Source organism: Acetobacter estunensis (genome assembly GCF_019083805.1).
GTDB lineage: Bacteria > Pseudomonadota > Alphaproteobacteria > Acetobacterales > Acetobacteraceae > Acetobacter > Acetobacter estunensis_A.
This window is the reverse complement of record NZ_JAHRDV010000003.1, coordinates 172,091-287,433: the sequence shown is the minus strand read 5'-3', so window position 1 is coordinate 287,433 and position 115,343 is coordinate 172,091. Positions and strand designations below refer to the sequence as shown.

At 60.5% G+C, this 115,343-nt stretch carries 89 protein-coding genes and 1 other RNA gene (2 of these 90 running past the window's edge); 41 read left to right on the top strand and 49 right to left on the bottom strand.

Annotation, left to right across the window (positions count from 1 at the left end; genetic code table 11):
* Positions 1-199 carry the 3' portion of a type II secretion system F family protein gene (locus KUA11_RS06000; protein ID WP_217409445.1) on the top strand. It extends 716 nt beyond the left edge of the window, so the window shows 199 of its 915 coding nt (coding positions 717-915); the start codon falls outside the window, past its left edge; its stop codon occupies positions 197-199.
* A gap of 32 nt (positions 200-231) precedes the next feature.
* Positions 232-954: a tetratricopeptide repeat protein gene (locus tag KUA11_RS05995; RefSeq protein ID WP_217409444.1), complete on the top strand. Its 723-nt coding sequence runs from the start codon at positions 232-234 to the stop codon at positions 952-954.
* Positions 955-1,081: 127 nt separating this feature from the next.
* Here KUA11_RS05995 and KUA11_RS05990 read toward each other — a convergent pair whose 3' ends face one another.
* On the bottom strand, positions 1,082-1,498 hold the full coding sequence (locus tag KUA11_RS05990; RefSeq protein WP_217409443.1) for a lytic transglycosylase domain-containing protein: 417 nt from the start codon (positions 1,496-1,498) through the stop codon (positions 1,082-1,084).
* A gap of 132 nt (positions 1,499-1,630) precedes the next feature.
* Between KUA11_RS05990 and gspG the strand changes: the two genes are divergently transcribed.
* Entirely contained in the window at positions 1,631-2,080 is a 450-nt protein-coding gene (gspG, locus tag KUA11_RS05985) for a type II secretion system major pseudopilin GspG (protein ID WP_254454706.1), read from the top strand.
* Here the strand turns inward: gspG and KUA11_RS05980 are convergent.
* The 5 genes from KUA11_RS05980 to KUA11_RS05960 all read right to left on the bottom strand — a co-directional run bounded on the left by KUA11_RS05980 (position 2,057) and on the right by KUA11_RS05960 (position 7,941).
* Positions 2,057-2,893 carry a type II secretion system protein GspK gene (locus KUA11_RS05980; RefSeq protein ID WP_217409442.1) on the bottom strand — a complete coding sequence of 279 codons (837 nt, stop codon included), beginning with the start codon at positions 2,891-2,893 and terminating at the stop codon, positions 2,057-2,059. The genes gspG and KUA11_RS05980 overlap by 24 nt on opposite strands.
* 1 nt (position 2,894) lies before the next feature.
* Complete coding sequence (gene gspD, locus KUA11_RS05975; protein WP_217409441.1) at positions 2,895-5,225, bottom strand: type II secretion system secretin GspD; 2,331 nt, start codon at positions 5,223-5,225, stop codon at positions 2,895-2,897.
* Positions 5,226-5,250: 25 nt separating this feature from the next.
* Positions 5,251-5,874 (bottom strand): type II secretion system protein GspM, encoded by a 624-nt coding sequence (gspM, locus tag KUA11_RS05970; RefSeq protein WP_217409440.1) that lies wholly within the window; start codon positions 5,872-5,874, stop codon positions 5,251-5,253.
* A gap of 6 nt (positions 5,875-5,880) precedes the next feature.
* Complete coding sequence (locus KUA11_RS05965; protein ID WP_217409439.1) at positions 5,881-6,849, bottom strand: PilN domain-containing protein; 969 nt, start codon at positions 6,847-6,849, stop codon at positions 5,881-5,883.
* Between the two features lie 243 nt (positions 6,850-7,092).
* Complete coding sequence (locus KUA11_RS05960; RefSeq protein WP_217409438.1) at positions 7,093-7,941, bottom strand: prepilin peptidase; 849 nt, start codon at positions 7,939-7,941, stop codon at positions 7,093-7,095.
* On the opposite strand from KUA11_RS05960, the gene KUA11_RS05955 reads away from it, so the two are divergent.
* From KUA11_RS05955 to KUA11_RS05890, 14 genes are all read left to right on the top strand, one after another.
* Positions 7,940-9,628 carry a GspE/PulE family protein gene (locus KUA11_RS05955; protein WP_217409437.1) on the top strand — a complete coding sequence of 563 codons (1,689 nt, stop codon included), beginning with the start codon at positions 7,940-7,942 and terminating at the stop codon, positions 9,626-9,628. The genes KUA11_RS05960 and KUA11_RS05955 overlap by 2 nt on opposite strands.
* Entirely contained in the window at positions 9,625-10,881 is a 1,257-nt protein-coding gene (locus KUA11_RS05950; RefSeq protein ID WP_217409436.1) for a type II secretion system F family protein, read from the top strand. Before KUA11_RS05955 ends, KUA11_RS05950 begins: the two co-directional genes overlap by 4 nt.
* Positions 10,865-11,326 carry a type II secretion system protein gene (locus KUA11_RS05945; protein WP_254454705.1) on the top strand — a complete coding sequence of 154 codons (462 nt, stop codon included), beginning with the start codon at positions 10,865-10,867 and terminating at the stop codon, positions 11,324-11,326. The genes KUA11_RS05950 and KUA11_RS05945 overlap by 17 nt, the downstream gene beginning before the upstream one ends.
* Positions 11,316-11,702 (top strand): type IV pilus modification PilV family protein, encoded by a 387-nt coding sequence (locus KUA11_RS05940; protein ID WP_217409435.1) that lies wholly within the window; start codon positions 11,316-11,318, stop codon positions 11,700-11,702. The genes KUA11_RS05945 and KUA11_RS05940 overlap by 11 nt, the downstream gene beginning before the upstream one ends.
* On the top strand, positions 11,699-12,286 hold the full coding sequence (locus KUA11_RS05935) for a prepilin-type N-terminal cleavage/methylation domain-containing protein (protein ID WP_217409434.1): 588 nt from the start codon (positions 11,699-11,701) through the stop codon (positions 12,284-12,286). Before KUA11_RS05940 ends, KUA11_RS05935 begins: the two co-directional genes overlap by 4 nt.
* 244 nt (positions 12,287-12,530) lie before the next feature.
* Positions 12,531-14,684, top strand: a complete 2,154-nt coding sequence (locus tag KUA11_RS05930; RefSeq protein ID WP_217409433.1) for an alkaline phosphatase family protein — start codon at positions 12,531-12,533, stop codon at positions 14,682-14,684.
* 127 nt (positions 14,685-14,811) lie between these two features.
* Entirely contained in the window at positions 14,812-15,498 is a 687-nt protein-coding gene (locus KUA11_RS05925; protein ID WP_217409432.1) for a Fe2+-dependent dioxygenase, read from the top strand.
* Between the two features lie 94 nt (positions 15,499-15,592).
* Positions 15,593-17,476 carry an SPFH domain-containing protein gene (locus tag KUA11_RS17835; RefSeq protein ID WP_217409431.1) on the top strand — a complete coding sequence of 628 codons (1,884 nt, stop codon included), beginning with the start codon at positions 15,593-15,595 and terminating at the stop codon, positions 17,474-17,476.
* Positions 17,477-17,484: 8 nt separating this feature from the next.
* A complete protein-coding gene (locus KUA11_RS05915) occupies positions 17,485-18,549 on the top strand; it encodes an SPFH domain-containing protein (RefSeq protein ID WP_217409430.1) in 1,065 nt (354 codons plus the stop codon).
* A complete protein-coding gene (locus KUA11_RS05910; protein WP_217409429.1) occupies positions 18,546-19,685 on the top strand; it encodes an SPFH domain-containing protein in 1,140 nt (379 codons plus the stop codon). Before KUA11_RS05915 ends, KUA11_RS05910 begins: the two co-directional genes overlap by 4 nt.
* A complete protein-coding gene (locus KUA11_RS05905; protein WP_217409428.1) occupies positions 19,682-21,658 on the top strand; it encodes a heavy metal translocating P-type ATPase in 1,977 nt (658 codons plus the stop codon). The genes KUA11_RS05910 and KUA11_RS05905 overlap by 4 nt, the downstream gene beginning before the upstream one ends.
* A complete protein-coding gene (locus KUA11_RS05900; RefSeq protein WP_217409427.1) occupies positions 21,655-22,146 on the top strand; it encodes a hypothetical protein in 492 nt (163 codons plus the stop codon). Before KUA11_RS05905 ends, KUA11_RS05900 begins: the two co-directional genes overlap by 4 nt.
* 193 nt (positions 22,147-22,339) lie before the next feature.
* Entirely contained in the window at positions 22,340-24,181 is a 1,842-nt protein-coding gene (locus KUA11_RS05895; RefSeq protein ID WP_217409426.1) for a phospholipase C, read from the top strand.
* Positions 24,174-25,508 carry a cytochrome-c peroxidase gene (locus KUA11_RS05890; protein ID WP_217409425.1) on the top strand — a complete coding sequence of 445 codons (1,335 nt, stop codon included), beginning with the start codon at positions 24,174-24,176 and terminating at the stop codon, positions 25,506-25,508. The genes KUA11_RS05895 and KUA11_RS05890 overlap by 8 nt, the downstream gene beginning before the upstream one ends.
* Positions 25,509-25,591: 83 nt before the next feature.
* On the opposite strand, the gene KUA11_RS05885 is transcribed toward KUA11_RS05890, so the two are convergent.
* Positions 25,592-29,221 (bottom strand): SGNH/GDSL hydrolase family protein, encoded by a 3,630-nt coding sequence (locus KUA11_RS05885; RefSeq protein ID WP_217409424.1) that lies wholly within the window; start codon positions 29,219-29,221, stop codon positions 25,592-25,594.
* A 507-nt stretch (positions 29,222-29,728) separates the two neighbouring features.
* A complete protein-coding gene (locus KUA11_RS05880) occupies positions 29,729-31,621 on the bottom strand; it encodes an ABC-F family ATP-binding cassette domain-containing protein (protein WP_217409423.1) in 1,893 nt (630 codons plus the stop codon).
* Between the two features lie 186 nt (positions 31,622-31,807).
* On the opposite strand from KUA11_RS05880, the gene ndk reads away from it, so the two are divergent.
* The 4 genes from ndk to KUA11_RS05860 all read left to right on the top strand — a co-directional run bounded on the left by ndk (position 31,808) and on the right by KUA11_RS05860 (position 36,125).
* A complete protein-coding gene (gene ndk / locus KUA11_RS05875) occupies positions 31,808-32,230 on the top strand; it encodes a nucleoside-diphosphate kinase (protein WP_166314003.1) in 423 nt (140 codons plus the stop codon).
* 641 nt (positions 32,231-32,871) lie between these two features.
* Entirely contained in the window at positions 32,872-34,290 is a 1,419-nt protein-coding gene (locus tag KUA11_RS05870; protein ID WP_217409422.1) for a class II 3-deoxy-7-phosphoheptulonate synthase, read from the top strand.
* A gap of 159 nt (positions 34,291-34,449) precedes the next feature.
* Positions 34,450-35,685, top strand: a complete 1,236-nt coding sequence (locus tag KUA11_RS05865) for a nicotinate phosphoribosyltransferase (protein WP_254454704.1) — start codon at positions 34,450-34,452, stop codon at positions 35,683-35,685.
* Positions 35,686-35,720: 35 nt separating this feature from the next.
* The gene (locus KUA11_RS05860) at positions 35,721-36,125 is read left to right on the top strand and encodes a hypothetical protein (RefSeq protein ID WP_217409421.1); all 405 of its coding nucleotides are present in this window, start codon (positions 35,721-35,723) and stop codon (positions 36,123-36,125) included.
* Here the strand turns inward: KUA11_RS05860 and KUA11_RS05855 are convergent.
* On the bottom strand, positions 36,106-36,996 hold the full coding sequence (locus KUA11_RS05855) for a Crp/Fnr family transcriptional regulator (RefSeq protein WP_217409420.1): 891 nt from the start codon (positions 36,994-36,996) through the stop codon (positions 36,106-36,108). The two genes, KUA11_RS05860 and KUA11_RS05855, sit on opposite strands and share 20 nt — an antisense overlap.
* Positions 36,997-37,090: 94 nt before the next feature.
* Between KUA11_RS05855 and KUA11_RS05850 the strand changes: the two genes are divergently transcribed.
* The 3 genes from KUA11_RS05850 to KUA11_RS05840 all read left to right on the top strand — a co-directional run bounded on the left by KUA11_RS05850 (position 37,091) and on the right by KUA11_RS05840 (position 40,979).
* The gene (locus KUA11_RS05850; RefSeq protein ID WP_217409419.1) at positions 37,091-38,839 is read left to right on the top strand and encodes a CDC27 family protein; all 1,749 of its coding nucleotides are present in this window, start codon (positions 37,091-37,093) and stop codon (positions 38,837-38,839) included.
* A 132-nt stretch (positions 38,840-38,971) separates the two neighbouring features.
* Positions 38,972-40,300: a glutamate--tRNA ligase gene (gene gltX, locus KUA11_RS05845; RefSeq protein WP_217409418.1), complete on the top strand. Its 1,329-nt coding sequence runs from the start codon at positions 38,972-38,974 to the stop codon at positions 40,298-40,300.
* A 229-nt stretch (positions 40,301-40,529) separates the two neighbouring features.
* The gene (locus KUA11_RS05840; protein WP_217409417.1) at positions 40,530-40,979 is read left to right on the top strand and encodes a hypothetical protein; all 450 of its coding nucleotides are present in this window, start codon (positions 40,530-40,532) and stop codon (positions 40,977-40,979) included.
* Here the strand turns inward: KUA11_RS05840 and KUA11_RS05835 are convergent.
* Complete coding sequence (locus KUA11_RS05835; RefSeq protein WP_217409416.1) at positions 40,969-41,886, bottom strand: LysR family transcriptional regulator; 918 nt, start codon at positions 41,884-41,886, stop codon at positions 40,969-40,971. The two genes, KUA11_RS05840 and KUA11_RS05835, sit on opposite strands and share 11 nt — an antisense overlap.
* A gap of 180 nt (positions 41,887-42,066) precedes the next feature.
* Between KUA11_RS05835 and KUA11_RS05830 the strand changes: the two genes are divergently transcribed.
* The 5 genes from KUA11_RS05830 to KUA11_RS05810 all read left to right on the top strand — a co-directional run bounded on the left by KUA11_RS05830 (position 42,067) and on the right by KUA11_RS05810 (position 48,879).
* Positions 42,067-43,224 carry an iron-containing alcohol dehydrogenase gene (locus KUA11_RS05830; RefSeq protein ID WP_217409415.1) on the top strand — a complete coding sequence of 386 codons (1,158 nt, stop codon included), beginning with the start codon at positions 42,067-42,069 and terminating at the stop codon, positions 43,222-43,224.
* Positions 43,225-43,254: 30 nt separating this feature from the next.
* The gene (locus KUA11_RS05825) at positions 43,255-44,625 is read left to right on the top strand and encodes an MFS transporter (RefSeq protein WP_217409414.1); all 1,371 of its coding nucleotides are present in this window, start codon (positions 43,255-43,257) and stop codon (positions 44,623-44,625) included.
* A 31-nt stretch (positions 44,626-44,656) separates the two neighbouring features.
* Entirely contained in the window at positions 44,657-46,150 is a 1,494-nt protein-coding gene (locus KUA11_RS05820) for a CoA-acylating methylmalonate-semialdehyde dehydrogenase (RefSeq protein WP_217409413.1), read from the top strand.
* A gap of 84 nt (positions 46,151-46,234) precedes the next feature.
* Positions 46,235-47,464: a putative DNA modification/repair radical SAM protein gene (locus tag KUA11_RS05815; RefSeq protein ID WP_217409412.1), complete on the top strand. Its 1,230-nt coding sequence runs from the start codon at positions 46,235-46,237 to the stop codon at positions 47,462-47,464.
* The gene (locus tag KUA11_RS05810; protein ID WP_217409411.1) at positions 47,464-48,879 is read left to right on the top strand and encodes a TIGR03915 family putative DNA repair protein; all 1,416 of its coding nucleotides are present in this window, start codon (positions 47,464-47,466) and stop codon (positions 48,877-48,879) included. The genes KUA11_RS05815 and KUA11_RS05810 overlap by 1 nt, the downstream gene beginning before the upstream one ends.
* Before the next feature lie 98 nt (positions 48,880-48,977).
* Here the strand turns inward: KUA11_RS05810 and KUA11_RS05805 are convergent, their stop codons facing one another.
* The 24 genes from KUA11_RS05805 to rnpB all read right to left on the bottom strand — a co-directional run bounded on the left by KUA11_RS05805 (position 48,978) and on the right by rnpB (position 80,815).
* Complete coding sequence (locus KUA11_RS05805) at positions 48,978-49,853, bottom strand: sulfurtransferase (protein ID WP_217409410.1); 876 nt, start codon at positions 49,851-49,853, stop codon at positions 48,978-48,980.
* Positions 49,854-50,197: 344 nt separating this feature from the next.
* Positions 50,198-51,046: a pyruvate, water dikinase regulatory protein gene (locus KUA11_RS05800; protein WP_217409409.1), complete on the bottom strand. Its 849-nt coding sequence runs from the start codon at positions 51,044-51,046 to the stop codon at positions 50,198-50,200.
* A 138-nt stretch (positions 51,047-51,184) separates the two neighbouring features.
* On the bottom strand, positions 51,185-53,860 hold the full coding sequence (gene ppdK, locus KUA11_RS05795) for a pyruvate, phosphate dikinase (RefSeq protein WP_217409408.1): 2,676 nt from the start codon (positions 53,858-53,860) through the stop codon (positions 51,185-51,187).
* Positions 53,861-54,072: 212 nt separating this feature from the next.
* Positions 54,073-56,151, bottom strand: coding sequence for an NAD-dependent DNA ligase LigA (ligA, locus tag KUA11_RS05790; RefSeq protein ID WP_217409407.1), 2,079 nt, complete (start codon positions 56,149-56,151; stop codon positions 54,073-54,075).
* Positions 56,151-57,872 (bottom strand): DNA repair protein RecN, encoded by a 1,722-nt coding sequence (gene recN / locus KUA11_RS05785; protein WP_217409406.1) that lies wholly within the window; start codon positions 57,870-57,872, stop codon positions 56,151-56,153. The genes ligA and recN overlap by 1 nt, the downstream gene beginning before the upstream one ends.
* Before the next feature lie 115 nt (positions 57,873-57,987).
* Positions 57,988-58,989 (bottom strand): outer membrane protein assembly factor BamD, encoded by a 1,002-nt coding sequence (locus KUA11_RS05780; RefSeq protein WP_217409504.1) that lies wholly within the window; start codon positions 58,987-58,989, stop codon positions 57,988-57,990.
* Between the two features lie 159 nt (positions 58,990-59,148).
* Complete coding sequence (lpxC, locus tag KUA11_RS05775; protein ID WP_217409405.1) at positions 59,149-60,165, bottom strand: UDP-3-O-acyl-N-acetylglucosamine deacetylase; 1,017 nt, start codon at positions 60,163-60,165, stop codon at positions 59,149-59,151.
* 233 nt (positions 60,166-60,398) lie between these two features.
* Positions 60,399-61,883: a cell division protein FtsZ gene (ftsZ, locus tag KUA11_RS05770; RefSeq protein WP_217409404.1), complete on the bottom strand. Its 1,485-nt coding sequence runs from the start codon at positions 61,881-61,883 to the stop codon at positions 60,399-60,401.
* Between the two features lie 110 nt (positions 61,884-61,993).
* Positions 61,994-63,367 carry a cell division protein FtsA gene (gene ftsA / locus KUA11_RS05765; protein WP_217409403.1) on the bottom strand — a complete coding sequence of 458 codons (1,374 nt, stop codon included), beginning with the start codon at positions 63,365-63,367 and terminating at the stop codon, positions 61,994-61,996.
* Positions 63,364-64,401, bottom strand: coding sequence for a cell division protein FtsQ/DivIB (locus KUA11_RS05760; protein WP_217409402.1), 1,038 nt, complete (start codon positions 64,399-64,401; stop codon positions 63,364-63,366). The genes ftsA and KUA11_RS05760 overlap by 4 nt, the downstream gene beginning before the upstream one ends.
* Positions 64,398-65,372, bottom strand: coding sequence for a D-alanine--D-alanine ligase (locus KUA11_RS05755; RefSeq protein ID WP_217409401.1), 975 nt, complete (start codon positions 65,370-65,372; stop codon positions 64,398-64,400). The genes KUA11_RS05760 and KUA11_RS05755 overlap by 4 nt, the downstream gene beginning before the upstream one ends.
* The gene (gene murB, locus KUA11_RS05750; protein ID WP_217409400.1) at positions 65,369-66,316 is read right to left on the bottom strand and encodes a UDP-N-acetylmuramate dehydrogenase; all 948 of its coding nucleotides are present in this window, start codon (positions 66,314-66,316) and stop codon (positions 65,369-65,371) included. Before murB ends, KUA11_RS05755 begins: the two co-directional genes overlap by 4 nt.
* Entirely contained in the window at positions 66,313-67,737 is a 1,425-nt protein-coding gene (gene murC / locus KUA11_RS05745) for a UDP-N-acetylmuramate--L-alanine ligase (protein ID WP_217409399.1), read from the bottom strand. The genes murB and murC overlap by 4 nt, the downstream gene beginning before the upstream one ends.
* Positions 67,734-68,936, bottom strand: a complete 1,203-nt coding sequence (gene murG / locus KUA11_RS05740; RefSeq protein ID WP_254454703.1) for an undecaprenyldiphospho-muramoylpentapeptide beta-N-acetylglucosaminyltransferase — start codon at positions 68,934-68,936, stop codon at positions 67,734-67,736. Before murG ends, murC begins: the two co-directional genes overlap by 4 nt.
* Positions 68,933-70,099: an FtsW/RodA/SpoVE family cell cycle protein gene (locus KUA11_RS05735; protein ID WP_217409398.1), complete on the bottom strand. Its 1,167-nt coding sequence runs from the start codon at positions 70,097-70,099 to the stop codon at positions 68,933-68,935. The genes murG and KUA11_RS05735 overlap by 4 nt, the downstream gene beginning before the upstream one ends.
* Positions 70,099-71,481: a UDP-N-acetylmuramoyl-L-alanine--D-glutamate ligase gene (murD, locus tag KUA11_RS05730; RefSeq protein WP_217409397.1), complete on the bottom strand. Its 1,383-nt coding sequence runs from the start codon at positions 71,479-71,481 to the stop codon at positions 70,099-70,101. The genes KUA11_RS05735 and murD overlap by 1 nt, the downstream gene beginning before the upstream one ends.
* Before the next feature lie 13 nt (positions 71,482-71,494).
* Positions 71,495-72,586 carry a phospho-N-acetylmuramoyl-pentapeptide-transferase gene (gene mraY, locus KUA11_RS05725; protein ID WP_217409396.1) on the bottom strand — a complete coding sequence of 364 codons (1,092 nt, stop codon included), beginning with the start codon at positions 72,584-72,586 and terminating at the stop codon, positions 71,495-71,497.
* The gene (locus KUA11_RS05720; RefSeq protein ID WP_217409395.1) at positions 72,586-73,989 is read right to left on the bottom strand and encodes a UDP-N-acetylmuramoyl-tripeptide--D-alanyl-D-alanine ligase; all 1,404 of its coding nucleotides are present in this window, start codon (positions 73,987-73,989) and stop codon (positions 72,586-72,588) included. The genes mraY and KUA11_RS05720 overlap by 1 nt, the downstream gene beginning before the upstream one ends.
* Positions 73,986-75,449, bottom strand: coding sequence for a UDP-N-acetylmuramoyl-L-alanyl-D-glutamate--2,6-diaminopimelate ligase (locus KUA11_RS05715; protein WP_217409394.1), 1,464 nt, complete (start codon positions 75,447-75,449; stop codon positions 73,986-73,988). The genes KUA11_RS05720 and KUA11_RS05715 overlap by 4 nt, the downstream gene beginning before the upstream one ends.
* Positions 75,450-75,452: 3 nt before the next feature.
* The gene (locus tag KUA11_RS05710) at positions 75,453-77,462 is read right to left on the bottom strand and encodes a peptidoglycan D,D-transpeptidase FtsI family protein (RefSeq protein WP_217409393.1); all 2,010 of its coding nucleotides are present in this window, start codon (positions 77,460-77,462) and stop codon (positions 75,453-75,455) included.
* Positions 77,463-77,587: 125 nt separating this feature from the next.
* On the bottom strand, positions 77,588-78,562 hold the full coding sequence (gene ftsL / locus KUA11_RS05705; protein WP_217409392.1) for a cell division protein FtsL: 975 nt from the start codon (positions 78,560-78,562) through the stop codon (positions 77,588-77,590).
* A complete protein-coding gene (rsmH, locus tag KUA11_RS05700) occupies positions 78,562-79,641 on the bottom strand; it encodes a 16S rRNA (cytosine(1402)-N(4))-methyltransferase RsmH (RefSeq protein WP_217409391.1) in 1,080 nt (359 codons plus the stop codon). Before rsmH ends, ftsL begins: the two co-directional genes overlap by 1 nt.
* Positions 79,638-80,114 (bottom strand): division/cell wall cluster transcriptional repressor MraZ, encoded by a 477-nt coding sequence (gene mraZ, locus KUA11_RS05695; RefSeq protein WP_217409390.1) that lies wholly within the window; start codon positions 80,112-80,114, stop codon positions 79,638-79,640. The genes rsmH and mraZ overlap by 4 nt, the downstream gene beginning before the upstream one ends.
* 312 nt (positions 80,115-80,426) lie before the next feature.
* Positions 80,427-80,815, bottom strand: an RNA gene (rnpB, locus tag KUA11_RS05690) — RNase P RNA component class A.
* A gap of 94 nt (positions 80,816-80,909) precedes the next feature.
* Between rnpB and KUA11_RS05685 the strand changes: the two genes are divergently transcribed.
* Entirely contained in the window at positions 80,910-81,962 is a 1,053-nt protein-coding gene (locus KUA11_RS05685; protein WP_217409389.1) for an alpha/beta hydrolase, read from the top strand.
* Between the two features lie 6 nt (positions 81,963-81,968).
* Here KUA11_RS05685 and KUA11_RS05680 read toward each other — a convergent pair whose 3' ends face one another.
* The 3 genes from KUA11_RS05680 to KUA11_RS05670 all read right to left on the bottom strand — a co-directional run bounded on the left by KUA11_RS05680 (position 81,969) and on the right by KUA11_RS05670 (position 85,646).
* Positions 81,969-82,481, bottom strand: coding sequence for a hypothetical protein (locus KUA11_RS05680; RefSeq protein WP_217409388.1), 513 nt, complete (start codon positions 82,479-82,481; stop codon positions 81,969-81,971).
* 83 nt (positions 82,482-82,564) lie between these two features.
* Positions 82,565-83,518 (bottom strand): ribokinase, encoded by a 954-nt coding sequence (gene rbsK / locus KUA11_RS05675; protein WP_217409387.1) that lies wholly within the window; start codon positions 83,516-83,518, stop codon positions 82,565-82,567.
* Positions 83,519-83,582: 64 nt separating this feature from the next.
* On the bottom strand, positions 83,583-85,646 hold the full coding sequence (locus KUA11_RS05670) for a TonB-dependent receptor plug domain-containing protein (protein ID WP_217409386.1): 2,064 nt from the start codon (positions 85,644-85,646) through the stop codon (positions 83,583-83,585).
* 132 nt (positions 85,647-85,778) lie between these two features.
* Between KUA11_RS05670 and KUA11_RS05665 the strand changes: the two genes are divergently transcribed.
* Positions 85,779-86,072, top strand: coding sequence for a hypothetical protein (locus KUA11_RS05665; RefSeq protein WP_217409513.1), 294 nt, complete (start codon positions 85,779-85,781; stop codon positions 86,070-86,072).
* 22 nt (positions 86,073-86,094) lie between these two features.
* Here KUA11_RS05665 and KUA11_RS05660 read toward each other — a convergent pair whose 3' ends face one another.
* From KUA11_RS05660 to KUA11_RS05640, 5 genes are all read right to left on the bottom strand, one after another.
* Complete coding sequence (locus KUA11_RS05660; RefSeq protein ID WP_217409385.1) at positions 86,095-86,841, bottom strand: 2OG-Fe dioxygenase family protein; 747 nt, start codon at positions 86,839-86,841, stop codon at positions 86,095-86,097.
* The gene (locus KUA11_RS05655) at positions 86,828-89,422 is read right to left on the bottom strand and encodes a mechanosensitive ion channel family protein (protein WP_217409384.1); all 2,595 of its coding nucleotides are present in this window, start codon (positions 89,420-89,422) and stop codon (positions 86,828-86,830) included. Before KUA11_RS05655 ends, KUA11_RS05660 begins: the two co-directional genes overlap by 14 nt.
* Before the next feature lie 144 nt (positions 89,423-89,566).
* Positions 89,567-90,160 (bottom strand): RDD family protein, encoded by a 594-nt coding sequence (locus KUA11_RS05650; protein ID WP_217409383.1) that lies wholly within the window; start codon positions 90,158-90,160, stop codon positions 89,567-89,569.
* Between the two features lie 8 nt (positions 90,161-90,168).
* Complete coding sequence (gene argJ, locus KUA11_RS05645) at positions 90,169-91,404, bottom strand: bifunctional glutamate N-acetyltransferase/amino-acid acetyltransferase ArgJ (protein WP_217409382.1); 1,236 nt, start codon at positions 91,402-91,404, stop codon at positions 90,169-90,171.
* 115 nt (positions 91,405-91,519) lie between these two features.
* Positions 91,520-92,485, bottom strand: coding sequence for a peptidylprolyl isomerase (locus tag KUA11_RS05640; RefSeq protein WP_217409381.1), 966 nt, complete (start codon positions 92,483-92,485; stop codon positions 91,520-91,522).
* Between the two features lie 262 nt (positions 92,486-92,747).
* On the opposite strand from KUA11_RS05640, the gene secA reads away from it, so the two are divergent.
* Both secA and KUA11_RS05630 read left to right on the top strand, forming a co-directional pair.
* Positions 92,748-95,468 carry a preprotein translocase subunit SecA gene (gene secA, locus KUA11_RS05635; protein WP_217409380.1) on the top strand — a complete coding sequence of 907 codons (2,721 nt, stop codon included), beginning with the start codon at positions 92,748-92,750 and terminating at the stop codon, positions 95,466-95,468.
* Positions 95,469-95,644: 176 nt separating this feature from the next.
* Positions 95,645-96,394, top strand: a complete 750-nt coding sequence (locus KUA11_RS05630) for a YebC/PmpR family DNA-binding transcriptional regulator (protein WP_217409379.1) — start codon at positions 95,645-95,647, stop codon at positions 96,392-96,394.
* 193 nt (positions 96,395-96,587) lie between these two features.
* On the opposite strand, the gene KUA11_RS05625 is transcribed toward KUA11_RS05630, so the two are convergent.
* The 7 genes from KUA11_RS05625 to KUA11_RS05595 form a co-directional block, all read right to left on the bottom strand.
* Complete coding sequence (locus KUA11_RS05625) at positions 96,588-98,480, bottom strand: DUF262 domain-containing protein (RefSeq protein WP_217409378.1); 1,893 nt, start codon at positions 98,478-98,480, stop codon at positions 96,588-96,590.
* A gap of 261 nt (positions 98,481-98,741) precedes the next feature.
* Positions 98,742-100,592: a gamma-glutamyltransferase gene (gene ggt / locus KUA11_RS05620; RefSeq protein WP_408744159.1), complete on the bottom strand. Its 1,851-nt coding sequence runs from the start codon at positions 100,590-100,592 to the stop codon at positions 98,742-98,744.
* A 10-nt stretch (positions 100,593-100,602) separates the two neighbouring features.
* Positions 100,603-101,406, bottom strand: a complete 804-nt coding sequence (gene map / locus KUA11_RS05615) for a type I methionyl aminopeptidase (protein ID WP_217409376.1) — start codon at positions 101,404-101,406, stop codon at positions 100,603-100,605.
* Between the two features lie 79 nt (positions 101,407-101,485).
* Positions 101,486-103,246, bottom strand: a complete 1,761-nt coding sequence (locus KUA11_RS05610) for an ABC transporter permease subunit (RefSeq protein WP_217409375.1) — start codon at positions 103,244-103,246, stop codon at positions 101,486-101,488.
* Between the two features lie 61 nt (positions 103,247-103,307).
* Positions 103,308-103,772: a dUTP diphosphatase gene (dut, locus tag KUA11_RS05605; RefSeq protein WP_217409374.1), complete on the bottom strand. Its 465-nt coding sequence runs from the start codon at positions 103,770-103,772 to the stop codon at positions 103,308-103,310.
* Positions 103,773-103,815: 43 nt separating this feature from the next.
* The gene (locus KUA11_RS05600) at positions 103,816-105,225 is read right to left on the bottom strand and encodes a bifunctional phosphopantothenoylcysteine decarboxylase/phosphopantothenate synthase (protein WP_217409373.1); all 1,410 of its coding nucleotides are present in this window, start codon (positions 105,223-105,225) and stop codon (positions 103,816-103,818) included.
* A gap of 3 nt (positions 105,226-105,228) precedes the next feature.
* On the bottom strand, positions 105,229-106,023 hold the full coding sequence (locus KUA11_RS05595) for a class I SAM-dependent methyltransferase (protein WP_217409372.1): 795 nt from the start codon (positions 106,021-106,023) through the stop codon (positions 105,229-105,231).
* Positions 106,024-106,051: 28 nt separating this feature from the next.
* Between KUA11_RS05595 and mutM the strand changes: the two genes are divergently transcribed.
* The 8 genes from mutM to KUA11_RS05555 form a co-directional block, all read left to right on the top strand.
* Positions 106,052-106,975: a bifunctional DNA-formamidopyrimidine glycosylase/DNA-(apurinic or apyrimidinic site) lyase gene (mutM, locus tag KUA11_RS05590; RefSeq protein WP_217409502.1), complete on the top strand. Its 924-nt coding sequence runs from the start codon at positions 106,052-106,054 to the stop codon at positions 106,973-106,975.
* A gap of 100 nt (positions 106,976-107,075) precedes the next feature.
* Entirely contained in the window at positions 107,076-107,345 is a 270-nt protein-coding gene (rpsT, locus tag KUA11_RS05585) for a 30S ribosomal protein S20 (protein WP_166313913.1), read from the top strand.
* Between the two features lie 396 nt (positions 107,346-107,741).
* A complete protein-coding gene (gene dnaA / locus KUA11_RS05580; protein WP_408744155.1) occupies positions 107,742-109,199 on the top strand; it encodes a chromosomal replication initiator protein DnaA in 1,458 nt (485 codons plus the stop codon).
* 133 nt (positions 109,200-109,332) lie between these two features.
* Complete coding sequence (gene dnaN, locus KUA11_RS05575) at positions 109,333-110,457, top strand: DNA polymerase III subunit beta (RefSeq protein WP_166313911.1); 1,125 nt, start codon at positions 109,333-109,335, stop codon at positions 110,455-110,457.
* Between the two features lie 37 nt (positions 110,458-110,494).
* On the top strand, positions 110,495-111,628 hold the full coding sequence (recF, locus tag KUA11_RS05570) for a DNA replication/repair protein RecF (protein ID WP_217409500.1): 1,134 nt from the start codon (positions 110,495-110,497) through the stop codon (positions 111,626-111,628).
* 132 nt (positions 111,629-111,760) lie between these two features.
* Complete coding sequence (gene gyrB, locus KUA11_RS05565; RefSeq protein ID WP_217409371.1) at positions 111,761-114,202, top strand: DNA topoisomerase (ATP-hydrolyzing) subunit B; 2,442 nt, start codon at positions 111,761-111,763, stop codon at positions 114,200-114,202.
* A 102-nt stretch (positions 114,203-114,304) separates the two neighbouring features.
* Positions 114,305-114,646 (top strand): hypothetical protein, encoded by a 342-nt coding sequence (locus KUA11_RS05560; RefSeq protein ID WP_217409499.1) that lies wholly within the window; start codon positions 114,305-114,307, stop codon positions 114,644-114,646.
* 514 nt (positions 114,647-115,160) lie between these two features.
* Positions 115,161-115,343, top strand: partial view of a hypothetical protein gene (locus KUA11_RS05555; protein WP_217409370.1) — the start only. Its footprint extends 321 nt past the window's final position; 183 of the gene's 504 nt are visible here — the first part of the coding sequence; its start codon is at positions 115,161-115,163; its stop codon lies off the right edge, out of view.

Below are 115,343 nucleotides of genomic sequence, written 5' to 3'. Positions count from 1 at the left end.
AACGGGAACACCTCTCGCATCGGTTCTGAGAATCTTGGTTTCCGAAATACGAGAAGAGAAACTGACAAATTTTGAGGCAAGAGCTGCCAAACTTTCTGTCGTCTTAACATTCCCCATGATAATATTTCTTTTACCATGTATGTTTATTATCGTTGCTGGCCCAGCTATTGTGAATGTAATGAGTATATTAAAGAAATAAGGTGGTGTAATTTGTTTTTTTATATAATTTTGATGGCGATTTCTCTGTTGATTTCTGGCTGTTCTGTGCAGCAGAGTTTCTCAGAAAAAGATTTAGATGTGATTGATGCTCAGTTGGCCAGTGGTGCGACGGAGAATGCGATGTATGAGTTGAATGATTTATATCATCGCTATCCAGGAAATTATGGAATCATCATGCGTGAGGCTGCTGCGAATTCAATATTACAACGGCAAGATGCAGCTATTTCCCTTTACAAAGAAGCGTTATCTATTCATCCTGAATCGAAAGAGGCATGGGTGGGATTGGCTCGTATTTACATAAACAAAAACCCGTATAAATCTCAGAAGATTTTAGAAAAAATAACAGCACTTTATCCTAACGATGTGCACGTTATGAATGATTATGGTATTTCGTTAGATTTAAACGGAAAATATTCCGAAGCGCAGGATGTTTATCGAAAAGCTATTTCGTTAGATCCGACGCAAATATCTCCAGAAATTAATTTGGGCTTATCTCTTGCGTTGTCCGGGGATGCAAAAACAGGACTTTCTATCATTAAACCGTATGCGATGGCACAAGATACCACGTCAAAAGTGCAGGAAGACTATGCTGCGGTATTGGTTGCTAATGGTCGATTTTCAGAAGCTGAAGCGATTTTGTATAAATATATTCCAAATAACAAAGTGAGTGACCATATGAAAAAATTGAAGGAAATATGGGGATACAAAAATGCGAAAGGTGTTTTTTTGCAGTGAATGTCATTGATTTATTTAAAAATAATTTTTTGACTTATATTTAATGTATTTATTACGATGATGATTTGCTTAATTGTGGTAAATTAAATACTTTTTTGTAACATATTCAATTTTCATTTCATGTATACTATTGGGTGGTGGGTGTCCTAGAAAATAAGCGCATCGCTTTTCGCATAACTTGCTGCTGGTAAGCGTTATTCAGATCAGGCGTATGAGAATGATAATTGCCGATTGCCTGCATCAGGTCACCATGCGTTTCATTCATATAAGTCCGTAGGATCATTGCCGAAGCGGCAATATTGAAACAGCCGTCTGACACGAGACGCGCTGCTGTCTGTACGGCGGGCATATGCGTGATCTGGGAAATTGTGGTGATCCATTGCGTGTTGATTTGCATGAGTCCGAGATCATCCGTGCCGTTGGCATTGCGGTGTACAAGGCCGATCGTTCCTCGTTCAACTTCCCATATCGCGGGCAGCACTCGTGGCGGTATGTCGTAACGGATGGCGGCGGCAAGCATGCAGGCAAGAAGGGGAGCGGGCATGTGGGCCTCTGTCGGGTCGCTGTGCAGATTCGTGAAAGTTTTATTAAGACGAAATCTGCCGCTGTTCTTTGTCTGTCCATGACATTTTCTGGCGTCTAGTAACTGCCCTTATACGGTTGAGAAAGGCGGTTCATGAAAATGTCATGCTCACAGGAGGCCAATACCGATCGGTCGCACGATGAGGCCGGGTTTACACTTCTGGAAATTCTGGTGGTGCTGGCCATCCTTGGCCTTCTTGTAGGGCTGGTGGCGCCAGCGGCTCTGCGCCAGTTGGGGGGAGCCCGCATCTCGGTTGCGAAGCAGTCTATTGCGCGGCTTGGGACCGTTTTGGACATGTACAAGCTCGATACGGGCGTTTATCCTACGTCCGAAGATGGATTGGATGCTCTCGTTCATAAGCCATCATCGGCCGAGAACTGGAATGGGCCTTATCTGAAAGACGCGACCGTTCCGCTGGATCCGTGGAATCATCCCTATGTCTATCGTTCCCCTGCCGATCGGGAAGGCCATGATTACGATCTGTGCTCACAAGGGCCTTCAGGAAAGGCTGGAACAGATTCAGGGATGATCTGCAATCTCTGAGGACATCATGTCCCGTGTCTCCGTCTCCCAGCGCACAACGCGCCAAGGGACGGGGCGAGCATCCGGAAGCAAAATGACTTCCGCATGTCGATGCATGTGATGATCCGCGTGGCTGGCTGTAGCATCCACCACGATCAGAGACTCTTCTTCGACATCTCCGGCATTGGACATCTGGTCGGAGCCGTTTGAAATGCTTGAGCGCGCTATGGCCTGTCGAACAACAGGATCGTGGCTCGTTCCATCAGGCAAGTGCAGTTGGGCAAATGACAGATGTGGCGCGATTCGGTGCAGAAGAGTCACGGTCATGCCCGGAACCGCAGCCAGATCTTCCAAAGTATGGACAGGCAGTCCCATCGAGGTGCAGCTTTTCGCACCTGTCATGTTTTCCTTCGATCGATAGCCGGGCATACGCCACGCAAGTATGCCCGCAGCCAGTGTTTGCGCCTGATCGGACGGAATCCCTGAAGCCGTCAGGAAAGCGGCCATAAGTGCTTGCCCCGCGACGTTAGGGTTGATGCGGTTGCGATCATCGACGCTACGAACAAGAACACTCATGTTCTCATCTACTGCTATGTCATGCCACGTTTCAGTGGGATGTGATTGGCCAGTGCTTATGACGAACAGTTCCGTCATGATCGCGGCGTCAGCGGCCGTTTCGAGTTTTGCACGTTGAAGCGTGGCGTTCTCAAGGCGGAGAGCCGCGCGGCCCGTGATCAGAGCCTGACTGCCGATCAGTGCCAGGAAGCCAAGCGTCCACAGCACGAGCAGAAGGGCAAAGCCGTCCTCACTCGTGGCGTTCGGCTTTGCCGCCATATCAGTCGTGCAATCCAACCGTATTGAGCAAGCGTTGTTGCGGATCGGCCTGACCGGTGGCCGGCATGGTGTTCATCTCATGCGAGAGCACTGCGGCATGCGGCAGTTGTTCGCGCAGATCTTCCGTCAGGGCATAGGCCTCGCTCTGACTGTGAATGACGTGCGGCGTGATGAGGATAAGCAGCTCAGTGCGGTCACGCGTATTAGTCTGCGTGCCGCCTAGCATTCCAAGCAGCGGTATATCTTTCAGCCACGGCATGCCCGCGTTGTTGCGGTTGGATTTGTCGGAGATCAGACCGGCCAGTCCGACCGTCTGTCCATCCCCAATAACCACGCGGGATGTGACCTGTCGTTGGGAGAATGTCGGGCTGTTGATCGAACCGCTGCCAGTGGAAGTGGTGCTCGACGCCACTGAACTAACCTGCTGGGTAATGTCGAGCGTGACGGTGCCGCCATTGCTGACATGAGGCGTGACCTGAAGGATGACGCCTGTGGGCTGATAGTTGATGGAGTTGGTGATGGTGGAGTTGGAGGTGAGCACCCCTGCCGTGGTGCCGGTCAGGTAGGGCACCATGTCGCCCACCATGAGTGAGGCCGGTTGGTTATCCACCACCATCAGTTCAGGTGAAGACAGAACGCGCACTTTGGTGACGGACTGGAGCGCATTTATGACAAATGGCGCACCTCCCTGTCCCGAGCCGCCCAGCACGAAGCCGGGAAAGCTGCTCGAAAGCTGAGACGACACGAGATTGGCGCTGCCCAGCGACTGAGAGGCATTACTGAGAATGCCGTTGATACCGCCGGATTTGAAGAAGAACTGCGTGCCGTAATTGAGCGCATCGTTCAAGGAGACTTCTGCTACAGTGGCATCCACGCGCACCTGAAGCGGCATGATGTCCACCTTGCGCAGCATCGACGAGATGGTTTCGACTTCATTGGCGGTGCCATAAACCAGAACGGCATTGTTTTGTGTGTCAGGGATGATGCGTATCTCGCTGCCCGCACGGTTACTGTCGGAACTGCCGCCACCTAGACCACCAAGCAGCGGATTGTTGGAAATGCCATCATCATTTTGGCCGCCCTGACCCGATCCGGTCTGGGAACCCGATGACGTGCCACTCTGTCCGGATTGACCGGTTTGCGACGATAGGCCGCTGTCGGATGAGGAGGAACCAAAGCCCATGCTGCTGCCCGAACTGCTGAGACCGCTGGAACTTCCCGAGCTACCGGAAGAACTGTTCTGGAAGTTCGATGAAGAGGTCTGCATCTTGGCGGTGGGGGTGGCGGTGACATGATTGGGTGTGAAGGCCTGTTGAAGCACATAGGCCACGTCATTCGAACGGCTGTTCTGAACGTAAAAGACGTTCCAGTGGCGGATGGTTTTGCGGCGTTCGGCCTCGATGACGGCGAACATGCGGCGCGCGTCTTCGAGAAGCTGAGGGTGCGCCGTGATGACCATCACGGACTCGATGCGTGGCATGGCGATGACCTGCACACGCTCCGCCAGTGCCTGCCCCTTTTTGCTCGCGAGCGCGGATTGGAGCGCCTGACTGAGTTCGTTGGCATTGCCGCTGGTGGCGGGAAAGAGTGCATAGGACTGGCCGGCAAGCACATCGGAATCAAAGGTGCGCACAAGTTCATCGAGAGAGGCGCGGGTGGCGGGATCACCCGAGACCACCACCGCGTTGCCGGATGGTGCCGCGACGATATGGCTGCCATTCTTGAGAATGGGCTGGAGCGTTTTCACCAGACTCTCGGCAGATGTGTAACGCAGCGGGATGACGGTACTGCCTGACATGTCGTTGCCACCCGGCGCGGTAGTGGATATCACGCGATAGACACCATTTTCCACGACGAGTGCCGCACCGGCTCCCGCCAGTGCCGTGCGGTAGATTGCCAGCAACTGGTCCTGATTAACCGGACGAGGGGTTTTGAGCGTAATGGTCCCGTGCACATTGGAATCGACCAGATAGTTCGCCTTGAGCATCCGCCCCAGAACTTCGTCCGTTACGGACTGGATGTCCGCGTCCACGAAGTTCAGTGTGATGTCGCCTCCCGTAGAAGCGGACGGTTCATGTCCTGGCATGGCGTGGACATGTCCGTAGCTGAGTGTGCCGCCCTTGGTGGTTTCGGTGCTGCCCACGTCTCCGTCCACGCGAGGCGTGGCGGTCTGGTTGTACATGCGGCTGGAGATGGGCAGTGGCGGCACGCGAGGTGGTGTGTCCGCGCAGCCCGAAAGCAACGCCAGCGCTGGGAGTGCCGCCAACGGCAGAATATGCCGGAGGGACAGGCGGGCGCGAGAGGACGTGAGGGCGGGGATATCGTGTCTCAACACTGCTTCACCGAAAGAGAGGGAATCATGGCCGGTCCGTGGCAGGTGCCACGGCCGGACGGGGATCGCGCAGGGCGAGGATGGTGAGGGAGGCATCGACCATGCGCCCCTTCGTGGCTTCGTCCTCAAGTGAGGATGTGCCCGCGACCTGAATCTGGAGATCGTCGATCAGCAGGCGAGGAGAGGCATTTTCCGACAGGGCATTCAGCAGGTGAACGAGCGTATTCCATGAGGTCGTGAGGGACAGGCGCACCCCGAGATGCTCGAACGGGCCATTCCGGATGACGGGCAGCGGCTCCATGCTGCTCGGTTCCACCTGCACACTGTGGGCTGTGTCGTGCACAATTTCCTGCAGTCGGGCGAGGGCCGTTTCTCGCGAACTCTCCGTGAGCAGAAGCGTATCGCCGTGGGCGCTGCGCGAGGCTGTTTCGTAACGCTCCTGCAGGGATGGAATGCTGTCCACGAGTGCCTGCGTGCGGACCAGCATCTGTTGACGGTCCGCGATTGCCATCTGCTCGCGGGCGTGAAGGTCCAGAAGGCCGGAGATCAGGAGCCATGCGCTCAGCAGAAGCAGGAGCGTGACACCTACCGCCAGCAGACGGCCGGGGCGGCCTTCGGGCAAGTGGTCAGGGGAGAACGTCAGCGCCATGTTCTGTCAGCTCGGCGCGTTGGCTGTGATGGTGAAGACGTCCTGCTGCTTGTTCTCCGCTCGTGTGACGGGGCCGGAGAACGTTGCATCGGTAAAGGCGGCGGTGTGTTCAAGAATACCGATCAGTTGTGTCGCCTGTGCCGATTGCCCTTCGAGCGTGACGCGATGCTCATGGATATGCAGCCCGGTAAGAAATGTCCCATCCGGAAGGGCTTCCGTAAGTGTGCGGATCGTGCGCAGAGGAGACCCGATACGATGTTCCTCCCGGTTCACTGCTGCTGGCCCCGCCGTGAACGCGGCAATCCGGTGCCGCAGGACATCGGCCTGCTCTTTTCCTTCGTTCAGTGCGGCAAGAGCGCGGTCAAGACGGAACAGCGTAATCTGCTGAAGCACGAACGGAAGGGCGATGAGTGCGATCAGTGCGCAGCAGAGCACCCGACGGGCCGGGTGTCGTGCCGCAACGGCGCGTCCGAGGGGGATGACATCCTGCATTGCGTCATCGGTGTCGGCGCACAGGCGCGTTGGAGTGAGACCGACATGGCGCAGGGTGTCGAGTGCGGGTGCAAACAGGAAACGCGGCGCCACGAGAAGCCGGTAGATGATCTGCTCCCCGCGCTCGGTCCCCGGCTTGCGCTGGACGCTCCAGACCACGTCGTCTTCGCGAAAAGGCGTCAGGCGGTCGAGATCGTAGCCGATGGTGCTGGCAGCGTTCGCGGCGGCCGCACGGGGGAGGGGCACATCACGTGAGAGAATACTGCCGGCAGGCAGGACCAGCGAGATATCGGGTGTGCGTGGGGTTGGAAGCCAGCGGCTGCCTTGCTTGGGAAGTTCGTTGCGAAGAGTGTTCACCGCGTGAAGGTCCACCGTGCCATCCTGTGCAACGGTGAGGCGCATGTCTTTGCGCGAACGGCACAGAAAGGCGGCGGGCAGAATCTCCGCCATGCGATCCAGCCACCACCTGACAAAGCCGCTCATGAGTCGTCCGGAAGAGTTCTGGCCGGTCATGAAAGACGCAAAGTAAGAAAGGGAAAAGACAGTATCACCTGATGGGACGGTCCTGTTCGGGCTGCCGGTGAAGGATGCGCGAGGCAATACCATCCCCTCCCGTCCCGGTGACAGAGGGACGAGTGTTATAGATTTATGACACGTTAACCGCTGCTCTGGTTCCGGCGGTGGCAACTCATGTAAGCGAGTGTCCGGTATCGAATGGGACGGGAGTCAGTACGTCCCCGGCATCAGCCGTGCCGTCCAGATGGCGGCGGCGAGACATGGACCAAAGGGAACGACGATTGTCATGCTGAATCGTCCCGCGCGAAGGATGCTTGCGAGCGCCGCTAGGATGCCAAATGCGGAGCCCAGCACGATGACGCTCGGAAGTGCACTTATCCCCAGCCACGCGCCGCCTGCCGCCAGCAGCTTCACGTCTCCTCCACCCAGTCCTGTCCTTTTGCGAAAAGCGCGATATCCATACGCCACCAGTGCGAACAGTGCCCAGCCGATCCCGCTCCCCAGTGCCCGGTCCAGCAGTGTGTCCATGCCGCCCGTGAGCCAGCCTTCGGCCAGACCGGCAAGCAGGAGCGGGAGTGTAAGGACGTCGGGCAGTCGTAGACAGGTGAGATCGATCCACGACAGCGCCAGAAGCGTCCAGCCGAGAACACAGTCGGACATCAGCAAGGGTAGCGAAATTCCACTGTCTTCGAGCGGGAGGCCCTGAAAGTGAGCCACACCCATACGTCCAAGCAGCGCCGTTGCGGGAACCAGAATGGCCGCGAGTTCGATCTTCAAATGCTGTGGATCGATCCGGCCTCCGCAACGACGGCACGCACCTCTTTGCGCCAGATACGACAGGAGCGGAATCATTTCATGCGGACGCAGAAAGGTGCCGCATTCTTCACAGCGCGATCGCTGCATGCCGAACGGTTCACCGCGTGGAATCCGGCGCACGAGCACACTGAGGAAGCTGCCGACAAACGGCGCGAGAAAAAAGGGAATGACCAGTTCGGGTGGGATCATGACGGCGTGAGAGTGGCGGATTGCGATGCCGGCGACAAGATCGAAGACTGTCATGAAGCCGGATAAAATGAATCTGGAAACAGCCCTTATTGACATGGCTGTTTGCGAAGCGCGCGTGCTTGAGCGGGCGCGTGGCGTGGCGTCCGAGACGGGGCAGACGCTGGCGCATGTGCTCCTTCAATTGGGGCTTGTCAGTGAAACGGATCTGGCGCGCACCTATGCCGCCATACTCGGCACGCAGGTGCTCGATGCCACGCGTCTTGGACAGATTGTCGAGCCCGTTTTTCCTGATCGACTGGGCAGACGTTTTCTGCGGCAGGCGCGTGCCGTTCCGCTGTCCTGCACCGGAGATACGCTTCACTTGGTGATGGCGGACCCGCAGGACGATTATACCGCCAGCGCTGTAGGACTGGCGACAGGGTGCCGCGTGGTGCGGGAGGTGGCGCGTCCGGCCGATCTGGAAGCGGCGTTGACCCGTCTTTATCCGGAGGACGAAGAGGACGCGGCAGATGAAGACACTCTCTCCAGTGAGGGCGAGGCGGCTGAAGAGGACACCGACCGTCTGAAGGATCTGGCCAGTGAGGCGCCGATCATTCGTCTGGTTAATCAGCTCATTTTCCGGGCCGTGGAAACGCGGGCATCCGACATTCACATTGAGCCGTTCGAAGATCGGCTTCTGGTCCGTTATCGTTATGACGGCGTGCTGCATGAGGTGGACAGCCAGAGCCCGCGTCTGACGGCTGCGCTGATTTCACGTATCAAGATCATGGCGCGGCTCGATATCGCCGAGCGCAGGCTGCCGCAGGATGGGCGTATCAAGCTGGCCGTGCGTGGGCACGAAGTGGATTTCCGTGTCTCCACAGTGCCGTCCCTGCACGGTGAGATCGCGGTGCTGCGTGTGCTCGATCGCACGACGGTCAGCTTCGATTACAGTCGTCTCGGACTTGCGCCTTCCATCATCTCGTCCTTTCGGGAAACTTTGCAAGCGCCCAACGGCATCGTTCTGGTGACGGGGCCAACCGGCTCGGGCAAGACGACGACACTCTATACCGGGCTTGCCGGTCTGAACTCGACCGAGCGCAATGTGATGACAGTCGAAGATCCGATCGAATATCAACTCGCAGGCATCAATCAGATCCAGATACGTCCCACCATCGGTCTGACATTCGCCAGCCTCTTGCGCGCCATTCTGCGTCAGGATCCCGATGTCATCATGGTGGGTGAAATCCGTGACCTGGAAACGGCACAGATTGCCGTGCAGGCTGCCCTGACGGGGCATCTCGTCCTCTCCACGCTGCACACCAATTCCGCCGCCGCCGCCGTGACGCGCCTGCGGGACATGGGGCTGGAGGATTATCTGCTGACGGCGGTGTTGCGGGGTATCCTCGCGCAGCGCCTCGTGCGCAAGCTGTGCCCGGAGTGTCGGCGTCCCGAAGAGGTGCCCCCCGAACTCGCGCGGCGTCTGGGGCTGGACAGCGCGACATCCCACACGCTGTGGCATCCTGTCGGCTGCCCGCACTGTCGCCAGACGGGCTATCGCGGACGAAGTGCTGTGGCGGAGTTTCTCCAGCCTTCGCGAGAGGTCACGCGTCTTATTCTCTCCGGCGCGGATCATTCGGAAATTGAGCGGGCCGCCATGGCGGAGGGCATGCAGACCATGTTTCAGGCCGGTCTTCAGGTTGCCCTGAAGGGCGAGACGTCGCTTGAGGAAATCAGCCGGATCGTCGGGCACGACGCATGAGTGCGGCTGCGCGCGCCATTGAAGAAGGAGTGTGGCGTTATCAGGCGGTCAACGCCGAAGGACGCATGGTGCATGGAGAAATGGCGGCGGTTTCAGCGGCGCAGGTCACGCAGCATTTGAGACGACAGAAACTTCTGATCGTGCAGATCGCGCCTGCCACACGTGGAGGGGCGTTACGCGGTGAACTGCTCTCACTTCTCGGGCGGCGTAGCGATCTGCGCCTGAAATCGGGGGAGGTTGCGGATTTCACCCGCAAGCTGGCCACCATGCTCACGGCTGGTCTCGATCTTGATCGTGCGCTGCGTTTTCTTGGTGAGACCGCCGTAGGGCCACGGAATAGCCGGGTGATCGGAGCCTTGCGCGACCGCGTGCGCGATGGTGAGTCCTTTGCCGACGCACTGGAAACAATGCCCAGCATTTTCCCTAAACTGTATGTCGGCCTTGTCCGGGCAGGTGAAGCCGGGGGCGCTTTGGGGGAAGCGCTTCTTCGTCTGTCCGATCTTCTGGAGCGTGAGCGCAAGCTCAAGGCGACCGTGCAATCGGCCATGATCTATCCCACGGTTCTTGTGGTAGCCTCGGTTTTTTCAATCGGTCTTTTGCTCACGCATGTCCTGCCGCAATTCGTGCCCCTGTTCGAAGAAAATGGCGCAGCGCTACCTTTCGCCACGCAGGTGGTTATCGCCGCGGGTGATTTCCTGACGGCGTGGGGCGGATTGCTGCTTGTGGGCCTGTTGCTGGCGGTGGCTGCGGTCCGCATCGCGTTGCGGCGCCCTCATATCCGCATGGCGTTCGATCGTTTTCTGCTGCGGGTTCCCATTCTGGGAACATTGCTGAGGGAAATCATGGCGGCTCAGTTCACGCGCACGCTCGGCACTTTGATGCGCAATGGCGTGCCTCTGGTGGGGGCGTTGCGCATCACGGAAGGCGTTCTCACCAACGCAGCCGGTGCGGCCTGTCTGGGGGATGCCACCCGTGATGTGCGAGAGGGCCGTAGCCTCGCATCCTCTCTTGAGAAAGCGAAGATATTTCCCGAGACCATGACGCATTTTCTCAAGGTGGGGGAAGAGACGGCCCAGTTGGCGCCCATCGCCTTGCGCTCGGCGGATATTCACGAGGAAGCCAGCCGCGTGACGATCCAGCGGCTGCTGGCCATTCTCGTTCCCGCCATCACGATCGTTATGGGAGTGATCGTCGCGGGAATTGTCTCGGCGCTTCTTCTGGCCATGCTGAGCCTCAATGACCTTGCACACTGACGACGGTGGCGAGGCCGGCTTCACGCTGTTGGAGATCATGGTCGTTCTGGTGATCGCCGGGCTGTTGCTGGGGGTGACGCTGGAACGTGGTCCGCTTCACAGCGATGCGCTGACCTTCGCTGCGGCCCGTTCGCGTGTGATCGATACATTGCGCGACGCACAGGCGCTGTCGGAAACGAGTGGCGATGCGGTGAGCGTGGAAGTGGATGCGCAGACGGAGCAGCTTCTGACTGTGCATGGCACGGCAAGCCACCTGCAACGCTTGACGGGACCAGCGAGAATGTTTCTGCCAAAGCGGGGTGGTGGATTTCTTCCTCGTGCACTGTACCGTTTTTCGGCCGATGGCAGCGCTTCCGGACCATCACTGGTAATCATGTTTGGACGTCATCTGTGTCTGATTCGGCTCAGTGCTGTCACCGGACGGATCGAAACCAATGAAACGTGAAGGAGGCTTCACTCTCCTGGAAGTGATTGTCGCCCTTATGATCGCGGGATTTGCGTTGGCGGCGATGCTGGGATCTCTTGAAGCCGGCCTTGCGGGCGGCAGTCGGGTGGAGCGCGATCTGCGCGCAACATCCATGGCGCGTTCCCAACTTGCGGGTGTGCTGGCCACATTGTCGTTGCGTCCGGGCACGCAAAGCTACGATCTGGAAGGCCCCTATCACTCCACGGTCGAGATCCGGCAGGTTTCGGTGGCAACGCCTAAGAACGGGGGCGAGAGGCTGGGGCTGTTTTCGGTCTCTGTGCGGGTGGATGAAAATGGAACGACCCGGTCTGTCACACTGAACGGAAGGGCGGTGCGTCCGGCAATGGACGAATGAAGGACGAGGGCTTCACTCTTCTGGAAATCCTTGTGGTGACCATTGTTTTCGGTTTGCTGTGCGTGGCGTTGTGGCAGGGTATCGGTGTTGGAACGCGCGGCTGGTTCATGGCTGAGCGGCGCTACAGCGCGGACGTGGCAGGCGAGGGGATCGAGGACGCGCTCCGCCGTTTGCTCGAACGGGCGGAGGTGCCAGACAACGCGAACACCCCCACACTTTCCGGACAGGTTGATCGACTGCGCGTGGTGTCATGGCTACCGGAAAAGGAAGGCTATGCGCATGAGGTGGAAGCGGCTTTAGGCGTCAATGCGCAGCATGAACTGGTGCTGCGGTGGCATCCTTATCGCCGTGCGGACTGTCCCAATGAAGCCGAAGTGCCGCATGAGGAAGTGCTGGCGCAGGGCGTGCGAGATCTTGAATTTTCCTATTATGGCCTCAGCGGTGGCCGACACACATGGCAGTCGGCATGGAACAGTCCTCATCTGCCGCTTCTTGTCCGTGTTCATGTGGGATTTGTTGCCGCGGGAAAGAACTGGCCGACAATCATGATTCGTCCGTTGCTGAGCGGAGCGGAATCCGGCTGACATGCCATGGATTGTTCCGAGCAACCGGGCAGGGCGGCTGACACATAACGTTAATCTTTTCTTCATTTTTAATGTGACCGGAATGTAACTAGAAAATAGCGCGACGGGGGAATTTTCCCCGCATGATTCTTTGTATTTCAAGAACAAAACTGTCTCAATATTTGTAATGGCGCGCTGTCTTATCCGATTTCATACGCTCACCTGCTCTCAATCCTGACGAAATGGTAACGCGGAAGGTAATGAAATGTCTGCTTCGGTCTGGAAGCGTCTGCGAAAACCGCTGACGCATTCTGTCGCTCACCTCGCTGCTGCGTCGATGGCCATTGCGCCGATCGTTCCCGCGGCTCCTGCCCTTGCGAAGTCTTCGGAAAGCAAGACCGCAACGCCAATCGAACACATCGTTCTGATTATTGGCGAAAACCATTCTTTCGACAATCTGTACGGCACGTATGTCCCGAAAAAGGGCGAAACGGTCGATAACATTCTGTCGCGCAAGATCGTCAACATTGACGGCACGCCGGGCCCCAACTTCGCTCAGGCGGCGCAGATGCAGTCGCCAAGCGCTGACACCTATGAGATTTCGCCGCCGAATAAGACAGCCTATACCAAGCTGCCGGCTCCGGCTCTCGCGGGCACGCCTGCCAAGGCATCTGATTCCGATCCTGCACCTTTTGCGACCCTCGCTGCTGTCGAGGCGTTCGAAAATCTTGTCGGTGGCAACGGCCTGGATCGCAGCGACTGGCAGTTGTTGACGACAGGGGCGAGTGGTCTGGGCAGCAGCGGTGTGGATACGCGCATCACCAATGCAAGCAATCTGCCCAACGGTCCGTTCCAGTTCACGGGCTCCAAGCTTCCCTACGATTCGTATGTTGGAAGCCCGGTTCACCGCTTCTTTCAGATGTGGCAGCAGACGGACTGTTCCGTCTCGCAGGCGACGACCGCCAATCCTTCAGGTTGTCGCAACGATCTGTTCCCCTGGGTGGAAACCCAGAGCGGCACGGGCGGAAACGGTAAGGCGCAGGCCGCGAACTTCACTGACATGAGCACCAATGAAGGCTCGGTGTCGATGGGGTTCTACAACATGGCCATGGGCGATGCGCCCTATTTCAAGTCCCTGTCTGACAAATACACGACCAGCGATAATTTCCATCAGTCCGTCATGGGCGGCACAGGTGCGAACCATATCGCTCTCGGCACGGGCCTTGGTATCTATTACACGGACGGCAACGGCAACATCGCTACGCCGCCTGAGAGCCAGATCGAAAACCCGAACCGTCAGGCCGGGACGACCAACTGGTTCACGCAGGATGGGTATTCGGGTGGATCCTATGTTAAATGCGCCGACGATTCCTCTCCAGGCGTCAAAGCCATTTCCGATTACCTCAAGGCGCTTCCGGGCAAGCATCCCAAGAACTGTAAGGCTGGCGCTTACTACATCGTCAACAACTACAGCCCCGGCTATTTCGGTGATGGCACGGTCAACACCGGCACGTTCGTCATTCCGCCGTCCAATGTGCCGACGATTGCGGATCGCCTGAACGACAAGAAGGTGACGTGGCGTTACTACGGTGCGGGCTGGAACAACTACGTCAAGGATCCCACCAGTCAGCTCGGCGGCGTGTATTGCGATATCTGCAATCCGTTCCAATACGAAACCAAGATCATGGCGGATGCCAAGCAGCGCCAGGAGCATCTCAAGGATGTGACCGATCTTGAGAGCGATCTTGCGCTGGGGAACCTACCGGCTGTTTCCATCGTCAAGCCTGACACCCTGCTCGATGGTCATCCCGCGTCATCCAAACCCGGTCTGTTCGAGGCGTTCGCCAAGCACGTGATCGAGAAGATCAAGGCGAAGCCGGAAGTCTGGAAGAAGACGGCAATCTTCATCACCTTCGATGAAGGCGGCGGTTCGTGGGATTCGGGTTACATCCAGCCGCTCGACTTCTTCGGTGACGGCACACGTATTCCCGCCATCATGGTTTCCCCTTACTCCAAGGGTGGTCACGTTACCCACACTTACGGCGACCACGTGTCGTTCCTGAAGTTCGTGGAAAAGAACTGGGGGCTCAAGCCGGTTTCGTCCACGGGACGTGACAACCTGCCCAACCCTGTCACCACCAGCAGCAACCCGTATGCGCCGACCAACAGCCCGGCCATCGGTGACCTGATGGAAATGTTCGACTTCTCGTCCGCTTCCAGCAGTGATGGCGGCAAGGACAGCTCGACGACGGGTAACAACAGCTCCGGGAACTCGTCCTCCACTACGGGAAGCTCGTCGGGCAGTGGATCGTCTTCCTCCACAACCACTCAGACCGGCATGATCCAGCAGCTTTTGCAGCAGATCCAGACAGCGCTTCAGAGCTTCTGGTCGTCTTTGACCTCTCTGCTCTTCGGCTGACACGTTTCAGACTTCGGTTCGGATGAACTCCGGGCCGAAGCACTGCCGACAGAACCGCCATTGTTCCCTTATGGGGAGCGGTGGCGGTTTTGGCTGTTCCCTCCCATTCGACAGTGAAGGATGATCCATGCCAGTCCACATGCAGGCGGTGCTTGAGCCGTCCGAGATCGCGGAATGCCGTGCGCTGCTGGAAGCCGGGCCATGGAAGGATGGTCGTGATACGGCGGGTGTACAGGCGGTTCATGTCAAGAAAAACCGTCAGCTCGACATGCATTCTGACGAAGCGCAGGCAGCACGGGCCATAGTGTTCCGCGCGCTGGGACGTCATCTTTTGTTTCGCAGTGTAGCACTACCGCGCCTGATCTATCCGCCCATGTTCAATCGCTATGAAGGGGGCATGACCTACGGCGCGCATGTCGATAACTCGGTACAGACACTGCCCGACGACACGGGGCGGATGTTGCGGGCCGATCTTTCGGCCACGCTCTTTCTGACTGAACCAGACGCTTATGACGGCGGCGAACTGGAACTTGAAACACGCAGTGGGGCGGAACTCATCAAGCTCTCCGCTGGTGACATGATCGTTTATCCCACGACCATGATCCACGCAGTGGCGCCTGTGACACGCGGCGTGCGTCTGGCTTCCTTTTTCTGGATACAGTCTCTGGTCCCGGATGCGGCGAACCGCACGCTATTGTTCGATCTCGACCGGGCCATTATCGACCTGCATACGCGCACTCAAGCCGGTGATCCGGCAGTGCTTGCGTTGACCAACACCTATCACAATCTGTTGCGGAAATGGTGTCTGACCTGACACGGCCATTGTCATGAGATGTTCATGAACACTTCCTTTTTCCCTTCTATAACGCGGGGAAATCTTCATCACCGGGCAAGGAACCGCGAAGATCGTGGCAGGATACAAGCAGGGCAGGCCAGAGCTTCCCGCTCTCGATGTCGCGGAGAAATTTGCTCCTGATGTGAAAAAGCTGCGTCGATCGCTTCTTGTCGGCGGTCTATTTGCCTCTGTGGCCTTTCTGTGTGGCATGGGGCTGACGCTTGCCGGGCGCCGACCCTCCGCGCATCACGCTGGCCTGTCTTCTTTTTTGGCGAATACCCCTCTGTCGGGAATCATTCTGGCAGATCTTGCGCTTGTCGCAGGTGGTGCTTTTGCGGTCATGGCTGTGACCGGCGCGCGGCGGCGTGCCGCTGTCAAAGTAGAAGACGGGGGACGAGTATCGGAATGGGGGCTGTGGACAGCGCTGCTTCCTTCCTCCCTGATTGCGCTTGTGAGTGGCCTTGGGAGCGTAAGGCGGGAAACGGACCTTCTGTCGTTCGGACATGGCGCGCTGGTCACTGCGTCCTCTCTGGTCGCGCTTCTTGCTTTTATCTTCCTCTTTCAGGAGCGTTCGCTTCTGACCGCGCGCGTGCGACATGTGGGGGAGGCGAGCGGCCTGGCCGCCTTGATGCGGCTTGTCATTGTCACGCTTCTCATCACAGGATTCCTCACGGGATGTGCTGCAAGTGGGCTTGCGACGCCCTCGTGGCTCTGGAAAGTTCCGGCCTTTCTCGTGATGTATGCCGCCAGTGAGAACCTTGTCAGGCTCGTTCTCGCGTGGCTGTCGTCAACCGCCTCTGCCGGACCTTCGTCCATCAGTGTGGGAAATCTTCTCTTTGGCAATCCACGGGCTTTTCGTCCCGCTCAGATTGCCCTGATGCTGAAGACGAATTTCGGAATCGATTTCGAAAGAAGCTGGGCGCTGGATTTCGTGCGTCGTGCGGCCCTGCCTGTCACTGTCGGGATGCTGACGCTCGGATGGGTGTTCAGCGGAGTTGTGAAGATCGATCAGAACCGACGTGGGATTTATGAGCGTTTCGGGCGACCGATCACGGTTCTCGGACCCGGCCTGCATATCGTGCTACCCCGGCCTTTCGGGCAGGTGCGCCTGACGGAATTCGGGACAATCCGCTCACTGGTTTTGACCGATAACGCGGACGCGGCGAAAGCTGCCGTCGATACTGCCACTGCCGAGGGTGATCCTCCGGATAGCGCCAACCGCTTGTGGGACAATTCCCCCGAGGATGCCACCTGTCTCGTGGCACGCACAGCTGAGGGCGGTGGTGGCTTTGAAATGCTGACAGTCAATCTGCGCATTCTCTATCGCGTGCGGCAGTCGGATCAGGGAGCGATGGACGCTCTCTACAATGTCTCTTCGCCGGATGCGCTTTTGCGATCGCTCGCACATCGTGAACTGGTGAGGTTCTTTGCGAGCGAGACGCTTGAAGGCGTGATGGCCACGCGCCGTGACACCATGGCGGATATCATGGCCCGGCATGTGCAGCAGGAACTCGATAGACATAAAGCCGGTATCGAGATTGTGGCTGTCGTTGTGGACTCCATTCAGCCACCGGCGGCGGCGGCCCAGTCGTGGCGTGCGGTGCAGGCCGCAGAGGTCAAGGCGCAGATGAGCGTGGCCGAAGAACGCGCGCGGGCCATGGGCACGGCGGCGCTTGCACGTAGGGATGCTTACACCCAGCAGGCGTCCGCGCTTGCACAGGCGGCCAGCATCCGCATGGAGGCGCAGGCCAATGCCACACGGATGATAGGCGATGACCGGTCATGGCAGACCGGTGGTCGCGCCTTCCTGCTGGAACGCTATCTGGGTGGCCTGAAGGCAGCTCTTGATGGAACCGCGATGGCAGTTCTCGACAGCCGGCTTCCGAACAGTTTTCTGGATCTGCGCGATGGCGCGCCGGTTTCTTCTCCCTCTGTTGACGATGTGATGGCGAAATGAACGGACCGGTGAACGGAGTGTCTCCCGATCAGGATGGAAGGCTGTCGACCGCCATGCCAGTGGAGGATGCCGCACTCAGGACGCCACGCCGCATGACGGGGCTGGGTATGAGGTTCGGCATTGCCGGTCTGGTGTTTTGTGCGACCCTTTCGGCGGCGATGTCCTACACGGTGGAAACAGGAAAGGCTGTTGTGGTCACACGGTTTGGCGCGCCTGTGCGGGTTCGCACCGAGCCGGGTCTGTCATGGAAACTGCCCGCGCCGCTGGAAGTGGAACAGGTGGTCGATCTTCAGGCGCGCACAACTTCGGGCGGTCTGCAGGATGTCGGCACACGTGATGGGCTCCGTGTGTTGATTCAGGCCTATCTCGTCTGGTCGGTGTCCGATGATCCTGAGCATGTCCGACACTTCCTGCGCACAACCGGCAACGATCCGGATGAGGCCGCACGACAGTTGCGCTCGCTTCTCGGTTCGACGCTTCAGATCGTTGCGAGTGATTTCGCGCTGCGCAATCTGGTCAACACCAATCCTCAGGATGTGAAACTTTCTGAGTTCGAAACGAAGCTTCTGGGTGTTCTCCGGCCGCAGGCGGAGGCGATCTATGGCATCCACATCGATCAGGTGGGCGTTGAACGTCTTAGCCTGCCGGCCGAGACGCTGAGCGCTACTGTGGCGCGCATGCGGGCCGAGCGCGAGACGGTTGCGGCGGCCCGGACGGCGGAAGGATTGCGGCAGGCGGCAGCGATCAAATCCGATGCCCAGCGCGACAGCCGTATCATCGTGGCCAAGGCCAAGGCGGAAGCGGCCGAGACGGAAGCCCATGCACGTGAGGAGGCCGCGCGCATTTATGCCGATAGCTACACGCGCAATCCCGATCTTTACGCCACCCTGCGCACGCTCGACACGCTCAATTCGATTGTGGGCAAGAACACGCGCCTCGTTCTGCGCACGGATGCGCCTCCATTCAACGCGCTGACAGGGTTCCGCAGCGCCGATCAGTTGCTTCCGGCTACGTCGGCGCCGTACCGGCCGGATGATCGCGCTTTGCCAGTCGTCGTCGGAGGTGCGCCGTGACGACGGAGGTTCTGGAGCGCCGCGATAATGATGTGCTGGCGGGAAGTGCGCTGGCACAATCCGTCAAGTTGTCCTTTCTGGTGCTGGGATGCGTCACGGCGCTTCTGGGCGTAGTCTGGCTGACAGGCAATGTCCGCTCCGTGCCTGCCGACAGCAACGCCATCGTGATGCGCTACGGTCGTGTCGTGTCGGTACGTCATTCGGGACTGGTGGCCGCTCTCCCACGTCCGTTCGAGACCGTCTCTTTCCTGCCGTCGTCCGAACGACAGATTTCTTTGCATGTGTCGCGCAACAACACCGATTACAGCAGCGATGAGACCGATCTGGAACTTCAAGAATCGGACGATTTCTATCACATGGAAAAAAGCCGGGATGCGGCCAATTCCAGTTATCTCCTGACCGGAGACGGGAATGTCGTGCGGCTGGACGCCAATGTGTTCTACCGGATCATCCGTCCCGTGGCTTACATGCAATCGCGCGCGCATGTGACGCCAGCACTGAAACGCATCTTCTACGCTGCTGCCACGGACATTGCCGCCACGCATCCTGTTGAGGATTTTCTCGTCGTTCATTCACAGGCCGAAGCAGGTGCCGGAAATGAGGATCTTTCTTCCCGTCGCGCGGCCTTGCGAGGTGAGCTGCTGTCACTGGTCAATGCGCGACTGGCGGCATTGAAGGGGCCGCATGCGGATCTGGGTATTGAGGTGGCGCGTATTGACCTCGGGGTGGTGTTGCCGCCACGGGCGAAGGAAGCCTTCGATCAGGTGCTGACGGCCGAACAGTCCGCCGCGCAGAATGTGGCGGCGGCCCGGACGGAGGCCGAGCGTATTCTTCAGGCCGCCAATCGTGAGCATGATCGCCTGACGGATGAGGCAGCCGCGAGCGCGGTCGAGTTCGTTCATGCCGCGTCCGAGCAGACGGCCTCCATTTCGGCGGTGGACAAGGCGGTGAGCGACGCTGCGCCGACCATTCGTCAGGCCGTGGGCGTGCAGGCGTGGCGCGACCGGGCGGCAGCGTTGCTCGGCCGTGTGGGGCAGGTGACGGCGGTGGCTCCCGGCATGGGGCAGGTGATGTTCGGCGGTCCCGTTCCGGACAGAAGCGGTGAGAGCGGACAGGGCGAAGGAAGCACGCCATGAGTGCGACTGGTTTTTCCTCTGCCCCCGATGTCGGGCGCGGGTTAGGCCATCACACCCGTCAGGCCACGGCCTCCGAGTTTGGCTCTCTGATGAGCCGTGCCGAGCGTTGGGGGCTAGGCACACGGCTGGTGCTGGCCATGGTGGCCTGCTGGCTGCTCGTGATTGCGCTGGCGTGGAAGTATCTGGTGTCTTCCAACAGCGCCGTTCCGGACCTGGCGGCGACAGGGGCCGCCCTGCTGGTGGCGGCGCCTGTTCTGAGTGCCGCGATCGCGAGCCTGCGTCATCCATCCCTGCATGGCCTGACGGACCAGCTTGTAGCGGTGGCGATGCTGGCATCGTGGGCAACTGGCGATCTGCTCACGGCGGCCCTTCTGCCAATCGTGATGATCGTGGGCCACGTGCTGGAGGAGCGTTCGCTTCTTGGGTCGCAGGAGGCGATCCGGGCGCTTGAGCGACTTGTCGACACCACGACGCTGCGCCTGCACCCTGATGGCACGACGGAGACGGTGACAGCCTCCCAGCTTGCGGTGGGAGACCGGCTGGAAGTGCGGGCCGGTGACCGCGTGCTGGCGGACGGGCTGATCCTCTCGGGGCAGTCCTCTCTCGACATGGCGTCTCTTACTGGTGAATCGGTGCCCGTGGAGGTCGGTCCGGGCGAGCATGTGCTGGCGGGCACGATCAATCTCTCGGGTGTGCTGACGGTCGAGGTAACGCGTACAGGCGAGGAGACGGCGCTGGGGCAGGTCATCGCTCTGATGGAGGTGGCTGAGGAGGCCAAGCCGCCGCTCACGCGTCTGCTGGAGCGTTACGCCGGACGTTACATGGCGCTTATCATGACGATTTCAGCAGCGGTGTGGTTTGCCTCCGGCTCCACCTCCGCCATGCTGGCTGTGCTGGTGGCATCATGTCCCTGCGCCGTGGTGCTGGCGGCTCCGGCTGCGTCCATTGCAGCGATTGCCGTGGCCGCGCGTCATGGAATCCTCATCAAGGGCACGGCGTTTCTGGAGCACTTGGCCGACGTGACGTCTCTTGTCATCGACAAGACGGGAACACTCACGACCGGTCGTCTCGCGCTCAGTCGCGTGCTGCCCCGACCGGGTATCTCTGACGAACAGTTGCTGGCTCTAAGTGCGAGCCTCGGCGCGCTCAGTTCCCATCCGGTCAGTCGTGCGCTCGCGCGTTCCATGGATGTGCCTCAACCCTTCGATTTCGTGGATGTGCAGGAAGAGCATGGGTTGGGTCTGCGCGCCGTCGCGTCGGATGGCACGGTTTTCCTTATGGGGCGGCCAGCGCTTCTGGAGGAGGAAGGGATTGCCCCGGGGCCTGTGCCTGAGCACGATGGACCGATGGTGTGCCTTAGCCGTGACGGTGCCCTTCTGGGCTGGTTGCTTCTGTCCGACAGCCTGCGCCCGGAGGCCGAGCAGGCGATGAGGGAACTGCGGGAGCTCGGTCTGACACGTCAGATTCTTCTGACGGGCGATCGTCGTGCGGTGGCCCAGCGAATTGGCGCGGACGTGGGCATCGATCTTGTGGAAGCGGAGGTGTTGCCCACCGACAAGATGGCCTGCGTCCAGCGTGAGGTTGCGCATGGACAACGACCGCTGGTGGTGGGGGACGGTATCAACGATGCGCTGGCGTTGCGCGCGGGTGCCGTAGGCATTGCCATGGGCGCGGACAGCACGGACGTGGCGCTCAGTTCAGCGGATCTCGTAATGATGCAATCCGATCTGCGGCGGTTGGGAACGACCATACGTCTGAGTCGTCGGTGTCGCCGTACCATTCAGGTCAATGTCGGGATGGGTGTGGGGTGGACGGCTATCCTCATTGTCTGCGCAGCGTTCAATCTGTTAGGGGCGCAAGGGGCCGTGATGGCGGCTGTGCTGCACAATGCGTCCACTCTGGCGGGGCTTGCCAACGCAGGGCGCCTTCTCCGGTTCGATGAAACACGCTTACCCAACATAAGAAAAGCATGACGCTCTTCTCATCCATTTCGTTGCGTGCCTGTCTTGTGACGGGAGGGATCATGATGTGCGGGGTGGGAACGCCTCTGTACGCCCAAACACCCGTGCCTGCTGATACGGAGGGTTCGGCTGAGGACATCGCTCCAATCCTCAGCCGTCCTTTGTTCGAGCCTGACCGCCGGGCAAAAGGTGTGACACACGGTGAAGCGGGTGCGTTTCATCTTGTTGGCATTTCCGGACATGCGGGAGCGTGGCGTGCAATTTTCCGACCTGAAAAAGGGGATGGGCGCAGTCGGATTCTCTCCGAAGGCGAGAAAACGGAGGGGTGGACCATCACGTCCATCGCACCTTCGGGTGTAACGCTTGCTCAGAATGGAAACACGAAACATGTGGCACCTGTGTTCTCGAAATATGCGCCACCGCCCATTTCTGAGAAACAGAAGATAGATTCAGTGCATATCATGAGCCACAAAAGGGTCGATCCGCATCTGGCATGGTGAGATCTCGCATTGAGGTTGCAAACCGTTGCGGAGAGTTTCGTTTCACAAAACGATAACACCACATGACAATTCCTTCATTTACTTAACGCGCTGTCTCCACACCCCAGCCGGGGCCGGTGGATCGGAAAAGTTCTTTAGAAGACTTATTCTTCCGACATCCGGCTATTCCGTGCGTAAAGAAAGGTTCCGTGACGTGTTTGCAAAGCGCACGAAGCTTGCACTGTCCGCTCTTTTGTCTCTGTCCGTTTTTTCTCCTATTCCCGGTCATGCCGGAGACTGGGATTTCGGATCGGGTAAAAATCAGCAGTCAAGCCTGTTTGGAAATGGCGTCAGCACCAAGACTCCCATCAAACATCTTGTTGTGATCTATCAGGAGAACGTCTCCTTCGATCACTATTTCGGCACTTATCCGAAAGCGGCCAACCCCACGGGTGAGCCGAGCTTCCGTGCCCGTTCCGGCACACCGGTCGTCAATAACCTGCTCGCCAACGGTCTGCTTGAGCAGAATCCCAACACCAACTCCGCCAATGGTACCGGTGCGGCTCTGCCGTTCCGTCTTGATCGCACGCAGGCCAGCACGGCAGATCAGAATCACGCTTATACCGCCGAACAGATGGCTTATGACGACGGTAAGGTCGATCTGTTCCCGCTCTACACAGGTAACGGCTCATCCGGTGGTGTGGGGGCGTTCGGCACCAAAGGGCAGGTTCTGGGCTATTACGACGGTAACACCGTGACGGCCTACTGGCGCTACGCTCAGCGCTTCGCCATGAGCGACAATTCCTATACCGACACGTATGGCCCATCCACGCCGGGTGCTCTGGAAGTTGTCTCGGGTCAGACGAACGGTCTGAAGCTGATCGCAACCACCCAGAAGCCGTCCACGAAGGAAGCCTCTTCGGCCTACGTCTCTGACGGTCAGGGCGGCTGGACGATGGTCAATGACATCGATCCGGGCTACGATACCTGCTCATCGGCGACCAATCAGGGCATGATGACGGGCCGCAACATCGGTGATCTGCTCAACGAGCGTGGCATCACATGGGGCGGCTTCATGGGCGGGTTCGACCTGTCCCTGTCCAACTCCGACGGATCCACGGGTTGCACGCGTAAGACGTACTCGACCATCGTGTCCGAGAACGTGGCGGATTACATTCCGCACCATAACTGGTTCCAGTATTACGCGAGCACGGCGAATCCCACGCATGCGCGTCCGACTTCGGTCAAGTCGATTGGCTACACCTACGTTCCTGGTACTTCGACCAAGGATCCGGCCAATCATGAATATGACCTGAAGGATTTCTACACGGTTGCGAAATACGGCAATCTTCCGGCGGTCTCTTTTGTGAAGATGCCGGCCTATCAGGATGGTCACGCAGGTTATTCTGATCCGTTGGATGAGCAGGTTGGCGTCGTTGACGTCATCAACATGCTTCAGAAACTTCCTGAGTGGCGCGACACTGCCATCCTGATCGCCTATGACGATTCTGACGGCTGGTATGATCACGCTTATGTCGCCCCGACACACGGTTCGTTCGACTCTTCTGCCGATCAGTTGAACGGAGCCGGGGTGTGCGGCACGGGTACGGCGCCGAAGGGCGTGGACGGCAAGCCGGTCAATGGTCGTTGCGGTCCGGGTACGCGTATCCCGCTGATCGCGATTTCTCCATGGGCCCAGCGTAACCATGTCAGCCATACTCTGACGACGCAGGCGTCCATTGTCCGCTTCATTGAGGATAACTGGCTGGGCGGTAAGCGTCTTGGACAGGGTTCGTTCGATGCCACGGCTGGCAAGATCGACGATCTGTTCGATTTCCGTGGTGAGCCGCACACGGAGAAGCTGATCCTCGATCCGGATACGGGCGACATTCGCTCGGGCAGCATCTCGGGTAATGACAGCAGTAAGAATTCCCATAAGGATGATTCACCGTTCAACACCGGTCATTCGAGTTCTTCGTCGAGCCAGAGTTCTTCCGCCTCTGGGCTGACTGGTCTTCTTGCAGCAATCTGGTCCTTCCTGTCTCAGTATGTCTGATCTCTTCCGTTCGATGCAGCCCGCTCTGGGCTGCATCACTCTTCTTGCCTTTCTGTGGACGGGAACTTCGGCGGCGTTGGCGGCCGGGTCCTGTCTTCCGGCGTCTGACGGCAGCAATCCCTGTCCGGTGGAACTACGACGTCCGGATGTCCATCCGCTTTCGGCAATGGCCGAGATCGGAAAACAGATTTTCAACGATCCATTGCTGTCGGGTTCAGGTGTCCTATCCTGCGCTTCATGTCACGAAGTGGCCAATCATTACGCACCGTCCGGTCAGACAGCGGTCTTTAGCGGTGGACAGGATCTGAACCGTCAGGGACGGCGTGCCATCCCGACGCTGACCTACGCCGAGCGGCGGCCCAATTTCAGCGTCGGTGTGGACGATCCCACAAGCGAGGCGGCTCCCGCGATAGTGGCCACGACAGCCAATGCGACACGTGGCGGCAAGAGTGCCGCCAATCCGGCGGCCTCTGCCGGCAATATGGTGCCACAGGGCGGTCTGTTCTGGGATGGCCGTGCCGATACGTTGCAGCAGCAGGCACTGGGTCCGCTCTACGATCCGGCTGAAATGGCGTCCACACCGCAGAAGGTGATCGACCGGATCAGCAACGCGCCCTATACGTCCGATCTGAAACAACTCGCGGGCATAGCCGGAGAGGCGTCCCCTTCTTTTCTTATGTCCGAAGCGATGTTCGCTCTTGCCCGTTATCAGATCGAGGATCCGTCCTTTCACCCGTACAACAGCAAATTCGATGCGTGGCTGGAAGGAAAGGAGTCCTTCACACCACTGGAGCGGGCCGGTTATTTAGCGTTCAACGATCCGCAAAAAGGTAACTGTGCGGCGTGTCACATCGACACCGTGCAGGGCAATCGCCTGCCGCCGCTGTTTACCGATCATCAGTACGAGGCGTTGGGTGTGCCCCGGAATATGGACATCGCACGCAATCATGATCCGGCTTATGCGGACCTAGGCGTGTGTGATCGTCAGCCGAACAGTCGCCGTGCGCTGAGCGTTTATTGTGGGATGTTTGCGACGCCGACATTGCGTAACTCAGCCACCCGTCATGTATTTTTCCACAATGGGGTGTTTCACTCCCTCAAGGAAGTGATGGATTTTTACGCCTTGCGCGATCTTGAGCCGTCAAAATTTTACCCCGTGGGGGATGACGGACAGGTGCGGAAGTATAACGATCTTCCTGCTCGATATCGTGACAACCTTGATACGGTGGATGCACCATTTGATCGCAAACCCGGCGATCAGCCCGCAATGACAGAAGAAGACCGTGTGGCGATCATTGCGTTTATACGGACACTGACCGACCGGTAAACGTGTTTTGTGAATGCAATGAAGGAGGATCGTGGAGCCGACAGTTTTATAAAACTGCCGGCTCCACGTCTTTTTAAGTCTGCTCAGAAATATGTGTAAGAGCGGCTCTGGGTCGAGAACAGAGAAGCCATTTTCGCGGTCAGGCGTGGAGCCATCATGGCGTGAGCGTGCAGTGTGGGATGCACCTTGTCGCTCGCTAGGAAGCCGCCATAAGCCGTATTGATCATGCGTGAGATGTCTTCACCGAAATCCAGCAGCGTGACTTTGTTGTCGTTGGGGTTGGCGGCCTGATAGGCCGTGACCGCCGCCTGATAGAGAGGCAGGTACAGGCCGGAGTTGATTCCGAACTTGTCACGAAACGACCACGGAACCTGAACCACGATCCAGGCGTTTGGAGCCGCCTTGCGCAGGGTTTCCATGCTCTGCGTGAGCGCTGCCTGAAAATCGGACGTCGTCATGTGTCCATAATAGGCATCGTTGTAGCCATAGTTGAGATAAAACGCGAACGGCTCTTCACCTGTATCGCCGTAAGCGCTCCAATGTCCCACGCTATCGAGTACACTGGTCTGACTGTCGATCAGATTCCAGCGGCTGCCACTGTCAAGTGTGCCACCCTGACCACCGCTGGAACCCGTGATCTTGTAGAAATGCGGCACACTTCCATCGCCGCTCTGGGAAAAGCCGGTGCCGCCATTGGCCATCATGGAGACATCATATCCCATCTCGTCGAGCGCTTGCGCCAGAAAGAACGAAAAATCACAGAGATTGTCGCCATAATACGTGGTCGCGTTGTCCACCACGTTGTTGGCGTTGACACCTTCCGTGATGCTGTCGCCGATCATGACCACATAAGGCCGCATGGCGGGCGCTTCGGCAGGGGACGAGCCAGCGTCAAGCTGGACACCGAGGATCTGCACCAGTTCGGTGGCTGTCGTGACCGGCCAGCGGGCATTGGCGGTGATCGCGGAATAGGACAGATAGAAATCCAGCCGGTTCTCGCTGTTTGCGATGATGTTGGACAGTGTGATGTCAGCATTGGCGGCGCTGCGCAGGGTGGGCACGCCGTTGACGAAGTAGCTGACCAGATTTCCGGCTTTCGCATTGCCGATTTTCACCACGGCCGTCGGGTTGGTGCCTGCGTTCCAGACAAAGCGGAACCACGCGCCGTTCCACGCCGAACGCCGCCACTGACTGCCGCCGCGGCCTTCATCGCCGGTCCAGTTTCCGGGGCTGAAACAAAATGCGGTGCTGTCCACTGAGACAATCGAACTGATTGTTACGGAGAGAGCGGCTGGATCGGTCAGGCCGGCGTTATTGCTGGATGCGAGACTGACGGTGCCGGCAGTCGATGGCGTGAATGTCACGGTGACAGGCGCGGTGCTGCCCGCAGGAACCGTGACGGTGGAGGGAGAGAATGTGCCGGCAATCCCAGTGGCGCTGAGTGTGAAGGTTACGGGCACGGGCTGCGAAGAGCCACCTGTGGGGGTGAGGGTCACCGTGATGGGTTCACCGATCATCGCCGTGCTGGCGGCTGTCAGGGTGTAACCTGTCCACGCGGATGTGGCCGTGAAAGCGAGAGCCTGCGGATCGGTCAGACTGTCGTTGTTGGTGACGGAAAGGCTGCCGTTGCCCGCAGTGGACGGTGTGAAGGTAAAGCTCGTGGATGTGGTGCTGCCCGCCAGCAGCGTGACGCTCGTTGGGTTGAATGTGCCGGCCAGTGTGCTCGCAGGCGTGATCACGACGTTTGCACTGAGCGTGGTCTGTGAAGACGGAGTGACGATGAAGGTGGAAGCCTGCCCCACCGTGAGTGTCGTCGCGCCGGACAGGACATAGCTGCTGGAACTGTTGGTGCTTGTCGCGGTGAGCGTGACCGAAGCAGGGTTGGACAATGACCCGGAGTTCGTGAAAGAGAACGTGCCCGATCCCGCAACGGACGGTGTGAATGTGCAGGTTACGGCGGCCGTGCTGCCAGCCGGGAAGGTTACGCTTGTGGGAGAGAATGTGCCCGCGAGCGTGCTCGATGGTGTGACAGTGACCGCAGACGACAGTGCTGCGCCCGCGCCGGGGGTCAGCGTAAAGGTGGCGGCCGTGCCCACGGTCAGGATGGACGGTGTGGAGACGGAATAGGTGGTGAAAGCCGTCTGGTTGCTGCTTGCCGTCACCGTCTCGCTTGCAGGATTGCTAAGTGAGCCGCTGTTGGTGAAGGAAAGTGTGCCCGACCCAGCGGCGGACGGCGTGAAGGTGAACGAGACCGCAGCCGTGCTGCCGGCGGGAATGGTGATGATCGTGGGACTGAAAGTGCCCGCAAGTGTGGAAGCCGGGGTGATGGTGACGGCGGAGGAGAGTGCTGCGCCCGAACCCGGCGTAACGGTGTAAACCGCGCCTGTGCCGACTGTCAGTGATGTTGCTCCGGACACGGTATAAGTGGAAAAAGCGGCCTGAGCCTGGGCCACTGTCACCAGCAGGCTTGTTGGATTTGTAAGTGAGGCCGAGTTGGTGAAGGACAGCGTGCCAGATCCGGTGGTGGTCGGCGTGAAGGTGAATGTCACGGCGGCGGTGCTGCCGGCCGGAATGGTGACGGCGGCCGGGCTGAAAGTGCCCGCAAGCGTGGAGGCCGGCGTAATGGTGACAGCGGAAGCGAGGGCCGTGCCGCTGCCCGGCGTGACGGTATAAGTCGAGGCAGCGCCTGCTGTCAGCGACGCGGGGCCGGAAATTGTGTAGGTCGAAAATGCAGATGCCGCAGCAGACGATGTGACCAAAAGAGCTGCAGGGTTGCTCAGGCTCGCATTGTTCGTGGTGGAGATCGTGCCAGATCCGGTGGCGGACGGTGTGAAGGTGAAGGTTGCCGCCGCCGTGCTGCCAGCAGCGATGGTTACGGTGGTGGGAGAGAATGTGCCTGCCAGCGTGCTTGTCGGCGTAATAACGGCAGCCGTCGACAGCGCAGTGCCAGCGCCTGGCGTGATGGTAAAGGTGGAGGCTGTACCAGCCGTCAGGGAAGCGGGGCCGGTGAGAGTGTAGGCTGTGAACGGTGTGGTCGCGACCGCCTTGTAAGAAGCGAAAGAGGAAAGGCTGGCGCTATTGCTGGCGCTTCCGGCACCTCCCTTGTAGCTGTACGCACACAGACCGATGGAGCCTGTCACGTTCTGGAGAGTGGCTTCCGTATCCGTGAAGGTCTTGGTGAGAACCGTCGTGCCTGCGGCGTTCGTGGCTGTCAGGTTGAAGGTTGTGGTCGCGCTGTCGGTTTGGGACCAGTCAAAAGAGAATGTGAAATCTGTTCCGGCCCCGATACCCGGCGAGAACACGGCTGTCGTGTCACCGATCCAGGTTGCTGTGCCATTCACGACCTTGTAGTAGCCGAAATAGCAGTTTTTACTTGTTTTGGCGTCATATTCGACACCAACCATGTAGCATGTGGGGGACGATGTGCTGCGGTTGGAACGGATGACTGCGTAAAAACGCTGATAGGCCGTTGCCGTCGCCGTGAAGGTGACTTTGCCATCCTGCACATCTTCGCTGGTGGGACGCAGGAGCTGCTTGTCAAAATAGGTTGTGGAATCATCCACACTCATGCGGAGAAGGTTGGAACTGTCAGTGGAGAAAACCCCGCCGACGGCATCGATCCAGCCGTCCACCAGTGTAGCCCCCGCGGTCGTGACGGCTGCGGTGGGGCCGGTAAAGGCTGTGGTGTCATGAAGAAGAGTAAAATCGGTCATCAAATCTGTCTTTTCTGTCAGGAAGAGCGAACGTGTCCCGGAAGATGTTTCCGTGTCGATCTGCACGGATATTTGAAAAGTCCTTTTTCAATAAAAAGACTGTTTCATATCATTGTCATGAAGGTGGGGGAGGCATGAAAAGGGAGAACATGTCGATCCTGTTACCCTGTTGCTGCTCGCAGCCGTGGGAACCCGCAACGGATCGCAAAGGGATCGTTCGTCACGAGCACGTCCGCGTGTCGCCTGACAGATATCAGTCCCTGTTCGTGGTGAAGTGATCAGAAAAGAAAAAGCATGCATATTCATGCTGTGCGGAACGACAGTCTGTTCATGCGTGAACGCGTATGATCACGAGTAAAAGTGAAGCGTAATCCGATTTCTCCGCGAGGTTGCGGGAATCGGCGCTTCATCCTGATCAGACAGAACTGTGGAGCGGCTGATATACGTAATCAGTGAAAGAAAAGGGACGCTTGTCCTGCCCGAACTGCGTCTCTCTTCGTTGCCTTGTCAGCTTTCGGCGGCGGCTTCTTCCAGTGCGCCTTGAGCCGCGAACCATTCCTCTTCCGCCTGTTCCGTATCCTTTTTCAGAGCGGCAAGTTTAGTGGTCAGCTTTGTCACATTTTCGCCTGATGAGGTTTCATAAAGCGTGGGATCGGCCAGCTTCGCCTCAATCTTTCCGCATTCACCGGAAAGTTTCGCAACCTTAGCTTCGGCCTCTTTCACGCGCTTGCGCAAGGGCGCCAGAGCTTTGCGCGCCTCGGCTTTTTCCCGTCGATCTTCTTTGCGCCCGACCGTCGTGTCGGCTGTTTTCGCGTTGCCTCGTGCCATCGCACGGGATTGTTCCAAAAGCCATGTGCGATATTCGCTCATATCGCCTTCAAATGGCGTGACCTTGCCGTTCGCCACCAGCCACAGACGATCCGCCACCATTTCCACAAGATGGGCGTCATGGCTGATAAGCAGAACCGCCCCGGCAAACTCGGACAGCGCACGTACGAGCGCATCCTTGGCGTCCAGATCAAGATGGTTCGTCGGCTCGTCGAGGATGAGCAGTTGCGGGGCGTCGCGTGTGGCAAGCGCAAGCAACAGCCGGGCCTTTTCGCCACCAGAGAGTTCGCTCACCTTCGTTTCGGCCCGGTTTGCATCCAGTCCGAAGCGGGCAAGCTGGGAGCGCACCTCGGTCGGCGCGGCCTTCGGCAAAGCCCGCGCCATATGGCCGATGGGCGTATCGGTCATTACGAGCTCTTCAGCCTGATGCTGTGCGAAATATCCCACTTTCAGGCGTGGGCTGTGATTGACCGTGCCGGACATCGGTGTGAGACGCCCAGCCACCAGCTTGGCGAAAGTGGATTTACCGTTCCCGTTCGCGCCCAGAAGGGCGATGCGATCTTCCATATCAATGCGCAGCGAAATGTCTGACAGCACCACACGCCCATCATAACCCGCCGTGACGCGGTCCATCGTCAGCATGGGCGGTGGCAGAGGAGTCGGCTCGGGGAACGCGAATTGCGTGGGGGTGTCTTCCACCACACTGTCGATGACGGGAAGTTTCTCCAGCGCCTTCAGCCGGGCCTGAGCCTGTTTTGCCTTCGTGGCCTTGGCGCGGAAGCGATCCACGAAAGATTGCATGTGCGCCCGCCGTGCCGCAACCTTTTCTGCAGCGCGCGCCTGCTGCAACGCCTGCTCGGTGCGGATGCGCACGAACTCCTCATAACCGCCCGGCGTGAGTGAGAGCTTGCCACGATCCAGATGCGCGATGGCATCCACACAGGAATCCAGCAATCCACGGTCATGACTGACGATCAGCGCCGCACCGGCGAAACGCGCAAGCCAGCCTTCCAGCCAGAGCGTGGCTTCAAGATCGAGGTGGTTGGTCGGTTCATCCAGAAGCAGAAGGTCCGGCTCAAGAAACAGCGCCGTTGCCAGCGCCACGCGCATGCGCCAGCCGCCTGAGAAATCCGACACAGGTCTTTCTTGGGCGTCTGCATTGAAACCCAAACCGGAGAGGATGCTGGCCGCGCGGGCCGGCGCGCTGTCGGCATTGATGGCCAGCAGGCGTTCATGGACTTCCGCAATGCGCTGCGGATCGGTTGCGGTCTCGGCTTCCGCAAGCAAGGCCGCGCGTTCGGTGTCCCCCGCGAGCACGGTTTCGATCAGTGACGTCGGACCGGACGGGGCTTCCTGCTTCACACGGCCGAGGCGCGCACGCGAGGACAGGCGGATATCGCCCCCATCCGGGGAGATGTCTCCGGCAATCGCGGCCAGCAGCGTGGATTTGCCCGCGCCGTTGCGTCCTACCAGACCGACCTTGCGCCCCGGTTCGATCGAGAGACTGGCCTGATCGAGCAGCGTGCGGCCCGCGATGCGAAGGGTCAGATCATGAATGACAAGCAGGCTCAACGGAACTCTCGCGTCGGATCGAGGAAAAGGGGAGGGGCGCGTAGCCCTTCGGGCCGTTCCATAGCATCCGTCCTTCCAAAGCCCTACCCGAAGACGCGAGAATGCTCTAGATGAGCCTCAGCTGCGGGCTTGCCCGCGCTCCGTTTCGCGCAACGCGGAGCGACAGACCAAACGAGGGAGCCGAACATGGCCGTTGAACGTACCCTTTCCATCATCAAGCCCGATGCCACGCGCCGCAACCTGACCGGCAAGATCAACGCCGTGTTCGAAGACAACGGCCTGCGCATCGTCGCCCAGAAGCGCGTGCAGCTCACGCCCGCACAGGCTGGCGCATTCTACGCTGTCCACATGGAGCGCCCGTTCTATGGCGATCTCGTCTCCTTCATGACGTCCGGCCCCGTGGTCGTGCAGGTTCTCGAAGGCGAGAACGCCGTGGCCAAGAACCGTGAGGTAATGGGTGCGACCGATCCGAAAAAGGCCGAGCCGAAGACGATCCGCGCTCAGTTTGCTGAGAGCATCGAGGCCAACTCGGTCCACGGTTCCGACAGCGCCGAGAACGCTGCCAACGAGATCCGCTTTTTCTTCGCCGAGACGGAAATCCTGCCTTGATCTGAGGGTGGTTTCTGACGGGCCGGAGTGTCTCCGGTCTGGACGATAGAATGCGGGACGGCCGCTGAGTGAGAGTTATGCTCTCCTCAGCGGCCGTTTTCGTAGGAAATGTCAGGTGAACAAGATTGGCTTCAAGGTGGCTTGCGGCGACTTTTGCTGTGTGGGTAAGAAAGGTTGACCGCGAGGTCGTTTTGGGCTGGTGGATTTTTGACCCGCCTTATTGTTCTTTGAAATCAATGGGTTTCAGGAAGAGTGTTCCCCGCACACGCGGGGATAATCCCCGGATTGGAACGGTCGAGACACCAACAATTGTTGGATGGCACGAGCCGTTCTCATTGGGCATCATGAAAGCAGAGCTGTGTGGTGACACGGCGATATTCTCCTCGCCGTAGCCACCTCCCAAGGGACGTAATGCAGGGTTCTCGGGAGGCTCCGCCCGCACGGTTCTGCTCTCCGCGTTTTGAGACAGATCACTCAACTCGTCCTGCCCCCGGTTGCGCGGACGTTTGCGCCCCACTCTTTGCACTCCACCCTGAACTTCGGCATACTCCCGGATCCGTCGCGTGACGGGGCCGCTTCATCATGTGTGTAAAGACACGGCCAAGGCTCAGAAAACTTGGCCAAGACGACAGGAACCGACCATGAGTGTCACGCTCACCCGCTCCGCTCCGATTCAGACAGCCGCTCCCGTGGCTGCCAACTGGTCGCCGGAGAGCTGGCGCTCGTTTCCCATCAAGCAGGTGCCGTCCTATCCGGACGAAGCGGCGCTGAAAGCCGTCGAGGGACGCCTGCACCGCTATCCGCCGCTGGTCTTTGCGGGGGAGGCGCGTCGTCTGCGCGCCCATCTGGCAGAAGCCGCAGCCGGTCGGGCCTTCGTTCTGCAAGGGGGCGCCTGCGCGGAAAGTTTCTCCGAGTTCTCGGCGGATATTGTTCGCGACACATTCCGCGTGCTGCTTCAGATGTCCGTGGTGCTGACCTTCGGGGCCAAGGTGCCGGTGGTGAAGATCGGTCGCATGGCCGGGCAGTTCGCCAAGCCGCGCTCGTCCGACATGGAGACGGTGGGCGATGTGTCTCTGCCGTCTTATCGTGGTGACATCATCAATGGACCGGCCTTCACGGCGGCAGATCGCGTGCCCGATCCCGTGCGCATGGAGACCGGCTACTTCCAGTCGGCCGGAATCCTCAATCTGGTGCGTGCGTTCTCGCGTGGCGGTTACGCCAACCTGCATCGCGTCAATCGCTGGAATCTCGGCTTTGTCGAGCGTTCGCCGCTGGCCGAGCGTTATCGCGCGCTGGCCGAGCGTATCGATGAGACGCTTTCCTTCATGTCGGCCTGCGGCCTGAACGCCACGAGTGCTCCGCAGATCGATGAGACGGAGTTCTACACGTCCCATGAGGCGCTCCTGCTGCCTTATGAGCAGGCTCTGACCCGCATCGATTCCACTTCGGGCGAGTGGTATGACTGCTCCGCTCACTTCCTGTGGATCGGGGATCGCACCCGTCAGCCGGAAGGCGCGCATGTGGAGTTTCTGCGTGGTGTGCGCAACCCGATCGGCATCAAGGTCGGTCCGACGACACAGATCGGAGATCTGGAGAAGCTGCTCGAAATCCTCAACCCCGAGGACGAAGCCGGACGCATCACGCTGATCTCGCGTATGGGCGCCTCCAAAATCCGCGATCACCTGCCTGCCCTGGTGCAGGCGGTAAAGGGAACGGGTCGCACCGTGACGTGGGTGTCTGACCCGATGCATGGCAACACCATCTCGACTGCAAGCAAGGTGAAGACGCGTTCGTTCGAGGCGATTCTCTCCGAGGTGCAGGGTTTCTTCGACATCCTGACCAATGAAGGCGTGTCGCCGGGTGGTGTTCACATGGAAATGACCGGTCAGAATGTGACGGAATGCGTGGGCGGCGCGCACCAGCTCACGGAGAATGATCTGGGCGAGCGGTATGAAACGTTCTGCGACCCGCGCCTGAACGCGGAGCAGTCGCTGGAATTGGCGTTCCTCATGGCTGAAGAGCTCAAGGGGCGTGCCCATTCACTCGTTTCCGAAGCCTGATCGACGAGGGATGCCGGCCGGGGGAGGTGCGTGTGCTGCCGCCGGCTGGTTCCTGTTCCGTCTTTTGTGATGCTGGCGACGGGGTTGTCCTCTACGCCATCCTGCGTCCTGATACGGCATTCCTCCGCATGACGGAGCCAGAGTAAAAGGACGGCAGAGATGTCCCGTTCCAGTCAGCCCTCTCCAAAAGCTCCCTCACCGGACACGGCGCTTGGTGTTGCTGGGTCGCTCTGTGCGGCTCCGATTGATGATGCCGCCATCCGCGCACGGACCGACAGCTACTTCAACCGCACGAAAGACATCGTCTCCCGTTTTGGGGATTGTGTGGTGACGTATGCCGTCTTCATCCGCCGTCCGGTGCTGTCGGCCACGGCCATGGTGGAAACATGGCTTGCCAACATTGCGCGGGAACGTGGGATCGAGATCCTTGTCGAGCCGGTGTTCACCGAAGGTGAATGGGTAGGAGCGGGTGAGCCGCTGCTCTACATCACAGGATTCTTTTCCCATCTGGTGGATCTGGAAACGCTCGTTCTCCAGAAACTCGGTCCGTGCTGTGTGGCGGCGCACCGGGCCTATCAGATGGCCCTTTCCCTTCCCAAGGCACAGTTTCTGGCCATGGAAGCCCGGCACTGCGCGGGCTACGAGATGCAGGAACTGATGGCCTATGGCGCGTCCGTCGGCAGTCGGGCCGCCCAGCGTGAGGGGGCTGTGGGCTTCGTCGGCGGAGCGAATGACGCGACGGCGGTGTATTTCGGACAGGATCATGGCTACGGGACCATGCCGCATGCCTTGATCGGTTATGCCGGGTCCACGTTGCGCGCCGCGTCCATGTTCCATGAGGTCTATCCGGACAGCGATCTCGTGGTGCTGGTGGATTACTATGGGCGCGAGATCACGGACGGTCTGGCTGTGTGCCGCCGTTTTTCCGAACTGGCGGCGCAGGGGCGCGTGGCGCTGCGACTGGATACGCATGGCGGACGTTTCATGGAAGGGCTGGACCCGCAGGAATCCTATGCCGTTCTGGATCGGTACGTGCCCGATGCCATTCGCCGCTACCGCTCTGAGAGCGAGTTGCGCAATCTGATCGGCACGGGCGTTTCGGCCGCCGCCATCTGGCATATGCGCGAGACCTTGGACGCGGCAGGCTTCGAGAAAGTGAAGATCGTGGTCTCGTCGGGCTTCGGTGTGACGAAATGCGCCAGCATGGCGGATGCCAGCGCCCCTATTGACGTGGTGGGGACGGGTTCCTTTATCCCCAAGCTGTGGAACGAAACGTATGCCACGGCGGACATCGTGACCTATGCCGGGGTGGAGAGTGTGAAAGTGGGGCGTGAGTTCCTGCTTCCCTCCATGCGCCGTGCGGAGGAAAGCCGCCGTCGGCTTCTCCATCCCTAAGATCGCAACCTTATTCTTTCTTTCAGAGAGTGCCGATGACGAACGCCGAACACGACCATGACGAGACCCCGGACGACAAGGGAGGATTCGTCGTTCGTATTCTCGACCTTTCGGGCGGTGCGGAGGACAATATCGTTGAAGACGTGAAAGGTTTTCACGACATTGCCCACGCCAACGCCTTCGCGCGGGCCTATGTACGCGACAGCATCGAGCGGTGCCGGGTGTCGGGTGCGTCATCCCGCGAGACGCTACAGGCGTGGTTCGCTTATGGTGAGAACGCGGAAGTGCTCGATGCGGGTGAGGACGGATGGAAGTCGTCCACCGAACTCAACGATTTCGTTGAGCATCCCGCCACGCGGATGGAGCGTGACTGGCGCACACTCGACCCGCGCCGTCTGATTGATGAAGAGGACGAAATCTTTACGGAGAGCGAGGACTGAGAGGGAGGGACGGGATATCGATTCTTCCTGTCGCTTCGGCTTCCGGGCTGATCAGTAGCCGCTTCAGTCCGGTAAGATCGGGATGAACGTGACGGGCGTCACGCCGCATGATGAGCTTGCGGTTCTCCAGCACGCCCAGCGCGCGGCTGACCGTCTCCACAGTGGTGCCCAGATAGTCGGCGATGTCCGAACGATCCATAATCAGCGTCAGAATGCCGGTGGAGGCATCGTAACATTCGGGCTGGCGGCAGCACTCGATCACAAAGCCGGCCACGCGTTTGAGAATGGGACGATGCGTCACCAGCAGAAGATGACGCTGGTTCATGCGTAACTCTGCCACTGCGCCGATCAGAAAGGCGCTCTGAAGCTGGGGATCCTTCGTGAACAGACCGCGCAGATCGGACAGGCGGAACCGTTCCAGTTCGCAGTCTGTCAGAGCTGTGGCTTCATTCAGATAGGCGTCGTTCTCGAACAGGCCGAACGGATCGCCCGGCCAGTGAAAAGCGAGAACCTGACTGCGGCCATCTTCTAGTTGATGGGTGATGCGCACGAGGCCTTTGCGCACCAGAAACACCATCTCCGCATGGGTTCCCTGACCATAGATTACCGTCTTGGCTGACACCTGCACCGACTGGGCAATGCCTGCAACAAGAGCGCGTTGCTCAGGAGACAGCACGATCGTGGGGACAGGTCCGGCTTCGGGCTGCGTGTGCTGGTCTTCTGCACGCGCACGAAGGGGAAGAGGCCGTGAGACCGGGGCATCCATGGTGAGGCATCCTGCTGGGTGGAACAGATTGTCGGTAACCAGCCCGCTTGCCTCCGTCAATGCGTCGTGCCGTTTGGGAAGTAACTCCGCAAAACATGAGGACATTATTCCTTCCTGTCATCGGCGGATTTTCCGGTCCTCAGTGAAAGCCTGCTTTAAGATCTGACTGGCAGGAAAGAGGCAGGAGGATCTTCTGCCCATGACGCCCCAGCCCGCTTTATCCGTTCACACTGAGCGGGACGCCATTATCGCGCGCTGTCGCAAGCTGGAACTTGTGGAGGATTTCGCGGGTATGCGTCGGGAGGTGTTGCGGTATCTCGCGCACACTCCCGATGACGCGATTGCGTTGTCGTTATTGGCTCGCGCCCACTTCCGCCTCGGTCACCCGGTTCGGGCACTGGCACCTTTGGTGCGCTGTTGCCGCCATTCGGAACATTTCGTTTTTCGGCTGCTGTACGCTCATGCACTGAGTCGGGTGGGGCGTGCGGAAGAAGCTCTTGCGCAACTGGAGAACGGCGCACGGCGGATGCCCGAGACCAGTTTGTCCTTCTTCACGGCCGGCGTGGCGTTCGAAGGGATTGGGGAGACGGAGCGCGCCATCCGGTTCTACACCCGCTCTCTTGAACTGGAGCCGGGGGAACCATCGGTTTGCCACAGACTGGGGCGGCTTCTGCTTGCCACGTCCCAGACACAACGTGCCTTGGACCTTCTTTTGTGCGCAGCAAAAGGCAGTCCGGACAATCCCAACTGTCATCTCGACCTGAGTGTGGGGCTGGAACTGGTCGGGCGATTTGAAGAGGCACTGTCAGCGGTAGAGAAAGCCCTTACTCTGGAGCCGGACAATCTGGTCGCCCTGCATAATCGCAGCCATCTGCTCATCCTGCTCAATCGTTCCGTAGACGCTGTGGCGGCTGCCGAGGCAGCGCTTCGCGTGCAGCCCGCCTATCCCAAGACAGAATTTACGCGGGCCATGGCGTTGCTGAAATCGCGGCAATGGGAAAGGGGATGGGAGGCGTATGAATCCCGGTGGCGCTATTGCCAGACACCACGCACAGACATTCCGGCTCCTCTGTGGACAGGGGAAGACCTGCACGGACGCCGAATTCTTCTGCATACCGAACAGGGGTTGGGAGACTCTCTCCAGTTCATCCGCTTTGCGACATCTGTTGCGGCGTTGGGGGCGCATGTGTCCGTGGAGGCACCTCCACAGCTTCGACGGCTGTTTCAGCACGTGAAAGACGTGGCGGAGGCGGCCAGCTTTTTCCCCACGACGGCGACCTTCGATTATCATTGTCCACTTGCCAGTCTGCCTTATCGTCTGGGTGTGATCCCGGAACGCCTTTCACGTGAGCCGTATCTGTCCGTGCCCGCGTCCGAAGCTGAGGCGGGAAAACAGTTTGTCCGGGAACTGGCAAAGCCGCGTGCGGAAGATCTGGTTGTCGGTCTCGTCTGGTCGGGAAACCCGCGCCCTTACAAGGTTCGTTCCCACGCCATGGATCGTCGCCGCTCCATTTCGCTGGACGATCTGGCGCCGCTTTTTAGCGTGGCGGGCGTGCGGTTCGTCAGTTTCCAAATGGGGGAGGCGGCGCGACAGTTGCAGACCACCCGCCTGCCGGTGGTGAACGGCATGGTCGGGGTGAGGGATTTCGAGGACACCACTGCGCGGCTGATGGGCGTTGATCTGTTGATTTCCGTCGATACGTCGGTTGCGCATCTTGCCGGTGGACTCGGCCTGCCGGTCTGGATGCTGTCACGTTTCGATGGATGCTGGCGCTGGATGGAAGAGCGGGACGACACCCCGTGGTATCCCACCCTGCGTATCTTCCGGCAAAGCGTGCCGGGGGAGTGGTCGGATGTCATTGACGCGCTTCGTGCGCAGCTTGTGAAACGCGCGGCGCGACAGCCCGAAAAGGCTGCGAAATCCCGGACGCTCATGTCCGTCACATAAGGGGTGGCAGCGACCGCCGGAATGCAGACGCGAGGGCACGAGTGTCATGTGTAGGAAACCGTACCGCCATGTTGCTTGTAGAGTCTGTCGTCGCCTCTGGCGTTTCCCGCTCGGCCCCGGCATAAATCGCGCATGAAACTTCGCTTCGCGCCCAGTCCCACCGGCATGCTGCACGTCGGAAACGCCCGTCAGGCCATCGCCAACGCCCTCTTCGCCCGTCGTCACGGTGCGACGTTCCAACTGCGCATCGACGACACCGATACGGGTCGTTCGCGTGAAAGCTTCGCGGAAGCGATCCGCACGGATCTGACGTGGCTTGGCATCCGCTGGGACGAGACCTTTCGCCAGACCGAACGGCTGGACCGGTACGCCGCCGCTATCGAAGCGCTGAAAGCGTCCGGTCGTCTCTATCCCTGCTTCGAGAGCGAGCAGGAACTGGCCGCCAAGCGCGAGATGCGCATTCGCCAGCATAAGCCGCCGCTTTATGATCGCGCCATGCTCAAGCTCACGCCACAGCAGCGCGCACAGGCCGAAGCGAACGGCAAGGTGCCGTACTGGCGCTTCAAGCTAACCGATGGCAGCAAGAAGTGGAAAGACCTCGTGATGGGGGATTGTTCCGTCAAGCTCACCGCCATCTCCGATCCGGTGCTCGTGCGCGCCGACGGTACCGTGCTGTATACGCTGGCTTCCGTGGTGGACGATCTGGAAACGGGCATCACCCATATCATTCGTGGTGAAGACCACGTGACCAACACCGGCGTGCAGATCGACATTGCCGAGGCGCTGGGCGCCAAGCCAAACTGCTTCACCTTCGCGCATCTGCCGCTCCTTCTGGACGAGGGTGGCGGCAAGCTGTCCAAGCGTTTTGACGCGCTTTCGCTCAAGACAATGCGTCAGGATGGCGTGGAAGCTGAGGCTGTGGTGTCGTATCTTGCACGGCTGGGCAGTTCGGATGACCCGGAGCCGCTGCCATTCGATGAACTGGCCGCCACGTACGATCTTTCGCATATCTCGAAATCGGCCGCGCGTTTCGACATGCGCCAGCTTCTGGGGCTTAACCGCCGGGTGCTGGCCGCATTGCCGTTCGAAGCCGTGCGGGACCGTCTTCCGCAGGGGGCCACGGAAGCGTTCTGGCTGACGATCCGCAGCAATATCGAGCTGTTCTCCGAAGCCCGTCACTGGTGGGACGTGACGCATGGCGACATTGTCTCTCCCGTGCAGGAAGGCGACGAAGCCTACCTCGCGCAGGCCGCTTCTCTGCTGCCGCCCGCGCCGTGGGACGAGACGACATGGGCCACATGGACCGCCGCTCTGAAAGACGTGAGCGGACGCAGCGGCAAAGCGCTGTTCCGCCCGCTTCGGCTGGCGCTCACGGGTGAGGAACATGGACCCGAACTGCGCGATCTGCTGCCCATGATCGGCCCCGACCGGGCCAAGACGCGACTGCTCGTGGGGGTCTGAAAGAGTGCGGGGCCGTCAGGTAATCCTGCAACGGTCCCATCGTCTTCCCGCATGACCCGGCGTCTCTTCTGGTAAAACGGTTTCGGAAAACCATTGGCTTCAAAGACGTTTTTCTATTTTCTCTGTGGCCCCGTTGTCCAGCTCATGGAATGCCGCGACCGTGAAGGACGGGCTGGCATCCTGTGACAAACATTGACAGGAGAGGGGTGTATCCCGAACTCTCCTAATTATGGCCGACCCTCTGTTCCCCGCTGGCGATCACGAAGCCGGAAGCACGATTCATGTGTTTCCGGGGCGGCATGTGCTTGGACGGGTGGAAGCCGCGCGGTATCTCGGTATTACACCGCGTCGGCTGTTCCTGATGGAACTCGCACGCTGTGGTCCCGTGGCGCTGGAGCGTGGGCGCTACCGCACGGATGCGCTGGATGTTTACCGCGTGGAACTGTTCCTAAGCGCAGGCCTCCCAGCCTCGGAAGGGGAGCATCGCAACGGTCTGGCAGCCAGCCTGTCGCCAGCCGCTCCGGCCCCGCAGGATCCATTCATGGATATGGCCACGCAGCATGACCTGCTGGAAGTCGGCACATTCATCGGCGCGCGTGTCGCCATCGCGGTCGGTCTGATCGTGATCGTGCTGTCCCACACACCGCTCTCTCGCGTGCTGTTTCACGTCATTCGCTAGACGTCTCATCGGGCGAGGGCAGGAAAAGCGCGCGGTTCGCTTCCACTTCCCGGCGTAGAATGGAAGCAAGCTGGCGCAGTCGTGCGGTGTGTCCGTCATCGGCGCGGGTGATGAGCCAGTAACGACGTTGCAGAGTCATGGTGTGCGGCAGAACCCGCGCTAAACCCGGCTGGGTCGCGGCCACGAAAGCTGGCAGCACCCCCAGACATAGCCCGGCCGCTACGGCCGCCATTTGCGCCTGAATACTGGAATTCTGTATCCGCACGGAACGTGGCGAGATACCGAGGCTACCTAGATAATCCAGTTCCGGTGTAAAGAGCAGTTCGTCCACATATCCCGCGAACCGATGCGCCCCCAGATCTTCAGGCGCATCAATCGGTGGGTGAGCGGCCAGATAGGTGGGGCTGGCATAGATGAACAATCGGTAGTCGATCAGGGGCTCCGCTACGAAGCGATCGCCCGTCGGCGGTGTGGGGGCGACAGCTAGATCGGCCTGCCGTCGTGAGAGAGATACGATCTGCTGGATCGTCACCATTTCCACCGTGAGGTCGGGATGGGCTTGCGTCAGTATCCCGATACGCGGTGCAAGAAAGAAGTTGGCAAAGCCTTCCAGTGCGCTGATCCGCACCGTGCCGGAAAGACCGCCCTCCACATTCTCAGCGACTCGTCCGGCTTCCCGTTCCATGGCCTCGGCCACAGCCAGCAGACGTTCACCTTGTCGTGTGAGGGCGTAGCCCCGCAGGTGTCGCTCGAACAGGGTCAGCCCCGTCGCCTGCTCCAGTGACTGGACACGTCGCCCGACGGTGGCGTGGTCCACGCCCAGAGCACGGGCGGCCACCGACAGCGATCCCGCGCGCGCCACCGCCAGAAAGAACTGAAGGTCGCGCCAGTCCATCCCACGTTTCATGTCAGGGCTCTTTTCGGATTGTCTTCGCTTACGTGCATTCTTGCACATGCCATGGGCGAAAACGCGGAATTTTCGCACGTTGCCCCACACGCTAACGCCGGATCGTCAATCCGTGAGAGCTGGTTCGTCACGAGCCTTCTCCACGAGCAGCAAACACCCGACAACATGCAGGGGACGCTCATGACGACACTGGTTCTTCCTCCCTTCGTCCGCATCGGCGGCGGCGCTTTGAACGAGCTGCCCGATGCCCTTCGTCAGGCCGGGCTGAGTGCGCCCTTTGTCATCACAGACGGCTTCATGGCGTCGTCCGGTACGTTGGACCGCGTGCGCGATCTGCTGCGCGAGAACGGCATGGATCTGCGCGCCTTCACCGAAACCGTCCCGGACCCGACCGTGGCGTGTGTAAACGCCGCTCTCGCCCTTCTAAATGAGGGACGCCACGATTGCGTGATCGGTCTTGGCGGCGGCAGCCCCATCGACACGGCGAAGATGGTCGCCGTGCTCGCGACTCACGACACCACTCCCGCAGCGCTCAAGGTGCCGCATGTGCAGGACGCACCGGGGTTGCCGGTCATCGCCATTCCCACCACGGCGGGCACCGGCTCGGAGGCCACGCGCGTCACCGTGATTACGGATGAGACCACGGATGAGAAAATGCTCTGCATGGGAGCGGCCTATCAGCCCCGTATCGCCATCGTGGACTATGAACTGACGCTCTCCATGCCCGCGCGGCTGACCGCTGACACCGGCACGGATGCGCTGACGCATGCATTGGAGGCGTATGTCTCCCGGCGTGCCAGCCCGTTCACGGACGCGCTCGCGCTGACAGCGATGAAACGTATCTGGGACTGGCTTCCTACAGCCTGCACCGATCCGGGCAATCGGGAGGCCCGCGCCGCTGTGATGCAGGGCGCGTTCGAGGCGGGGATGGCGTTTTCCAATGCGTCCGTCGCCCTCGTTCATGGCATGAGCCGCCCCATCGGCGCGCATTTTCATGTCGCGCACGGGCTTTCCAACGCCATGCTGCTGCCGGAAATCACCGCGTGGTCGCTTTCGGGCAGTCCCGAGCGCTATGCTCGCGCTGCCTACGCGATGGGCATTGCTGGGTCGGAAGCCTCCGAGGGCGCGGCTGGGGATGCGCTCGTGTCCGCGCTTCGTGCGCGTAATGCGGAGATCGGCGTGCCAAGCCCGAAAGCGTTCGGACTGGATGCCGGTCGTTGGGACAACCTGTTGCCGCTCATGGCCGAGCAGGCGCTCGCCTCCGGCTCTCCCGCCAACAATCCGCGCGTGCCCACAGCTCCGGAAATCGTTGAGCTTTATCGTCGCGTCTGGGCCTGAACCGCCCTATCCGCACAGGAGGACCACCTCATGGCTCGTTCATCTTCTCAGCCCCGTTCCATGCATGGTCTCGTCTTCGCATCCAGCGTCGGCACCGTCATCGAATGGTATGATTTCTTCCTCTACGGCAGTCTCGCCATCTTTTTTGCCCGGTTGTTCTACCCACCGGGAGACGGCGTGGCAGCAACGCTTATCAGCGTGGCCACGTTTGCCACCGGCTTTGCCGTGCGCCCGCTGGGCAGTCTCGTCTTCGGGCATCTGGGCGATCGTTTCGGGCGCAAGGTGACGTTTCTCGCAACTCTGCTCATCATGGGCTGTTCCACTGCCCTGATCGGCTTCCTACCCACCTTTGCAACGGTAGGTTATGCCGCTCCCGTGCTGCTGATTCTGCTGCGCATTATTCAGGGTCTGGCGCTGGGCGGGGAATATGGCGGCGCGGCCACCTATGTGGCCGAGCACGCTCCTCCGCATGAGCGCGGCAAGTGGGCAAGCTACATTCAGGCCATGGCTTCGGGCGGCTTTATCCTCTCCCTGGGCATGGTGCTGGGCCTTCGTCTGGGGCTGGGAGAAGGCGAGTTCGAGAACTGGGGCTGGCGTCTGCCGTTCCTCGTCTCGATCGTGCTCGTGGGGGTGTCGTTCCGTATCCGTATGCGGCTGCACGAATCTCCGGTGTTTGAGGAGATGCGTGAGAAGCAGCAGCTCTCAAACTCACCCATCCGCGACGCCTTTTCCATTCCGGGCAATGCGCGGCGGATCGTCATGTTCCTCTTTGGCGTCGCCTGCGCGCAGGCCGTCACATTCTACACGGCCCAGTTCTACGCTTTGTATTTCCTCCAGAGCGTGATGAAGGTGGCCTTCCTTCCCGCGACGCTGGCTGTGGCGGTCGGGGCGCTGTGCGGGCTGCCGTTCTTCGTCTTTTTCGGCGCATTGTCGGACCGCATAGGCCGCAAGCGGCTCTCGCTGATCGGCATGGCACTGGCCGTGGTGCTTTATCTGCCGCTGTTCATGGTACTGCGTGCCGCCGTGCACCCGAACGGCATCGACTTCCTGCCGGTCGCGCTGACTGTGTTCGCGCTCGTTACCATCGCGGCCTTCATATACGGCCCCTATGGTGCGTTCATTGTCGAAACCTTTCCCGCGAATGTCCGCTACACCTCAATTTCCATTCCCTACCATATAGGTAACGGAATCTTCGGTGGGTTCCTGCCGCTCATCAGCCTGAGCCTTGTCTCACGCACGGGCAACGTGTTCGCGGGTCTGCTTTATCCCATCGCCATCTGTGCCGTGAGCTTCGTCGTGACGTGGTTGTTCGTGCCCGAGACGTTGCCGCGCAATGCGGATGCAACCCGCACCGCTCGTCCTCTTTCCGGCTTCGCTCCTCCTTCCGATCAGACGGCCTGATCGCGCATTTTCCCACACAAGGACCGACATCATGATTCTCATTTCTCATCATATCGCCGGCCTTCGGACCGAAGGTCACGGTAATCGCCGCGCGGATGTCTTCAATCCGGCGACCGGTGACGTCACGGCACAGGTTGTCCTCGGTGAGCAGGCCGATCTGGACGCTGCTGTAGCAGCGGCCCGCAAAGCTTTTCCGGGTTGGGCCGAGACGCCGCCGCTGACGCGCGCCCGTGTCCTGTTTCGTGCCCGTGACCTGATCGAGAAGCACGCGGACGAACTTGCCTCTATTATCACCGCCGAGCATGGCAAGATACATTCGGACGCCAAGGGCGAAGTCACACGCGGTCTGGAAGTCGTGGAATTCGCGACCGCAGCGCCTGAGTTGCTCAAAGGCGAATTTACAGAACAGGTCAGCCGGGGGGTGGATGCCTTCACATTGCGTCAGCCTCTGGGGATTGTCGCGGGCATCACACCTTTCAATTTCCCCGTGATGGTGCCGCTGTGGATGGCGCCGATGGCCATTGCCACAGGCAACTGCTTCATTCTCAAGCCCTCCGAACGCGATCCGTCCGCCGCACTTCTGCTGGCTGACATTTTCAAGGCGGCGGGACTGCCTGATGGCGTGTTTCAGGTTGTGCAGGGCGACAAGGATATGGTGAACGCCATTCTTGAACATCCCGAGATACAGGCCGTCAGTTTCGTGGGTTCAACACCCATCGCCAAGCACGTTTATTCAACGGGCACGGCGCACGGAAAGCGTGTGCAGGCATTGGGAGGTGCAAAGAACCACGCCATCGTCATGCCGGACTGCGATCTGGAAAAGACCGTCGATGCGCTGATGGGTGCGGCCTATGGCTCGGCAGGAGAGCGGTGCATGGCGATCTCGGTCGCGGTGGCCGTGGGGCCTGTGGCCGATCCGCTGGTCAAGGCGCTGGCCGAACGTGCGCGTTCGCTGCGTATCGGCAATGGCACGGACGACAACAACGAAATGGGACCGCTGGTGACGGCGCAGCATCTCGCCCGTGTGCGGGGGCTGGTGAACTCTGGAGTGGAGCAGGGCGCGACATTGGTGGTGGATGGCCGCGACCATGTTGTGAGCGAGCATGAAAAGGGATTTTTCATTGGTGGATCGCTGTTCGATAACGTCACCAAAGAGATGGACATCTACCGTGAGGAAATCTTTGGTCCCGTATTGTGCGTGATGCGCGCACCGGATTTCAACGCAGCACTTTCTCTGGTCAATGACAGCCCTTATGGCAATGGCACCGCAATTTTCACCCGTGATGGTGATACCGCGCGCGCCTTCACTCACGGGGTGAAGGCGGGAATGGTCGGCGTGAATGTTCCCATTCCTGTGCCGATGGCGTTCCACTCCTTTGGTGGATGGAAAGACTCCCTGTTCGGGGATCATCACATGCATGGACCGGAGGGAGTGCGGTTCTTCACCCGCCTCAAGGCTGTGACCTCCCGCTGGCCACAGGGCATCCGTTCGGGTGCGGAGTTTGTCATGCCCACGCATGGGTGAAGCATTCGTCCCTGTCCCGGTTTGTCCGGGGCAGGGCGCGTTTTTCTCTTGCTCGCGCAAACGAGAACAAACTATGAACGCGGTATGGGGAAGACTCTACGCGAACGACTGGCGATCCTCGCGGATGCCGCAAAATACGATGCATCCTGCGCGTCCAGCGGCACGACGCGACGGACTTCGAAGGACGGTGGTCTCGGCTCGACACAGCAATCGGGCATCTGCCACGCTTATGCTCCCGATGGCCGTTGCATCTCGTTGCTGAAAATCCTTCTGACCAATTTTTGCATTTTTGACTGCGCCTACTGCATCAATCGCTCATCAAGCAACGTGGAACGTACCCGATTTACGGCGGAAGAAGTGGTGTGGCTGACGTTGGAGTTTTATCGGCGCAACTACATCGAAGGGCTGTTTCTTTCTTCGGGCATCATTCGTAGCCCGGACTACACGATGGAGCAGCTTGTGCGTGTCGCGCGCGATCTGCGGCAGGGGCATGGATTCAAAGGCTACATCCACCTCAAGACTATCCCCGAAGCTTCCCCTGCGCTGATTGAAGAGGCGGGGTTATTCGCGGATCGTCTGTCCATCAATATCGAGCTGCCGACCGACACGGGCATTGCCGAATTCGCGCCCCAGAAACAGCCCGCGCAGATCCGCAGAGCGATGGGTGGCGTGCGCCTGCGCATGGAGGCCGCAAAAGAACCGACATTGCAGACGAAGCGCCGCCAGAAATTTGCGCCCGGTGGACAGTCTACCCAGATGATCGTGGGGGCCGACGGGGCGAGCGACGCGACGATCCTCGGCACCTCTTCGCGGCTTTACAGCGGCTATGGATTGCGCCGGGTGTATTACTCCGCCTTCAGCCCCATTCCGGATGCTTCCGCCCTTCTCCCCGTTCTCAAACCACCGCTCCTACGTGAGCATCGGCTCTATCAGGCAGACTGGCTCTATCGGTTTTATGGGTTTTCCATTGACGAGATCACCGCAGCGCAACCGGATGGAATGCTCTCGCTCGATCTCGATCCCAAGCTCGCCTGGGCGCTGGCTCATCGGGAAATGTTTCCCGTGGACGTGAACACGGCTCCGCGCGAGATGCTTCTGCGCGTGCCAGGACTGGGCACGCGCGGCGTAGCGAGCGTGCTGGCGGCACGCCGTCATCAAGCACTGACACTGGAAGACCTCGCCCGTATGCGTGTGTCGCTGCGCAAGGTGAAGCCCTTTCTCTGTGCCCGTGGGTGGTCCCCTTTGCAGCTTTCAGATCGCGTTGATCTGCATGCACTCTTTGCACCCGAACCCGAACAGATGTCGCTGTTCTGATGCTGCGCGTGGGTCTTGCAAGCCATGCGGATGTGAGCGAGTGGCGCGAGGTGGCCCGGACATTGCTCATGGCGTCCGTGCCACCGAAGGACATCGACTGGCATACGGGAGAGGGCGGCGACCTGTTCGGACAATCGGCTAATCCATTGCCGAAGATTCCCTTACGTGCCGCTCGTCCGCATGTGACACGCGCTTTCATGGATATGGCTGCCACAGTGCTGTGTCATGCATCCTCCACGCGGTTGCCCGTGCTGTATCGGCTTCTGTGGCGATTGCAGACCACCCGTGGCCTGTTGGGGTTTGCGCCCGATCCGGATGTGAATGCGGCCAGGGTCATGGAGAAAGCCGTGCGTCGGGATGGACACAAGATGAAGGCCTTCGTGCGGTTTCGCGAAATACCCGCACAGACAGATGAACGGCGGCGTTTCGTGGCGTGGTTTGAGCCGGATCATTACATCGTGGGGCGAACAGCGCCGTTCTTTTCTGCCCGTTTTGGCGACATGGACTGGATGATCCTCACACCGAAAGGCAGCGCTGCTTTTGAAGGTGGAGAACTGACACTCTCCGAAGAGCCCGCCACGCAGCCGTCTCTTGAGGATGTGACCGAAGCGCTGTGGACGACCTATTTTGCGTCCACTTTCAATCCGGCACGGCTGAAGGTGAGAGCCATGCAATCGGAGATGCCGAAGAAATACTGGCGTAATCTGCCCGAGGCCGCGCTTATTCCCCAACTGGTGGCATCTGCGGGTAAACGTGTGGAACAGATGGCGGCACAGGCTCTCCAGATGCCGCCGGTTTTTCATGAACGTCTGACCGCGCGACGGGATCAAAAGAAAACGCCCGTGATTGCATCCTGTGCTTTCACGCGATTGCAGGAAGATGCCACGGCTTGCACACGCTGTGTCTTGCACGCCTGTGCGACACAGGCCGTGGCAGGAGAAGGAACAGGCAGGGATGGCCTGATGTTCGTGCTTGAGCAGCCAGATGATCGGGATGATCTGACAGGCCGTCCCCTTTCCGGGACTCCGGGGCAGATTATGGACGCGCTTCTGGCGCAGCTTGGTCTGACACGTCAGGAAGTCCGCATCACACACGCTGTTCGGCATGCCGCTTTTGTTGCGAGTGGGCGCACACGCACGTTACGTCCGCCTCTGGCACTGGAAATCAGCGCCTGCCATCACTGGTTGGAGAAAGAGGTGGCGCTGGTTCGCCCCCGACTTGTCGTGACGATGGGAAAAGCAGCGGCTCTCTCGGTGTTCGGATCTTCCATGAATGAAGACGTTTCAAGTGGTGTGATGAGAGAGACGGTTTTCGGCGTGCCGGGCATGGCGGCTTCAGCTATGCCCGCAACACAGAAAGGACTAGCTTCTTTTTATAAGGAAATGATGGCGGTGAAAAATTTCATTGTTTCCTGAAATGGGTTTCCGCATCAGTCAGTTCAACGAAACCTCATGGAATCTCAACCGGGAGATTCTGTCTTAGGCCTGTACTCCGCCAATTGTATTGGTGCCGTTTAGTTCCTGATGAACGGAGCTGCGGCTTTGGGGATGCCCCCTTCAATAGGCAGTTCAGGATTGCGGGACCATTCATTCCATGAGCCCATATATATACGCAGCTTTTGAAATCCTGCTTCCGATAGAGCGACATAGGTGTTGGCGGCCCGTGCGCCCTTGAAGCAGTAGATGATGATGTCGTCTTCGGGCATCAGACCACGGGAACGTGCCAAAGTATGAACTTCTTCTTTTGAACGAAAGGAAGCGTGGTCTTCGGTGATGTGCATGAAATCGTACCACTCGATCCAGACCGCTCCCGGAATACGTCCTTTGCGCGGAGCAAAATCGATTCCGTAGGGCGATGAGCTTTGTGCCATCCATTCAACCTGATCGCGATTATCGAGAAGTTTGATGTTAGGATCACCCAGAGCCTGAAACACATCTTCATACGTTGCCATCAGACGGGATTGAATATTGATCGGAAAAGTCGTGCGAACGGGTGTGGTTGTTTCGGTTGTCAGCACACCACCTGCCTGCTTCCATGCGCTCAGGCTGCCGTCGAGAATCCCCACCTTTGGGTATCCCAGATAACGCAATATCCAATAGCCGCGACAGGATCCGCCATAACGGGTATGCAGCGCATCTTCATAGACAAGCGCTGTTTTTTCTCCATCGAGACCATAGCCTGAGAAGAGATCGGTAAACGTGTTCTGAAGTGTTTTCAGACCTTCAGGCGTTGTTTCGGCCAGATAGGTGAAGATGTCGGGCATGTTGACAGCACCCGGCAGATGTCCGGCATCGAAATCCTTCCGGTCACGCACATCAATCAACACCACTTTGTCCGCGGCGATAAGATCCTGAACCTGTTTGGGGGAATAAAGGACAGCTTGCCGCATTCTGATTCTCCATGGCTGTTGGATGTCTCCAATTTAACAGCCACTTCGATCGGTCTGTTAGGTGCGCTCATGCGTTGCCGTTATGGTCCAAGCAGGTAGTTGCTCGGATCAGAAAATCCTTGTGGAATTATCTGCTCTTGTCGGAGTTGTTCTTAATGGTTTCTATAAAATGAATTTTTACATAACCTCATGGCTGGTGAAGCCGGTGTCATCAAAAGTAGTCCGCAATATTGTGCTGGCAGCAGAAGCAAAACGGATTGCGGTTTTGAAGACAGCATGAGGGGATATCCAGCCTCTGGGCATTAAAAACCGGAGGGCTGGACCTATCTGTAAGCAACCAACCGTTATCCCGGTAGTCCCGCCGGGTTCGGATGCTCGATGATGTTGAGCACAGCCGCACTCGTCTCCTCAATGGAGCGGCGCGTCACGTCGATTACCGGCCAGCCGTGGCGGGCGCACAGGCGCTTTGCCCAGAGTAGTTCGCCGCGCACTTCCTCCGGATCGACATAGCTTGTCGAGCGCATCGAGGCCGGATTTCCGCCGCTGACCATGGTGATCAGACGTGTGCGCCGGATTTCGATGAGGGAATCCGGGTCGATTGTCAGGCCGATCACTGGAACCTTGATGTCGAACAGTTCGGGCGGCAGCGGCGTGTCAGGCACAAGCGGCACATTTGCCGCCTTGATCCCTTTGTTGGCGAGGTAGAAGCAGGTCGGCGTCTTAGACGCGCGTGAAACGCCGACAAGGACGACATCCGCCTCGCGCAACTCGCGCGTCTGCTGTCCGTCATCGTGCTCGATCACGTAGTGCATGGCGTCGATCCGACGAAAATAGTTTTCGTCCATGACATACTGGCCGCCTGCGGAACCCTCGCTTGCCTGTGTGCCTGTCACGCCTTCGAGGAAGTTGAGCGTGTTCTTCATCACGTCCAGCAGCTTCACGCCCAGCCGTAAGCAGCCTTCCTCAAGATCCATCTGAAGCGCGGCATCGGTCAGCGAGGACAGCACCGGACCCGGTTCGCTCGCCACGCCTTTGATGACCTGTCGAAGCTGTGCGCGGGTGCGCACGAGGTTCCAGTGACGAAACTCCAGTTCCACATCGGGAAAGTGCGGATCGCAGGCGCGCGCGAGAGAGTCCAGCGTCTGGCCGATTCCGCCGGAGACCAGATGGAGGGTGATGCTGCGCTGTTTCATCGCGACGGTTGTTCCTGTCCGAAAGTGGGAAGGTGCCCGAGTGGAAACTGTTGGCCCGTTCGGGAAAGGGAGACTAATGAAAAGGGGAGGGCTCCAATGGAGCGCCTCCCCTGATCGTGCAGTGAGTGGTTGCGGCGATCAGGACGTCGCGGCTTCCTTTTTCTTGTGGGCCAGAGCTGCCTGCGCCGCTGCCAGACGTGCCACTGGTACGCGGAAGGGAGAGCAGGAGACATAATCCAGCCCAACGCTTTCGAAGAATGCGATGGAATCCGGATCGCCACCGTGCTCGCCGCAGACGCCAAGTTTCAGCTTCGCCTTCGTGCGACGGCCGCCCTCGACGCCCATACGCACCAGTGCACCCACACCTTCGCGGTCAATGGACACGAACGGGTCTTTCGGCAGCAGGCCATGATCGACGTAGTAAGGCAGGAACGAACCGGCGTCGTCACGCGACAGACCCAGCGTGGTCTGGGTCAGGTCGTTGGTGCCGAACGAGAAGAAGTCCGCGCTCTGGGCAATCTGGTCCGCCGTGATCGCAGCACGAGGCAGTTCGATCATGGTGCCGATCAGATAATCCAGCGTCGTATTCTGCTCCTTGAACACCGCCGCAATCTCGTTCTCCGCCACCTTGCGGGTGACGTCCAACTCCGTCTTCATGCCCACCAGCGGGATCATGATCTCAGGGATGATCGCTTCACCGGTTTCCTTGGAGACAAGGATCGCCGCTTCAATAATGGCGCGAACCTGCATCGCGTAGATCTCGGGATACGAGATGCCCAGACGGCAGCCTCGATGGCCCAGCATCGGGTTGGCTTCCGAGAGAGCGGAGCGACGGGCGCGAAGTGCGTCCACGCTCTGTCCCAGAGCCTTGGCCACTTCCTCGAGTTCCGCCTCACCATGCGGCAGGAACTCGTGCAGCGGCGGATCGAGCAGACGGATCGTGACGGGCAGGCCGCTCATGATGCGGAAGATGGACGCAAAATCGTCCCGCTGGAACGGCAGCAGCGCGTCGATGGCCTTTTTCCGCGTGGTCGGATCGTCGGCCATGATCATCTGGCGCACATGCCCGATGCGGTCGGGACCGAAGAACATGTGCTCCGTGCGGCTCAGGCCAATGCCTTCGGCACCGAAGCGGCGTGCCGTCTCGGCATCGTCCGGTGTTTCGGCGTTGGCGCGGACACGCAGACGACGTACTTCATCTGCCCAGCCCATCAATGTGCTGAAATCACCCGAGAGCGTTGGCGGAATGGTGGGAACCTTGCCGACATAGACAGCGCCCGTGCCGCCATCGAGGGTGATCCACTCACCGCCCTTGAGCGTCGTGCTGCCGACCGTCATGGTCTGCGCCTTGTAGTCCACATGGATGCTGCCAGCACCCGCCACGCAGACGCGGCCCATGCCACGTGCCACGACGGCGGCGTGTGAGGTCATGCCGCCACGCGTGGTCAGAACGCCGCGCGCCGCGTGCATACCGTGCACGTCTTCAGGCGAGGTTTCGATGCGGACAAGAATCGCGTCCTTGCCCTGCGCCGCATATTCCTCGACCTCTTCAGCCGAGAACACGATGGCGCCAGCCGCCGCACCCGGCGATGCGGGCAGACCGCGCGCGAACAGGTTCTTCTCCGCCTTCGGGTCCAGCGTGGGGTGCAGAAGCTGATCGAGAGAAGCCGGCGGCACGCGACCGATGGCCTCTTCCTGTGTGATCAGCCCTTCACGCGCCATATCGATGGCGATCTTGAGAGCCGCCGCCGCCGTGCGTTTGCCCGAGCGTGTCTGGAGCATGTACAGCTTGTTGTTCTGGACCGTGAATTCGATGTCCTGCATGTCACGGTAATGCTTTTCCAGAATCTCGCGCACACGCATGAGTTCCTGATAAGCGTTCGGCAGCACCTTCTCCATGGGAGACTGATCGGGCGTCGCGCGCTCGGCGGACATGGGCTGCGGCGTGCGGATGCCCGCCACCACGTCCTCGCCCTGCGCGTTCACCAGATACTCGCCGTAGAAGATGTTCTCGCCGGTGGACGGATCGCGCGTGAAACACACACCTGTCGCACAGTCGTTGCCCATATTGCCGAACACCATCGCCTGCACGTTGACGGCGGTGCCCCAGCTTGCGGGAATGTCGTGCAGCTTGCGGTAGGTGTTGGCGCGCGGGTTCATCCATGAGCCGAACACGGCGCTGATCGCGCCCCAGAGCTGCTCCTGCGGATCGGCAGGGAAGGGCTTGCCCGTCTCCTTGAGCACGATTTCCTTGTAGCTCTCGACAATCTCGCGCCAGTCGTTGGCTTTGACAGCGGTGTCGTCGGTCACGCCAAGGGCGTGCTTGGCCTGCTCAAGGATGTCTTCGAAACGGTGATGCGGCACGCCCATGACGACGGAGCCGTACATCTGGATGAAACGGCGATAGCTGTCCCACGCGAAGCGCTCGTCATTGGAGGACTTCGCTAGTCCTTCCACCGTCTCGTCATTGAGGCCAAGGTTGAGGACCGTGTCCATCATGCCCGGCATGGAGACGCGCGCGCCCGAGCGGACCGAGACGAGCAGCGGCGCCTTGGAATCACCGAAAGTCAGGCCGACCGCATGTTCGATGCGATGCAATGCGGCAGCGACCTGTTCGGCCAGATCGGTCGGATAGCTGTTGCCGTTCTCGTAGTACGCCGAGCAGACCTCGGTCGTGATGGTGAAGCCAGGCGGAACGGGCAGCCCGATGGACGCCATTTCCGCCAGGTTGGCGCCCTTGCCGCCAAGCAGATTGCGCATGTCGGCGCCACCTTCATTGAGGCCGCCACCGAAGCTGTAAACCCATTTCGTCATGATCGTCGCCCTCCGAGAGCGGTGCGCCTCCTTCGAACGGCCTTTCCTTTCCCGGGGAAAAAACCGTTTGGGCACATTCCGCTGGAATCAGGTGTTGTTTTCAGTTTCTTGTTCTTGTCCGATCCCGGGTGGCCGGTACCATGGCAGGGATTTGGGCGTTCGGCAATTCGTCTTTTGGAGAGAAACTCCAAAAAATCGCAGTCGGCTGCGGTTCAAAGTCCAGCCAGTTGACGCCAGCCCGCTTCGTCCAACGTGTCGATCCCAAGTTCGGCAGCCTTGCGTGCCTTGGAGCCGGCATCCGCCCCCAATACGACCAGATCCGTCTTTCGGGAGACGCTGTCCGTCACCTTGGCGCCCAACCGTTCCGCCGTCGCTTTTGCCTCGGGCCGTGTCATGGTGGTCAGCGATCCCGTGAAAACAATGACCTTCCCGGCAAGCGCACCGCCCTCGGTCGCGACTTCATCCTCAACGGTCACATAGTGGAGCAGATCGTCGAGTGTCTGTTGGTTATGGGGTTCGGCAAAGAATCCCACAATCTCATCGGCAATCGCGGCACCGATGCCCGTGATCTCGCCCAGTTCCTGCCGTGCTTCGGAGCCGACGATGTGTGCGGCCTCCATCTGCGTGCGCCATTGTGCGAACGAGCCGTAATGCCGCGCCAGCAGACGCGCGTTGTTCTCGCCCACCCGTCGGATGCCGAGCGCGAAGATAAAGCGTGGCAGGGAAATCGTGCGCCGCGCTTCAATGGCTTTCACCAGCTTGCGCGCGGACGTCACGCCCCATCCTTCGCGCTTGGCGATCTGGGCTTCATGTTCGGGCAGACGAAAGATGTCTCCCGGCGCTTTCAGCAGTCCGATATCGTGGAATTCGGCAATGCTTTTGTCGCCCAGACCGTCGATGTCGAAGGCTGTGCGGCTGACGAAGTGCACCAGCCTCTCCACCACCTGCGCAGGGCAGGTGAGGCCGCCGGTGCAGCGCAGCACGGCTTCGCCCGGTACACGCTCGGCCGTCGCCCCGCACACCGGACAATGATCCGGCATGACAAAAGGCGCCATCCGCTCACGCCCTTCTTCGGGCACCACAGCCAGCACTTGTGGGATCACGTCCCCAGCGCGCTGGATACGCACCAGATCGCCCACGCGGATGTCTTTGCGGTCAATTTCGTCCTGATTGTGCAGTGTCGCGCGGGCTACCAGCACACCACCCACATTGACCGGTTCCAGATGCGCCACGGGCGTGAGCGCTCCCGTGCGGCCGACCTGTACTTCGATCGAGAGCAGTCGTGTCACCGCCTGTTCGGCGGCGAATTTCCACGCGATGGCCCAGCGCGGAGCCCGTCCGGCAAAGCCGAGCCGTTCCTGCAAGGCAACATCATCGATTTTGTAGACCACGCCGTCGATATCGTAATCGAGTGTAGCGCGCTCGTGCGTGATGCGCTCCTGAAACGGTTCCGCCTCATCCTTACCTGCAAGGCGGGTGGACAGCGGATTGACTGTGAACCCCCATGCCCGAAGTTGCTCCAGATACGCCCAGTGCGTGCTGGCTACGGGTTTTGAGGAGAAGCCCATGGCATAGACAAAGAGAGAAAGTGGACGTCGCGCCGTCACTTTCGGATCGAGCTGACGAAGAGAGCCGGCAGCGGCGTTGCGCGGGTTGGCGAACAGTTTCTGTCCGGCCTCTTCCTGTGCGGCGTTGATGGCAAGGAATGCCTCTTTGCCCAGGAACACTTCACCCCGGATTTCGATCAGGTCCGGTGCGCCACCTTTCAGGCGCAAGGGCAGGTTCTTCAGTGTGCGAATGTTGGCGGTGACGTCTTCTCCAACGGTGCCGTCACCGCGTGTGGTGCCTCGTACAAAACGGCCTTTTTCATAGGTCAGACTTATGGAAAGACCATCGATCTTGGGTTCGGCAACGAAGGCGAGGGCCGCTTCCTGCTCCGCATTCAGGCCCAGAAAACGAGCAGCGCGCGTGATGAACGCCTCGAAGTCTTCCGCATCGAACACATTGTCCAGCGAAAGCATGGGCACCAGATGCCGATGCTTGCTGAAGGCACCGTCAAGTGCCGCGCCTACCTGAAAGCGGGGGCTGTCCATGCGGATGAGTTGTGGGAAGCGGTCTTCGATGTCTTCATTGCGCTTGCGCAGGGCATCGAATTCCGCATCGGACACTTCGGGCGCATCCAGCGTGTGATAGGCATGATTCAGCCGCGCGATGAGAACGGCCAACCGCGCCAGTTCTTTCGCTGCCTGCGCTTCGTCCAGCGCATCGACCGGTAGGGCCGCTGTGTCCATCACCGTTTCTCCAGAAGACTTTCCGCTGCCGCGCGTGCGGCGTCCGTCACCACGTCTCCAGCCAGCATCCGCGCGATTTCCTCGCGGCGCTCAGGGGCGGGGAGTGGGGAGGCATTGGTCTGGGTCTGACCATTCTTTACGATCTTGCCGATGCGCAGGTGATGGTTGGCCGCCGCCGCCACTTGTGGTGAGTGGGTGACGGCAAGCACCTGCATATCACGCGCAAGGCGATGCAACCGCTCACCGATGGCTGCCGCCGTAGCGCCACCCACGCCCGAATCGATCTCATCGAACACGAGCGTGCCGATGACCGAGCGCCCCGCCAGCACCAGACGAATGGCCAGCATCAGGCGCGAGAGTTCGCCGCCCGATGCCACCTTGCCCAGAGGTCCGGGCGGCTGACCGGGGTTGGCGGCCAGCAGGAACGTCACCTGTTCGAGACCGGCCGCACTCCACTGCTCTTCCGCCAGCGGCGTGATCTGCGCCACGAAACGTGCGCGTTCGAGCTTGAGCGGTTTGAGTTCCGCTTCTACCGCCGCTTCGATCTTGCGGGCGGCCTTGGCGCGCGCGACGGAGAGATGTTCGGCGGCCTCCATGAATGTGCGTCGCGCTTCGGTGGCCGCCTGTTCCAGCGCCTCCAGTCGGGCGGTGCCACTTTCCAGCGCGTCCAGTCGCCCTTTTAGGCGCGTCAGCAGATCGGGAAGGTCTGTGACGGAGGTCTCGAATTTCCGGGCCGCTGCGCGGAGCGCAAAGAGACGCTCCTCCACCTGCTCCAAAAGGCGCGGGTCCACATCCTGATCCGCCACCAGTCGGGCCAGCAGGCTCTCGGCGTCCGCCAGCGCGTTTTCTGCGGCTTCGAGTGCGGCCAAGGCTTCCTGTGCCCCGGCTTGCTGCTGCGCGAATCCTTCGTCGAGATCGTCGTCCTGACCGGGAGCGGGCAGGAGTTTGTGCAGCGCGCGACTGGCCGCCCGCAATGCGGCGGCGGGGCCGGAATTGCGTCGATCCCGTGGATTGAGTTCGGAGAGTGCCGCCGCCACAGCTTCGCCGCGGCGTTCATTGCGTTGCAGGGCCTGCCGGTGGGCGGCCAGTTGCACTTCCTCATCCGTTTGCGGGGCGAGGGCGGAAAGCTCGTCTACCGCCAGCCGCAGCCATTCCTCTTCCCGGGCTGCCTCGCTCATTTCGCGTCGGGCAGCTTCAAGGGCGAGGCGCGCTTCGTGCCAGCCGATATAAAGACGTTTGACCTCTCGGCGTGTTTTGTCCGGCACACCGAAGGCATCGAGCAGATCGCGATGGGTGGTCGGATCGGCCAGCCCCATCTGTTCGTGCTGCCCCTGAATTTCCACGAGTGTGGAGGCGATGCGTCGCAGAAGGCCGATGCCGATCGGTTGGTCATTGACCCACGCACGGGACCGGCCATCGGCACCTACGACACGTCGCAGGATCAGCGGTTCTTCGTTATCGGCGGCAATGTCCTGTTCGGTCAGGATGGCCTGAACCGGATGGTCCGACGGTATTTCAAAGCTGGCCGTCACGCGGGCTTCATGAGCACCGGCGCGAATCAGCCCGGCATTGGCCCGTTCACCCAGAGCAAGACCGAGACTGTCGAGAAGGATGGACTTTCCCGCGCCCGTCTCGCCGGTCAGGGCTGTCAGGCCCGGGTGAAACGCCAGATCAAGGGATTCGATCAGCACGACATCGCGGATGGAGAGAAAACTCAGCATGGCGACTGCATTTCCCGCCTTTCAGAGATGAAAGGCAAGAGGGCGCCCCATGCAGGGACTTTCCTGTCCCCATTCCTGTCGGCAGTTGACCGATGTGATGATCGCCGAACTGGCCTCACGGTGCGCTGGTGCGTGCTCCGCGTGCCGAAGCCGGAACGCCACTATGTCCAAGATTGCCGGTCAGGGCTGAACCGCCACCGTCGGAAGACAGTTCGCTAGAAGAGACAGGTGAGACCGGCGCGGAAGACAGGGATGGCGGTGCATCCGCGCGGCCTACGTTATGGGCAGCGGACTGCGCGGGGCTGTCGGTCGTGCCTGCTGTGCCAGTTTTGGGGGCCGTAATGAGCTTGCCCGGAGCCGGCGTCTTGTCCGTAAGCAGCTTGTAGGATTTCAGAGTGTCGTAGGTGTAGCGATACCAGCGACTGTCGGGATAGTTGTAGGCCAGCACCGCTCCGGTGCGGCGGGCCTCATCCGTCAGGCCGAGATCGAGATAGACTTCCACAAGCCGTTCCAGTGCTTCGGGCACATGGTTGGTGGTCTGGAAATCCTGCAACACGCGCTGATAGCGCCCGATGGCGGCCTGATAGGATCGCTGTTCCTGATAATAGCGTCCGACAAGCATTTCCTTGCCAGCCAGATGGTCACGACAGAGATCGATCTTGAGCTGCGCATCGCGGGCGTATTTCGACTGCGGGAAGCGGGCGATCACGTCCTGAAGACGGGCCATGGCTTCGGCCGTCATCTGCTGATCGCGGCTGACGGCACCGATCTGTTCGTAATAGCACAGGGCCAGAAGATAGAAGGCATAAGCCGCGTCCGGGCTGGTCGGATGCAACTCGATGAAGCGATCGAGCTGCTGGGCCGCCTCGGGGTATTTGTTGCGCAGATAGTAGGCGTAGCCTTCCATCAACTGCGCGTTCGCGGTGTAGCCGGAATAGGGATAATTCTGCTGCAAGGCTTCGAACTGATCGGCTGCGACCTTGTAGCGTCGTGTGCGCAGCGCATCGATGCCGTTGTTATACAGCGTATCCGCCGAGCCGATGGCGACGGAGGGTTTCTCTTTCTGGCTGTTGAACATCGAGCAGCCGGAAAGCAGGGGAAGTGCCGCGCAGGCCATGGTGACAACCAGTCTCGACGACACTCTGGGGGGGATGCGCGAGGAGGGTTGCGGCACGTATCAACTCACTGTTCGGCGTGTTCAGACTGGGGCCGGTATAGCATGGATTCCCGCAGGCGGAAGGCTTCCTGATGCGCCTGCGCTTGTGGATGGGAAAGTTCAGGCGGCGCGGCGGTCTTCCTGCGTGGGAAGAGAGCCGGTTTCGCGCCAGTTGGCGCTGTCGGCAAACAGGGCGCGCAACAGCAGATTATTCAGGCGATGGCCGGATTTGTGTCCCACGAAGCAAGCCTTCAGCCAGCCACCGGCAAGAAAGAGATCGCCCACAGCGTCCAGCATCTTGTGCCGGACGAACTCGTCACGGATGCGCAGGCCATCCGGATTGAGAATACGGTCATCATCCACCACAACGGCGTTCTTGAGCGAGCCGCCGCGCGCCAGTCCGATCCGGTGGAGATGCTCGATTTCCGCGCGGTTGGTGAAGGTGCGGGAGGTTGCGAGTTCCCGGCGGAATGCCCCGTCTTCCAGTCTCAGCTTCAGATTCTGGCGACCGATGGCGCGGGCCGGAAAATCAATGGTCATATCCAACTGCTGCGTGGCGCAGGGATGAAGCTCCGCGAAGGCATCGCCGTCCTCTACTCGCACGGTTCTTTTGATCTCGATTTCGCGCCGCTGCGTCTTTTGTTCCACGCTTCCCGCGCAATCGAGGAGGAAGACGAAATCGGCGGCGGAACCATCGAGAACCGGCACTTCAGGACCGTCCACCAGCACCCGGACGTCATCAATACGGCTTCCACAAAGTGCGGCCATCAGATGTTCGATTGTGGCGATACGATTGCGCAAAGGATCGGCGGGATCACCGATGACTGTGCTCAGGCGTGTGTCCACAACATGATCGTAACGGGCCGGAAGCGGTGCGGCCCCGGCAATATCGATACGCTGGAACACGATCCCACTCCCTGCCGCAGCCGGTTCGAGAACGAGACGGATGGGAGAGCCCGTGTGCAGTCCTACGCCGGTGCAGGAAATGGGAAAGCGCAGTGTTCGCCGCCGTGGTGCACGTGAGGACACCTGTTTCGAACGAGCGGATACGGATGAGGGAAGGTCCACGGTCATGGACGCCAGCACATCATCGTCTGCTTTCGCCATGATGATGGGATCAATGCTGAGGGTGTCCATGAATATGCTCGCAATTGTGATGGGAAATAGGCCCATGAACCATGCAGCTACAATACGCGGCCACTTCAATGGTTCCAGTCACTGTTTATTGCGACCTATTACCAGACTGGAAGATAATTTTTCTTTTAAATCAATGAATTGGATACAATCTGTCACAGGGTGCATAAAAAAGAAATGGGCCGGAGCGTTACGTCCCCGGCCCATTCCCATGATTTACATGGACAGAAGCTGTGTCAGGACTGACGGCGCATGAAAGCCGGAATGTCCAGACCGCCATCGTCCGTTTGCGCCGGGCGTACGGTCGGAGAGGCGGGCTGCGGTGCGCGGGGAGCCGCGTTGACCTGCGGCGCAGACGCCTGAGGGGCGGGCTTCGCCTGAGGTTCTGGTGCCGGACGACGCAGAACGCCCGTCATCAGGCCGAACAGGCTACGTGGCTGCTGTACTGGCTCTGGTGCCCGGGGCTGCGGCTGCGCGGGGCGAGAGGTATCTGTGAACAGGCCGGCGCGGGGAGAACTGTGGCGCGCGGTGGTCTCTGCAGGAGCAGCTGCCTGCGGTTCCGCCCGCATGGCGGATTGTGGAAACAGACCGGAATGCGCGGTGGCCTCGCTCGCCTGCGTGGAGTGGGGCTGAGCGGACGTGCCGAAGGCCGCCTGCGGGTCGGCGGAAGCGGCAGCGCCGTCGTTTCCGGCAGCAGCACTCTGAGGAGCGGTTGCCTCGTTGTCTACGGCCAGATGCGGCTTGGCGGAGGGGATGTCGATGCCGGTGGCCACGACTGACACGCGGATTTTGCCTTCAAGCGTGGAATCGATGGCGGAACCGAAAATGATGTTCGCGTCTTCGGCCACTTCCTCACGGATGCGGTTGGCAGCCTGATCCACCTCGAACAGGGTGAGATCGTCGCCACCCGTAATGTTGATCAGCAGGCCACGCGCGCCCGACATGGAGGTGTCTTCCAGCAGCGGGTTGGAGATGGCTGCCTCCGCCGCCAGACGGGCGCGATCTTCGCCCTCGGCCTCACCCGTGCCCATCATGGCTTTGCCCATCTCGGCCATGACGGTGCGGATATCCGCGAAATCGAGATTGACCAGCCCATCGACCATCATCAGGTCGGTCACGCCACGCACGCCCATATAGAGGACGTTGTCGGCCATCTTGAACGCATCCTTGTAGGTGGTGCGCTCATTGGCCATGCGGAAAAGGTTCTGATTCGGAATGACGATCAGCGTATCGACATACTGCTGAAGTTCGGCAATGCCTTCCTCGGCAGCGCGTCCGCGGCGCGGTCCTTCGAAGCTGAACGGTTTGGTGACCACGCCCACCGTGAGGATGCCGCGCTCGCGCGCCATCCGCGCCACGATGGGGGCCGCTCCTGTGCCGGTGCCGCCGCCCATTCCCGCCGTGACGAACACCATGTGCGAGCCGTCAAGCTGACGCGCCAGTTCGTCGCCCGCTTCTTCTGCCGCCGCCCGGCCGATTTCAGGTTTTGCGCCCGCGCCCAATCCCTGTGTCAGATGTGGGCCAAGCTGGATGCGGCGATCGGCGCGGCTGTTGGAAAGCTGCTGCGCGTCCGTATTTGCGACGACGAACTCAACTCCCTTGAGGTCCGCGAGAATCATGTTGTCGACGGCATTGGTGCCGCCGCCTCCAACGCCGATCACAGTGATCTTGGGCGTGAAATCGGAGTGATTCTGAGGCGGGACGGTCAAGTTGAGAGTCATCTGCGCTTCCTTGGACGAGACATAGGCGGGGAGCCGTCACGGTATACCCGCGATGCGGCCTGTGAAACAGAAAGATGCTTATTTTGATGAATATAGTGCCAAAAAATGGATCAGACACGCTCCCTTACGAATGAGACGAGTCGGCTGAAGAACCCGGTGGGCTTTTCTTCCGTGAATTCGATGTCGCCAAAGGGGCGTTCGGCGGAGGCGGCCCAGATCAGCAGACCGGCCGTTGTCGCAAAGCTCGCCGCTGCGCATTGATCGGGCAGGCCGATCACGCCTTGGGGACGCCCCAACCGCACGTGACGGTTGAGCACGCGGGCTGCCACCGACCCCACGCCATCAAGAAGCGAACCGCCGCCCGTGAGAATGACGCGCCCGCCTGCGAGACGCCCAAGGGCTGCGCTTTCGAGACGGTCACGGACCAGTTCGAATGTTTCCTCAATGCGCGGGCGGATGATGTCGCCCAAGACAGCACGTGGAATTGCCTCGAAACTTGGCATATCCGGACCCTGCCGTTCAATGCGGATCGTAACTCCGTCATCGTCGGCAGACAGATCTGCATGCCCGTGCATGGTCTTGAGACGCTCGGCATTGTCGGTGGAGGTGCCCAGTCCGCGTGCGATGTCGCGCGTCACGTGCTCGCCCCCCACTCCAATCTGCGCGGTGTGGAGCAACTGTCCATCTGCAAAGACAGCCAGTGAGGTGGTGCCGCCGCCCATATCCACGACCGTCGTGCCGACCAGCCGCTGATCCTCGTCCGTGACCGCGAGACCGGAGGCGAGAGGGGCTGAGACCAGCGCATCGATGCGCAGTTCGGCGCGACCGAGGAGGGAATCCAGCGTGCGCAGGGCGGTCGCGGAGGAATCGATGACATGCAGGCGCGCGCGCAGTTCGTTGCACAGATGACCGCGCGGATCGGTAACGCCATCCGTCTCGTCCACCGAAAAATCCAGCGGCAGCGTATGGATGACCGCGCGTCCTTCAAGCTGGGCTTTCATCCGCCCTTCGGTGACGATGCGGCGAATGTCTCCATCCGTGATCTCCCGGCCGCCGATCGGCCAGTGGACATTGAACAGCCGACTTTCGGGGTGACCGCAGGAGAGGTTGACCACCACCTTGTCCAGAGAGCGCTCGGCTTCACGCTCGGCATTGCCGACGACGTGGCGGATGATGGCTTCCGCCGCTTTGAGATCCACAATCGCGCCGCTTTTCACGCCGCTGGAACGCAGCCAGCCGTGCCCGAGAACGCGCAGCGTGCCGTTGGGCTCTCCACGTCCGATCAGGCAGGTGATTTTGGTGGAGCCGATGTCGAGCACACCGATCAGCCCGCTGCGCCATGCGCGCGGGGCAAGACGTGGCGCGTTTCCCGGTGACGACGCCCGCAGGTCATCACCGCTACCGGTCATGCCGCGTCCGCGATGATCGCGTCCGCTCAGGATGAGGGCGGAGGACTGGGAGGAAGGGAGGCCAAGATCGTTCATGCGGGCAGTTCCTCGTCCATCCTCTCCACGTGGTCATCTTTCTTGCGCGCCGGGTCCGACGATTTCGGGCGTGGCGCGGCTGCGTTGCCTTTGTTCCCCGCCTGCCCGGAGCGGAGGGCTTCATCGGGCGTCGCGCTGCTGCCCGCTCCCGCCTGTCCGTCTGTGGAGGGCAGGTCAGAGGCGGGGGTAGGCCGCTCGCGGATGGTTAGGCGATCGGGCAATCGAAGGTCGATGATTTCCACGGGACGATCAAGCAGCGCGAATCGTTTCTGAAGCGTTTCCAGTCGGTCGAACGCCTGCACTTCGGCGGCTTCCGGCAGATAGACGGTCGTGCCGTCGCGCAGCATGAGCGACCAGCGGCGTTCGCCCACAAGAGTGGCCGCCGTCATGCGTTCTTTTACATCGGGCGCCTTGGCCAGAGCATCGAGAAACTCCGCGGCGGCACGATCCGCACCGTCACCCACAACCAGCGGCAGTTTCATGAACGCCAGCGCGTCCTTGCCTGTCATGCCCTTGTCGGGCACCGGGTTGCCGTCACGATCGATGAGAATGAACTGCCCCTTGCGCTGCCACACGGCAAAGGGAGGGCGTTCTTCAAGCCGTACTACGATCAGTCCCGACAGATGGCGTTCGACACTGGCATGTTCCACGAAAGGCAGGGCGTCCAGACGCGCGCGAGCCGCCTTCACGTCAAATCCCAGCATCGGGTCGCCCACCGCAATGCCCAGCGCCTCGTGGATGGTCACCGGATTGGTGAGATTCTGCCCCTCGATGCGGATATCCGTCACCTTCAGCGGGAGACTGGCCACAATCCGTGTCGTGAGAGGTGCGAGAACCCTTTGCGTGCCGTGGAAAGAGAGAAATCCCCAGCCCACACCTGCCAGAACAGCACAGCTTACCACCATCCGCACGCCGTGTTTGTGGCGGCGCAGGAACAGGCCCAGTCGTGACGGACGATCCGCGCGACTGGTGTGACGGAAACGGTTTCCGCCCTCCGTGTCCCTGCTTTCGTGAGGATGGTGGCGACGGCTCATCGGTGGGCCGTCTCCGCGCGGTTAAGGGCGTCCTGCACTAGCCAGTCACACAGTTCGGGATAGGACATGCCGCAATACGCCGCCTGTTCGGGCAGGAGCGAGGTTGGCGTCATGCCCGGTTGCGTATTCACTTCCAGAAGCACCAGTCGTCCGGGACCATCGCCGTTCTGTGTGTCGTCGTAGCGAAAGTCGGAGCGCGATGCGCCGGTGCAGCCCAGCGCCCGATGCGCCGCCACCGCCACCTCGCAGGCCTGTGCGAAGGCGTCGGGATGGATGATGGCAGGCAGCGCGTGGCGGCTGCCGCCTGCGCCGTATTTGGCGGCATAATCGTAGAAATCATGGCCGCTGTCGGCGTTGGGGGTGATGTCCGTCACGGTCAGGGCGCGTGGACCATCGGGGCCGCCATCGAGGACACCTACTGTGATCTCGCGCCCCGGCACATAGCTCTCCACCAGAGCCAGCGGCCCGTAGGTCCATGTCTCGACCACATGCGCGCGCTGATTGGTGCCTTCACGCACGATGGACACGCCCACGGATGAGCCTTCATCCAGCGGCTTCACAACATACGGGCAGGGGAGTGGGTCCGCGTCCGCCAGTTCCGCGACGGGCAGCACGCGGCCCTCGGCCACGGGCAATCCGGCGGCAATGAACACCTGTCGTGAGGCATCCTTGTCCATGGCGTTGGCGGACGCCCGGATGCCGGAATGGGTGTAGGGCAGGCCGAGCCATTCCAGAATGCCCTGTACCGCTCCATCCTCGCCGAAGCGACCGTGCAGGGCATTGAACACGACGTCCGGCTTCTGCTCCGCCAGACCGGCGACAAGAGCCGCCAGATCGCGGGTGACGTCCAGCCCCTGTGCGTTATGGCCCGCCTCGCGTAGAGCCGCGATCACGCCCTTGCCCGAAGAGAGACTGACCTCGCGCTCGGCGGAGGCACCACCCATAAGGACCGTGACCTTCTTGCCGTTCATTGCGCAGTCTCCTCCTCGGATTTCGGCAGGCCGATCCGCTTGATTTCCCAATGCAGCGTCACGCCGGATTTCTCCTGCACCCGCTTGCGGACCGTCTCGCCCAGCGTTTCCAGATCGGTCGCGGTGGCGGTGCCTGTGTTGATGAGGAAGTTGCAGTGCTTCTCGCTCACCTGCGCACCGCCAATGCTCAGCCCCCGACATCCCGCTGCATCGACCAGTTGCCAGGCCTTGAGCGGGCTTTCGGCCGGATCGGGATTGCGGAAGGTCGAGCCGCCCGTCCTCGCCCGGACGGGTTGGGAGCCTTCACGCGCGGCACGGATTTCACCGATGCGTCCGGCCACAACCGCTGGATCGGTCGGTTGCGCCTGCAGCCGCGCACGCACCACGACGGCTCCGTCAGGCAGAGCCGAACGGCGATAGCCAAAGCGCAGAGCCGCCACATCGAGCCGCATGAGCGAGCCGTCGCGTGACACGATCTCGGCCCAGTCGAGCACGGCCGCCATATCGGCTCCATAGGCTCCAGCGTTCATGCGCACAGCACCGCCGATGGAACCGGGAATACCCGCCAGAAACTCCAAACCACCCAGACCGTTCGCTGCCGCCGTTTCGGCAACTGTCGCATCCAGCGCGGCACCACCCGCGATCAGGCCGTCTTTTTCCACCTTGATCCCGGCGAACGCACCACCCAGACGGATCACCAGACCGGGAATGCCGCCATCGCGAATGATGATGTTCGAACACGCACCCAGCGTTGTGACAGGAAGTTCAGGAGAAAGACGCGCGAGGCCAGAGGCCAGATCTTCCGCGTCGGCTGGCTGGAACAGACATTCCGCCGGTCCTCCCACGCGGAACCAACTGCGGGGGCCGAGTGGCTGTCCGGCGGTTACGCGCCCGCGCACATCGCCGAGCGCGGCTTTCAGGTCATGTGTGGGCTGAGCGTTCATGCGGCCGTGACGCCCTTTTGAAGCGCCGCCAGTTCAGCGGGAAGCGCCTGCGCCCAATTGGTGATCGTGCCCGCGCCGAGACACACAACATAGTCACCCGGCTTGGCCATGGCGTTGATCATTTCAGGCAGATGCGCAGGATCGGTCAGCGGCACGACGGAGCGATGTCCACGCTCACGCAGACCTTCGATCAGCCGGTCGCGGTCATACCCCTCGATCGGCTCTTCGCCCGCGGCATAGACGTCCGAGACAATGACCGTGTCAGCATCGTTCATGCAGGTGCAGAAATCGTTGAACAGCATCTTCATGCGGGAATAGCGGTGCGGCTGCATGACGGCGATGACCCGACGCGCACCGGCCTGCCGGGCGGCCTTGAGCACGGCGGCAATCTCGACGGGGTGGTGGCCATAATCGTCGATTACGGTAACGCCGCCGGTCTCGCCACAACGAGTGAAGCGGCGCTTCACGCCACGGAAGGCCGCCAGCCCGGAACGGATGGTGGCGTCGTCGATGTTCATTTCGGTCGCAACAGCAATCGCGGCCAGCGCGTTCTGGACGTTATGGTTGCCCAGCATCGGCAGGCGGAACGGACCGGCTTTGCGCGTGCGGCGCGTCACCCGGTCGGTGATCTGCACTTCGAACGTGGCACCGAGCTTGTCGGTGATAACCTTCTCGGCCCGCACATCGGCCTGCGGCGAGAAGCCATAGGTCACGATGCGGTGGTCCGAAAGGCGGGGGATCATCTGCTGCACGGCCGGGTGGTCGATGCACAGCACGGCAAAGCCATAGAACGGCACGTTGGAGACGAACTGGTCGTATGCCGCTTCCATCGCTTCCGCCGATCCCCAGTGGTCGAGATGCTCGGGGTCCATGTTGGTGACGACGGAGATCACGGAGGGCAGGCGCAGGAAGGAGCCATCGCTCTCATCGGCTTCCACCACCATCCACTCGCCCTGACCCATGCGAGTGTTGGTGCCATAGGCTTCGATGATGCCACCGTTGATCACGGTCGGATCGAGTTTGGCCGCTTCCAGCACGGCAGCGACGAGGCTGGTCGTCGTCGTCTTGCCATGCGTGCCGCCGATCGCCACGGCCCAGCGCAGGCGCATCAGTTCTGCCAACATTTCCGCACGACGTACGACCGGGATCAGGCGCGAGCGAGCGGCCACGACTTCGGGATTGTCGCGCTTGACGGCGGTGGAGATCACTACGACCTGCGCTTCTCCCAGATTGGCGGCATCATGGCCGATGGATACGGGAATTCCCGCTGCGCGCAGACGACGCACATTGGCGTTCTCGCTGATGTCGGAACCCTGCACCTTGTAGCCCAGCAGATGCAGCACTTCGGCAATGCCGGACATGCCAATGCCGCCGATGCCGACGAAGTGGATGGTGCCAATGGTCAGCGGCAGGGCTCTCATGCGCGGGACTCCTCGTTCGATGTGGACGACTCTGTGGGAAGGGGGGACGATTTGGAGGCGGAATAAGCACCCTGTGTTCCACCACGCAAGGTGGCCTCGACCAGATCGGCCAAGCGTTCGGCGGCGTTTGGTCGGCCCAGACTGGCTGCGGCTTTCGCAGCGGCTGTCAGCGTGCCGGTATCGGTAAACTGCATGGCGAGCAGCGCGCTCAGCGCGTCCGGCGTGAAAGAGGGTTGGCGCATCAACCATGCCGCGCCCACGCCTTCCAACGCCTGCGCGTTAGCGGTCTGTTCATCGCTGGCCGCGACAGGCAACGGCACCAATACGGATGGTCGTCCGGCCACGGTCAGTTCCGCGACGGAGGAGCCGCCAGCGCGCCCGATTACGAGATGCGCATCACGCATCAGTGTGGCGACATCCGCAAAGAACGGGGCCAGTTCGGCGGCGATGCCGGGTGCATCATAGGCGGTGCGGACACGTTCGATGTCTTCAGCGCGCACCTGCTGCGTCACGCTCACACGCTCACGGATTTCCAAAGGCAGAGCGGCCAGCGCTGCGGGCACGACATCGGAAAAGACCCGCGCCCCAAGGGAGCCGCCCCAGACCAGCAGACGGATCGGGCCGCCGGGTTCGGGCGCGGCATAACCTTCGCCCGCAAGGGCCGCAATGGCCGGACGCACGGGCATGCCCGTCTGGGTGGTCTGTGCCCCCATGGGCAGGCCGCGCACGAGGGGAAATGACGTGGCGATGGCGTCTGCAAAGCGCGCGAGAAAGGCGTTGGCCTTGCCCAGCACGGCGTTGCCTTCGTGCAGCACGATGACCGGGCGCAGGGATTTCGGTAGAAGGCGCGCGCCCAGCAGCGGTGGCACGGAGGGATACCCCCCAAATCCGACCACGGCGGAAGGACACAGACGCATCATGATCTGCCGGGCCTCTTTTGACCCTTTCAGAAGTGCCAGTCCGCCCTTGATGGCGCGCACTGGGCCACGTCCTGCAACTCCGGCGCCGGGAAGCACGAACTGCTCTGCCGTCGCGAAAACCCCTTCCGTGCGGCGTCCCGCGCGCGCATCCGTCATGAGTGCGACCCGATGGCCGCGTGCCACGAGCGCATTGGCCAGCGCTTCGGCCGGGAAGAAATGACCGCCCGTGCCGCCCGCTGCGATTACCACCGGACCGTTCATGTTCGCTGTCGTGTTCATGCCACTGTCTTCCAGGTTCCTGCGGGTTCGGGGAGCGAGCGGGTGAGGCGGCTGCGGCCGACACGCTGGCGGGTAAGGGCCAGCATCATCCCGATGGTGAGCGCCACCGACATGGCCGATGAACCGCCATAGGAAATGAAAGGCAGCGTCATGCCCTTCGTCGGGATCAGATGCAGGGTGGAGGCCATGTTCACAAATGCCTGCAACCCGAAGCCCGTGACCAGTCCTGTGGTGCCGAGGATGATGTAGGGATCGTCCTCACGCAGCAGGCGCAGCAATGTACGCACGACGATGATTCCGAATATGCCCACAAGAAAGAGGCAGACCAGCAGCCCGTATTCCTCACCCGCCACCGCGAACACGAAGTCCGCGTGTGCGTCGGGCAGAAGATCCTTCACGCGGCCTTCGCCGGGTCCGCGCCCGAGCAGTCCGCCATTGCCGAACGCCCGCAGCGCCGTATCGATCTGATAGTGATCGCCTACGCCGGGATGCAGGAATCGCTCCACGCGGGAATGAACGTGCGGGAAGAGAAAATAGGCCCCGATGCCGCCCGCGATAAGCAGCCCGAACACACCGGCGACAAAGATCAGGTTCAACCCGTCCACAAAGAGCTGCGCCACGAACACTACCGTCACCACCGTCAGCATCCCGATATCGGGCTGTGATTTCAGCAGCATCAGGATCACGCCATAGCCCATGCCTGCGAGTAGCAGTCCCGGAAAGCGCGGATTGGCTTGTCGTCTGGCGAGAAGCCACGCCGTCAGCACGGCAAAACAGGGTTTGAGAAACTCGGAGGGCTGAACCGACATCAAAGGCAGGGCGATCCAGCGCCGCGCGCCCTTAATTTCCATGCCATGAACGAGTGTGAGCGCGGTGGCGGCAATCGCGATCGCCGTGCCGATAAAGCCCATGCGCACCAATCCCTTGCGGGAGAGCATCGACACGATAATCGTGATCGCGCCTGCGATGCTCAGGAACAGCACTTGCTTGAAGATGAACATGTTGCGCGAGGCGCCGATGCGCACCGCGACGGCCGGGCTGGCGGCCAGCATCAGGATGTAGCCAAAACCGATCAGCACGCCCACGCAGGCGAGCGTCACATGATCGACACTGCGCCACCAGCGCCCGAACCACGAGTTGTTGGTGCGTGACAGCGGGGCCATCAGCTTTCCTCTCGATCATGCGCCAGTTGCTTGACGAGTTCGGCAAAACGCAGTCCGCGGGCCTCGAAACCGGAGAACTGATCGAAGCTGGCGCAGGCGGGAGACAGCAGCACGACGTCCGCGCCCGTTCGCCGTGCGGCGGTTGCGGCCTGTGGCACGGCGTGCTCCAGATCACCCACGATGCGATACGTGACGCCATGGGCTGCCAGTGTCTGAGCGAACGCGGGCGCATCGCAACCGATCAGGAAGGCTTCGGTGATGCGGGAAAAATAGGGAACAAGGTCGGTGATACCGCCCGCTTTCGCGATGCCACCTGCAATCCAAACGATACGGTCGTAGCAGCTCAGAGCGCGGGAAGCGGCGTCCGCGTTCGTGGCCTTGCTGTCATCCACGAAGGCAACACCGTCGCGGACCGTCACCAGTTTCTGCCGGTGGGCAAGACCCGCGAAAGTGCCGATCCCTTTGGCGAGGGTTTCGCGCGGCACACCAAGATACAGCGCCATGGCGAGCGCTGCGCACGCATTTTCCGCGTTGTGCGCCCCCGGAAGTGTTGCGCCGGGCTGCGCTATGGGACCGTCACGATCCACGATCATGCCGTCTGCGGGATGCACGTCAACTTGTGTGTCCGTGCCTGAGATCGTCTCCGTGGGAATGCCTTGTGCCCGCAGTGTCGCGGCAATCCGGCGGCACCAGTCGTCTGCGGTTCCGATCACCGCCAGATCGGCGGCTGTCATCCGATCGAAGATATGCGCCTTGGCGGTGGCATAACCGCTCATGTCGCCATGACGGTCGAGATGATCGGGTGTCAGGTTGAGCAGGCACGCGACAGCGAAGTGCAACGTCTCCAGCCGCTCCAGCATGTAGGAGGACATCTCCAGCACATACACGCCGTCATCGGGCAGGAGCGGGAGCGAGAGCGCGGCGGGACCGAGATTGCCGCCTTCCGCGACAGGAATGTTCGCTTCGCGCAAGAGATGCGTCAGCAAGGCCGTCGTGGTGGATTTCCCGTTGGTGCCCGTGATGCCGGCAAAGCGCGCTTTCGATCCGGTCCTGCGCACGGCCTGAAACAAAAGGTCCGCGTCCGAGAGAATGGGCACGCCCGCTCTGCGAGCCAGTTCGGCAACCGGATGCGCCTTGGGCAGCGTGTGCGGGATGCCGGGTGACATCACCAGCGCGTCGAACCTGCTCAGGTTGTTAAAGGGCGCCAGCGTTATGCGTGCCGGCGTATCGTTGAGCGAGGTCCGACCTGCCTCCCCATCGTCCCATGCCTGCACTTCAGCCCCCATCGCTGCCAGCGCACGGGCGGCAGGCGTGCCGTTGCGACCGAGGCCCAGCACTGCAAAGCGCTGTCCGGCGAAGAGATCGGAAGGGAAAGGGGGCATCGTGCGGCTCCTCTCAGCGCAGCTTGAGGGTGGCCAGACCGAACAGGCCCAGCACGACGGCGACGATCCAGAAACGGATGACGATCTTGGGCTCCTGCCAGCCCTTCTTCTCGAAGTGGTGATGCAGGGGCGCCATCAGGAACACGCGGCGTTTGGTGCGCTTGTACCAGAACACCTGAATGATGACGGACAACGTCTCGGCCACGAACAGACCGCCCACGATGCACAGCACCAGTTCGTGCTTGGTGGCGACGGCCACCGCACCCAGTGCTCCCCCCAGCGCCAGAGAGCCGGTATCGCCCATGAAGACGGAGGCCGGGGGCGCGTTGAACCACAGGAACCCCAGTCCCGCTCCCACAAGGGCGGAGCAGAATATGGCCAGTTCACCCGTTCCCGGCACGGCGTGCAGTTGCAGGTAGTCCGCGAAAACATGGTTGCCCACGAGATAGGAAATCAGGGCGAACACAAGGGCCGCGATCACCACGGGCACCGTAGCCAGCCCGTCCAGTCCATCCGTCAGATTGACGGCATTGCCGAAGCCCGTGACGGTCACCATCGCAAAGATGGGGAAGGCATAGCCCAGCGGCAGCATGTAGTCTTTCACGAAAGGGAAGGCGAGGTGATTGGCAAGGTCGGGCGGCATGAGGTGCTGCATCCACCAGCCCGCAATCAGCGAGGCGCCGAACTCACATCCCAGACGCGCTTTCTTCGACAGTCCGTCCGTGTTGCGCCTGGCCAGCTTGCGGTAATCATCCGCAAAACCCACGGCGCCGAACACTGCTGTCACGAACAGGACAGCCCAGACAAATCCGTTCTGAAGATCGGCCCAGAGCAGCGTTGAAATGAACAGGGCGGCGAGGATCAGAACCCCGCCCATCGTGGGCGTGCCGGCCTTTTCAAGAATGTGCCGCTCCGGCCCGACAGCGCGGATCGGCTGTCCTTCACGCTGGATGCGCTTGAGCTGGCGGATCACCGGATTGCCGAGGATTAGCGCGATGGCGAGCGCCGTCAGGCACGCGCCGCCCGCCCGAAAGGTGAGGTAGCGGAAAAGGTTCAGGAGCGTGGTGTGGCCGTGAACATGATGGGCGACGAGCAGATAGAGCATCAGGCGCTCTCCGCCCGGAGGGCATCCACAACGATTTTCATCCGGCTGCCGAAACTGCCCTTGACCAGCACCGCGTCTCCGGCGCGCAGGGCCGCGCGGACCAGCGGGGCGAGCGCCGTGGAATCCGCACACCATCCTCCCTGTCGTGAAGGAGGCAGTGCGTCAAAAAGATCTTTCATATGCGGTCCACAGCAGAAAACGAGATCAGCCGCAGCCGCGACCGAAGGTTCGAGGGAGACATGTTCGTCACGCGCGAAATCGCCCAGTTCACGGATATCGCCCAGCACGGCGAGGCGACGCTGGGCGGGCAGCAGGGACAGTACGTTCAACGCGGCGCGAATGGACAGAACCGAGGCATTGTAGCTTTCATCGAGAAGTAACGCCTTGCCGCCAAGAATGGGGGAGGCCGCGCCGCGTCCTGTGCCCGGTACAAAATCGGCAAGCGCCTCAGCTGCTCGTGCCAGTTCCGGGCCACTGCCGTGCAGGGCCGCGACAGCGCCCAGAGTTGCCAGCGCATTGCGCGCCAGATGTTCGCCTGGTGCGTGCAGCGTGACGGGAAGGGCGCGGTCTGCCACATGTGCGACAAATCGGCTGCCTTCGCCTGAGAGGTCCAGTTCCGTCAGACGCACTTCGCTCCCAGCGGCAAAGCCCGCGCGCCACAGCGTGACACCGGCTTTCTGCGCCACATCGTCGAAAATGGTCTGTCCCTCGGCATCGTCGGGCACAATGGCCACGGCGCCACGGGGAAGGGCGGCGACCAGGCACGCTTTTTCCTGCGCGATGGCGTCAAGGCTACCCATATGTCCCAGATGCGCCGAGCCAATGGTGGTGATGACGGCCACGTCCGGACGCACCAGTTCCGCAAGTGGCGTGATTTCGCCGGGATGATTCATCCCGATCTCACTTACACAGAACGCAGCCTCGCGGGGGAGGCGGGCAAGGGTGAGCGGCACCCCCCAGTGATTGTTATAGGAGGCGACGGCCGCGTGGGTCGGACCCAGTGCACTGAGCGCGGTGCGGAGCATTTCCTTGGTCGTGGTCTTGCCCACACTTCCGGTCACAGCCACGACTTTGCCTGCGAAACGCGCCCGCGCGGCACGCGCAAGATCCCACAGCCCGGCCATCGTGTCGCCCACGATCAGCAGACGCGGATCGTTCGGCTCCACACCATCCAGATCGTCCGTGCGATGCACTAGCGCGACGGCGGCTCCTTTTTCCAATGCCGTAGCGATATGCGCATGTCCGTCCGTGTGTTCGCCCACGAGGGCTATGAACAGATCACCCACCTGCAACGTGCGCGTGTCGATGGACACGCCCGAGACTTCGATCCCCGCTCCAGCCTGCGCGCCGAAACGGCCACCCGTGGCCGCAGCAAGTTCCTCTCCAGTCCACAGCACGTTCAAAGATCTCCCGCGAGGTGCCGGACCACGCTCACATCGTCAAAAGGATGCACGATGGAGCCGATGATCTGGCCCTGCTCATGGCCCTTGCCGGCCACCAGAAGCACGTCTCCCGCCCCCAGACGGTCGATGGCCTGAGTGATGGCGGCTTTACGCCCCGGCACTTCTTCCGCCTGCGGAGCGCCGGATAGCACGTCCTGCCGGATGGCGGCCGGGTTCTCGCCGCGAGGGTTGTCGTCGGTCACGATGACGACATCTGCGCCCTGCGCTGCTTCATGCGCCATGAGCGGGCGCTTGCCCTTGTCGCGGTCGCCGCCCGCGCCGAACACGACGAACAGTTGTCCCTTCACATGGGGGCGAAGGCTGGTGAGGGCGCGTGCGAGGGCATCGGGTGTATGGGCGTAATCGACATAGACCGCAGCGCCATTGGAGAGAACGGCGGCGCGTTCCATGCGTCCCCGCACACCGCGAAGCTGCGGCAGAAGTTCAAGCGCTTTTTCCATGCCGGCCTCATCCGGCAGGGCTAGAGCTGCGGCGAGTAGCGCGTTGTCCACCTGAAACCGTCCCGGAAGCGGTAGAATGATGTCCATCTCCCGGTGGCCGTTCACTTCCAGTCGTAACCGCTGGCCTTCGGGAAGCGCCTTGTGGGCCAGCAGGCGGATGGCATGTCCTTTGCGCCCCACCAACCGCAGATCGAGGCCACGTCGGCGTTCGATCTCACGCAGAGCCGTGAGGGTTTCCTCGTCCATGTCTGCGTTGGCGGCGGCCAGCGATCCACCGGGCAGCAGCGTGTCGAACAGGCGCAGCTTGGCGGTGCGGTAGGCTTCGAAGCTGCCGTGATAGTCCAGATGATCGCGTGTCAGGTTGGTAAAGCCTGCGGCCGAGAGGCGCACACCGTCGAGACGGCGCTGGTCCAGCCCATGGGAGGACGCTTCCATGGCCACATCCGTCACGCCCTCTTCGCGCAGAGCGGCCAGCGCACGCGCCAGAGTCACCGGATCGGGCGTGGTGAGGGAAGGGACTTCGAACGGCAGTTCCATAGGGGAGATCAGACCGAGTGTGCCGAAGCTGGCGGTGCTGCGGCCCATCAACGTCCAGAACTGACGCAGGAAATCCACGGTGCTCGTCTTGCCGTTGGTGCCGGTCACGGCGACGATGTGCTCAGGCTGCGGCCCGGCCAGTGCCGCCACCATCAGCGCCAGCGAGCGCCGTGGCGTGGCGGACCGGACCGTCACGGTGCCCGGAGCCGGTTCCGAATCTTTGGGGACGAGGACAGCGGACGCGCCGGCGGCTACGGCTGCCGGAATGAAAGCACGTCCATCCTGCTTTGTGCCGGGAATGGCGACGAACAGCACGCCCGGCCCGGCCTCACGGCTATCGGCCGTCACGGCGGTGATGTCGGGATCGGCGGACAGGGCCTGATCCGACAGGCCTGCTTCGGAGAGAAGGGAGGAAAGCTTCATGGGTTATCCTCTTCCGCGAGATTCGGGCGATGTCCGTGCGGACTCACGCTCGGTGGCGGACTGCACTTTCCGACGATGTTCTTCGGCCTGACGTTCCTCGGCGGCGTGGCGCGGGTCGCCTGGGTCATTGCCGGGACCGAGGGGTCTTACACCGCGGGGCGGCTGGGGTCTCAGAGGAATGGCAAGTTCCGCTTCGATACGATCGGCATGGGCCGTATCAGGGAAGACCTGTAGCATCGGACCAACGCGTGAGATGATCCGTCCTGCGGTCGGTGCCGCGTTCCAGGCTGCGGTCGTCCAGCCATGCGTGGCAGTTGTGCCTTGCGGACTGTCCAGCATGACATACACCGCATAGCGCGGCGCGTTCATCGGAAAGATGCTGGTGAAGGCGGAAATGTTGACGTGTTTAAGATAACGCCCGTTCGCGCCGATTTTTTCCGCCGTGCCGGTTTTGCCACCTACGAAATAGCCCGGAACCTCACCTGTTTTACCTGTGCCTTTTGAGACGTCCAGACGCAGGATCTTGCGTAGGAGCGTCGAGTTCTGGGGAGAGAAGACCCGCGTGCCTTCGGGGGACGGCTGGGTTTCATCGGGAGATTCGGCCCCACCCGAAATTACGGGGGCGTCGGACGCTTCAATCACTGGGGCGTCATCACGCGCCAGCAGCGTGGGTTTGAGCAGAATGCCACCGTTCACCGTGGCCACGGTCGCACGGACAATGGACAGCGGCGGTTCGGCCACGCCGTGACCGAAGCCCACTGTCATGGTGGTGGAGAGACTCCAGTTGCGCCGTGCGGGCACGATGGGGTGCCCGGCTTCCGGCAGTTCGATCGGTACAGGAGCGAAGAAGCCCATGCCGCGCAGCCAGTCCTGCTGGCGTTGTGCCCCCACATCCAGCGCGATATGCGCAGCGGCGGGGTTGGAAGAAAAGGCCATCACTTCCGGCAGGGAGAGCCACGGCGCGAAGTGATCGGTCTTCATGTCCGCGATGGTGAAGCGCCCGACGCGGATGGGAATGGATGAGAAGCGGTCCCAGATATGGGCCACGCCCAGCTGAAGCGCCATGGCCGCTGTCTGGAGTTTGAAGGTCGAGCCCGGTTCGTACATGCCCGTTACGGCCCGGTTGAAGCGGGCATCGGCAGGAGCATGCGCGAAATTGTTTGCGTCGTAGTCTGGCAGGCTGACCATGGCGATGACTTCGCCCGTGTTCACGTCCATCACGATCGCGCAGGCGCCGATGGCTTTGAACGTGTCTTTCGCCTTCGCCAGTTCTTCACGCACGACGGCTTGCACACGCACATCCAGCGACAGCTTGAGCGGATTGCGGTCCGAGTTCAGGCGTTTGTCGAAATAACGCTCCACACCGGCAATGCCGTGATCGTCGATGTCCACGCCGCCGAGAATCTGGGCCGCCATCATGCCGAGCGGATAGTGACGGCGTTCGCCCGGTTCGAAATAGATGCCCGGAATACCGAAATTGTTGATGGCCAGTTCCTGCTGGAGCGTGATGTTGCGCGCCAGATAAACAAACTGCCTCGGCAGGGAGAGCCTACGGACCGTCTCATCCTCGTCCAGTGCGGGGATGACCGATTTCAGCTTGTGCGCCACATCCTTTGGGTCGATCAGTTCGCTCGGATTGGCATAGACCTGCGCCACCGGCAGCGAAACCGCGAGCGCCTGATTGTTGCGGTCCACGATCATCGCGCGCTTGACCTGTGGCAGCGCCAGCGCGGAGGCGAGCGATCCTTTGGGATCGACCTTGGGAATCTCGGGCACCTGCGGCCGGATCTGCCGCGCTTCCGGTACCATGGGGGTGAGCACGGTGGCGAAGGTGAGCCTGAGGCCGATAACCGCGAACAGAAAGGAGAAACCGCCTGCTACGGCCAGCAGACGGACATGCATCCGCTCCAGAAGAGCCCGCTCACGCAACTGGTCACTGGTCACCCGCACGTCACCAGCCGGTTTGCCGTTCGTGGGGGTGTCCGGATCAGGCGAAGGCGGCGGGCGAGACATCAGGCGGGGCGTATCCTCGAAGGCCGACCTCCGTCATCCCCATCGTTGCGAAACGGGCGGCGGGCCGGAAAGAAACCGTGTCGGAGGAACCGACACGCAGAGCAGATGAACCTGCAACTGTGGCATCAGTTTGAAATTGGCATCGGCGGCGGCAATCCCCCACCCAGAGAAGAGTGCCCCAGAAGCGATCCACTGTAACTGGCCCGGGCTTCCACATAGCGGGGCGTAGCGCTTCCTGCCGGGTGCCATGCAGCCACGTTGATCGGGGCCGGTGAGGTTGTGCGATGCGTCACGACATGATCGACCATCGCGACCCGTGCTGGCGTATGGGCCACGGCGGTTCGATCTGTTTCGGCCACATGATGCACGGGCGTGCTGTCCGCCACGAGCATATGGTTCGCACGGTGCGGAAGGGACGGCGTGGGAGCGGGTGTACGCGGATCGCCGCTGGAAGCGATCTGTGTGTCGGTGGCGTGGCGCGTGGATTTGCGTGTGACGGCGGGCGTGTCCGTTACGCTGCCAGAGGAAGCAACCTCATGCCGTGGTGTTGTCGTTTCCGACTGGGGGAGTCGATGATGTTCGGTAGCGACAGGCTGAGGCGGTGCGAGAGGTTCCGCGTGCGCCACCACCATAGGGGCCTTATGCGGCTTCACGCTTGCCACCACGGGGGCTTCTTCATGCTCGCGTGAAATGGAGGGAGCCGAATGTTCGACTTCTGCCATACGGACGGGTTCAGGCGCCGGTGCAACAGGCGGCACTGCCGCCGCAGCCACCACGGCTGCCGTATGACCACCTGCAGGACGGAACGAACCGGGTGCGGGCAGGTGTTTGCCCAGATCCGTCATGCGCACGAACTGCCGCGGTTCCATCGGACGAAGCTGTGAGGCGAAACGCCCCGTCAAATGATCCAGACGATCCGGCTGATTGAGAAGCGCCCACTGGGTCTGGAGCATGGCCGTCTGCTGACGGATGTGCTGCGTGTCCGCCACGATTTTGGAAATCTGCTGATCCAGAACCGTTGTCTGATGCTTCTTTGTATACAGGAACATTCCCGACGAACCGGCCAGCAATGCGCAGAACAGGGTGAGGGGCCTGAACATCAAGTTGTTCCCTTGTCGGAAGAGGCTACGGAACGGACGCCGACATTCGTCCGGTGTTCCGTGTGAGAGGAGGTGTTCGTGTCGTCGGAAGAAAGGCGCAGCAACGCCCGAAGCTTGGCGCTGCGGGCACGTGGATTGCGACGACATTCCTCATCGGACGGTTGCATGGGCTTGCGGAAAGCGAGCCTGAACTGTGGCTTGACGTTCCCGCGCAGCATGGAGCGTGGATCATGACGCGACATGCCGGACTCCTGTCCGGCGGCGGCGGCCATGACGCGCTTGACGATGCGATCTTCCAGCGAGTGAAACGCCACCACCACAAGACGGCCGCCCGGCGCGAGCAGATCGAGAGCCTGCGTCAGCCCCCGCTCGATCTCGCCAAGCTCGTCATTCACCGCGATCCGCAGCCCCTGAAAGCTGCGGGTGGCGGGATCGATCCCGGAACGGTCCGCGCGGACGACCGAGCGGATGACAGTCGCGAGCTGGAGTGTTGTGGTTAGAGACGCGCTTGTGCGGGCCTCCACCACGGCGCGGGCCACGCGGCGGGCGTGACGCTCCTCACCATAATGATGAAAGATGTCCGCCAACTCGCTTTCAGGGGCGGTGTTGACGATATCCGCAGCCGAGCGGCCAGCCTTGCCCATCCGCATATCCAGCGGGCCATCGGCACGAAACGAAAAGCCGCGTTCCGCTTCGTCGATCTGAAAAGACGAGACGCCGAGATCGAGCATCACGCCATCGACGGAGGCGACATCGGCATCGCGCAGCATGTCGCCCATCGCGCCAAATCCACCGTGCAGCATACGCAGTCGCGGCGCACCGTCCGGGGCTACGCCCAGAAGGGTGGAAAGGGCTTCTCCCCGTGCGATGGCGTCAGGATCGCGGTCGATGCCCCAGACATGACAGGAAGCGGCGGCCAGAACGGCGCAGGCATAGCCGCCGCCGCCGAATGTGCCGTCCACATAGACTTCGCCATTATGGGGGGCGAGGGCGGCCAGTACTTCTTCGCGCATGACGGGGATATGTCCGGGATCATGGTCCGGGATCATCATGGAGGTCGTGGGCGTCATGGCATTCATGCCGCTCCTCCGGGGGCATTGTCGCGATTGCCGGGGAGCGTGACCCGTCGCGAGCGCTGGCGGGCTTCGGCGCGGCGCTGGTCGGCGGCTTTCGGCTCCCAGATCTGGAAGATACGTCCAAGCCCCATGAATGCGACCTGATCCGTGATGCCCGCGTGTTCGCGCAGGAAGTCGGGGAGAATGATTCGCCCCTCCTTGTCCGAGTCGAGCGGGTAGGCATCGGCGTAAAGCGCTGCCGCGAGATCGTCGTGCTCGTCGGAGAACATGTCGAGCCGGTCAAGCGGTTGGGCGAGGGCCGAAAAGGCGGCGGAAGGCCACGCTTCGATGCAGGGCAGGGTGTGGGACGGGCGAAGGATCATCAGTGCTTCACCCTCAACGGCTTTGGCGCGAAGGACGGTGCGGAACCCGGCGGGAATCGAAACACGCCCTTTGGCGTCGATTCGATTCTGATGTGTGCCGAGAAACACGCTCACCGGGGGAAATGTCCTTCATGTGCGGAAACGCTCGGGATCCTTGGGGCTGTCCAACTGTGGTTTGGGATACCATGGGATTTTATGGGACGTCAAATGAATCTCTAATAAAAAATGGCGGAAATCTGGGAAAAATCACAAATAGACCGTTCTTTGTTCGCAAAAGGTTTCCAGAATCCCGGTATCCGTTAACAAGAACGTATGTTCTTGTTATGTTCTTCATGTTGTTTTTCAGGACGTAACCTCATCTCCGTTCGCAGAAAACGGATAAGGATCACTAATCGTCTTCATTATGAGAATCGTTTCGAAAAATGAGGAGCCAGACGGTCTGTAAGCCGGGTTCTGTCGGCCCCTGATGGAGCCGTAACGACCATTCCTCTGGGACACGTCTTGCAACGTGCCTCACGCGACCAACCCGGACGACAGGGCGGGAGAGCCCCCGGCAGTCAGGCTGCCTGTCGTCCCTATTCGGTCTTGCTCCCGGTGGGGTTTGCCGTGCCGCCGCCGTTACCGGAAGCGCGGTGCGCTCTTACCGCACCGTTTCACCCTTACCTCCAACCTGCGAACAGGTCCGGAAGGCGGTCTGTTTTCTGTGGCACTGTCCCTGGGGTCGCCCCCGCCGGTCGTTAACCGGCACCGTTCTCCCGTGGAGCCCGGACTTTCCTCCGCCACGCACGCGCGGCAGCGGTCGTCCAACCGTCTGGCTGGGGCGGAACCTGCGCGCGCACGCCTGTTCCGTCAAGCGTGGGATGCTGACGGGTGGACATATTGTCGCCCGAGGCTGAGACTCAGCGGATCATGTCCCTTTTCACGAGATGGACCGCCTGCTCCGCAAAGCGGGCAGACAATGCGCGGCCCGATGTCATTTCGCGTCTTTTCCTGCTCTGGATTGGCTGGATGCTCCGTCTTCAGGCGCGCAGGCTGGCACGCCAACCTGTGGACATGGGACCACCCGAGGCGGTCCGCGCGAAGAATCTTGCGCGGCTGCGCAAGCTTGCCGGACGACCCTCTTTCCCCATGGCGCTTTCATCGCTGCCGCTGAAACGTGTGCTGGATCTCCGGGTGCCCGGCGCCCGTGAACTCCGGCCCGCTCGTCTTTATATTCCGCGCGGCAAGGTAAAGGGCGTGGTTCTTTACTTCCATGGGGGCGGTTTCGTGCATTGCGGGTTGAACTCGCATCACGGAATCTGCTGTCGCCTTGCCCGCGCCTCCGGTGCCGCTGTTCTCTCCTTTCATTACAGTCTTGCGCCCGAACACAAGTTTCCCGCCGCTGTGGACGACTGTTGGGAGGCGGTGCGCTGGTTGTCGGGAGAAGCATGGCGTTGGGGTGGGCGGATGGCGCTTGCCGGAGACAGTGCAGGCGGAACCCTGGCGGCTGTCATGAGCCAGAAAATCCGTGATGCGCACAGCAAGGATGGGACGTGTTCCATTCTCACGCCTCTCATGCAGGTTCTGTTCTATCCCGCGACATTGGGGACGGAGGAAACGCGTTCTCGCCAGTTGTTCGCCAAGGGATTCTTCCTGAGCATGGCGATGGTGGAGTGGTATGGACATCAATACGCGCGGTCCATCGAAGATGCCGACGATGTGCGGTTTGCGCCCGGTTTACAGACGGATCTGTCTGGTCTTCCGCCCGCCTGGATCATGACGGCCGAATGCGATCCTTTGCGTGATGAGGCCGCGATGTATGCTGAGAAGCTGAAACAGGCGGGTAACACGGTGACCTATTTATGCGCGCCGGGCACCCTGCATGGCTTTCTGCTGTTTTATCCCGTTATGTGGAAAGCACGCCGGGTTCTGCGCGAGAGTGGCAAGGCGCTGCGGAAGGCGTTTTCCGCTCCGCAAGTGTGACAAACTCTACAGTTTGGTGCGCATGGTTTCGCGCAGGGTGTTGCACCGCTTGGCAAAGCTGGAGGCCCGGGACGCCGTGAAGAAGTTGATCAGGAACGCCCCGATCAGCGACACGAAAGACAGCAGCGACAGCACTGTGCCCAGAACCGGGATGACTTCGTCGTAGTGATAGGCTGAATACCACAGTAACCCGAGGCTTAAGATCGCGCCGAAAAGTCCGAACACGCCAGTGGAGCGCAGCAGGGAGTCTTCGATGCTTTCGAAGTTTGCCGCTTCCCGCCACAGATCGAACAGGGCGCGGTCCATTTCATTCACCGCTTCCGTATGGCTTTCCTTGTGCTCAGGCGCCCGTTTGTGCGGATTGCGCCGGTGGATTTCCAACTCCTGACGCGCTTTGGCGAACACCCGGCGGCGCTCCTTGATGGCGGGCAGGCTGATGTCCACGAAACTGAGAATCGCGACATTGAGGCCGGCAGAAAGCTGGATGACGGCCTGAAAGTTGCCCCACGTCATCGACACTCGCACTTATCCTCGGCTGTTTCGCAATAGTGGCACGAGTTTTTATTCAGTGTTCCGTCTATGGGATAGAGGGAAGTCGAATGTCAGTTATTCTGTTTTTCCATCAATCTTAGAACATCCTCCCATTCCGGCGCGCTCTCGGCGGCACCCTCTTTTGTGGTAGCGAGTGCCCCGCAGGCAGCGGCAAGGCGCGTGGCGTCCTGTAACGAGCGTTCCTGTATCAGTCCCGTGGCCAACCCCGCATTGAAGCAGTCGCCTGCGGCAACGGTATCGATGGCGGACACAGCAAAAGCGGGCACGAAGCCTCCTGCCATGGGGGTCTGCCACCACACGCCCTGTCCACCCATCTTGATGGTTACGGCCTGCGCGCCTTGTCGCATCAATTCTTGTGATGCCTGTTCGGCGGTCGCCTCATCCTGCGGATAAAGACCTGTGAGAGCCTGCGTTTCCGTTTCATTGGGCGTGAGAACGTCGACAAGAGACAGAAGCGACGAGGGGAGAGGCCGGGATGGGGCTGGTGCGGGATCTAGGATGATTTTGCAGCCGGACGCACGAGCGCAACGTGCTGCGTATTCCACGACATCAAGAGGAATTTCCAATTGGAGCAGCACAACGCGGGCCTGTTCCAGCATGGGCTGGAGGCGGTCAACATCTGTGTGATCGAGCGCCATATTGGCGCCTCCAATCACGGTGATGCTATTTTCGCCTTTCTGATCCACGCCAATCAGCGCAAGACCTGTCGGGTGCTGTTTGTCAGACGCAAGTGCCGTCAGGTCCAGGTCAAAAGCGGTCAGATAACTGCGAGCCTGCTTGGCAAAGTCATCTGTCCCCGTGCGTCCCGCGAACGCCACTCTGTGATGCGCACCTGTTCCCAGTCGGGCGGCAGCGGCGGCCTGATTGGCTCCCTTGCCGCCAAGTCCAATGGTATAGCTCTGAGCGTGCACCGTCTCACCCGGTGCTGGCAGGTGCGCGCCGCGTGCGGTGATGTCGATATTAACGCTACCGATAACAAGAATCAGGGGAAAATGTTGTTCCATGATCTGGTGCTCCTGCGGGGTACCCGTGATTCTGTCAAAGCAGATGCGGGCAACAGGAGCGCGATCAGAAGTGAGCGGTCAATCCGCCGATGAGACGACGCTGGACATGTAAGCCCGATGTTTCTTTCAGGGCGGAAGAGCCGAGTTGTTCACCATTCAAGGACAAGGTGAATCGTTTATCGATTTTCCACGCAGCGCGAGCATCCACGGTCACGAAGTCATGAATTTTTACGTTGTCGAGTTGGAACGTGCTGAAATTGGCGGCCACATCCTGATAATGCGATTGCCAGCGCGCGTGAGCGCTGAGTTCCACTGGTCCGATCTTCCACGAAAAACCGCCGATGACGCTGTTGACCGGGGTCTGACGTTGAAAATTGATCATGGACGCTTTGTCCATATCGCGAACGGCGGTCATGGCGTAGGCCAAGTCCCAACTCAATCCGAAATCCGTCTTGCCGTTCAGGCGTGCTTCACCGCCGGCATCGTCCACCCGTCCGTAATTGCGAGGCTCCATGGTGAGCGTCGTGGGTGGAATGAAACTGAAATTCGAGGCGAAAGGAGTGCCCAACATATTGGTGGTGCGTTGCGCGTACAGGGCCAGTGTCAAGCCACCGTCAATGGCTGCGATGGGATGCGAGTAGTTGATCCCGACATTGATGGTGGTGGAAGGCACCAGTGAAGGATTGTTGATCGCCAGTGCCGGACCGAAGGCGGTGTCAGGTGAAAAGTCAAAGAGCGCAGGAAGCTGGATTCCCCGTGCGGCGTTGACGCCAAAAACCCCGAGCGAACCAGCATCGTAGCGCAGACGGGAGTTAAAGCTCGGCTCGATGTAGTGGTGAGCGTGGGAAGCCGCCTGATCCGGCACGGTGTAGCTGCGCAGAGAGGGCACATAGAGAGTGTCCAGCCGTACGGCGTTCGTCATGGTGAGTTGCGGCAGTATCCGGTAATCCCATGTGGCCGAGCCGGCGGCGAGCATGTCGTATTCACTCGTCAGCTTCGTGCCGGCATGTTGGTCGTCGAGGGTTGTGTAGCGGTACTCGACGCCCAGTTTCAGGTCATTGCGGCTGTCCAGCGAAATGGTGTCGGACAACTGGGCCACCGTAGTTTCCAGATTGTAACTGAAAGCGATGGGAAAACTCATGTTCAACGCGTCGATCGTGTTGGAGATGTCGCTGTTGAACGAGTTCTGGTAGGCCCGAAATTCGACAAGTCCCCATGACGTATCGGAAGCAATTCGTCCTTCCAGACTTTTGGACAGAGAACTGGAGGTCACGTAGGTGCCCAAATCCAGCCAGAAGGGATTTTGCTCCCGGTCGATGGTTCCGGTCAAAGTCCATTCCGTGCGTGGGGTAATCTGGCCGCGCAGGGTAAGAGCGGCGTTCAGGGCGTAGGTTCGCGGAACGGTGTCCGTGCGCCCGCGTGCGGCATATTCATCGGAACGAACGCCGTTGAGAGACAGTTTGGCGGCAAAGGCATCTGAAAATTTGTGAGACGCTACGAACTCGCCCCCGAAATCTTCCTGACTTCCTCCTTCGACATGCACATAGCTGCGATTTTCGTGCAGTGGGTCACGGGTGACGATGTTGATCACGCCTCCCGATGCATCGAATCCATAGACGGCCGAATTCGGTCCGCGGATGACCTCGATCTGTCGGATATCGCGCAGCGACACGGGCAGGCCGCCCCAGTCGGTGTAATTGTAGCCGTCGAGATAGACCTGTCGTCCGTCGATCAGCACCAGAGTGCGGGAACCGCCTGCGGCGTCATTGCCCCGGATGGACACATTGCTGCCGAGCACGGAATAGCGCCGCACATTTACGCCCGCCACCATGCGCAGCACTTCGGGAATCGATTGTGCGCCGGAGCGTTCGATCTGTTCGCTGGTGACGATCTGCGTGTCGGTGGACAATTCGCTCGCGCGCTGGGGCTTGCCCGTGGCGGAGGTAGTCACGGGTTCGCCGAAAAGCTGCTCGAATGAATTGTAATCGATGCTTTGTGCATGGGCCGTTTTTGCCATTCCCAGCAGGCACACAAGAAGAGAAAGACGTGAGCCGCGCCAGCGTCGCGGGTCACGCTGCTGGTCGCTGCTGGTCATGTCACGCTGGAAAAGACGACGGGCAGTGTGCACAGATAACGGTCTCCATTACCGCTTTCTCGCACTGGCTCCATTACCGTTCGGTTAAGTCGTAGCGTGTTAACTCTGTTTGAAAGGGCAGGCACACCCCATATCCGTGCTATGGTTTCCGATGTGGAGAATGCAATGGATGAACACACGACCGCTCAGTCCGATGACGGGCATGCCCAGACTCATGTTCAGGAGGCCGCGCCTCAGCCACGGACGGCTGGAGGGGCAGACACCGTGACATCTGCGCCGGTGGTGGCAGCCCAGCCTGCCCCGGCCGTCCGTGCTGTGGCAGGCGTGCCCGACGCGGACCGGATGGACGGCCCCGCGTTCAGGGAACTGTTTCAGATGGTGGGAGCGATGGCGTTTGTCGGCCTGCTGGTCGCGATTGGCTGGCACGCGGCCCATTATTCAGGAGCGTGGCCTTACTAAGCCACGCAGCAGTTCCCGGCCTTTATTGATGACGGAGTGTGACCACCATGACGTCACGGAAAGCCGGGGCGTCCGGGCGCACCGGCTGGATGGGTGTTACGCCGTGAAAGACCTGATTGTCGTTCACGAACGCCGCGTCCATCGGTGAGGACAGTGTGAAACTGCCGAGTTCATTGCCCTGAAGGTCATGAATGGTGGTTTCACCGCTCGCTACGTTTTCACGACGAACCATCAGGACAAGCACCCAGTCTACACCGTCACGGTGCAGCCCCTCCGGCGTGGGTTGTCCGGCTTCATCGTCCCGTGCTTCGATGCGGAACTGATGCACCTCTGCGTGCCAGGCTTCGGGGCGTCTGGCGACAGGCGTCAGATCGGTGGCCAGTCTGCGGATGAGCGAGAGCACGGCGTGCATGACCGGATGCGCGCCGATTTCACGTTCCACAGGCTCGAACCAGCGTTCAATCCCGCCATTGAGCGCGTTGTAGTCACGGCTCTGATAATGCGGCTGGTGCTTTTTGCGAATGATGGCATCTTCCGCCAGCGCGAATGTGGCGTAGCGCCGCCGCCGGTAGCGGCCGCCATCGGCCATGTAGAGATCCACACCAAGCCGTTCCCAACTCGCCGCGAATCCCTCCCAGTCCGACATGCCGAACGCTTCCAGAAGAGGACGCATCTCCACCGCCGGAATACGCGCGAAATGATTTTCCCGTGTGGCGGCCTCTATCCGATCCAGTTCAGGCTGGGCCTGCTTTTCTTCACGCACCGTCATGCTTGCTGTCTCCGGAAGGCGATTTCGGCGCATCCGCATTGTCCGCCTCAGCCTTTGGCTTGTCCTCGTTGGCGGGTTGGCCCGGTGTTGTGGGCATTTTCAGCCCCCCGGAAATGGCAAGGGACGTGCCCGGCGCGGACGCGGTGTAGGCAGTGGGTGTGTAGAACATGATGCCCGCTTTCGCGAAACGGTTGGCGATGCGCCGGTAGAACTCGCGCTGCACCTTCCACTTCATCATCGCTGCCGTGCGGATCGAGCCGACCATGACCGCGCCGTTCGAATCGCTCTTGTCCACACCAAGATCGTTATAGCCCGAGTAGATGATGGTCTTGAACTCGTCTTCCTTGCGCATTTCATCGACTGCATCGGCCATGATCTTCGCCACTCGCGACGTGTCTTCGGATAGATCCACCACCTGATTGACGATGATCTGGTTGAAGTCACGGCCGGTATTGGCAATGGACGTCACGGACGAGAAGGGGATGATGTGCAGGTCGCCGTTGATTGCGCGCACCCGCACGGTGCGGATCGAAAGATGTTCGACCGTGCCTGATACGCCTCCCGTCGTTACCCAGTCTCCGACCTGAATCGCATCTTCAACGAGCATGAAGAAGCCCGTGATGAAGTCCTTCACGAGGCTCTGCGAACCGAAGGCGATGGCCGCACCCATGATGCCCGCACCTGTAAGCAGCGGCGCCACGTTGATGCCGATCTGCGACAGCGACGTCACCAGCACGATGATGATGATCACGGTGAGCAGCACTGTGCGGATGATGGGCAAAACTGTCTTCAGGCGCGTGGCGCGCGCGGACTGGCCGGAAGCGGAGAAATGCGAGAGCTGATTGTTCAGTTGTGCGTTGATCACTTCCCACAGGATCGCCGCCACCGAGACTGCCACAACCATGGTGATGGCGGCCGTCAGCAGGCGGGTGCCGAGCTGGCTTGCGAAGAAGAAATGAACCGTGTGGATACCCCAAGATTCCGTCAGCGCGATGAAACTCGCAAACGCGATGATGGCAGTCAGCAGGCCGCGTACGAACGGATAGTAGCGATCCGCGCGCTGCTGCATGTCGGGGTGTTTCTTCACCAGCGCGGGATCGAGACGGAACAGCTTGTCCTGCCACCCATAGGCCAGAACGGCCAGAAGGCGGGCAGCCGTTACGATGACGACCGTGAGAACCGTTGTCCGAAGGATCCAGTCATAGCCGCCGCGCAGATGCGCCGCCCAGACGAGCCATAGAGCGGCGTCGAGGAACAGTGCCGGGATCCACCATATCTGGGCGATCATCAGCACGAACGACCAGAAGCTGCTCTGGACCTCCTGTCGCTTGGGCTCCAGCGTGCGTTTCACGATCGGGCGCAGACGCCAGATGAAAACCGCTATCATGATGTGTTCGACCAGCACGACGGCGCGGATCATGGCCTGAGTGCCTCGGTCCGACAGATCGAACTCACCGCCCAGAACGGACAGGCACACCACGAGAGACGGCGCGGCCACAAGAACGTTCCACCAGCGGATGAGCATCCGCGCGGTGGAGTCGCTCACCGGCACCAGACGGATCATCGGCGAACGCGGAGCAAGCGCGGACTCGACGAGAACGAACAGGAAGCGCGCGGCGGCATAGGCTGCGGCCAGAGTTTCCGTGACGGTTTCGGCCTGTGTGGTGTCGGTCGCGATGGCTGAACCACCGAAGGCCACACCAAGGAACACACCGATGGGCAGGAGCTTGAGGCCCAGATGCATGAGGGCATAGGGCACGCGGGCGAGGAAACGCAGCGTCTCGGTCTGACGCCGTTGATCGTCAGCCCGGGTCTGGAGAGCCTCGATCTCGTCCTTGGCGGCCCCTTCGGCCTTGGCGTCCGCGACGGCTTTTGCGTCAGCCTGCTGATTGTCCTCGTCTGTCGCGAGAGCCTTTTCATCCGCCGAGGGGGGGCTGGATGTCTGTATGTTCTCCTGTGCGCGTTCCCGGCTCTCGGCCTTTGTCCTCACATTGGACAGAGGCTTGCGCATGGCCAGAGTCGTGGCCCATTCCACGACAAGAGCCACGAGAATGACCAGTCCGGCCCGCCAGAATGTTCCGACAAGCAGCGCGCGTGTCGCGGGAGTGGACACTTCGGAGCGGAACCAGGTGCCTACTGTCCGCAGATCCGTGAAGAGACCGAGGAAATTGTCCACATAACCGCGCAGGTTGCCTTTCACGGAGGACAGCTCGGACGTCAGATCGCTGTGAAGCGCCACGGCGTTGGGAGACACAACCGCAGGCTGACCGGCGGCGGTTTTGGAAGCAGGAGCCGCCGTCTGCTGAACGCCCTTCGCCATAAGCGAAAGGGTCTGGGTGAACTGCTGACGTTTGGTCGGGTCGTTCAGAACACCGAGAAGTTGCTGCGCTTCCTGAGGGGAGAGCGTGCTTGCGGACGAGGCGGCAGCCGTCGCGTCAGCGGCGTGTGCTGTGCTTGCGAATGGCCACGTGCCGACCGCTGCAAGCAACCATGCCAAAAGGAGAAAGACCGATGCGGACCACCGTGGGCGTCGTTCCGTTTCCTGCGATGGTGACAGGGATTCCCCGTTGCTCCACAGCATACCGCTTTCCACCTCCAGCAAATAAATCAGTCTTAGCCGCGTAAGAGTGTTTCCCCGCCGGGATCAAGCTCACACCCGGCATAAGGCTGCACATTCGGACCCGGACGCACAGGACACGTCTGGGTTGCATGAGAAGGACGCGAGTCAGCTCTGTCCGTCAAGTCGGGCAACACGCTCGCTGCGCAGGACAAGGGTGCCCGCCACCATGTCATGCAGACCCTGTTTGCGAGGGGTGAAAGCCACCATCAGCACACCGATCATCAGCATGGGAAAGGAGATGAAGGTCTTGACCAGCGTACGGATGAGCGAGCGCAGCAGAGAAATGCGCTGCCCTTCCATATCGCTCACCCGTAGTCCCAAAACCCGCTTGCCCAGTGTGCCGCGCAGGGGGGAGGCTTCCAGCACGATGAAATAGAGCAGTTGGAACAGCAGGAGATACTGCCCGTAATCGTGCACCTCGAACTGCGGCATGGGCCAGGAAAAGCCCTGTCCGATAAAGTCCGTGCTGCGATAGGCCACCTGATAGGAAGGCGTGTCGCCCTGCCAGTGTTCGATGTGAACGGTGGGCAGCGTGAAAATGCCCGAGAGCAGGCTGGTGACGCTCAGGATGAACGAATCAAGCAGGGCGGCGGCCGTGCGGATCCAGAAGCCTCCATAGGCCAACACGCGACTGTCGCCTGAAGGCGGGACAAAGGAGTTGTTGTCATTGCCCCAACCGGGAGGAATCCTGTCCGACATAGTGCGCCTCAGCTCCGGTAGGATCCGTTGATGTCGATATAGCCGTGGGTCAGGTCGCAACTCCACATCGTCGCGTGGCCTTCACCAAGACCCAGATCCACATCGATCTCAATCTCACGGCCCTTCATGTGGGCCACGACCGGCGTTTCGTCATAGTCTTCGACCACCGTTCCCTCACAGGCGATGGTGACGCCGCCGATGCCCACCGTCAGAAGGTCACGATCGGCCGGTTCTCCGCATTTCCCGACCGCCATGACCACGCGGCCCCAGTTTGCGTCTTCTCCGGCCACAGCTGTTTTTACCAGCGGGGAATCCGCGATGGCGCGGGCCACCGTGCGGGCAGAGGCGTCGGACACCGCGCCGGTCACATTGATGCGGATCTGTTTGCGGGCGCCTTCGCCGTCACGGACCACCATCAGGGCGAGTTCAAGCAGAAGACTGTCGAGTGCCGCTCGGAAAGCGGAAAGAGCAGAGTCATCGGCACTGGCAATAGCGGGATTGTCCGCACGTCCCGTGGCGAAAAGCAGCACCATGTCGGAGGTGGAGGTGTCGGAATCCACGGTGATGGCGTTGAAGCTGGTGACGACGCCTTTCGACAGCAGGCTCTGAAGCACGGAGGCAGGAAGCTTCGCATCCGTGGCCACGAAAGAGAGCATCGTCGCCATATCGGGCGCGATCATGCCGCTGCCTTTGGCAATGCCTTGAATGGTGACGGGCACTCCGCCGATTTCGGTCTTGCGCACGGCGGCCTTGGGGAAGGTGTCCGTCGTCATGATGCCACGTGCGGCGGCTTCCCATCCGTCTTCCGTCAGCGCGGCGTGCAGAGCGGGAAGGGCGGCAGTAATGCGTTCGGCGGGAAGCACTTCTCCGATCACACCGGTGGAGGCAAGAAACACCTCAGAAGGTGCGCATCCAGCAAGGTGCGCTTCGGCTTCGGCGGTTTTTTCGCATGTTGCAACACCCGCGCGGCCGGTGAAAACATTTGCGTTGCCCGCATTGACCACCAGCGCGCGCGCGACACCGCCCTTGAGAGCGGAGCGGCACCAGTCCACCGGAGCGCCGGGGCATTTGGACTGCGTGAAGACGCCCGCAACCGTGGTGCCCGCATCGAACTCGGCCACCACAAGGTCGGTGCGTCCCTTGTAGCGGATACCCGCCGCAACCGCGCCAAGGCGCACGCCGGGCACGGTGCCGAGGTCTGGCAGCGGAGAGGCGAGAGGGGAGACGGGCAGCGGTTTGGCCATGGACGACGCACCTTGGACTGGGCGGAAAACGAAGAAAGGGGACGCCACGAGGCATCCCCTTTCCGATCCTAGCCAAAGAGAGGCGGGGAGGCTACAGCCGCCGCCTCTGCTGGCGTCAGTTCTTCTTCGGCGTGCCCGCGATGGCAGGCTGCGCGTTGTCGGGCACCACCTTGCCGTCAGGACCGTAGCGCACGATCTTGACGCCAGATGTGGCTTTCTCCACCGCCGCCCGCACGTCTTCCTGCACGAGCTTCTGGCGGATCTTGTCCTTCACCTCGTCTTCCTTGGGGACCGGCACCGTGCGGTCTTCCAGCACCTGAATGACGTGATAGCCGAACTGGCTCTTCACGGGTGTCTGGCTGTAGGTGCCCGGCTTCATGGCAAACGCAGCATCCGAGAAGGCGGGAACCATGTCACCTTTCTTGAACCAGCCCAGATCGCCGCCGTTGTTCTGGGCGCTGCCCTTGTCGGTGGAGAGCTTCGCGGCCAGCGTGCCGAAGTCGGCGCCACCCTTGAGCTGCTTGATGATGTCGTTGGCCTCGGCCTCGGTCTTCACGAGGATATGGCGGGCGTGGACTTCCTTCTCCGCCGGCTTGTTGGCGTAATTCTTCATGTAATAGTCATGAACCGCCGCGTCGGTCAGCTGCGGCATGACCTGCTTGGACAGCCACGAGTTCTGAAGCGCCGTGTTGGCGGCGGTTTCCATGGCGGCCTTGGTCTCCGGATCGTTTTGGAGATTGTCCTTGCGTGCCGCGATCTGGATGGCTTTCTGGTCAACGGCCTGGTTGACCAGCATCGGGAAGATCACGTTCGGCGGCAACTGGCGGAGCTGCGGCGGCATGTTGGTGGCGGCTTTGCGGATGTCGCCCAGTGTAATCTTCTCGCCGTTGACCGTGGCCACCAGCGCGTTCGGATCGGTCTGGGGAGCACCGCCGTCAGGTCCGCCCTGTGGTGCGGCCGTTGCACCGGCTGCGGGCGTCGTCTTCGGAGCGTCCGCGGCAAGAGCGCCGGTGGACGTCAGAAGTGTGGAGGCAAGCAGGGCTGCTGCCGCGAGGACCGAACCCGAGCTGGAAAAACGCATGCGAAAATACCCTGTGTGGACAGAAGGGCCGCATCATGGCTGACCCGTCCGCCCCCCGCAAGGGCAGGCCGGACGGTGGCGGCCATGACCGTTTGATGACGGAACGTGAGGCACGCCTCACATCAGCCCTTGGTTGACCCATGCGGGTGCGGGCCTTATCTCATTGCCGCAATGCGAGCGGTTCCCGCCCGTTTCCTCGTGTCCCGGTTGTCCGGTGGCGGAGAGGCGGATGTGGACCGCATGCCGTTCCGGAAAGGTCTTCATGTTCGCCTCGCTCGCCCGCGCACTGTTTGGCACTTCCAATGACCGCTCCCTTAAGCGGTTCCAGCGTCGTGTCCCGGAAGTTAATGCGCTGGAGCCGCAGATAGCGGCTCTGGATGACGCGGCTCTTGCGCACAAGACGGTCGAGTTCCGGGAGCGGCTGGCCAAGGGTGAGACGCTTGATCAGCTGCTGCCCGAAGCGTTCGCCGTATGCCGTGAGGCCTCGAAACGCGTGCTGGGCATGCGTCACTTCGATGTGCAGCTTATCGGTGGCATGGTGCTGCATGCCGGCAAGATTGCCGAAATGCGGACCGGTGAAGGCAAGACGCTCGTCGCCACGCTTGCAGTCTATCTCAACGCGCTGACCGGCAAGGGCGTGCATGTCGTCACCGTGAACGACTATCTCGCTCGTCGCGATGCTGACGAGATGAGCCGACTTTACAGCTTTCTCGGTCTGACCACGGGCGTGATCGTGCCCAACCTGCCCGATGAGGCGCGCCGTGCAGCCTATGCCTGCGACATTACCTACGGCACGAACAACGAATTCGGCTTCGATTATCTGCGCGACAACATGAAGTACCGGCTGGAAGACATGGTCCAGCGGCCCTTCAATCATGCCATCGTGGACGAGGTGGACTCGATCCTCATCGATGAGGCGCGCACGCCGCTCATCATTTCCGGTCCTGCCGAGGACAGCTCCGATCTTTATCGCAGCGTGGATGCCGTGGTGGCGGAACTTGTGCGCGATCCGGCCGCATTCGAAAAGGACGAGAAGCTCCGCACGGTCATTCTCACTGAAGCCGGTTCGGAAAAGGTCGAAGAGCTTCTTCGTGCCGCTGGCGTGTTGCAGGAAGGCGGCCTGTACGATGTGCATAATGTCGCGGTCGTGCACCATGTCCAGCAGTCGCTGCGTGCTCATTCGCTGTTTGCGCGGGATGTCGATTACATCGTGCGGGACGGCAAGGTCATCATCATTGATGAGTTTACCGGCCGCATGATGGAAGGCCGCAGGTATTCCGATGGCCTGCATCAGGCGCTGGAAGCCAAGGAGCATGTCGAGGTTCAGCAGGAAAACCAGACGCTTGCCTCCATCACCTTCCAGAACTATTTCCGCCTCTATCCCAAGCTCTCGGGCATGACCGGCACCGCCATGACGGAAGCCGATGAATTTGCCGAGATATACAAGCTCGACGTGGTGGAAATCCCCACCAATCTGCCCGTGGCCCGCAAGGACACGGATGACGAGATCTATCTCAATGAGCAGCAGAAATTCGCAGCGGTAGGAAAGCTGGTGGAAGAGGTACACAAGGGGGGGCAACCCATCCTTGTCGGCACGACATCCGTTGAAAAGAGCGAAGCGCTCTCAGCGATGCTCAAGCAGCGTGGCATTCCCCATAATGTGCTCAACGCGCGCTTTCATGAAATGGAAGCGACCATTGTAGCGCAGGCAGGTGCGCCCGGAGCGATCACGATTGCGACCAACATGGCGGGGCGTGGCACCGACATCAAGCTCGGCGGCAACGTGGAGATGCGCATCCAGCAGGAATTGGCGCATATCACCGATCCGACTGAGCGCGCTGCGGCCGAGCAGGCCATTCGCGATGAAGTGGCGCGCAATCAGGAAATCGTGAAAAAGGCCGGTGGTCTCTACGTCATTGGTACGGAGCGGCATGAAAGCCGCCGCATCGATAACCAGTTGCGTGGTCGTGCGGGGCGTCAGGGCGATCCGGGCAATTCGCGTTTCTTCGTGTCGCTTCAGGATGACCTGATGCGGATTTTCGGCTCCGACCGGATGACCGGCATGCTCCAGAAAATGGGCATGCAGGACGGTGAGGCGATTGTTCATCCGTGGCTGAACAAGGCGTTGGAGCGCGCGCAGAAAAAGGTCGAAGCCCGCAACTTCGACATGCGCAAGAATACGCTCAAATACGACGATGTCATGAACGATCAGCGCAAGGAGGTGTATGCCCAGCGCCGTGAGTTCATGATGCTCGATGATGTGTCCTCCATTGTAGCCGAAGCGCGGGCAGATGTCATCGACTCGCTGGTTGACCGCTTTATTCCCGAAAAGGCGTTTGCCGAGCAGTGGCAGACGACCGAACTGAAGGCTGAGGTTCAACGGGTTCTCAATCTCGATCTTCCGATCGAGGCATGGGCCGCGGAAGACGGCATGGACCGTGAACAGGTGGCGGCCCGCATCGAGGATGCCGCTGCGCAGGCGCAGGCGGTACGGACGGCCAATTTCGGTCCCGACATCATGCGCTATATCGAAAAGCAGATTCTGCTGACCACCTTCGATTCCGTATGGAAAGAGCATCTGCACGCTCTCGATCAGCTTCGTCAGGGCATCGGTCTGCGGGCTTATGGCCAGAAAGATCCGCTGAACGAGTACAAGCACGAGGCATTCCAGCTTTTTACCTTCATGCTCGATGAGATGCGCGAGCGTGTGGTGACGTTTCTTGCGCGTGTCGAGGTGGCTCCGCCCGTGGAACCCACCCCGCTTGAAGGGATCGGTGAGTTCCATCCCGATCCGCAGGTGGAGGGCTATACTTCCGAGCCGGCACACTACAACCAGACGCCGGCGAGTGTTGCGGCTGAACCCGTCGGGTCCGGCGCCATTCTGCCGGAAGATCCGTCCACCTGGGGCGAGACGCCCCGTAATGGGCCGTGCCCGTGTGGCTCGGGTCGGAAATACAAGCACTGTCATGGCCGTGCCGTCTGAGCATTTCGGGTCCGGCCACCGGTCGGGACACCCTCCGGGGCGCTGAGGCGCGTCCGCTCCCAAGGTGAGCGCTTGCTTGCCCGCGCTGTTGTGCGGCGTGGGGGTGCGCTCTGTGGAGCGGTGCGTCCGCCTGCTTTTTTCTGAAAATACGAAGATCATCAGATGGGGAGGGCCCTATGGCCGGCCATTCACAATTCAAGAACATCATGCACCGCAAGGGCGCGCAGGACGCCAAGCGTGCGAAGCAGTTCGCCAAGGTCATTCGCGAGATTACGGTTGCGGCCCGTTCCGGTCTGCCTGACCCGGCCACCAATCCTCGCCTGCGTGCGGCTATTTCCGCAGCCCGCGAAGTCAACATGCCCAAAGACACGGTCGAGCGCGCCATCAAGAAGGCCACGGGAGCGGGCGGCGGCGATGACTACGTGGAAGTGCGCTACGAGGGATATGGCCCGGCAGGCGTGGCCGTGATCGTGGAAGCGCTGACCGACAACCGTAACCGCACTGCGGCCGAGGTGCGTGCGGCGTTTTCCAAATACAGCGGTTCACTGGGCGAGACCAACTCCGTCTCCTTCATGTTCCAGCGCCTTGGCGTCATCACCTATCCGGCAAGCGTTGCCACCGAAGACGAGATGCTGGAAGCGGCCATTGAAGCCGGTGCGGACAATGTGGTGTCCACCGCAGAGAGCCACGAAGTGACGTGCGAGGTGGAATCCTTTTTCGCCGTGCGCGATGCGCTTGAGGCCAAATTCGGTGAACCCGAGAGCGCCAAGCTGGACTGGCGCCCCGAGAACACGGTGGCACTGGATGAGGACAAGGGACGTACGGTGCTGAAGTTGCTTGATGTGCTCGAAGACAATGACGACGTGCAGAATGTGTATGCCAACTTCGATTTGCCTGAAGAAGTGGCGGCGGCTCTGTCTGCCTGAATGGTGGTTGCGACAAGAGTCCGGAGAAATGCTCCGGACTTTTTTGTTTTAAGATTAGGGAGGTGAGAGGGCGGCTTACGTCTTATTTCCGACATTCATGTCTGATCCAGTGATACAAGGAGGAGATATTTACTCGCCGTCCGTTGGTAACTTCGTCCGTGCATAAAGCAATATCAGAGCAACGACCGCGAACTCACTCTGGCATGGCGTGCACGATTTCGACTACTGGATATGTCCAAATCGAAGTGATCTCATTGACAAGCGCGCCAGCGCGCTCACGGATCGCAACCTCGTCCCATACGTCATGTTCGGCGACATCGCGGTTCAGCACGAGTAATGACTTGGAGATGGCGGCACGTTTTTCCTCCCAGCCGGCATTACCTAGGCTTGGATTCAGACTCCCTGTGAGTAGAGTAAGGTTACCAAGTGTATTTTTGATAGCCTCGCGCTGCTCGACTTCGCTCCACATGTCCTCGTTCGTAAGTAACAGGGCGTAGGTATCTTCTGTCGGTGCCATCTTCCCGGACGGTAAGGGCCAGTTCTTTGCCCAATGGCGGGGCATAATATGCTCTACAGTCAGATTAGCGGTACTCACTGTTACGTCTTCATCGAATTTGTCGCGTAGTGCCCGTTCGACACCGCTCAGCACATAACGCAACTTCTGTGATCCCATGGAGTTATAGATCGCCTTCGATGAGGCCGAGCGCAGCAGTTCCGTGTCCGAGGGAAGGCGCGAGGCGTCGCCAGTTAGACTGACCATGTAGGTAAAGAAAGCGTCTACCGGATCTGGCGCTGCCTGCATTTCGCGCAGAGCTCCGGCTACCACCTTATTGTAGTTCTTATTGCCCAATTCACACAAATCACGCCGGATCATGTAGCTCTCGATGAGCGCATAGACGGCTTTCTTACGCTCATCCGGTAGATCACGCACTTCGATCCACAGTGCAATCGGATGCATGGCGGCGGTGTCCCAAATGGTTAGGAACTTGGCAAGTTCCGCTAGGGCACCCCCCTTCTTTCGAAGCTCCATCTCCTCGTAGGCGCGGCCATATTTCATCAAGCTGCGAACTTCGTCTGTAACGCTTGCAAAGTCTTGTGCTTCGGCATAATGCCGATATTCGTTCGCCACTTGACCGACGATGACGTCGTGAGCCGTCTCTGCGACGAGCGCATGCGTGATAAGATGGTCAGTTCGGGGACGCTTCAATCTCCCCTGTTTGATTTCCGTCTTCCAGAATTCAGTCTCAAGTTCACGCCAGTGTTGGTCATAAAGGATGTCATTGTCCTCAAGCGCCTTGCTGGCACGATGGAAGATATCGTTGCGGATTAGGTCGAAAGCGGAAAGCGGCTGAGCATTGCCATTCAGGGAAGCGAAGATCGCCTGCGCGTCATCTTCCTTGCCCAGTTGCACCACTACGATCTGAAAACCATTGAGGAATCCGGCAATGATCGCATCGAGTGCTTTTTCGGCGGGAACGCCTTCTGCAGCACGTTCGGAGATGAAAGTCGCAATCTCCTCTTTGAGATACCAGTAAGCGGCTAAGACTTTCGGCGCAGTACTCCTAATAATGTTGCCATTCTTGTAAAAATACTGGGTGAATTTATCACGCACCTCGTTGGTCGGAAGTGCAGCGATCGCGGTGAACAACGGTCTGTCGAAACTGGATGACCATAGTTTGAACCTTTCTCGTTCAGGATCAGCCATAGAGGCGCTTTTAGCGTTGAAAAGGTATTCATCCACAGTTGCGGTAATGCGTTCGACGCCGCAATCGCGTGCGTTCTCGCGTAAGGCGCACAGCACCAAGTTAAAGGTCGTAATGCGTTGTTGGCCATCGACGAGATAGCGCTTGTTAACAGTGCCGAACGGCTGCTCCGCTGGCTCGGCATAGATGATAGCGCCAACGAAGTGTGGTTTGGGCTTGAGGCCGGCCAGTTGCTCCAACGCACGCTCGCGCAGGTCGTCCCACAATTTTGGTAATTGACCGTCGGCTCCCGTCTTCCATTCGTAGGTTCGCTGATAGACGGGGATTACCCACTGCTGCCTCTCTTGTAACACGGCATTTAATGCCCAGTCCTTGGCATGCATTCAGAAGGCTTTCTGTTGATTATCCTTGGCGCAAGATCGAATACAATCTGATGATGGTCAATCGGCCACTCGTCGGATGCTGCTATCTGCTGCAACTGTAATAGAAACGATATAAAGGTTTTAAGTTTGTTTTTGATGGGTGGTAACTTTACAATTCTGGCTTGGCTGCAATTGAGTGCGGCAACGGACGCTTTTGACTAGGACGGTTTGAAACCGGACTTTCCGTGCCCCCAAAGCGGCCTCACTGTAAATCCCCCGACCTCACTCCCCCACAGCGGCACCGTCCGGATGCCGCCGATCCACTCCTCCATACAGCCCTTTCTTCACGCCCCCGACGTGCGGCATCAGTTCTTCAGTGACAATGCCCTCAGGAATACCCCAAGGCGCATGCTCCGTAAGAGTGTAGCCTTCATCAGCGAGTGTTCGTGCAACACTGGCGCTCACCGCGCCATGTTCGATCTCTACGATAGAGGGTGTCCACTGTTCATGAAGGCGCGGCAGGTCGATGGCCTGCTGGATGTCCAGACCGTAATCGATCACGCCTGACACAACCGACAGGACGATGGTGGGGATGCGTGAACCACCGGGGCTGCCGATCACCATGACCGTATGGCCATCGCGAGAAAGGAGCGTGGGCGTCATGGAGGAGAGGGGCGTCTTGCGTGGCGCTATGGCGTTGGCCGCGCTGCCGACGATGCCAAACATGTTCGGACTGCCGGGTTTGACCGAGAAATCGTCCATCTCGTCATTGAGCAGGACGCCGGTGCCCGGCGCCATCACGCGGGCACCGAACCAGCCATTGAGTGTGTAGGTGGTGGAGATGGCAAAGCCGGTCTGGTCCATCACCGAGAACTGGGTCGTTTCTTTTTTCTCGTGATCGGAAGCGGCGGTGGTCTCAGTTGCGCCGGGTGCGGCCACGCCTGCTGTCAGCATGGATGAATCGATGGCCCGTTCAACGGGAATGGCCTTGCGGATCTGCGCCGCGTAGTCCGCGTCGAGCAGATGCGCGATGGGGTTGGCCACGAATGCCGGATCCCCCAGATCGCGTCGGTCGGAATAGGCGTGACGCATCGCCTCGATTTCCTGATGCAGGGCGATGGCACTGTGCAGACCTTCGCTCTTCAGGTCATAGCCCGAGAGAATGTCCAGCATCTCGCAAAGGGCGATGCCGCCGCCGCTGGGTGGTGGTGCGGTGTCGATGCGATAGCCGCGGTAAAAGCAGGTCAGGGGGGCTGAAACAGTAGGGCGGTAGCTGGAAAAATCGGCGGCACTCAGCAGACCGTCGTTCTGTGTGCTGGCCTCCACAATGCGTCGGGAAATCTCGCCACGATAAAAGGTATCCGGGCCTTGGTGGGCGATGAGGGACAGCGAATGGGCCAGATTACGCTGTACAAGCCGGTCGCCCACTTCGAGAGAGGCGCCGTTCGGTCGGGTGAAAATGGGGCGCAGCACCGGATCGGCTTTGAACTCGGTATCCGCGGTCCGTAGGAGTGCGACGTCGCCTTCTTCCAGACGGAAACCTTCGCGGGCAAGGCGGATGGCCGGTTCCATCACTTTCTGACGTGAGAGTTTTCCCCATCGTGCGTGAACATAATCCAGTCCGGCCACTGTTCCCGGAACCGCCACCGCTTTCCAGCCCAGCACGGATTCACCGGGGCGGACATGGCCTTGCGCGTCCTGAAACATGGTGGGTGTGGCGGCGAGTGGCGCCCGCTCGCGGAAATTAATGAAAAGGGGATCTTCATGCGGGGGGCGCAGGACCATGAAGCCGCCGCCGCCGATATTGCCTGCCGCCGGATAGACCACGGCCAGTGCATATCCCATGGCCACAGCAGCGTCGGCGGCGTTGCCTCCGTTGGCGAGGATGCGTGCGCCCACTTCCGAGGCGAGATGTTGCGCGGACACGACCATTCCATGCGCACCGTACGCCGGGCCGACTGTCGGTGTCGTCGTGCGTGTAGCTTCATAAGCGAGAGGATCGGGCGCGCCTGCCACCGGAGCCTGCGCCGCGTAACCGGTGGTTACGGAGGCGCAAGCCAAAACCCCGACACCCAACCATGAAGCCACTACTCGCAGAAGCGGACGATTTGTGAGGAGGGTGGGGGCCGGCAGGCTCATGACGTCAATCCTTGTAAGGCGGTCGGGTGTAGCCTTTCGGGGAGAGGGTGAAGATTTCGCAGCCGTCTTTCGTCACACCGATCATGTGCTCGAACTGGGCCGAGAGCGTCCGATCGCGGGTAACGGCTGTCCAGCCATCATCGAGAATTTTCACATCCGGCTTGCCGATGTTGAGCATCGGCTCGATGGTGAAAACCATTCCGGCTTCCAGCTTCAGTCCTTCGCCCGGACGACCGTAATGCAGCACGTTGGGAGCCGCGTGAAAGGTGCGCCCGATACCGTGTCCGCAGAAATCCCGCACTACGCCGAAGCGGTTCTTTTCCGCCAGTGTCTGGATGGCATAACCGATATCGCCCAGCGTTGCGCCGGGACGCACGGCGGCAATGCCGGCCATCGTGGCGTCATAAGTCACATCGATCAGCTTCTGCGCTTTGATGGGCGTTTTGCCGACCGTGTACATCCGGCTGCTGTCGCCGTACCAGCCATCGAGGATGGATGTGACATCGATATTGAGGATGTCGCCGTCCACGAGTTTGCGGTCACCCGGAATGCCATGACAGACAACATGGTTGATGGAGATGCAGCACGATTTGGGATAGCCGCGATAATTCAGCGTGGCCGGTGTGGCGCCGTTTTTCAGCGTGAAATCGTGGATGAGGGTGTTCAGTTCCTCGGTCGTGACACCGATGCGGACATGATCGGTGATCATGTCCAGTGTTTCGGCGGCCAGCTTGCCTGCGGCCCGCAATCCGGCGAAATCCGCCTCATCATGCAGGATGATCTCGCGGCGTGACGGCTTGCCCTCCATGGTGCTCCCCCAAGGTTTGAAAAGACGGGCGGACCATGCCCCCTTTGAAGAGCAGGTGCAACACGCGAAGTGAGGCCTTTCAGAGAGCGGCTGGCGGCAGGTCGTTCACAGACGCCTGTGTACGCTGGCTGGTGTCTTCATCGGGCTGGAATGCCAAGCCCGGTCCCGGTGTGCGGCGTAATCCTTCATCGCACAGCACGGCAAGAAAGGTGATGGCGGCCAGAGCGCAGGTTCCGGCAAGCGGATCTTCGTCTCTTAGCGCCGTGGCGACCTGACTGCCGATCCCGAAACCTCCGTCAAACGTGCGCTCGCCCCATACCGTCACGGCCGCCGCGATGGAGGCGTTCCACATCCAGAAGGAGGCCCGACGGCACCCCACGATCCATGCCGGACGAAGACCCGGCAGGATGATCCGCATCCATCTCAGACGGGGAGGAATACGATAGACCCGCATGACATCGAGAAAAGAGCGAGGAAACAGGCGTGCGCTCTCGCTCAGTCGGAGAAGCAGGATCGATGGAAAGCCGAAGAACAGGAACGGGACAAGGGCGGAGAATGGACCTGCGGCCGTCATGATGGGAGGAAACAGCAGAAAGACGGGAAAGAGGATAAGAAAGCGCGCGGCGGCCAGAAGGGGCGTCGCGATTTTTTTCGACCGTCCCGCCAGCCAGAAAGAGAGAGGCAGCCAGACCAGCGAGTTCAGGGCGAGCAACGCCGCAAGGGCCACTACACTGGCAAGGCACGCTGTGAGGATGACGCCAATCGTTTTCAGCACGTGAAAAGACGGGCCAATGAACAGCGCGAGAGCCAATCCGCACAGCCCCGCTATCCACGGCACCGATTCCAGCACGGACAGGTTGCGGGAAAGGCTTAGCTTGTGCGCCACCGGACGTGCGCCCAGCGGCAGGGTGCCAGCGGCTTCCATGAGGTGCGTCAGTCCCTCGAAGAGGAGCCGGGTTGGAGCAAAGCGCTTGAGGAGGCGTACAAGGCCCGCTTCGATGCTGCGGCCATGTTCCTCGAAACGGCCAGACCAGCGACGGAAAGGCCGGATCAGCAGGTGGTCGATCAATCCCACAAGCACGGCTGTCAAGCCAATGAGGACACCCAGACGAGCGATGTCCTCATGCTCCATTGCGGCGGCGGCTTGTGCGCCCAGTCCCTGCGCCACCGGGAGCGTATGAAACTCCACCACCATTTCCGCCAGTACAAGTCCGGTCCATGTCTGTGGCATGGCGCGGACGGTGGCGTGCGCAAGGGCCGGCATGACGAAAGGAACATGAAGCCGCCAGAATGAAGGCCACGCGCGCAGTCTGAATCCCTGTGTGACCATCATGAGGGGAATCGGCAGCGTATCGCGTGCGCGCAGCACGGCAGAGGCCACGGGAAAGGAAAGGGCTGCGGCACCTACGCCATCGATGAGCAGTTCGCCCGCCATCCGTGCATCGAAAGGCAGGAGGGACGGTCCAAAGACAAGCGGAACGCCTAGGGCCGCAAGCCCGCAAACCGGCACAAAACTGAGCATGTCGAGCGCACGGAGCGCGGTATGACGGCGGAAAGTGCTGCCTGTGGTGAGAGCAAGGCAGCCGAGCGAGAAGCTAAATGCAAGGATCAGGCAACCGACGATCCGCAGGCCGGTTATGTCGACGGCCTCCAGCATGGCCGGGAGCGAAGGGTCATCCGCGTGGAGGGAGAAGGGATGAGCCGGAAGGGTGTCCATCCGGGCTGCAAAGGCACCGATGGCGATCAGAATCCCAGACAGGCAGGCCGCCATGGCGAGCCGGTCGCGGGTGCGCGGTGGATGTGGAGGTTCAGCTTCGGCGGAATAACCATCGTCGGTCATGCCGGTCGCTGCTTTCGGGCTGTTTCACTCATCTCCTGATGCTCCGTGCGGAGGTGTCCGTTCAGGGCGTTTGTGTGCCGGTGCTGCCAAAGCCGCCTGCGCCGCGCGCTGTCGCGTCGAGATTGTCCGTCTCGTTCCATGTCGCGCGGAAAACGGGGGCGAGCACGCCCTGAGCGATGCGCATGCCGCGCTCCACGGTAAAGCGCTCCTGTCCGGCGTTCATTACGATTACGCCGATCTCGCCGCGATAATCTTCGTCAATGGTGCCGGGGGCGTTGGGCAGGGTGATGCCATGCTTGAGCGCCAGCCCCGAGCGCGGACGCAGTTGCAACTCGAAGCCGGGTGGGAGGGCGATGCACAGCCCCGTCGGGATCAGTGCCCGTCCGCCGGGCAGAATGGTCACGGGTGCGTCCACGGCGGCTACGAAATCCATGCCCGCCGCGCCCGCCGTGGCATAAGTCGGCAGAGGAAGATCGTGGGCATGGGGCAGCCGCTGGACGGCCACGCGGATGTTTTGCGCGCTCATACGAGATGAGGGGCCGGAACGAGGGGAGAGCCGAAAGACGGCATCAGTTCATGTCTCCATCGGCAGAAAGGGCGGGTGCGCCGAAGCGGCGTGCGATGCGGCGCGCCAGCCTGAGGGCAAGATCGGTCTTGGTCATGCGTGGCCAGTGTTCCACGCCATCGGATGTGATGAGAAGTACTGTGTTTTCCGTCCCGCCCATCACGTTCGTGCCGACCGACACGTCATTGGCCACGATCCAGTCGCAGCCCTTGCGTTTGCGTTTGGCGATGGCGTTGGCTTCCACATCGTCCGTCTCGGCGGCGAAACCCACCACAAGAGAAGGTCTGTGCGGGCCGGGCGCGGAGAGAGCCGCGAGAATGTCCGGGTTGGGTACAAGATGCAGAGAAGGCGGCGTGGTGTCCGCGCTTTTCTTGATTTTGGAGGTGACGGCATTCGTCACTCGCCAGTCCGCCACAGCCGCGGCGCAGACGGCAATATCGGCGGGGAGCGCGTCCCTCACGGCCTGCTCCATTTCCAGAGCTGTTTCCACGCGCCGGAGTGTCACGCCCGCGGGAGCCAGCAGATTGGTGGGACCGCTGACAAGTGTGACGCGCGCTCCCAGAGCGGCCAATGCTTCCGCAATGGCGTACCCCTGAAGGCCGGAAGAGCGGTTGCCGAGATAGCGCACCGGGTCGATCGGTTCATGCGTTGGACCGGCCGTGACGAGAGCGTGGCGGCCAAGAAGCGGCTTCCACAGTGTTGTGCCGTCCACCGTCGTCTCTACGGAGGAGCGCACGACGGTCCCGCCGGGAACGATGTCGCAGGACGAGCCGGTTTCTGTTCGGGTACAGGTCATGGTCGAGGACGTGTGTGGTCTTGCTGAACCGGACGTGGGCGATGCGATGTTGAGCCGCGCAAGGATGGCATCGCGCAGCACGGGCGGCTCCGCCAGCCGTCCGAATCCGTATTCCCCGCAGGCCATCACCCCTTCATCCGGTCCGATGAATTCGATTCCTCGCGCTTTCAGCGTGGCCACGTTGGCGCGGGTGGCGGGGTGTTCCCACATGCGCACGTTCATGGCGGGCGCTGCGAGGACAGGCGTGTCGGTGGCCAGCAGGAGAGTGGACGCCAGATCGTTGGCCAGCCCCACTGTCATCTTGGCCAGAAGGTCGGCGGTGGCCGGTGCCACGACCAGAAGATCAGCCGAGCGGGACAGGGCGATATGGCCCATCTCCTGCTCGTCCGTCAGGGAAAACAGCTCCTGATGCACCGGATGACCGCTCAAAGCCTGAAGCGAGAATGGTGTTACGAATTCGGTGCCAGCTTTTGTGAGCACGCAGCGCACATCGACATGGGCTGCCGTGAGCAGTCGCACGAGTTCGAGTATTTTGTAAGCAGCAATGCCGCCGCCGACGATCAGAAGCACGCGCCCACGCAGGGCAGTCATGGTGTCATCCGGTGCGGCAGCGGCCATGGTTCAGAGTCTCCAGCCAGAATGGATGGCCGCGATTCCTCCTGAGAGAGAGGTGTAACGCACTTGCGTGAAGCCAGCCTCGCGGAACATGTCCGCGAGCGTTTCCTGATCGGGGAACATACGGATGCTTTCGGCCAGATACTGGTAGCTCTCACGGTCCTTGGCGACGAGCGTGCCCATGGCGGGCAGAACCTTGAAGGACCATGCGTCATAGATCGGTGCGAGAGCCGCGACCTGCACACGTGAGAATTCGAGGCAGAGGAAGCGTCCACCCGGCTTGAGCACGCGCCTTGCCTCGCGGAGCACAGCCATCTTGTCGGTGCAGTTGCGCAGGCCGAATGAGATGGTCACGCGATCCATACAGCGGTCGGGAAGGGGAATTTGCTCCGCGTCCACCACACAAAAGGACAGGTCCGAGACAAAACCACGAGAGATGGCGCGGTCGCGGCCCACCGAGAGCATGTTGACGTTGATGTCGGTCATGATGGCCGGTCCGCCGCCGCCAGCGAGCCACCCGAAGGTCACGTCACCCGTTCCGCCCGCAAGATCGAGCAGTTTCAGACCAGGCTGGGGGGCGAGTTCGGCATTGAAGATGCGCTTCCAGACACGATGCACACCCAGCGACATCAGGTCGTTCATCACGTCATAGCGATTCGCCACGCTGTCGAACACGGCGCGTACGAGGGGCTTCTTCTCCTCGCGCAGGACGGCGCGGTAGCCGAAATCGGTGGTGTCAGCACCACTCAGGTCGTCCGGTGGGGCGGGGGCATGCAGGTCGGGGGAGGCATTGTCGGTCATGGGCACACTCTATAGCCTCTTTGTCGTCATGCCAGAACTCCCTGAAGTCGAAACTGTGATGCGCGGCATGAAGGCCGCGCTTGAAGGTGACGTGATCGCCGCCGCTTCCGTGCGCCGGCCCGATCTGCGCTGGCCCATGCCTGTCGGTCTTGCCGATCGGCTTGCAGGCAAACGCATCGAGAGTTTTCGCCGGCGTGGAAAATACATTCTGATGCGTCTTTCGGGCGGTCAGTCTGTCCTGCTGCACTTGGGAATGTCAGGCCGCGTCAATCTTGGGGAGGGTGGCTCCGCGGATGATGTGGCGGTGCCGCATGAACATGTGGCGTTCACCACACGAGGCGGGAAGCGCTTTGGACTGGTGGATCCCCGGCGGTTCGGCGCGCTGGATATCGTGCTGACCGCAGGCGAAGACAGTCATTGCCTGCTGGGGAGTATGGGGCCTGAACCGCTGGAGACGGCTTTCACGGGCGCCTTTCTCGCATCGGCGCTGGCGGGGCGCAGGACACCGATTAAGATGGCGTTGCTGGATCAGCGCATCGTGGCGGGCCTAGGTAATATATATGTGTGCGAAGCGCTCTACCGTGCGCGTATCCATCCTGCGACCTCCAGCGCTCTGCTGGACCGCGCAGCCTGCGACCGGCTTGTGGCGGCAGTTCGCGCTGTGCTGGAGGAGGCCATTGCGGCCGGCGGTTCGAGTCTGCGTGACTATGTTCAGCCGGATGGCGAGTTGGGTTATTTTCAGCACGCATGGCGGGTTTATGGGCGTGAGGGGCAGCCCTGCCCTGACTGCGGGGTGGAGGCAGATAAGCCCGTTTGTCCCGGAATCCGGCGCATCACGCAGTCGGGCCGCTCCACTTTCTTCTGTCCGCGTCTTCAGGTGGAATCCGTGAATAAAGATGCGGCTTCTGCGGGAAAGACCGGTCGGAAGGCCGTCAAGGTGAAGTCTGCTTGACGTGTGGGTGGCGTGTGGCTTAGAGAGGCCACCTCATTTGGCGGGTGCGGCTGTGCATCCCCACTCACATTGACCTTCTTGCTGGATCAGACACAGAAACATGGCGAACATCGCATCTGCCCGTAAGCGCATCCGTCAGACGGAGCGTCGTACTGCTCGCAACACGGCACGTAAGTCCCGCGTGCGCACCTTCATCAAGAAGGTCGAGACCGCCATTGCGAGCGGCAACAAGGACGAGGCGAATGCGGCCCTGAAGCTGGCTCAGCCGGAAATCCAGCGTGCAGCCACCAAGGGCGTGATGCACAGCAACACGGTCGCTCGTAAGATTTCCCGTCTGTCGGCTCGCATCAAGGCGCTTGCGGCGGCCTGAGGGTCGTCCGTATACGGTCCAGAAGGTAGAACTGGTGAATGCCCGTGTCTCCCTACGGAGAGCGGGCATTTGCATGTTCACAGAGTGGGGGAGGCGCCTCTCTCGACGTGTCTGTGTTCAGGGAAAATCGTTGAGTTCCCCTGCTGGTCCCACTAGCGTGGGCTGCCACCGTTCCTGACGACTCCTTTGCGCGTTTTCGCGGCAGTCAGGCGTGTTCCGCCCAAAGCCTCGGGGCGGCAAGTGGCTGCGTTGGAATGAGGTGAGGGCGTTTGGGTGCCGTAATGCGGCGTTCGGGCGTGTGTTTATGGAACTGGATGTTCCTGATTCATGCGGGAGGCGCGCTGCGCTTCCATGGGCATGAAGATGGGAGCGCGAATCTGCAGGAAATCGATGCCGGTGCCACCTTCCTCCGAAATGTCAGCAGGTTCTGCCCGCGCCGCAGCTGAACCGATTGCCCCGGTTTCATCTGGCGGCAACGGTCTGCTTGCGGATGCCTGGGCGCGCATTGCCGAGCGGATGCGGACAGAGGTGGGTGACGTTGAGTATCGCACCTGGCTCCAGCAGATCGTTCTTGGGCCCGTTGAAGAAGATGAGGTGACGCTGCTGCTTCCCACGCGCTTTCTGCGCGACTGGGTGCGTACGCAGTATGGCGATCGACTCAACACATTGTGGAACCAGGAAATCCCGGCCATTCGTCGCGTGGAACTTCAGGTCATGCGACCGGGAGAAAGACCGGCAGCGCCGGTTAACGCTGAACCTTCAGAGAGTGCTCCTGTGCCGGAGCCGGTCGCGGCACCCGTATCCGATCGTGCCAGCGACATGCGTTCCGATCTGGCGGTGCCGCTGGACCCGCGCTTTACCTTTGACACCTTCGTTGTCGGCAAGCCCAATGAATTTGCCTATGCCTGCGCACGGCGTGTGGCTGAGAAACCGTCCAGCGTCGGATTCAATCCGCTGTTCCTCTACGGTGGCGTCGGGCTGGGCAAGACGCATCTGATGCACGCGATCGGCGCGGAACTGATGCGCAATGGGGGCATTTCGGTGGCCTACATGTCCGCCGAGAAGTTCATGTACCGCTTCATCGCCGCCATCCGTTCTCAGTCCACAGTGGAGTTCAAAGACCATCTGCGTTCCGTGGATGTCCTGATGATCGACGATCTTCAGTTTCTCATTGGTAAAGACAACACGCAGGAAGAGTTTTTCCACACGTTCAATGCCCTTGTGGACGCGGGGCGTCAGATCGTGGTGTCGGCTGACAAGTCGCCTTCCGATCTCTCGGGGCTTGAAGATCGTCTACGCACCCGCCTTGGTTGCGGCATGGTGGCCGATATTCACGCCACGACATTCGAGCTGCGTATCTCCATTCTGGAAGCGAAGGCCACGGCGTCGGGCGTGCACGTGCCGGGAAAGGTGCTGGAGTTCCTCGCTCACAAGATCACTTCCAATGTTCGTGAACTGGAGGGGGCGCTCAACCGCCTGATCGCGCACGCTAATCTGTTCGGACGCCCCATCACGCTGGAGTCCACGCAGGACGTTCTCCACGACATTCTCAAGGCGCATGACCGGCGCGTGACGATTGAGGAAATCCAGCGCAAGGTTGCCGAACACTGGAACATCCGTCTGACGGATATGTCTTCGGCCCGCCGCGCTCGTGCCGTGGCCCGGCCCCGGCAGGTCGCGATGTATCTGGCCAAGCAGTTGACCAGCCGCTCCCTTCCCGAGATCGGACGCAAATTCGGCAACCGCGACCACACCACCGTCATGCACGCCGTCTCGCGTGTGCAGGAACTGATGGAGCGGGACGGGGCTTTCGCCGAGGATGTGGAGCTTCTGCGTCGGATGCTGGAAAGCTGAGGAAAACGGGCGAAATCATGGTGCGGCCCTTGTCGCGCGACTCCCGCTTCCCTAAACTGCATCACCCGATTTCAGGGGCGCATATGGCGTCCACACGGTGCGCAGAATGCACCCCACGAAGGAACAGGTGTCGATGAAGTTCACGGCCGATCGCGCCACGCTGCTCAAGGCTCTCGCGCACATTCAGAGCGTTGCCGAGAAGCGGAACACCATCCCCATCCTCGCCAATGTGCTCATCGACACGAGCAACGGTCGTCTGTCGCTCACGGCCACCGACATGGAAATCGCCATTGTCGAGGAAGTGCCCGCTACGATCGACACACCGGGCGCCGCCACGGCACCTGCAGCCGTGCTCTATGAAATCGTGCGCAAGCTGCCCGACGGGGTGGAAGTGGAGCTGAGCCATCCGGGGGCTGATGCACAGCTCGATCTCAGGGCTGGACGTTACACGACGCGACTGAACGCGCTTTCAGTGGATGATTTTCCTTCGATGATTGCGGGCGATCTGCCACATCAGTTCCGCCTCAACAGCGCTGTGCTGAAATCGCTGATCGACCGCTCGCGCTTTGCCATCTCCACGGAAGAGACGCGCTACTACCTCAACGGCATTTACATGCATGTTGCGGAAGGTGATGCTGGCGGCCTGCTGCGCGCGGTTGCGACCGATGGTCATCGCCTTGCGCGCGTGGAAACCGAATTGCCGGCGGGTGCTGCGGGGATGCCGGGTGTGATCATCCCGCGCAAGACCGTAGGCGAGGTGCGCAAGCTGCTCGATGAGGCGCCTGAAGAAGTGGAGGTGGCCGTATCGGACACACGCATCCAGTTTACGGTCGGGTCCATCACGCTCACGTCCAAGCTGATCGACGGCACATTCCCTGAATACCAGCGCGTCATCCCGGCAGGAAACGATCGCACCCTGCGCGTCGGCAAGAAGGATTTCTCCGATGCCGTGGCACGTGTGGCGGCCATCAGTCAGGAGCGCTCGCGTCCGGTCAAACTGGCCCTTTCCCGTGACCTCCTCGTGCTGTCGGCCTCCAGTTCGGATCAGGGGACCGCGAAAGAAGAACTCGACGATAACCGCGTGACCTATGACGGTGATGACATGGAGATCGGCTTTCAGGCGCGTTATCTTAACGACATCACCGATCAGGTCGCCAAGGAAGTGGAGTTCGTCTTTGCCGACAGTTCCGCACCCACCATTGTGCGGGACGTGGACAGCCCGTCTGCGCTCTATGTTCTGATGCCGATGCGCGTCTGAGATCGCGCAGGCCGGGGCGGTTGTCCCGGCCCTCATGATGACGCGACTTCAGCGCCTCGTTCTTACGGATTTTCGCAACTACACCCGTTTGGTGTGGGAGCCTTCGCGTTCACCCATTGTCATCACCGGCGACAATGGCAGCGGCAAGACCAACCTTCTTGAGGGATTGTCTCTTCTCGTGCCCGGTCGTGGGTTGCGGGGGGCGCGGAATGCCGATCTTCCCCTGCATGCACCGGATGGGACGCCTGCAAGTGCGGGCGGTTGGGGCGTTACCGCAAAATTCAGCGACACGAATGGTTCTTTCGAAGTGGCCACCGGTATGGAAGCGGGACGCGATGGCGGCGCGCGGCGGTTCCTGCTTGACGGGGTTGCCCTGCGCGGACGCGGAGCGATAGCGGAGTATCTTTCGGCCGTATGGCTCACGCCCCAGATGGACCGGTTGTTCGGAGAAAGCACGAGCGGTCGGCGGCGATTCCTCGATCGACTGGTGGTCTCGATGACGCCGCATCACGCGCGCGAGCTTGCCGCCTGCGAACGCGCCACGGCCCAGCGGAACAAGATGCTGGGTGTGGGGCAGGTGGATGACATATGGCTGGCGGCCATCGAAGACGCGATGGCCCGGCACGGTGTCGCGGTGGTGGCGGCACGGCGCGATCTGGTGGCGCAGCTCAACAGGACGGGCGCGGATCCGCGTGGAGCGTTTCCATCCGCTGAACTCTCGCTGGTCTGCGCCATCGCGCAACGGCTGGAGGAAGAGCCAGCTCTTGCAGTGGAAGACTGGCTGCGTCAGCAGTTGCGCGCGAACCGGGCGCTGGACCGTGCACGTGGGCTGGCGACGCTGGGCGCCAATCGCACCGATTTTGCCCTGCATGACTGTGAGACAGGTCGCAACGCGGCGGAAGCGAGCACGGGACAACAGAAAACCCTGCTGATCGGGATCATTCTTGCGCATGCTCGGCTTATGGGGGCGGGCGGGCATGTGCCGCCTATGCTGTTGCTGGATGAACCGCTGGTGCATCTGGATACGCGCCGTCGTGAAGCGTTGCTGGAAACATTGCTCGATTTCTCAACACCCGTATTGCTCACAGGTACGGATCGTGAGCCGTTTGCACCTTTGGAGAACCGGGCGGCTTTCGTGCATCTGGAAGATGGACGGCTTAAGGAAGAGTGATGTCGCGCGTAACGAGAGCGAAAGTTCCGTTTCATCCGGCAACTATGGGCTGTGTCTGCTGGTCCGCAGCCTTCCGAGCGGCTATAAGAAAACTCACACACTAGCTCGAACGACTGGAGCACTCCGCGCATCATGACCGATTCCGCCACGCCTGAGATTTCCGCTGAAAACGACGAGTACGGCGCGTCCTCCATTTCGGTGCTCAAAGGGCTGGATGCGGTGCGCAAGCGGCCGGGCATGTATATCGGTGACACCGATGATGGCTCGGGTCTGCATCATATGGCGTTCGAGATCATCGACAATGCGGTGGACGAGGCGCAAGCCGGCTTTGCCAATCATTGCGAGGTGACGCTCAACGCCGATGGCAGCGTGACGGTGCGTGACAATGGACGCGGCATTCCCACCGATATGCATGAAGAAGAAGGGATCAGCGCCGCCGAGGTGGTGCTGACAAAACTTCACGCAGGCGGCAAGTTCAATCAGAATTCCTACAAAGTTTCCGGTGGCCTGCACGGCGTGGGCGCGGCTGTGGTGAACGCGCTGTCGGAGTGGATGGAAGTCCGCATCTGGCGCAATGGCCTTGAGCATGTGATCCGCTTTGCGCATGGCGAGCGCACCGAAGAGCTAAAGGTGGTGGGGCCGTCCGATGCCGAACGCGGCACACAGGTCACGTTCCTGCCGAGCGGCGCTACGTTCGCGAAGACGGTCTTCGAATTTCCCATTCTGGAACGCCGTCTGAGGGAACTGGCTTTTCTCAATTCCGGCATGAAGATCACGTTGCGCGATGCCCGCACCGATCCAATGCGCGAAGAGGTGTTCCACTATGACGGAGGCCTGATCGCTTTTGTGGAATGGTTGGATCGTTCGCGCACGCCCATCATTGTGCCGCCGATTTCAGGCAGCCTTGAAAACCCCGATAATGGTATCAAGGTCGAGTTCGCGCTGACGTGGAACGACAGCTACCACGAGACGATGCTGTGCTTCACCAACAACATCCCGCAGCGCGATGGCGGATCGCATCTGGCCGGATTCCGTCAGGCTCTGACACGCATTGTCGGAAAATACGCCGAGGGCATTGCCAAGAAAGACGCAGGCACGCTCACGGGCGAAGACATGCGTGAGGGGCTGACGGCAGTGCTTTCGGTGAAAGTGCCGGACCCGAAGTTCTCGTCGCAGACTAAGGACAAGCTCGTCTCCTCCGAAGTGCAGCCGGTGGTGCATACGGCTGCGGCCGATATGATCGGTCACTGGTTCGAGACGCATCCGAAAGAGGCGAAGCTTGTCGTCGCCAAGGTGCTCGATGCCGCGTCTGCCCGTGAGGCGGCACGTCGTGCGCGTGAACTGACCCGTCGTAAAGGCGTGCTCGACATTTCCTCGCTGCCGGGCAAGCTGGCGGACTGTCAGGAGCGCGATGCGTCCAAAGCCGAACTGTTCCTCGTTGAGGGTGACTCCGCAGGCGGCACGGCCAAGCAGGGGCGGGATCGTCGTTTTCAGGCGATCCTGCCGCTGAAGGGCAAGATCCTGAATGTGGAGCGCGCGCGTTTCGACCGGATGCTCGGTTCGGCGGAAATTGGCACGCTGATTACGGCGCTCGGCACCGGCATTGGACGCGGGGAACCGGAGCAGGGCGGCTTCAATATTGAAAAGCTGCGCTACCACCGTATCGTTATCATGACCGATGCCGACGTGGATGGCTCGCATATTCGCACATTGCTGCTGACGTTTTTCTTCCGCCAGATGCCAGAACTGATTGAGCGCGGGCATCTCTACATCGCCCAGCCGCCGCTCTACCGCGCCAAGCGTGGCAATGAAGAGCGGTATCTCAAGGACGATGCGGCGCTTGAGCAGTATCTGCTCGACAAGGCGCTCTCAAACGCCACGTTCACGCTTGGCAACGGCCGGACGCCGGAAGGCGAACAACTCGAGGCCGAGGTCAACTTTATGCGGGAGGCCGCGCGGGTCATAGGCCGTCTGTCGGTCCGCACACCATCGTGGATCATTGAACAGGCAGCCATTGCCGGTGTGTTCGATGCCGACCGTGGCGCGGCGCTGGCGCGTGTGCCGGAACTGCAAAAGCGTCTGGATGAGGCGTCTCCTGTAGCAGAACGGGGCTGGAAGGTGTCGCTCAGCGAGACAGGGCTGGAAATGGCCCGCAATGTGCGTGGTGTGGGCGAAGTGTGGCGCGTGGAGGCTTCATCGCTGAACAGCGCGGACGCACGCTGGCTGGCGGCCAATACCGAACGTCTGATGGACGAATATGCCAAGGACGCCGTGTTGAAGCTGGACGGTGGCACCGAGATCGCAGTGGCGGGACCAGCTTCCGCCTTCACACGCCTTCTGGCGCAGGGACGCAAGGGGCTTGCGATCAATCGCTTCAAAGGTCTGGGCGAGATGAATGACGAGCAGTTGTGGGACACGACGCTCGACCCCGCCACACGCACGCTGCTGCGTGTTCGTGTGTCTGACATGGAAGAAGCTGGCGAAGTGTTTTCCACCCTCATGGGAGACGTGGTGGAGCCACGCCGTGACTTTATCGTGGGGAATGCGCTCAAGGTCGCCAATCTCGACGTCTGAGGATCATGTCTTCCGCCGTATCTTTTCAGGTGCGGCGGGAGGCGGCCTGCCTATAGCCGGAGTGTCTTCGTGATCGTTCTGGATCACCCGTATTTCTGCGACATGCCGGACAGTGTGCGTTACATGCGCCCCGAGACATTCCCTCGGCCGTTTATCGAGAAGGGAATTGTCTTTGTCCTGCCGGACAAGTTGAAGAATTTTCGGAAAAATCTTTTTCATGTCCGCAGGCGCGACGACGACAGTGCGGCAACCTATGTGCCGCTGTTTCGTGCGAAATGTATTCTGGAGAGCGATCCGCAACCGCCGGGTTTACTCGGACCCTACGATGTATATCCGTTCTATACGAAAGTAGCGCGGAACCGGCGGCATTATCTTGATTACTACATGCTGTTTCTGTTCAGCGGCCAGCCTGAGTTTGCACGGTTTCGGGCGTTGACGGAATGAGCTGCGTTTTGTGGCTGCGTCCGCTCATGAGCGAGGCGATTGCTATTGGTCGTGAGTGCACCTGAAAATCCGCATTGCGCAGTACATGGGGCGCGCTATCAGGAGGTTGTGAGGTTTAAACACTTCGTATCTGCACAAAAGTGCAACCTTATCGAAAATATATTCGTAGAATCGAAAGAATGCAGAGATGTTACCATGAGATAAGATCTCTTCATTCATATGCTGATGGTAGAGAGTGATGTTGTGGCGATATTATTTTTATATTAAAAATTCATTCTAACATCTCTATTTATACTTTAAATCGTTTTTGTTGTATTTCGTAAAATTATGTTTATTTGCATTGTGTGTTGGATTGGTGTGATATCCCATTGATATATAACATATATTTGGTTTTCGTGTGAATATTTACGGAAAGCATTAATAGTTTGGAGAGTGTTTGTCGAAAATATGAAAATCCCGCAGTGGCCGACGTTCTGTGGTTTCCTTGAAAAGTTGCGGGATTGATCGGAGATGTATGATGGATATTGATTTTTCAGGCGCAATAGCCTCGCTGGAGCTATCTATCGATTTAGGCCAAATCAAGCCGGAAGTCAGCCTGTCGGCAACGACGAGTGAGTCAGTAAAATCGGAATCTGGCGCTGGTGCATCAACGATACTTGACCTGTCATCAAAGGCAGCATCAGCTATATATAAGTCT

What these genes read in the sequence shown, in the direction of transcription:
- KUA11_RS05995 (WP_217409444.1), top strand. Translation starts at nt 232, where the DNA reads ATGGCGATTTCTCTGTTGATTTCTGGCTGTTCTGTGCAGCAGAGTTTC.
- KUA11_RS05990 (WP_217409443.1), bottom strand. Translation starts at nt 1,498, where the DNA reads ATGCCCGCTCCCCTTCTTGCCTGCATGCTTGCCGCCGCCATCCGTTAC.
- gspG (WP_254454706.1), top strand. Translation starts at nt 1,631, where the DNA reads ATGAAAATGTCATGCTCACAGGAGGCCAATACCGATCGGTCGCACGAT.
- KUA11_RS05980 (WP_217409442.1), bottom strand. Translation starts at nt 2,893, where the DNA reads ATGGCGGCAAAGCCGAACGCCACGAGTGAGGACGGCTTTGCCCTTCTG.
- gspM (WP_217409440.1), bottom strand. Translation starts at nt 5,874, where the DNA reads ATGGCGCTGACGTTCTCCCCTGACCACTTGCCCGAAGGCCGCCCCGGC.
- KUA11_RS05965 (WP_217409439.1), bottom strand. Translation starts at nt 6,849, where the DNA reads ATGAGCGGCTTTGTCAGGTGGTGGCTGGATCGCATGGCGGAGATTCTG.
- KUA11_RS05955 (WP_217409437.1), top strand. Translation starts at nt 7,940, where the DNA reads ATGAAGCCGGATAAAATGAATCTGGAAACAGCCCTTATTGACATGGCT.
- KUA11_RS05960 (WP_217409438.1), bottom strand. Translation starts at nt 7,941, where the DNA reads ATGACAGTCTTCGATCTTGTCGCCGGCATCGCAATCCGCCACTCTCAC.
- KUA11_RS05950 (WP_217409436.1), top strand. Translation starts at nt 9,625, where the DNA reads ATGAGTGCGGCTGCGCGCGCCATTGAAGAAGGAGTGTGGCGTTATCAG.
- KUA11_RS05945 (WP_254454705.1), top strand. Translation starts at nt 10,865, where the DNA reads ATGACCTTGCACACTGACGACGGTGGCGAGGCCGGCTTCACGCTGTTG.
- KUA11_RS05940 (WP_217409435.1), top strand. Translation starts at nt 11,316, where the DNA reads ATGAAACGTGAAGGAGGCTTCACTCTCCTGGAAGTGATTGTCGCCCTT.
- KUA11_RS05935 (WP_217409434.1), top strand. Translation starts at nt 11,699, where the DNA reads ATGAAGGACGAGGGCTTCACTCTTCTGGAAATCCTTGTGGTGACCATT.
- KUA11_RS05930 (WP_217409433.1), top strand. Translation starts at nt 12,531, where the DNA reads ATGTCTGCTTCGGTCTGGAAGCGTCTGCGAAAACCGCTGACGCATTCT.
- KUA11_RS05925 (WP_217409432.1), top strand. Translation starts at nt 14,812, where the DNA reads ATGCCAGTCCACATGCAGGCGGTGCTTGAGCCGTCCGAGATCGCGGAA.
- KUA11_RS05905 (WP_217409428.1), top strand. Translation starts at nt 19,682, where the DNA reads ATGAGTGCGACTGGTTTTTCCTCTGCCCCCGATGTCGGGCGCGGGTTA.
- KUA11_RS05900 (WP_217409427.1), top strand. Translation starts at nt 21,655, where the DNA reads ATGACGCTCTTCTCATCCATTTCGTTGCGTGCCTGTCTTGTGACGGGA.
- KUA11_RS05890 (WP_217409425.1), top strand. Translation starts at nt 24,174, where the DNA reads ATGTCTGATCTCTTCCGTTCGATGCAGCCCGCTCTGGGCTGCATCACT.
- KUA11_RS05885 (WP_217409424.1), bottom strand. Translation starts at nt 29,221, where the DNA reads ATGACCGATTTTACTCTTCTTCATGACACCACAGCCTTTACCGGCCCC.
- ndk (WP_166314003.1), top strand. Translation starts at nt 31,808, where the DNA reads ATGGCCGTTGAACGTACCCTTTCCATCATCAAGCCCGATGCCACGCGC.
- KUA11_RS05870 (WP_217409422.1), top strand. Translation starts at nt 32,872, where the DNA reads ATGAGTGTCACGCTCACCCGCTCCGCTCCGATTCAGACAGCCGCTCCC.
- KUA11_RS05865 (WP_254454704.1), top strand. Translation starts at nt 34,450, where the DNA reads ATGTCCCGTTCCAGTCAGCCCTCTCCAAAAGCTCCCTCACCGGACACG.
- KUA11_RS05860 (WP_217409421.1), top strand. Translation starts at nt 35,721, where the DNA reads ATGACGAACGCCGAACACGACCATGACGAGACCCCGGACGACAAGGGA.
- KUA11_RS05855 (WP_217409420.1), bottom strand. Translation starts at nt 36,996, where the DNA reads ATGTCCTCATGTTTTGCGGAGTTACTTCCCAAACGGCACGACGCATTG.
- KUA11_RS05850 (WP_217409419.1), top strand. Translation starts at nt 37,091, where the DNA reads ATGACGCCCCAGCCCGCTTTATCCGTTCACACTGAGCGGGACGCCATT.
- gltX (WP_217409418.1), top strand. Translation starts at nt 38,972, where the DNA reads ATGAAACTTCGCTTCGCGCCCAGTCCCACCGGCATGCTGCACGTCGGA.
- KUA11_RS05840 (WP_217409417.1), top strand. Translation starts at nt 40,530, where the DNA reads ATGGCCGACCCTCTGTTCCCCGCTGGCGATCACGAAGCCGGAAGCACG.
- KUA11_RS05835 (WP_217409416.1), bottom strand. Translation starts at nt 41,886, where the DNA reads ATGAAACGTGGGATGGACTGGCGCGACCTTCAGTTCTTTCTGGCGGTG.
- KUA11_RS05830 (WP_217409415.1), top strand. Translation starts at nt 42,067, where the DNA reads ATGACGACACTGGTTCTTCCTCCCTTCGTCCGCATCGGCGGCGGCGCT.
- KUA11_RS05825 (WP_217409414.1), top strand. Translation starts at nt 43,255, where the DNA reads ATGGCTCGTTCATCTTCTCAGCCCCGTTCCATGCATGGTCTCGTCTTC.
- KUA11_RS05820 (WP_217409413.1), top strand. Translation starts at nt 44,657, where the DNA reads ATGATTCTCATTTCTCATCATATCGCCGGCCTTCGGACCGAAGGTCAC.
- KUA11_RS05815 (WP_217409412.1), top strand. Translation starts at nt 46,235, where the DNA reads ATGGGGAAGACTCTACGCGAACGACTGGCGATCCTCGCGGATGCCGCA.
- KUA11_RS05810 (WP_217409411.1), top strand. Translation starts at nt 47,464, where the DNA reads ATGCTGCGCGTGGGTCTTGCAAGCCATGCGGATGTGAGCGAGTGGCGC.
- KUA11_RS05805 (WP_217409410.1), bottom strand. Translation starts at nt 49,853, where the DNA reads ATGCGGCAAGCTGTCCTTTATTCCCCCAAACAGGTTCAGGATCTTATC.
- KUA11_RS05800 (WP_217409409.1), bottom strand. Translation starts at nt 51,046, where the DNA reads ATGAAACAGCGCAGCATCACCCTCCATCTGGTCTCCGGCGGAATCGGC.
- ppdK (WP_217409408.1), bottom strand. Translation starts at nt 53,860, where the DNA reads ATGACGAAATGGGTTTACAGCTTCGGTGGCGGCCTCAATGAAGGTGGC.
- ligA (WP_217409407.1), bottom strand. Translation starts at nt 56,151, where the DNA reads ATGGACACAGCGGCCCTACCGGTCGATGCGCTGGACGAAGCGCAGGCA.
- recN (WP_217409406.1), bottom strand. Translation starts at nt 57,872, where the DNA reads ATGCTGAGTTTTCTCTCCATCCGCGATGTCGTGCTGATCGAATCCCTT.
- KUA11_RS05780 (WP_217409504.1), bottom strand. Translation starts at nt 58,989, where the DNA reads ATGGCCTGCGCGGCACTTCCCCTGCTTTCCGGCTGCTCGATGTTCAAC.
- lpxC (WP_217409405.1), bottom strand. Translation starts at nt 60,165, where the DNA reads ATGGACACCCTCAGCATTGATCCCATCATCATGGCGAAAGCAGACGAT.
- ftsZ (WP_217409404.1), bottom strand. Translation starts at nt 61,883, where the DNA reads ATGACTCTCAACTTGACCGTCCCGCCTCAGAATCACTCCGATTTCACG.
- ftsA (WP_217409403.1), bottom strand. Translation starts at nt 63,367, where the DNA reads ATGAACGATCTTGGCCTCCCTTCCTCCCAGTCCTCCGCCCTCATCCTG.
- KUA11_RS05760 (WP_217409402.1), bottom strand. Translation starts at nt 64,401, where the DNA reads ATGAGCCGTCGCCACCATCCTCACGAAAGCAGGGACACGGAGGGCGGA.
- KUA11_RS05755 (WP_217409401.1), bottom strand. Translation starts at nt 65,372, where the DNA reads ATGAACGGCAAGAAGGTCACGGTCCTTATGGGTGGTGCCTCCGCCGAG.
- murB (WP_217409400.1), bottom strand. Translation starts at nt 66,316, where the DNA reads ATGAACGCTCAGCCCACACATGACCTGAAAGCCGCGCTCGGCGATGTG.
- murC (WP_217409399.1), bottom strand. Translation starts at nt 67,737, where the DNA reads ATGAGAGCCCTGCCGCTGACCATTGGCACCATCCACTTCGTCGGCATC.
- murG (WP_254454703.1), bottom strand. Translation starts at nt 68,936, where the DNA reads ATGAACACGACAGCGAACATGAACGGTCCGGTGGTAATCGCAGCGGGC.
- KUA11_RS05735 (WP_217409398.1), bottom strand. Translation starts at nt 70,099, where the DNA reads ATGGCCCCGCTGTCACGCACCAACAACTCGTGGTTCGGGCGCTGGTGG.
- murD (WP_217409397.1), bottom strand. Translation starts at nt 71,481, where the DNA reads ATGCCCCCTTTCCCTTCCGATCTCTTCGCCGGACAGCGCTTTGCAGTG.
- mraY (WP_217409396.1), bottom strand. Translation starts at nt 72,586, where the DNA reads ATGCTCTATCTGCTCGTCGCCCATCATGTTCACGGCCACACCACGCTC.
- KUA11_RS05715 (WP_217409394.1), bottom strand. Translation starts at nt 75,449, where the DNA reads ATGAAGCTTTCCTCCCTTCTCTCCGAAGCAGGCCTGTCGGATCAGGCC.
- KUA11_RS05710 (WP_217409393.1), bottom strand. Translation starts at nt 77,462, where the DNA reads ATGTCTCGCCCGCCGCCTTCGCCTGATCCGGACACCCCCACGAACGGC.
- ftsL (WP_217409392.1), bottom strand. Translation starts at nt 78,562, where the DNA reads ATGTTCAGGCCCCTCACCCTGTTCTGCGCATTGCTGGCCGGTTCGTCG.
- rsmH (WP_217409391.1), bottom strand. Translation starts at nt 79,641, where the DNA reads ATGAATGCCATGACGCCCACGACCTCCATGATGATCCCGGACCATGAT.
- KUA11_RS05685 (WP_217409389.1), top strand. Translation starts at nt 80,910, where the DNA reads ATGTCCCTTTTCACGAGATGGACCGCCTGCTCCGCAAAGCGGGCAGAC.
- rbsK (WP_217409387.1), bottom strand. Translation starts at nt 83,518, where the DNA reads ATGGAACAACATTTTCCCCTGATTCTTGTTATCGGTAGCGTTAATATC.
- KUA11_RS05665 (WP_217409513.1), top strand. Translation starts at nt 85,779, where the DNA reads ATGGATGAACACACGACCGCTCAGTCCGATGACGGGCATGCCCAGACT.
- KUA11_RS05660 (WP_217409385.1), bottom strand. Translation starts at nt 86,841, where the DNA reads ATGACGGTGCGTGAAGAAAAGCAGGCCCAGCCTGAACTGGATCGGATA.
- KUA11_RS05655 (WP_217409384.1), bottom strand. Translation starts at nt 89,422, where the DNA reads ATGCTGTGGAGCAACGGGGAATCCCTGTCACCATCGCAGGAAACGGAA.
- KUA11_RS05650 (WP_217409383.1), bottom strand. Translation starts at nt 90,160, where the DNA reads ATGTCGGACAGGATTCCTCCCGGTTGGGGCAATGACAACAACTCCTTT.
- argJ (WP_217409382.1), bottom strand. Translation starts at nt 91,404, where the DNA reads ATGGCCAAACCGCTGCCCGTCTCCCCTCTCGCCTCTCCGCTGCCAGAC.
- KUA11_RS05640 (WP_217409381.1), bottom strand. Translation starts at nt 92,485, where the DNA reads ATGCGTTTTTCCAGCTCGGGTTCGGTCCTCGCGGCAGCAGCCCTGCTT.
- secA (WP_217409380.1), top strand. Translation starts at nt 92,748, where the DNA reads ATGTTCGCCTCGCTCGCCCGCGCACTGTTTGGCACTTCCAATGACCGC.
- KUA11_RS05630 (WP_217409379.1), top strand. Translation starts at nt 95,645, where the DNA reads ATGGCCGGCCATTCACAATTCAAGAACATCATGCACCGCAAGGGCGCG.
- KUA11_RS05625 (WP_217409378.1), bottom strand. Translation starts at nt 98,480, where the DNA reads ATGCATGCCAAGGACTGGGCATTAAATGCCGTGTTACAAGAGAGGCAG.
- map (WP_217409376.1), bottom strand. Translation starts at nt 101,406, where the DNA reads ATGGAGGGCAAGCCGTCACGCCGCGAGATCATCCTGCATGATGAGGCG.
- KUA11_RS05610 (WP_217409375.1), bottom strand. Translation starts at nt 103,246, where the DNA reads ATGACCGACGATGGTTATTCCGCCGAAGCTGAACCTCCACATCCACCG.
- dut (WP_217409374.1), bottom strand. Translation starts at nt 103,772, where the DNA reads ATGAGCGCGCAAAACATCCGCGTGGCCGTCCAGCGGCTGCCCCATGCC.
- KUA11_RS05600 (WP_217409373.1), bottom strand. Translation starts at nt 105,225, where the DNA reads ATGGCCGCTGCCGCACCGGATGACACCATGACTGCCCTGCGTGGGCGC.
- KUA11_RS05595 (WP_217409372.1), bottom strand. Translation starts at nt 106,023, where the DNA reads ATGACCGACAATGCCTCCCCCGACCTGCATGCCCCCGCCCCACCGGAC.
- mutM (WP_217409502.1), top strand. Translation starts at nt 106,052, where the DNA reads ATGCCAGAACTCCCTGAAGTCGAAACTGTGATGCGCGGCATGAAGGCC.
- rpsT (WP_166313913.1), top strand. Translation starts at nt 107,076, where the DNA reads ATGGCGAACATCGCATCTGCCCGTAAGCGCATCCGTCAGACGGAGCGT.
- dnaN (WP_166313911.1), top strand. Translation starts at nt 109,333, where the DNA reads ATGAAGTTCACGGCCGATCGCGCCACGCTGCTCAAGGCTCTCGCGCAC.
- recF (WP_217409500.1), top strand. Translation starts at nt 110,495, where the DNA reads ATGACGCGACTTCAGCGCCTCGTTCTTACGGATTTTCGCAACTACACC.
- gyrB (WP_217409371.1), top strand. Translation starts at nt 111,761, where the DNA reads ATGACCGATTCCGCCACGCCTGAGATTTCCGCTGAAAACGACGAGTAC.
- KUA11_RS05560 (WP_217409499.1), top strand. Translation starts at nt 114,305, where the DNA reads ATGCCGGACAGTGTGCGTTACATGCGCCCCGAGACATTCCCTCGGCCG.